The 115,343-nt window shown below is 54.0% G+C and carries 96 protein-coding genes and 2 pseudogenes (2 of these 98 cut by a window edge); 56 read left to right on the top strand and 42 right to left on the bottom strand.

Annotation, left to right across the window (positions count from 1 at the left end; genetic code table 11):
* Together C7M51_RS06430 and C7M51_RS06425 are read right to left on the bottom strand one after the other, a co-directional pair.
* Positions 1-666: the 5' portion of an NAD(P)/FAD-dependent oxidoreductase gene (locus C7M51_RS06430; RefSeq protein ID WP_160621027.1), read on the bottom strand. It extends 771 nt beyond the left edge of the window; only the first 666 of its 1,437 coding nucleotides appear in the window; it begins with the start codon at positions 664-666; its stop codon lies beyond the left edge, outside the window.
* A 61-nt stretch (positions 667-727) separates the two neighbouring features.
* Positions 728-2,053: an APC family permease gene (locus C7M51_RS06425; RefSeq protein ID WP_160621026.1), complete on the bottom strand. Its 1,326-nt coding sequence runs from the start codon at positions 2,051-2,053 to the stop codon at positions 728-730.
* 510 nt (positions 2,054-2,563) lie between these two features.
* Here C7M51_RS06425 and C7M51_RS06420 point away from each other — a divergent pair.
* A complete protein-coding gene (locus tag C7M51_RS06420; RefSeq protein WP_160621025.1) occupies positions 2,564-2,767 on the top strand; it encodes a hypothetical protein in 204 nt (67 codons plus the stop codon).
* Between the two features lie 64 nt (positions 2,768-2,831).
* Here the strand turns inward: C7M51_RS06420 and pdxR are convergent, their stop codons facing one another.
* On the bottom strand, positions 2,832-4,331 hold the full coding sequence (gene pdxR, locus C7M51_RS06415; protein ID WP_160621024.1) for a MocR-like pyridoxine biosynthesis transcription factor PdxR: 1,500 nt from the start codon (positions 4,329-4,331) through the stop codon (positions 2,832-2,834).
* A 103-nt stretch (positions 4,332-4,434) separates the two neighbouring features.
* On the opposite strand from pdxR, the gene puuE reads away from it, so the two are divergent.
* The 3 genes from puuE to C7M51_RS06400 all read left to right on the top strand — a co-directional run bounded on the left by puuE (position 4,435) and on the right by C7M51_RS06400 (position 8,887).
* On the top strand, positions 4,435-5,700 hold the full coding sequence (puuE, locus tag C7M51_RS06410; protein ID WP_160621023.1) for a 4-aminobutyrate transaminase: 1,266 nt from the start codon (positions 4,435-4,437) through the stop codon (positions 5,698-5,700).
* Between the two features lie 11 nt (positions 5,701-5,711).
* The gene (locus C7M51_RS06405; protein WP_160621022.1) at positions 5,712-7,160 is read left to right on the top strand and encodes an NAD-dependent succinate-semialdehyde dehydrogenase; all 1,449 of its coding nucleotides are present in this window, start codon (positions 5,712-5,714) and stop codon (positions 7,158-7,160) included.
* A gap of 245 nt (positions 7,161-7,405) precedes the next feature.
* Positions 7,406-8,887, top strand: a complete 1,482-nt coding sequence (locus C7M51_RS06400) for an APC family permease (RefSeq protein ID WP_160621021.1) — start codon at positions 7,406-7,408, stop codon at positions 8,885-8,887.
* Positions 8,888-8,951: 64 nt separating this feature from the next.
* Here the strand turns inward: C7M51_RS06400 and C7M51_RS06395 are convergent, their stop codons facing one another.
* Positions 8,952-9,644, bottom strand: coding sequence for a cache domain-containing protein (locus C7M51_RS06395; protein ID WP_160621020.1), 693 nt, complete (start codon positions 9,642-9,644; stop codon positions 8,952-8,954).
* Between the two features lie 24 nt (positions 9,645-9,668).
* The gene (locus C7M51_RS06390; RefSeq protein ID WP_160621019.1) at positions 9,669-10,394 is read right to left on the bottom strand and encodes a FadR/GntR family transcriptional regulator; all 726 of its coding nucleotides are present in this window, start codon (positions 10,392-10,394) and stop codon (positions 9,669-9,671) included.
* A 319-nt stretch (positions 10,395-10,713) separates the two neighbouring features.
* Between C7M51_RS06390 and C7M51_RS06385 the strand changes: the two genes are divergently transcribed.
* From C7M51_RS06385 to C7M51_RS06295, 19 genes and pseudogenes are all read left to right on the top strand, one after another.
* On the top strand, positions 10,714-12,141 hold the full coding sequence (locus C7M51_RS06385; RefSeq protein WP_160621018.1) for a gamma-aminobutyraldehyde dehydrogenase: 1,428 nt from the start codon (positions 10,714-10,716) through the stop codon (positions 12,139-12,141).
* A gap of 13 nt (positions 12,142-12,154) precedes the next feature.
* Positions 12,155-12,634, top strand: a complete 480-nt coding sequence (locus C7M51_RS06380; protein ID WP_160621017.1) for an ester cyclase — start codon at positions 12,155-12,157, stop codon at positions 12,632-12,634.
* 462 nt (positions 12,635-13,096) lie between these two features.
* Positions 13,097-15,445: a membrane-bound PQQ-dependent dehydrogenase, glucose/quinate/shikimate family gene (locus C7M51_RS06375; protein WP_160621016.1), complete on the top strand. Its 2,349-nt coding sequence runs from the start codon at positions 13,097-13,099 to the stop codon at positions 15,443-15,445.
* Positions 15,446-15,761: 316 nt separating this feature from the next.
* The gene (locus C7M51_RS06370) at positions 15,762-18,068 is read left to right on the top strand and encodes a type VI secretion system Vgr family protein (protein WP_160621015.1); all 2,307 of its coding nucleotides are present in this window, start codon (positions 15,762-15,764) and stop codon (positions 18,066-18,068) included.
* 12 nt (positions 18,069-18,080) lie between these two features.
* The gene (locus C7M51_RS06365; RefSeq protein ID WP_160621014.1) at positions 18,081-19,385 is read left to right on the top strand and encodes a tetratricopeptide repeat protein; all 1,305 of its coding nucleotides are present in this window, start codon (positions 18,081-18,083) and stop codon (positions 19,383-19,385) included.
* Between the two features lie 117 nt (positions 19,386-19,502).
* A complete protein-coding gene (locus C7M51_RS06360) occupies positions 19,503-23,849 on the top strand; it encodes an RHS repeat-associated core domain-containing protein (RefSeq protein WP_160621013.1) in 4,347 nt (1,448 codons plus the stop codon).
* Positions 23,850-23,861: 12 nt separating this feature from the next.
* Complete coding sequence (locus C7M51_RS06355) at positions 23,862-24,296, top strand: hypothetical protein (protein WP_160621012.1); 435 nt, start codon at positions 23,862-23,864, stop codon at positions 24,294-24,296.
* Positions 24,297-24,660: 364 nt separating this feature from the next.
* Positions 24,661-24,978 (top strand): hypothetical protein, encoded by a 318-nt coding sequence (locus tag C7M51_RS06350; protein ID WP_160621011.1) that lies wholly within the window; start codon positions 24,661-24,663, stop codon positions 24,976-24,978.
* Between the two features lie 844 nt (positions 24,979-25,822).
* Positions 25,823-29,122, top strand: coding sequence for an autotransporter outer membrane beta-barrel domain-containing protein (locus tag C7M51_RS06345; protein WP_160621010.1), 3,300 nt, complete (start codon positions 25,823-25,825; stop codon positions 29,120-29,122).
* A gap of 374 nt (positions 29,123-29,496) precedes the next feature.
* Positions 29,497-30,879: a nitrate/nitrite transporter NarU gene (gene narU, locus C7M51_RS06340; RefSeq protein ID WP_160621009.1), complete on the top strand. Its 1,383-nt coding sequence runs from the start codon at positions 29,497-29,499 to the stop codon at positions 30,877-30,879.
* A gap of 93 nt (positions 30,880-30,972) precedes the next feature.
* Positions 30,973-34,714 (top strand): annotated as a pseudogene (locus C7M51_RS06335) (nitrate reductase subunit alpha).
* On the top strand, positions 34,711-36,246 hold the full coding sequence (gene narH / locus C7M51_RS06330) for a nitrate reductase subunit beta (RefSeq protein WP_160621008.1): 1,536 nt from the start codon (positions 34,711-34,713) through the stop codon (positions 36,244-36,246). The pseudogene C7M51_RS06335 and the gene narH overlap by 4 nt, the downstream one beginning before the upstream one ends.
* The gene (gene narJ / locus C7M51_RS06325) at positions 36,246-36,944 is read left to right on the top strand and encodes a nitrate reductase molybdenum cofactor assembly chaperone (RefSeq protein WP_160621007.1); all 699 of its coding nucleotides are present in this window, start codon (positions 36,246-36,248) and stop codon (positions 36,942-36,944) included. The genes narH and narJ overlap by 1 nt, the downstream gene beginning before the upstream one ends.
* Positions 36,941-37,621, top strand: a complete 681-nt coding sequence (narI, locus tag C7M51_RS06320; protein WP_208852119.1) for a respiratory nitrate reductase subunit gamma — start codon at positions 36,941-36,943, stop codon at positions 37,619-37,621. Before narJ ends, narI begins: the two co-directional genes overlap by 4 nt.
* A 293-nt stretch (positions 37,622-37,914) precedes the next feature.
* On the top strand, positions 37,915-38,781 hold the full coding sequence (locus C7M51_RS06315; protein ID WP_160621006.1) for an MBL fold metallo-hydrolase: 867 nt from the start codon (positions 37,915-37,917) through the stop codon (positions 38,779-38,781).
* Between the two features lie 84 nt (positions 38,782-38,865).
* Entirely contained in the window at positions 38,866-39,606 is a 741-nt protein-coding gene (locus C7M51_RS06310) for a nitroreductase family protein (protein WP_160621005.1), read from the top strand.
* Positions 39,607-40,112: 506 nt separating this feature from the next.
* A complete protein-coding gene (locus C7M51_RS06305) occupies positions 40,113-41,138 on the top strand; it encodes a methionine ABC transporter ATP-binding protein (RefSeq protein WP_160621004.1) in 1,026 nt (341 codons plus the stop codon).
* Positions 41,131-41,799 (top strand): methionine ABC transporter permease, encoded by a 669-nt coding sequence (locus C7M51_RS06300; protein ID WP_160621003.1) that lies wholly within the window; start codon positions 41,131-41,133, stop codon positions 41,797-41,799. The genes C7M51_RS06305 and C7M51_RS06300 overlap by 8 nt, the downstream gene beginning before the upstream one ends.
* A gap of 20 nt (positions 41,800-41,819) precedes the next feature.
* Complete coding sequence (locus tag C7M51_RS06295) at positions 41,820-42,632, top strand: MetQ/NlpA family ABC transporter substrate-binding protein (protein ID WP_160621002.1); 813 nt, start codon at positions 41,820-41,822, stop codon at positions 42,630-42,632.
* Positions 42,633-42,718: 86 nt separating this feature from the next.
* On the opposite strand, the gene tyrP is transcribed toward C7M51_RS06295, so the two are convergent.
* The 8 genes from tyrP to C7M51_RS06255 form a co-directional block, all read right to left on the bottom strand.
* Positions 42,719-43,930, bottom strand: a complete 1,212-nt coding sequence (tyrP, locus tag C7M51_RS06290) for a tyrosine transporter TyrP (RefSeq protein ID WP_160621001.1) — start codon at positions 43,928-43,930, stop codon at positions 42,719-42,721.
* Positions 43,931-44,173: 243 nt separating this feature from the next.
* The gene (locus C7M51_RS06285; RefSeq protein ID WP_160621000.1) at positions 44,174-45,409 is read right to left on the bottom strand and encodes a Zn-dependent hydrolase; all 1,236 of its coding nucleotides are present in this window, start codon (positions 45,407-45,409) and stop codon (positions 44,174-44,176) included.
* Positions 45,406-45,888, bottom strand: a complete 483-nt coding sequence (locus C7M51_RS06280) for an L-2-amino-thiazoline-4-carboxylic acid hydrolase (protein ID WP_160620999.1) — start codon at positions 45,886-45,888, stop codon at positions 45,406-45,408. The genes C7M51_RS06285 and C7M51_RS06280 overlap by 4 nt, the downstream gene beginning before the upstream one ends.
* A gap of 18 nt (positions 45,889-45,906) precedes the next feature.
* The gene (locus C7M51_RS06275; protein ID WP_160620998.1) at positions 45,907-47,061 is read right to left on the bottom strand and encodes a branched-chain amino acid ABC transporter substrate-binding protein; all 1,155 of its coding nucleotides are present in this window, start codon (positions 47,059-47,061) and stop codon (positions 45,907-45,909) included.
* Between the two features lie 26 nt (positions 47,062-47,087).
* Positions 47,088-47,810: an ABC transporter ATP-binding protein gene (locus C7M51_RS06270; RefSeq protein ID WP_160620997.1), complete on the bottom strand. Its 723-nt coding sequence runs from the start codon at positions 47,808-47,810 to the stop codon at positions 47,088-47,090.
* Entirely contained in the window at positions 47,803-48,570 is a 768-nt protein-coding gene (locus tag C7M51_RS06265; protein WP_160620996.1) for an ABC transporter ATP-binding protein, read from the bottom strand. Before C7M51_RS06265 ends, C7M51_RS06270 begins: the two co-directional genes overlap by 8 nt.
* Positions 48,567-49,676: a branched-chain amino acid ABC transporter permease gene (locus tag C7M51_RS06260; protein ID WP_160620995.1), complete on the bottom strand. Its 1,110-nt coding sequence runs from the start codon at positions 49,674-49,676 to the stop codon at positions 48,567-48,569. The genes C7M51_RS06265 and C7M51_RS06260 overlap by 4 nt, the downstream gene beginning before the upstream one ends.
* 8 nt (positions 49,677-49,684) lie before the next feature.
* Positions 49,685-50,599 (bottom strand): branched-chain amino acid ABC transporter permease, encoded by a 915-nt coding sequence (locus C7M51_RS06255; RefSeq protein ID WP_208852118.1) that lies wholly within the window; start codon positions 50,597-50,599, stop codon positions 49,685-49,687.
* A 204-nt stretch (positions 50,600-50,803) separates the two neighbouring features.
* On the opposite strand from C7M51_RS06255, the gene C7M51_RS06250 reads away from it, so the two are divergent.
* Both C7M51_RS06250 and C7M51_RS06245 read left to right on the top strand, forming a co-directional pair.
* Positions 50,804-51,727 carry a LysR substrate-binding domain-containing protein gene (locus tag C7M51_RS06250; protein WP_160620993.1) on the top strand — a complete coding sequence of 308 codons (924 nt, stop codon included), beginning with the start codon at positions 50,804-50,806 and terminating at the stop codon, positions 51,725-51,727.
* 181 nt (positions 51,728-51,908) lie between these two features.
* A complete protein-coding gene (locus tag C7M51_RS06245; RefSeq protein ID WP_160620992.1) occupies positions 51,909-52,361 on the top strand; it encodes an Hcp family type VI secretion system effector in 453 nt (150 codons plus the stop codon).
* Between the two features lie 497 nt (positions 52,362-52,858).
* Here C7M51_RS06245 and C7M51_RS06240 read toward each other — a convergent pair whose 3' ends face one another.
* Complete coding sequence (locus tag C7M51_RS06240; protein WP_160620991.1) at positions 52,859-53,551, bottom strand: hypothetical protein; 693 nt, start codon at positions 53,549-53,551, stop codon at positions 52,859-52,861.
* Positions 53,552-54,686: 1,135 nt separating this feature from the next.
* On the opposite strand from C7M51_RS06240, the gene C7M51_RS06235 reads away from it, so the two are divergent.
* Positions 54,687-55,097, top strand: coding sequence for a hypothetical protein (locus tag C7M51_RS06235; protein WP_160620990.1), 411 nt, complete (start codon positions 54,687-54,689; stop codon positions 55,095-55,097).
* Positions 55,098-55,150: 53 nt separating this feature from the next.
* On the opposite strand, the gene C7M51_RS06230 is transcribed toward C7M51_RS06235, so the two are convergent.
* Positions 55,151-56,053: a LysR family transcriptional regulator gene (locus C7M51_RS06230; protein ID WP_160620989.1), complete on the bottom strand. Its 903-nt coding sequence runs from the start codon at positions 56,051-56,053 to the stop codon at positions 55,151-55,153.
* Between the two features lie 96 nt (positions 56,054-56,149).
* On the opposite strand from C7M51_RS06230, the gene C7M51_RS06225 reads away from it, so the two are divergent.
* Both C7M51_RS06225 and glsB read left to right on the top strand, forming a co-directional pair.
* Positions 56,150-57,217 (top strand): SDR family oxidoreductase, encoded by a 1,068-nt coding sequence (locus tag C7M51_RS06225; RefSeq protein ID WP_160620988.1) that lies wholly within the window; start codon positions 56,150-56,152, stop codon positions 57,215-57,217.
* 137 nt (positions 57,218-57,354) lie between these two features.
* On the top strand, positions 57,355-58,278 hold the full coding sequence (glsB, locus tag C7M51_RS06220) for a glutaminase B (RefSeq protein ID WP_160620987.1): 924 nt from the start codon (positions 57,355-57,357) through the stop codon (positions 58,276-58,278).
* Positions 58,279-58,304: 26 nt separating this feature from the next.
* Here glsB and bla read toward each other — a convergent pair whose 3' ends face one another.
* From bla to C7M51_RS06205, 3 genes are all read right to left on the bottom strand, one after another.
* A complete protein-coding gene (gene bla, locus C7M51_RS06215) occupies positions 58,305-59,174 on the bottom strand; it encodes a class A beta-lactamase (RefSeq protein ID WP_160620986.1) in 870 nt (289 codons plus the stop codon).
* A gap of 69 nt (positions 59,175-59,243) precedes the next feature.
* A complete protein-coding gene (dcp, locus tag C7M51_RS06210) occupies positions 59,244-61,301 on the bottom strand; it encodes a peptidyl-dipeptidase Dcp (protein WP_425281006.1) in 2,058 nt (685 codons plus the stop codon).
* A gap of 265 nt (positions 61,302-61,566) precedes the next feature.
* Entirely contained in the window at positions 61,567-61,707 is a 141-nt protein-coding gene (locus C7M51_RS06205; RefSeq protein WP_160620984.1) for a hypothetical protein, read from the bottom strand.
* Position 61,708: 1 nt separating this feature from the next.
* Here C7M51_RS06205 and C7M51_RS06200 point away from each other — a divergent pair, with 1 nt between their 5' ends.
* Both C7M51_RS06200 and ydfG read left to right on the top strand, forming a co-directional pair.
* Positions 61,709-61,903: a hypothetical protein gene (locus C7M51_RS06200; protein ID WP_160620983.1), complete on the top strand. Its 195-nt coding sequence runs from the start codon at positions 61,709-61,711 to the stop codon at positions 61,901-61,903.
* 423 nt (positions 61,904-62,326) lie between these two features.
* Complete coding sequence (gene ydfG / locus C7M51_RS06195; RefSeq protein WP_160620982.1) at positions 62,327-63,076, top strand: bifunctional NADP-dependent 3-hydroxy acid dehydrogenase/3-hydroxypropionate dehydrogenase YdfG; 750 nt, start codon at positions 62,327-62,329, stop codon at positions 63,074-63,076.
* A gap of 112 nt (positions 63,077-63,188) precedes the next feature.
* Here the strand turns inward: ydfG and C7M51_RS06190 are convergent, their stop codons facing one another.
* The gene (locus C7M51_RS06190) at positions 63,189-63,515 is read right to left on the bottom strand and encodes a YnfA family protein (RefSeq protein ID WP_160620981.1); all 327 of its coding nucleotides are present in this window, start codon (positions 63,513-63,515) and stop codon (positions 63,189-63,191) included.
* Between the two features lie 120 nt (positions 63,516-63,635).
* Here C7M51_RS06190 and C7M51_RS06185 point away from each other — a divergent pair, with 120 nt between their 5' ends.
* Both C7M51_RS06185 and C7M51_RS06180 read left to right on the top strand, forming a co-directional pair.
* The gene (locus C7M51_RS06185) at positions 63,636-63,983 is read left to right on the top strand and encodes a DUF1283 family protein (RefSeq protein WP_160620980.1); all 348 of its coding nucleotides are present in this window, start codon (positions 63,636-63,638) and stop codon (positions 63,981-63,983) included.
* A 47-nt stretch (positions 63,984-64,030) separates the two neighbouring features.
* On the top strand, positions 64,031-64,327 hold the full coding sequence (locus C7M51_RS06180) for a DUF1161 domain-containing protein (protein WP_160620979.1): 297 nt from the start codon (positions 64,031-64,033) through the stop codon (positions 64,325-64,327).
* A 48-nt stretch (positions 64,328-64,375) separates the two neighbouring features.
* On the opposite strand, the gene C7M51_RS06175 is transcribed toward C7M51_RS06180, so the two are convergent.
* Positions 64,376-65,830: an MDR family MFS transporter gene (locus tag C7M51_RS06175; protein ID WP_160620978.1), complete on the bottom strand. Its 1,455-nt coding sequence runs from the start codon at positions 65,828-65,830 to the stop codon at positions 64,376-64,378.
* A 610-nt stretch (positions 65,831-66,440) separates the two neighbouring features.
* On the opposite strand from C7M51_RS06175, the gene C7M51_RS06170 reads away from it, so the two are divergent.
* From C7M51_RS06170 to osmV, 5 genes are all read left to right on the top strand, one after another.
* The gene (locus tag C7M51_RS06170; protein WP_160620977.1) at positions 66,441-67,415 is read left to right on the top strand and encodes a lipase family protein; all 975 of its coding nucleotides are present in this window, start codon (positions 66,441-66,443) and stop codon (positions 67,413-67,415) included.
* Positions 67,416-67,872: 457 nt separating this feature from the next.
* Positions 67,873-68,586: an ABC transporter permease gene (locus C7M51_RS06165; protein WP_160620976.1), complete on the top strand. Its 714-nt coding sequence runs from the start codon at positions 67,873-67,875 to the stop codon at positions 68,584-68,586.
* A 39-nt stretch (positions 68,587-68,625) separates the two neighbouring features.
* Positions 68,626-69,507 (top strand): glycine betaine ABC transporter substrate-binding protein, encoded by an 882-nt coding sequence (locus C7M51_RS06160; RefSeq protein ID WP_208852144.1) that lies wholly within the window; start codon positions 68,626-68,628, stop codon positions 69,505-69,507.
* A 9-nt stretch (positions 69,508-69,516) separates the two neighbouring features.
* Positions 69,517-70,164 (top strand): osmoprotectant ABC transporter permease OsmW, encoded by a 648-nt coding sequence (osmW, locus tag C7M51_RS06155; protein WP_160620974.1) that lies wholly within the window; start codon positions 69,517-69,519, stop codon positions 70,162-70,164.
* Entirely contained in the window at positions 70,164-71,300 is a 1,137-nt protein-coding gene (osmV, locus tag C7M51_RS06150; RefSeq protein ID WP_160620973.1) for an osmoprotectant ABC transporter ATP-binding protein OsmV, read from the top strand. Before osmW ends, osmV begins: the two co-directional genes overlap by 1 nt.
* A 45-nt stretch (positions 71,301-71,345) precedes the next feature.
* Here the strand turns inward: osmV and bioD are convergent, their stop codons facing one another.
* The 3 genes from bioD to C7M51_RS06135 form a co-directional block, all read right to left on the bottom strand.
* The gene (bioD, locus tag C7M51_RS06145; RefSeq protein WP_160620972.1) at positions 71,346-72,029 is read right to left on the bottom strand and encodes a dethiobiotin synthase; all 684 of its coding nucleotides are present in this window, start codon (positions 72,027-72,029) and stop codon (positions 71,346-71,348) included.
* A gap of 130 nt (positions 72,030-72,159) precedes the next feature.
* The gene (gene mlc, locus C7M51_RS06140) at positions 72,160-73,377 is read right to left on the bottom strand and encodes a sugar metabolism global transcriptional regulator Mlc (RefSeq protein WP_160620971.1); all 1,218 of its coding nucleotides are present in this window, start codon (positions 73,375-73,377) and stop codon (positions 72,160-72,162) included.
* A gap of 138 nt (positions 73,378-73,515) precedes the next feature.
* Positions 73,516-74,406, bottom strand: a complete 891-nt coding sequence (locus C7M51_RS06135; RefSeq protein ID WP_160620970.1) for a LysR family transcriptional regulator — start codon at positions 74,404-74,406, stop codon at positions 73,516-73,518.
* A 94-nt stretch (positions 74,407-74,500) separates the two neighbouring features.
* Here C7M51_RS06135 and C7M51_RS06130 point away from each other — a divergent pair, with 94 nt between their 5' ends.
* Positions 74,501-75,763, top strand: a complete 1,263-nt coding sequence (locus C7M51_RS06130; RefSeq protein ID WP_160620969.1) for an MFS transporter — start codon at positions 74,501-74,503, stop codon at positions 75,761-75,763.
* Positions 75,764-75,886: 123 nt separating this feature from the next.
* Entirely contained in the window at positions 75,887-76,825 is a 939-nt protein-coding gene (tus, locus tag C7M51_RS06125) for a DNA replication terminus site-binding protein (protein ID WP_160620968.1), read from the top strand.
* Between the two features lie 71 nt (positions 76,826-76,896).
* Here the strand turns inward: tus and fumC are convergent, their stop codons facing one another.
* Entirely contained in the window at positions 76,897-78,294 is a 1,398-nt protein-coding gene (fumC, locus tag C7M51_RS06120; RefSeq protein WP_160620967.1) for a class II fumarate hydratase, read from the bottom strand.
* A gap of 229 nt (positions 78,295-78,523) precedes the next feature.
* On the opposite strand from fumC, the gene C7M51_RS06115 reads away from it, so the two are divergent.
* Together C7M51_RS06115 and C7M51_RS06110 are read left to right on the top strand one after the other, a co-directional pair.
* Positions 78,524-78,724, top strand: coding sequence for a hypothetical protein (locus tag C7M51_RS06115; RefSeq protein WP_160620966.1), 201 nt, complete (start codon positions 78,524-78,526; stop codon positions 78,722-78,724).
* Positions 78,725-78,894: 170 nt separating this feature from the next.
* Positions 78,895-80,391, top strand: coding sequence for a YdgA family protein (locus C7M51_RS06110; RefSeq protein ID WP_160620965.1), 1,497 nt, complete (start codon positions 78,895-78,897; stop codon positions 80,389-80,391).
* A gap of 66 nt (positions 80,392-80,457) precedes the next feature.
* On the opposite strand, the gene add is transcribed toward C7M51_RS06110, so the two are convergent.
* The 5 genes and pseudogenes from add to C7M51_RS06085 form a co-directional block, all read right to left on the bottom strand.
* Entirely contained in the window at positions 80,458-81,456 is a 999-nt protein-coding gene (gene add, locus C7M51_RS06105) for an adenosine deaminase (protein WP_160620964.1), read from the bottom strand.
* 145 nt (positions 81,457-81,601) lie between these two features.
* Positions 81,602-82,524: pseudogene (gene araC, locus C7M51_RS06100) on the bottom strand (arabinose operon transcriptional regulator AraC).
* A 53-nt stretch (positions 82,525-82,577) separates the two neighbouring features.
* A complete protein-coding gene (gene araH, locus C7M51_RS06095; RefSeq protein WP_160620963.1) occupies positions 82,578-83,564 on the bottom strand; it encodes an L-arabinose ABC transporter permease AraH in 987 nt (328 codons plus the stop codon).
* 15 nt (positions 83,565-83,579) lie between these two features.
* Positions 83,580-85,103 carry an L-arabinose ABC transporter ATP-binding protein AraG gene (araG, locus tag C7M51_RS06090; RefSeq protein WP_160620962.1) on the bottom strand — a complete coding sequence of 508 codons (1,524 nt, stop codon included), beginning with the start codon at positions 85,101-85,103 and terminating at the stop codon, positions 83,580-83,582.
* 76 nt (positions 85,104-85,179) lie between these two features.
* Complete coding sequence (locus tag C7M51_RS06085) at positions 85,180-86,163, bottom strand: arabinose ABC transporter substrate-binding protein (protein WP_160620961.1); 984 nt, start codon at positions 86,161-86,163, stop codon at positions 85,180-85,182.
* A 371-nt stretch (positions 86,164-86,534) separates the two neighbouring features.
* Here C7M51_RS06085 and C7M51_RS06080 point away from each other — a divergent pair, with 371 nt between their 5' ends.
* Both C7M51_RS06080 and araA read left to right on the top strand, forming a co-directional pair.
* A complete protein-coding gene (locus tag C7M51_RS06080; protein WP_160620960.1) occupies positions 86,535-88,220 on the top strand; it encodes a ribulokinase in 1,686 nt (561 codons plus the stop codon).
* A 9-nt stretch (positions 88,221-88,229) separates the two neighbouring features.
* Positions 88,230-89,732, top strand: coding sequence for an L-arabinose isomerase (gene araA / locus C7M51_RS06075; RefSeq protein ID WP_160620959.1), 1,503 nt, complete (start codon positions 88,230-88,232; stop codon positions 89,730-89,732).
* Between the two features lie 71 nt (positions 89,733-89,803).
* On the opposite strand, the gene C7M51_RS06070 is transcribed toward araA, so the two are convergent.
* From C7M51_RS06070 to ytfQ, 5 genes are all read right to left on the bottom strand, one after another.
* Positions 89,804-91,276: a beta-N-acetylhexosaminidase gene (locus C7M51_RS06070; protein ID WP_160620958.1), complete on the bottom strand. Its 1,473-nt coding sequence runs from the start codon at positions 91,274-91,276 to the stop codon at positions 89,804-89,806.
* A gap of 368 nt (positions 91,277-91,644) precedes the next feature.
* Positions 91,645-92,634, bottom strand: coding sequence for a galactofuranose ABC transporter, permease protein YjfF (gene yjfF / locus C7M51_RS06065; RefSeq protein WP_160620957.1), 990 nt, complete (start codon positions 92,632-92,634; stop codon positions 91,645-91,647).
* Positions 92,627-93,646 (bottom strand): galactofuranose ABC transporter, ATP-binding protein YtfT, encoded by a 1,020-nt coding sequence (ytfT, locus tag C7M51_RS06060; protein ID WP_160620956.1) that lies wholly within the window; start codon positions 93,644-93,646, stop codon positions 92,627-92,629. Before ytfT ends, yjfF begins: the two co-directional genes overlap by 8 nt.
* Entirely contained in the window at positions 93,639-95,156 is a 1,518-nt protein-coding gene (ytfR, locus tag C7M51_RS06055) for a galactofuranose ABC transporter, ATP-binding protein YtfR (protein WP_160620955.1), read from the bottom strand. Before ytfR ends, ytfT begins: the two co-directional genes overlap by 8 nt.
* Positions 95,157-95,239: 83 nt before the next feature.
* Complete coding sequence (gene ytfQ / locus C7M51_RS06050; protein WP_160620954.1) at positions 95,240-96,196, bottom strand: galactofuranose ABC transporter, galactofuranose-binding protein YtfQ; 957 nt, start codon at positions 96,194-96,196, stop codon at positions 95,240-95,242.
* 685 nt (positions 96,197-96,881) lie between these two features.
* Here ytfQ and ydgT point away from each other — a divergent pair.
* From ydgT to gstA, 11 genes are all read left to right on the top strand, one after another.
* The gene (ydgT, locus tag C7M51_RS06045; protein ID WP_160623584.1) at positions 96,882-97,097 is read left to right on the top strand and encodes a transcription modulator YdgT; all 216 of its coding nucleotides are present in this window, start codon (positions 96,882-96,884) and stop codon (positions 97,095-97,097) included.
* A gap of 117 nt (positions 97,098-97,214) precedes the next feature.
* A complete protein-coding gene (locus tag C7M51_RS06040) occupies positions 97,215-97,655 on the top strand; it encodes a DUF2569 domain-containing protein (RefSeq protein ID WP_160620953.1) in 441 nt (146 codons plus the stop codon).
* Between the two features lie 124 nt (positions 97,656-97,779).
* The gene (gene rsxA / locus C7M51_RS06035; RefSeq protein WP_160620952.1) at positions 97,780-98,361 is read left to right on the top strand and encodes an electron transport complex subunit RsxA; all 582 of its coding nucleotides are present in this window, start codon (positions 97,780-97,782) and stop codon (positions 98,359-98,361) included.
* Complete coding sequence (rsxB, locus tag C7M51_RS06030) at positions 98,361-98,939, top strand: electron transport complex subunit RsxB (protein WP_160620951.1); 579 nt, start codon at positions 98,361-98,363, stop codon at positions 98,937-98,939. The genes rsxA and rsxB overlap by 1 nt, the downstream gene beginning before the upstream one ends.
* The gene (gene rsxC, locus C7M51_RS06025; RefSeq protein WP_160620950.1) at positions 98,932-101,088 is read left to right on the top strand and encodes an electron transport complex subunit RsxC; all 2,157 of its coding nucleotides are present in this window, start codon (positions 98,932-98,934) and stop codon (positions 101,086-101,088) included. The genes rsxB and rsxC overlap by 8 nt, the downstream gene beginning before the upstream one ends.
* Positions 101,089-102,147 (top strand): electron transport complex subunit RsxD, encoded by a 1,059-nt coding sequence (gene rsxD, locus C7M51_RS06020; RefSeq protein ID WP_160620949.1) that lies wholly within the window; start codon positions 101,089-101,091, stop codon positions 102,145-102,147. It begins immediately after the preceding gene.
* A 3-nt stretch (positions 102,148-102,150) separates the two neighbouring features.
* A complete protein-coding gene (gene rsxG, locus C7M51_RS06015) occupies positions 102,151-102,783 on the top strand; it encodes an electron transport complex subunit RsxG (protein ID WP_160620948.1) in 633 nt (210 codons plus the stop codon).
* Positions 102,776-103,465, top strand: a complete 690-nt coding sequence (locus tag C7M51_RS06010; RefSeq protein ID WP_141174233.1) for an electron transport complex subunit E — start codon at positions 102,776-102,778, stop codon at positions 103,463-103,465. The genes rsxG and C7M51_RS06010 overlap by 8 nt, the downstream gene beginning before the upstream one ends.
* Positions 103,462-104,097, top strand: a complete 636-nt coding sequence (gene nth / locus C7M51_RS06005; protein WP_160620947.1) for an endonuclease III — start codon at positions 103,462-103,464, stop codon at positions 104,095-104,097. Before C7M51_RS06010 ends, nth begins: the two co-directional genes overlap by 4 nt.
* Positions 104,098-104,847: 750 nt before the next feature.
* Complete coding sequence (gene dtpA / locus C7M51_RS06000; RefSeq protein ID WP_160620946.1) at positions 104,848-106,353, top strand: dipeptide/tripeptide permease DtpA; 1,506 nt, start codon at positions 104,848-104,850, stop codon at positions 106,351-106,353.
* Positions 106,354-106,476: 123 nt separating this feature from the next.
* Positions 106,477-107,082, top strand: coding sequence for a glutathione transferase GstA (gene gstA, locus C7M51_RS05995; protein ID WP_160620945.1), 606 nt, complete (start codon positions 106,477-106,479; stop codon positions 107,080-107,082).
* Between the two features lie 61 nt (positions 107,083-107,143).
* Here gstA and pdxY read toward each other — a convergent pair whose 3' ends face one another.
* The 5 genes from pdxY to anmK all read right to left on the bottom strand — a co-directional run bounded on the left by pdxY (position 107,144) and on the right by anmK (position 111,645).
* Entirely contained in the window at positions 107,144-108,004 is an 861-nt protein-coding gene (gene pdxY, locus C7M51_RS05990; RefSeq protein ID WP_160620944.1) for a pyridoxal kinase PdxY, read from the bottom strand.
* Between the two features lie 63 nt (positions 108,005-108,067).
* The gene (tyrS, locus tag C7M51_RS05985; protein WP_160620943.1) at positions 108,068-109,342 is read right to left on the bottom strand and encodes a tyrosine--tRNA ligase; all 1,275 of its coding nucleotides are present in this window, start codon (positions 109,340-109,342) and stop codon (positions 108,068-108,070) included.
* A gap of 134 nt (positions 109,343-109,476) precedes the next feature.
* Positions 109,477-110,133: a pyridoxamine 5'-phosphate oxidase gene (pdxH, locus tag C7M51_RS05980; protein WP_160620942.1), complete on the bottom strand. Its 657-nt coding sequence runs from the start codon at positions 110,131-110,133 to the stop codon at positions 109,477-109,479.
* A gap of 65 nt (positions 110,134-110,198) precedes the next feature.
* Positions 110,199-110,507: an MliC family protein gene (locus tag C7M51_RS05975; RefSeq protein ID WP_160620941.1), complete on the bottom strand. Its 309-nt coding sequence runs from the start codon at positions 110,505-110,507 to the stop codon at positions 110,199-110,201.
* A 4-nt stretch (positions 110,508-110,511) separates the two neighbouring features.
* Entirely contained in the window at positions 110,512-111,645 is a 1,134-nt protein-coding gene (gene anmK / locus C7M51_RS05970) for an anhydro-N-acetylmuramic acid kinase (RefSeq protein WP_160623583.1), read from the bottom strand.
* 286 nt (positions 111,646-111,931) lie between these two features.
* Between anmK and C7M51_RS05965 the strand changes: the two genes are divergently transcribed.
* Positions 111,932-112,399: an outer membrane lipoprotein gene (locus C7M51_RS05965; RefSeq protein WP_160620940.1), complete on the top strand. Its 468-nt coding sequence runs from the start codon at positions 111,932-111,934 to the stop codon at positions 112,397-112,399.
* Positions 112,400-112,459: 60 nt separating this feature from the next.
* Here C7M51_RS05965 and slyA read toward each other — a convergent pair whose 3' ends face one another.
* The 3 genes from slyA to C7M51_RS05950 all read right to left on the bottom strand — a co-directional run bounded on the left by slyA (position 112,460) and on the right by C7M51_RS05950 (position 114,644).
* On the bottom strand, positions 112,460-112,903 hold the full coding sequence (slyA, locus tag C7M51_RS05960) for a transcriptional regulator SlyA (RefSeq protein ID WP_167522363.1): 444 nt from the start codon (positions 112,901-112,903) through the stop codon (positions 112,460-112,462).
* An 840-nt stretch (positions 112,904-113,743) separates the two neighbouring features.
* The gene (gene sodC, locus C7M51_RS05955) at positions 113,744-114,265 is read right to left on the bottom strand and encodes a superoxide dismutase family protein (RefSeq protein WP_160620938.1); all 522 of its coding nucleotides are present in this window, start codon (positions 114,263-114,265) and stop codon (positions 113,744-113,746) included.
* Between the two features lie 136 nt (positions 114,266-114,401).
* Positions 114,402-114,644: a DUF1289 domain-containing protein gene (locus tag C7M51_RS05950; RefSeq protein WP_160620937.1), complete on the bottom strand. Its 243-nt coding sequence runs from the start codon at positions 114,642-114,644 to the stop codon at positions 114,402-114,404.
* Positions 114,645-114,848: 204 nt separating this feature from the next.
* Here C7M51_RS05950 and eptA point away from each other — a divergent pair, with 204 nt between their 5' ends.
* Positions 114,849-115,343, top strand: partial view of a phosphoethanolamine transferase EptA gene (gene eptA, locus C7M51_RS05945; protein WP_160620936.1) — the 5' end (the start) only. Its footprint extends 1,140 nt past the window's final position; only the first 495 of its 1,635 coding nucleotides appear in the window; its start codon is at positions 114,849-114,851; its stop codon lies off the right edge, out of view.

The following is a 115,343-nucleotide window of genomic DNA, read 5'->3' as shown; positions in this document are numbered from 1 at the left end:
ACCCAGATCGTCCAGCACGCCGCCATAATAGGCTTCGGAATGAATATGATCCTGTAGCTGATAGGCTCCCAGTACCGTGACATGATCCTCACCGAGGAACCTGCGTGCATCGGCGGCCTGTACCAGCGCATTCATATGCCCCGGATGCACCGCCGCGGTAATATGTCCCGTCTGGCGATCGAAAGCGAGGCCGTAACGGCTGGCGATCTCATCAATCAAAGACATCGCTTCGGTTGAAGTGAAATGCCACAGCCGTCTGGCTTCTTCGAAGCTGAGATTTTCCAGCATTGATTCGGCTTCCCAGCGTGCCAGGCCAGGGGTGAGCTGCCCGCCGTTGCGCCCGGAGGCACCGGCACCGATGGTGTTCTTTTCCAGCAACACGGTATCGATGCCCGATTCAGAAAGATGCAGGGCAGTAGAAGCACCGAGCAGCCCACCACCAATCACTACGAGATCACACTCTTTCTCCTCCTGCAAGGAAGGGAAATTAATCCAGGGTGCGAGTGTAGACTCGTAGTAATTTGCTGGATTCCCCGGGTCAATATTGTCCGTGGCATCGCTATTTCTTACCCAGCTCCAGTCGCCGTCGCGTTGCGCCTGGCTTGAGACCGGAAAAGTCGCATCCGGCATTAATACGGGTTTTATTAAGTTTGTGCAGTTATTCATAGGTTAAGCTCGGTTGATTACTGTTTTCACAGGTAGACTCACTGTGATGCCTGTTTGCAAATTACTCAGAAATAACGATTTCCTTTTTGGTAAAACCGCAATAGATCACCCAGACGATGCCAAGCGTGGCCCACACCGAGCCCAGCATGAAAGCATCGTGATCCAGATTCAGCCACATGATTGCCACGCAGCCCAGCCCGGCCAGCGGTAACATAACGTTGATAAAAATTTCCCGCAGGCAGCCGATTTTTTTATGGTTGAAGGCAAAGTGAATAATGACGGAGAGGTTAACCGCACTGAAGGCGACCAGCGCGCCGAAGCTGATTAACGATACGGCGGTATTCAGACCGATAAAAATTGAGCTCAGAGAAATCAGACCGATCAGCAGTACGCAGTAAACCGGGTTATTGTTTTTGGGATGCAGATAACCAAAAAAGCGGTGAGTGAACGGGTTATCTTTACCCATAATGTGTAACAGCCGGGCCGCGCTGGCATGTGAAGCCAGCGCCGAAGCGAAGGTGTTAAACAGGATGGCGACCAAAAACAGCATCTGAAAGATTTTTCCACCGACGTAAAGCACGATCTCCGGCAGCGCTTCCATCGGATTTTTAAATTCAGAGTTATCGGGATAATAGAGCTGAATAAACCAGGCGGCGACAAAAAATATCGCTCCGCCACTCAGCGCGGTGAAGAAAATGGCTCTGGGGATAGTATATTCTGGCTGCCGGGTTTCATCTGACATCGTGGTGACGGCATCAAAACCAAGAAATGAAAAACAGAGCACTGCCGCTCCGCTAATTAATGGCGTAATACTGTCGTTGCCGTTAAACAACGGTTTCATTGTGAATACATGATCGGAGCCAAATTCTGCCAGCAGATTATGAATTACAAAATAGACAAATACCCCCATTAAAATAACGGGTATGCCGACAAAGATAAAATTCGCGTTAGCAAGCGTTTTTATATTGCAGCAGTTAACCCAGGTCACCAGCGTGGTAAAAAGTAAAATTGATATCCAGACCGGCACCTGCGGCAGCAGGGTTTGCAGATAAATTCCCGCCAGCAGCGAGTTAATCATCGGAAGGAAAATATAGTCCAGTAGCGAAGACCAGCCCACCATAAAACCGGTATTATTACCGCAGACGTTTCTGGCATAGGTATAGGCTGAGCCTGAGCTGGGATGCAGACGTACCATTCTGCCATAGCTGATAGCGGTTAACAGGACGGCGGCAATCGCCAGCAGATAGGCCAACGGCACCCGGCCTTCAGTAATTTGTGAAACAATACCGAACGTATCGAAGACGGTCATCGGTGTCATATAAGCGATACCGATGATGACCACCTGCCAGACTGAAAGATTGATTCTTTTTCCCGATTTTATACTCATGCAAATGTCTCATTAAAAAGTAACCGCGCGCCATTATTTTTTCAGCCCTGAGCGAGCTAAAAAGTGCTTATACAGCCATAATGGAATGGGGAAGGGCAGCGCTCTTAATTGTTACTTCCTTTTTAATTATGAGCGTATTGCCTTCGTCATTACCGGAATACACGCTAACGTTATCTGACCGCCTGAAAATAGAGGCGATAAGAATAATGTATTTAATAAGCCTTTACGTCTGCGTTCTGAAACAGCACATCCTGTTGCAGGTAGCTGCCGTACGGTAATGACTAAAAGAGGCGTTATCTATAAAATCCAGACCGGTGGTAATTTAACAGTGAAACACGAGCGGAGGTCTGTCTCATCATTTCATTACTGCGCCCTGTGTTGCTCCGGCGGGATGGGATCATCAGGCTATTCATCAAAAACACTCCGTCTTCGCTGAGGGATGATCAATTTATAAAACATATTATTTAATATGTATATTGCCGTAAGTCACAAATTTGTTAAGTATTTTGCATGATGATGTTAATTAAGGAAATTTTTTATCGTGGCTTACACGGCACTCTTTCATTTAATTCCTTGAATAATAACGTAAAAGAAAAAGCTATGACCGCAGCTTTAGATCAGAAGATAATATTATCGACTTATGGTGCATCAGCCGTTTTTATCATTTACTGGCCAGGAATATTCCTAATATCAGCGATAAACCCGCAGGATTAAGCTCATATAAAAATCCCCTGGCAGATAAGGGGATTTATTTTTACCGTCAGGCAAGCGCGTTTACTTACTGCTGCTCCGGCACTGTTTTATCAACGGTTACCGCTTTAACCAGGGCTGCCAGTCGGTTAAAGCACGGTTCCAGTTCACGCTCGTCAATATGGGCAAAGCCCAGCAGCAGGCCAGGTGTTTTATCTTCACCAATGTAATAACGAGACAGGGGACGAACCAGCAGTCCTTCGTTGTTGGCGTGCTGCGCCAGTGCAACATCATCAGTACCATCAGGTAATTGTAAAATCAGATGCAGTCCGGCATTACTGTTGTACTGACCGAGATAGTCGCTGCCCAGTCGGGTAAGGATCAGCGTAACCAGCGCCTGACGGCGGCGCGCATAAAGCTGGCGCATTTTACGAATGTGCGCGGCGTAATAGCCCTCACTGATAAAATCCGCCAGCGCTCCCTGCATCTGCAAATGCCCACCGCGATAAAGTTCGTTATGTATTTTCTTCAGCGAGGCCGCCAGCGGAGCGGGCAAAACTACGTAGCCCAGCCGCAGCGCGGGATAGAGCGTTTTACTGAAGGTGCCGATATAGATGACCGGGCCGTGCTCTTCCAGTCCCTGTAGTGAAGGAATCGGCTGACCGGCGAAGCGGAATTCACTGTCATAATCATCCTCAACGATCCAGCTACGGGTTTCTCTTGCCAGTGCCAGCAGCGTTTTACGGCGGCTCAGGCTCATTACCGATCCCAGCGGATACTGGTGTGATGGGGTAACGAAAATTAACCGTGGCGCAGGCCGATGCGGCTCTCCGGCAACCATGCCCTGTTCATCCACCGGCAGGGCTGAAAAGTTAACCGCGTTCATACGCAGAATATTTTTAATTCCCCAGTAGCCAGGCTCTTCAATCCAGGCGTTGTCGCCGGGGTTGCACAGCGAGCGCGTGACCAGATCCAGCGCCTGATGTATGCCTTCGGTAATCAGTATCTGATCGGGCGAGCAGCGTACGCCGCGTGCGCTGCGCAGATAATCAGCCAGCGCGCTTTTCAGCCTTGCCGCACCGCCGACCGTATCGTAAGTGAGGTGTTCCGGGCGCGCCTGCCGGGTCTGGCGATCGTAGAATTTTTTCAGGATGCGATGGGGGAAACTCACTACGTCAGGTACGCCAGGCAGAAAGGGGCCCCACTGTTTAGGGCTGGCGCTGGCATTGCCGAGTAGCTCAAGCCCACGCGCGGAAAGGCTGCCGTAATCCTCTTCATTTACCCGCGTCGCCTGTTTTTCCGGGCTGGCGTCAAGGTTATCCAGCACGCTGTCGGTAACGAAGGTGCCGCTGTTGGTGCGGGTGGAGATGTAGCCCTCCGCCTGTAACTGCTCATAGACCCGCAGCACCGTATTACGCGATAAGCCCAGCTCTTCCGCCAGATCGCGTGAAGGCGGCATACGCACCGCAGGCCGCAGGCTGCCGTCAAGAATAGAACGGCAGATGGCGCTATAGAGCCGCTTATGCAGCTTTCCCTCATCACGCTGTGAAAATGCGTGCTTGATCACATCTACGGCAAGTGAACGCATGTGGATCCTATAATTAAAACGATCTGGCTCTCGATTAAGGTACCAGACGCTGACAGATTGTGCCTCACAGACCCCAAATAATAATGAATGGACGAGGCACACGATGAACAATAACCAGTTACAGCAGCGTCGCCTGGACGCTACCCCACGCGGCGTTGGCGTAATGTGTAATTTTTATGCCAGCTCGGCTGAGAACAGTACGCTGACTGATGTAGAAGGCAATCGCTACATCGATTTTGCCGCCGGTATCGCCGTACTGAATACCGGACACCGCCACCCGCGTATCGTACAGGCGCTGGAAAACCAGCTGAAGGCCTTCACCCATACCGCTTATCAGATTGTCCCTTATGAAAGCTATGTCTCGCTGGCAGAAAAAATTAACGCCGCCGCACCGCTGAAAGGGCCACTGAAGACCGCCTTCTTTTCAACCGGCGCGGAAGCGGTAGAAAACGCGATTAAGATTGCCCGTGCGCATACCGGACGCCCCGGCGTTATCGCCTTCGGCGGCGGATTCCACGGACGTACCTATATGACGATGGCGCTGACCGGCAAAGTCGCGCCTTATAAAAAAGGGTTCGGCCCGTTCCCCGGATCGGTGTTCCATGTGCCGTACCCGTCAGAGCTGCATCATATTTCCACGGCGGATACCCTGACCGCTATCGAACGGCTGTTTAAGGCGGATATCGATCCGACGCAGGTAGCGGCGATTATTTTCGAACCGGTGCAGGGCGAAGGCGGATTCAACGTAGCGCCGCGTGAACTGGTGGCGGCGATCCGTCGTCTTTGCGACGAGCACGGCATCGTGATGATTGCTGATGAGGTACAGAGCGGTTTTGCCCGTACCGGCAAAATGTTTGCGATGGACCATTACGCCGACCAGCCCGATCTGATGACCATGGCGAAAAGCCTGGCGGGTGGGATGCCGCTTTCCGGCGTGGTAGGTAAAGCGGATATCATGGATGCGCCTGCGCCGGGCGGGCTGGGTGGAACCTATGCAGGCAACCCGATGGCGGTCGCTGCGGCTCATGCCGTGCTGGATATCATTAAGGATGAGAAACTGTGCCAGCGCGCTGATGCGCTCGGCGAGCGTCTGCGCCTGACCTTGACCGATTGCCGTGAGCACTGCCCGGAGCTGGCGGAAGTGCGTGGGCTCGGCTCAATGATCGCGGCGGAATTTTGCGATGCGCAGACCGGCGCGCCTTCTGCGGCTACCGCTCAGCGTATTCAGAAAGCCGCGCTGGAGCAGGGGCTGCTGCTGCTGACCTGCGGTCAGTATGGCAACGTAATCCGCTTCCTCTATCCGCTGACGATTCCTGATGAGCAGTTCGACGCGGCGCTGAAAATCATTGCTTCCGCCACCAGGCCGTAAGAGGCGTTACCATGAAACTGAATAACGCAGATCTTTTTATTGAAAAGAACCTGATCGACGGCGTATGGATCACTGCCGATAGCGGGCAGCGGCTGACGGTGAAAAATGCGGCGACCGGTGCCGCGATCGCTGAGGTGCCGCTGCTGGGCCAGGCGGAAACGCAGCGCGCTATCGATGCGGCGGAAGTGGCACAGCACGCATGGAAACGTCGCTCCGCCGCCGAGCGGGCAAAAGTGCTGCATCAGTGGGTGCGGCTAATCGAAGAAAACCGCGAAGATTTAGCCAGCCTGATGACCGCTGAAGGCGGTAAACCGCTGGCCGAAGCGCGCGGCGAGGTAGGCTACGCTGCCTCTTTCATTACCTGGTTTGCCGAGGAAGCAAAGCGTATTGATGGTGCGCTGCTGCAACCGGTCAATCCAACGCAGCGCTATATCGTCAGTAAGCAGCCGATCGGCGTCTGTGCCGCCATCACGCCGTGGAACTTTCCGGCAGCGATGATTACCCGCAAAGTGGCACCGGCGCTGGCGGCAGGCTGCGCGATTATCGTTAAACCGGCAGAGCAGACGCCGCTCACCGCTCTGGCGCTGGCCAGGCTGGGCGAAGAGGCGGGGCTACCGCCGGGCGTGCTACAGGTAGTGACCGGGGATGCGAAAGCGATCGGCGGTGAACTCTGCCGTAACCCAAAGGTGCGCAAACTGAGCTTTACCGGCTCGACGGAAACCGGACGCCTTTTGATGGCGCAGTGCGCGCCAACAATAAAGAAACTCTCGCTGGAGCTGGGCGGCAACGCGCCGGTGATCGTGTTTGACGATGCCGATCTGGAGCTGGCGGTCAGCGGCATTATGGCATCGAAATTCCGTAACAGCGGGCAAACCTGCGTTTGTGCCAACCGCATTTACGTGCAGCGCGGTATCTATCCGGCACTGGCGGATGCGCTGGTTAATGCGGTGCAGTCGCTGAAAGTGGGCAACGGTATGGAAGAGAAGGTGACGCAGGGGCCGCTTATCGATGCGCGTGCCGTCAGTAAAGTAGAGCAGCATATCAGCGATGCGCTGGAGCAGGGCGCATCACTGCTGACGGGCGGTCATCGTCATCCGCTGGGCGGGAATTTCTTTACCCCAACGGTTGTTGGCAACGTGACCCAGGCGATGCGCTTTGCCCGCGAAGAGACGTTTGGGCCGGTTGCACCGCTGATCCCTTTTGATACCGACGAAGAAGTTGTCGGCTATGCCAACGATACGGAGTTTGGCCTGGCGGCCTATCTGTTTACCCGTGACGCCCGTCGTCAGTGGTTAATTCCGGAAGCGCTGGAGTATGGCATGGTTGGCGTTAATACCGGCCTGATCTCTAACGAAGTCGCGCCCTTTGGCGGCATCAAGCAGTCCGGGCTGGGCCGGGAAGGATCGCGTTTTGGTATCGATGATTATCTTGAACTGAAATATATCTGTGTCGCGCTGTAATTAACACTGTATTCCCTGGTGTCTGGCTCGCTTGAGCACCGACGATAGCTGTTATCGTCGGTTTTTTTATGTCCGTAATCCGCTTGCCTTGCGCCACAGCCCGGTTAGAGCAACGACTGAAAATAGTTATGTTCTTTTTGTTAAGGCGTTAACAAAATTGTGACATTGGCAATATACATATAACTTATTATGTTTTATAAATTTCATCCTGTCGCCTGCGATTATGCCCTTAAAGAGAGTAAGATATGGAACAGACAACGGATAAGAAAAGCGATAAAAATCAACCTGCAAATAAAGAACAGTTCAACCGATCGATCGGCTTAATTTCAAATTTCGCCCTGGGTTTCACTTACCTTTCCCCGCTAACGGCGGTTTATTCGCTGTTTGCGCTGGCCGTCACTCTGGCAGGGCCGCCCGCTGTCTGGTGGATCCTGATTGTCGCCTGCGGGCAGCTGCTCGTGGCGCTGGTATTCGGCGAAGTGGCTTCGCAGTATCCTATCACCGGCGGGCTCTATCCCTGGGCAAGACGGCTGTGGGGCAAACGCTACGCCTGGATTGCGGCATGGATTTACCTGTGGGCGCTGGTGGTTACCATCACTTCGATTGCAGAGTACACCGCTACCTTTGTCGCCTCGCTGTTCCACTATGCACCGACACCGGGCAATATGCTGATGACCTCGGTGGTGCTGCTGCTCATCATGATGGGCGTCAATATGTCCGGTACTAAAAACCTCGCGCGCGTGGCTAAAATCGGCTTCTGGTGTGAAATTGTCAGCGTTATCGCGCTGGGTATCTACCTGCTGATTTTCCATCGCTCTCAGCCTTTCTCCGTACTGTTTGATTCAATGGGTGTCATTGCCAAAGATGGCAGCTACGGCACCGCGTTTATGTCTGCCGCGCTGATGGGCCTGTTTATGTTCTTCGGCTTCGAAGCCTGCGGCAACGTGGCGGAAGAGGTGAAAAACCCCGGTAAGAAAATCCCGGTTGCGATGATCCTGAGTATCGTCTTTGGCGCGATTTCAGCGGTGATTTCCGTGCTGGGCTATCTGCTCTCCTCGCCGGATCTGCTGAATATCGTCACCGGTAAAATCGCCGATCCGATCCCGGCAATTCTGAATGAGGCGTTGGGCAGCACCGGCGCAACCATCTTTATCGTGGTTGCTATCATCGCCATGCTCTCCTGTATCCTGTCGTTACAGGCGGCACTGAGCCGTCTTATCTTCTCCTTCTCTCGTGACAGAATGCTGCCAGGCAGCGAGTGGATGGCTAAGATTTCCAAAAACAGCGTGCCGGATAACGCCATGATCGTCAGCTGCCTGTTGCCGGTGGTGATCTGTGTTTGGGTCTACTTCCAGCCTGACAACCTGTCGCGCATTACCGCTTTTGCGGTGATCGGTATCTATATTTCCTTCCAGATGGTGGTGCTCGCGGCCCTGCGTCAGCGCCTGAAAGGGTGGAAACCTGCCGGAGAGTGGACGGTTGGCGGCTGGGGAATGCTGGTTAATTTCCTGGCGCTGGCCTATGGTATTGGCGGCATCTGGCTGCTGGCACAGCCGACCGACAGCGAGGCGTTTATTGACCGCTGGACCGTACTGGTTGGGCTGGCGATTGTCATCCTGTCAGGGCTGATCTATATGACGCTGGCGAAGCCGTTTGGTCGCTCCAGCGCGCCGGAAAATGACGCTATTGAGTATGCAACCCGGCTGAACACCGGACAGGATTACTAAGCAAAAGGGCCTGCGGGCCCTTTATTTTGCTGGTGATGTACGTTGAAAGGCCTGTGGGCCTTTTTTACTGTCGATACAGCATGAAGTAATCGGTCTGATAAACCGGCTCGTTTTCCGGCGCGTTAAGCAGTTCACCGATACGCAAAAGGGGATTGGTTGAGAAAACGATGCGCCGATCGCGGTTAGTGAGAATAATCCGCTGCTGCTGGCACAATGGCAGCAGTTCCTCTTCCACCCGGCTTACCAGAATATCCAGCGCCGCCACGCCCAGCGTTTTTCCCTGCACGCAGACCGGAAACGCGGCGGTCAGGGTAAGCGAAGTATTACAGATATAATCAACGTAGGGGCCGTGAATATAGGCGGAACCTTTCGTCGGTGAGGATTTGAACCATTCGAAGGTACGAAAATCGAGCCGCTGCTGCGTTGCCTGATCGAGATCGAGGCTGACCTGGGTCAGGCCATTATCTTTTTTATACCACCACTCCAGCAGCCAGTATTCGCGTACTGACCCGGCGCTCTCTATGTGGCTGGCGAAACCGGTGCCGGAACAGTAGGGATTATCGTTGAGCGTTGCTTTGATATGTGCCTGGATAGCGGTTTTGACGGCTGGCTCCAGCAAAACCTCCGGAGAACTGGCCTGCGAATAGCTGAGCGTTTCGCCAATCCTGGCGGCCAGTGAACCGGTGCTTTCCACCGCTGAATTGACGATATCGTCAATTTTGTCGGTAAGGGCGCGTAGGGTAACCGATAAATTCATGAGTAAAACTGCCTTTGCAGATAATTAGTCTGAATGATAATTCATTTTCTTTTCAATTAGATACGAAGTAAACGTTTCAATAATCCGGATAGCTGCCTTAACCGAGGCCGCCTCTGAATGAGCGGCGAGCGCGTCTGCCAGTTCGACGTAAAGTGCGATAATTTCACGATGGATCTCATCGGAACGATAAAGCGCCGCTACCAGCGATGCCCATTCAGCCTGGAGCTGTAACTCCTGGTTCGCCAGCCTGGCCGACTGCGAGCTGGCCGCAATCGCCAGCAGGCAACGCATATCCGCCTGGGTTCTCAGTTCCCGCGTATCTGCCGTTTTCAGTAACTCGATAAACTCCCTGAGCCTGTTCAGATCCGCTTCGGTCATTCGGCGCGAGGCCAGCCTGGCGCTGTGGCTGATTACTGCGCTGTGCATCTCGCCTAAATCGGCCAGATAGTCCGTACTGATGGACTTAAACGGATGAAGATTACTGCCGCTGTTGCTGACGTTTTCACACACGAAACTGCCACCGTTACGTCCCCGGACGGTATGGATCAGCGCATTTGCCCGTAAGGTATTCAGGGCTTCCCGAATCGTAATATGGGAGACGCCCATCATTCTGGCCAGATCCGTTTCATTCGGTAACTGTTCGTGCGGTTCTAGAAGGCCGGTGATAATGGCGTTAGAAAGCCGCTGAACGATCTGGTCCGAGCGGCTGGCCTGTCCGATAGGTGCAAAAATAACCGCGTGAGTAATCATAATCTTCTCTGAAAACATCCCTTATACAGGTTGCCATAATTAACATAATCATAGCTTTCACGAAAGTAGATAATCAGCGGGTTAAAGGCTGTATTTTTGCCATAAATCCGCCATTGACAGCCATTTTTATGATGATTTAAGCAATTGTCCTCGCGGTAACTCTCCTCCATGAAAGTGATAATGTAAAAAAAAATAGATTCATGTAACTTAATTGTGAGAATTTGCGAGGTGCATCATGTTGTCGCGGCTTCGTTGTTGAAACAACGCACCATAATATATTACATAATATTTTATATGTTTTATGTAAACGGAGAGCGCGATGAAAACCTTAGAGCACTTTATTGATGGGAAGTCGGTAGCACATCAGGGCAGTCATTTTTTCGATCTGGTCAGCCCGGTTGATGGTGAAACGTATGCGCTGTCACCTGACGGCAGCCAGGCTGATGTCGATCTGGCCTATGCCGCAGCCCAGCGCGCCTTCGCCGTATGGAAAAAATCCACGCCTGCTGAAAGGCAAAAGGCGCTGCTGGGACTGGCTGATGTGATTGAAAAAAATGCCGGTCGTCTGGCGGAAGCGCAGAGCAGGGAAACCGGTCAGCTGCGGCACTTTATCGAAAAAGAAGAGATTGCCGCCTCCTGTGATGCCATTCGCTTTTTTGCCGGTGCCGCGCGCTGTCTGGAAGGCAAAGCGGCAGGTGAATATGCCGCGGGTTTCACCTCGGTGATCCGCCGCGAGCCGCTTGGCATCGTCGGTCAGGTTACACCGTGGAATTATCCTTTTATGATGGCGGTCTGGAAAATCGCCCCGGCGCTGGCTGCCGGTAATACGGTCGTTCTGAAGCCAAGCGATACTACGCCGGTCAGTACCCTGATGCTGGCTGAACTGGCGGCACCGTTCTTCCCGGCGGGCGCGTTTAACGTGGTGCTGGGCAAGGCGGCAACCGGTTCGATGGTGGTTTCTAACCCCGTGGCTTCCCTGGTTTCCATTACCGGATCGGTACGTGCGGGGCTACAGGTGGCGGCTTCGGCAGCGGCTAACCTGACCAAAGCGCATCTGGAACTGGGGGGAAAAGCACCGGTAATCGTGTTTGCCGATGCGGATCTGGATCGGGCCGTTGAGATCATCACTACCGCCGGCTTTTTCAATGCCGGGCAGGACTGCACCGCCGCCACGCGTATCCTGGTAGAAGAGGCGGTTTATCCCGTTTTCCTTGAAAAACTGGTCGCTAAAACAAAATCCATCACGTTCGGTACGCCGGATGATACCGATGCCCTGTATGGCGCATTAAACAGCCGTAATCAGCTGGAGCAGGTGAAAGGGTTTATCGAACGCCTTCCGGCCCACGCCAATATCGAAACCGGCGGTCAGCCGGGCAATGGACCAGGGTTCTACTTCCAGCCAACGCTGATTACCGGTCTGAAACAGCATGATGAAGCTATTCAGCACGAAGTTTTTGGTCCGGTAATGACTATCCAGACCTTTGCCAGTGAAGAAGAGGCGCTGAATAAAGCTAACGATGTGGAATATGGTCTGGCCGCCAGCGTCTGGACGCGCAGCCACAGCCGGGCCCAGCGTTTCAGCATCACGCTGGATTTCGGTACGGTGTGGATTAACAACCACATACCGCTGTGTGCGGAAATGCCGCACGGCGGCTTTAAAAAATCTGGCTACGGCAAAGATCTCTCTTCTTACGCGCTGGATGAGTACACGCGTATCAAACACATCATGTGTGACATAACTGAATAAGGGACAGCTAAAAATGAAAGCAATTAAGGTTGTGGCGTTATCGGCACTGCTTTTTTCCGGCGCGGCTCTGGCGGCTGAAGAGACGCCGCAAACGGTAGTCAGCAACTATATGGCGGCCTGGAACGCCCACAGCGCTGAAAAGGCATCACGTTATCTGGCAGATGATGTGGAATATTATGACGCGGCGGCCGGTACGCCGGTGAAGGGGAAAGAGCGCGCAGAAAAAGAGGTGATTGGCGCTTTTATTCGTGCTATCCCCGATTTGAAATGGAAAATGACCAGCGAGCCGGTTTATAACAAAGACACTATCGCGTTTCAGTGGGAATTTTCCGGCAAAAATAGCGGCGAGTGGGCGGGTAATCCGGCAACCAATAACCCGATTCGTTTTGAAGGCGTCAGCTTTATTAAAGTAAATAACGGCAAGATTACCTGGCAGGGCGATTATTACGATTCAAAGAAACTGGATGCGGAATTACAGCAGAAAACCCAGTAAACGTTGATAAATTTTGTGCCCAACGGCAAACGGGCGTCTCAGGCTGTCGGTATCATACCGGCAGCCGCTATTCATTAAACGTTTGGCGTTAAACTACATCGATAACTTTTCTGCATCTGTTCATCACCGGGCGCTGATTCTTTAGCCATTTACAGCCTGAAGCTACCGCCAGGCCATACAAAAAACCGCTCGCTTTCTTACTTTCTTTAGCATTCTGTGGTAATTCCCCACTTCTGTATCAAGCAAAATTTATCGTTAATCCTGCTTTCCGTCAGGTATAGCTCAGGATCCGCCGATATAAGTCAATTCCTGTTACTCCCCCTGCATTAAATTCATTAGTTAATTTTAACTAATAAGCGGGTGTTTAATATTATTGTCTTGATGATGAAGTTAATATTGTGTTGGCTTTATGTAATGTTTTTTTGATTAATTTCCTGATTTGTAAATTATTACGAGGGATATATGGTTACCAAACTCACCGGGATAGTTATCGCCCTGATCGGCATAGCTATGCTTTATATGGGCGGCAAGCTGCTGTTGCTTGGGGGAAGCCCATTTTATGTGATTATGGCGCTCGGTCTGCTGTTTATCGCCGTCGCGCTGGTCATGAAAAAGCGGATTGCGTTAACTGCCTGCGCCGCGCTGCTGTGGATTACGCTGTTCTGGATGATTTATGAGGTGGGTTTTGATAAATGGCAGTGGATACCGCGTGGCGATATTCTCGGTCTGGTGGGTGTCTGGCTGGCGATGCCGTGGGTGGTGCGTCCGCTGACCGGACGTAAATATCATCCGCTGCTGGGCTCAACGTTGATCGTGATTGTGGCAGTGGTTATCGGCCTGATGTTTTACGATCCGCTGCCGCAGGAAGGAACTATCGGCAACGCGCGCCAGTCTGCCGACGACGTCGGCGCGCATAATGACTGGACCGCCTACGGAGGCACCAACAGCGGCCTGCGTTTCTCCGCGCTTAACCAGATTAACCGGGAGAATGTGAAAGATTTGCAGGTAGCCTGGACCTATCATACCGGCGATCTGCGTCAGGGCGACGATGCCAGCGAATATACCTTCGAAGCGACGCCGCTGAAGGTGAACAATACGCTCTATTTCTGTACGCCGCATAACGAGGTTCATGCGCTGGTGCCGGAAACCGGCGCGCTGAAGTGGAAATATGTGCCGGAGAAAGATCGCTCTTATCTGCAACAGCATCAGACCTGCCGTGGCGTCAGCTACTATGAAGCACCGACTGAGCAGGCTCCGGCGGCAACGGAGCCCGCTATCTGCCGCAAGCGCATCTTTAACGCCACCACCGACGCTAAGTTGATCGCGCTGGATGCCGATACCGGCAAACGCTGTGCCGATTTCGGTACGGATGGCATCGTCGATCTGCGTGCGAATATGGGCGAAATCCGTCCGCACGCGCTGATGCAGACCGCCGCGCCGCTGGTGGCAGGCAATCTGGTGATTGTCGGCGGCTCGGTGATGGATAACGGCTTCAACAGCGGTAACCCTTCCGGCGTTATCCGCGCCTATGATGTGCAGAGCGGGCGGCTGGTATGGAACTTCGATCCGGCTAATCCCGAACACACGCAGCCTGTCACCGCTGACCAGCGCTATCCTTACGATACGCCGGTTGCCTGGGGCACGCTCAGCGCCGATATGAAAAACGGCCTGGTTTACGTGCCGTTCGGCAATGCCTCGCCAGATGAGTTGGGTATTGAACGCGATGCCAGCAGCAACACGGAAAAATTCCGCGATGCGCTGGTGGCGTTGGATCTGAAAACTGGTGCCTTTAAGTGGCGTTTCCAGAGCGCTAACCACGATCTGTGGGACCGTGATAATCCGTCGCAACCTTCGCTGCTGGATATCGATTATCAGGGTGTACGCCAGCCGGTTGTGGTGCTGCCGACGAAAACCGGTAACCTGTTTGTTCTTAATCGGCTGACCGGTCAGCCGGTTTATCCGATTAAGCAGGTGCCGGTCTCTACCGACGGCGTGGCCGGTGAGAAGTTTGCCGCTACCCAGCCGGTCTCCAGCCTGAATTTCCTGCCGGAGCCGCTGAGTGAAAAATCGATGTGGGGTATTACGCCGTTCGATCAGATGGCGTGCCGTATCGATTTCAAATCCCTGCGCTACGACGGCAACCCGTGGACGCCGTCAACCGAGCAGGGATCGATCGTCTTCCCCGGCAATATCGGCGTGTTTAACTGGGGTTCGGTGGCTATCGATCCTGAGCGCCAGATTCTGGTCGCCTCGCCGGTGCGTCTGGCGTACAAATATACGCTGATTAAGCGCACGCCCGTCACCGCAACGAAACGTATGTTTACTCAGGATGGACAACCTTACTGGAATGAGAATTTCCACGGTGATTACGCTATTCATATCCAGCAGCTCGCTTCAAGCCTGGGAATTCCGTGCATTGCGCCGCCGTGGGGACGTATGGTGGGCGTGGATCTGAAAAGTGGTAAAACGGAGTGGCTGCGTCGGATAGGCACCACGAAAAATCTGAATACCAGCTTCCTGCCGGGCCGCTTCCCAATCGGCTTCCCGATGGGTATGGTGGCGCACGGTGGCCCGCTGATGACTGCGGGCGATCTGGTGTTCCACGGCGCTACGGCGGATAACTTCTTCCGTGCCTATGACGTCAACAGCGGCAAACTGCTGTGGCAAACCGAACTGGGCGCAGGCGCGCAGGCTACGCCTTCTACCTGGCTGGGCAACGATGGCAAGCAGTATGTGGTCATCGCCGCTGGTGGGCACGGTTCGCTCGGTACTAAGCTGGGCGACAGCGTAGTAGCGTTCCGTCTGAAATAACAGAGTAGCTAACTCATCAAGGCGCCTGCGGGCGCCTTTTTGCTAATCCTTTCTTTTACTGGTTCTAATTATTTTTCAGTCTGTTTTTTATTAAAAAACGCAGCTTTTACTTTGCCGGGAAATAAAATTCATTTTGCAGGAAAAATAATTATCCAAAAGAAATAAACAAATAATGAATAATTTCAGGGTGATTTATTGATTTAACGGAAATATATTTTTACATCTAAAAAAATAAAGTCAGTCAATTGACACATTAGTACTTTAGCAGTATTTGATTATCAAAAAGTTTACTGTCTTTAATTCATGGATGAATATTATGCCCAGCCGAATTACCGTCAGTTCTCCCGTTCAGGATCTCCTGTTCTGGAAATTATCCGGACACGAAGCGCTTTCTGAACCCTTCAGTTTTACCGTGACATTATTAAGTACCAGCGCGCTGGCTGACAGCGCCAGCCTGTTGGGAAAATCGCTGACGGTTTCCCTGCCGCTGCAAAACGCCGCCTCTGTACGCTATCTGAACGGCAAAATCACCCATGTTACCACCGGTGCGCAGGAGCTGGACGGCACGCGCTATGCCAGCTGCACCCTGACGCTGGAATCCGATCTGTGGCCGATGCAGCGCGACCGCAACCTGCGCATCTTTCAGGAGCAGACCGTACCGCAGATCGTTAAAACCCTGCTGAACGAATATCAGGTGCAGGTGGAGGACAAACTGTCCGGCAGCTACCGCAGCTGGGAATATTGCGTGCAGTATCAGGAGAGCAGCTTCGACTTTATCAGTCGCCTGATGGAGCTGGAGGGCATCAGCTACTTCTTTCGTCACGAAGAAGGCAGCCACACGCTGGTGCTGACCGACAGCCCGGAGCAGTTTAAGCCCTTCGACGGTTATGAAATCATTCCTTACCACCAGACGCCCGGCGGTGGCGTCACTGGCGAAGAAGGGATCGCTGCCTGGGAGAAGATGGCGCGAGTGACGCCGGGGCTCTACAGCGTTGATGACTATGATTTCCGCAAGCCGAACGCCTGGCTGCTACAGGCGCGGCAGAACCCAACTTCGCCGCAGCCGGGCGGCATTGACGTTTATGAATGGCCGGGGCGCTATGTAGAGCACGGCCACGGCGAGTTTTACGCGCGCATCCGCCAGCAGCGCTGGGCGGTCGAACATCACCAGCTGCGCGGTACGGCCACGGCCAGCGGCCTCTGTCCGGGCTGCACTTTCACACTGATCAAAGCGCCGACGCCTGGCGACAACGGTGAGTACCTGATTACCGGCGTTGACTATGAGTTTGAAGAGAACCGCTACGCCAGCGGAGGCGAATCAACCCGCCATCAGCTGAAATTCAGCGCGCTGCCCGCCGATATTCCGTTCCGCCCCGATCCACGTACCCGCTGGCCACGCACTTACGGCCCGCAGACGGCAAAAGTGGTGGGGCCTGCGGGAGAATCGATCTGGACCGATCGCTTTGGGCGGGTGAAGGTGAAATTCCACTGGGACCGGGAGGCGAAGGGCGACGATACCAGCTCCTGTTGGATCCGCGTCTCCAGCGCCTGGGCAGGACAGGGCTATGGCGGCGTGCAGATCCCGCGCGTGGGCGATGAGGTGATTGTTGATTTTATCAACGGCGACCCGGACCGGCCGATTATTACCGGTCGCGTCTATAACGAGGCGAGCATGCCGCCATGGGGACTGCCGGGAGCGGCGACGCAGATGGGCTTTATGAGCCGCACCAAAGACGGCACGCCAGCTAACGCCAATATGCTGCGCTTCGAAGACAAGGCGGGTGCCGAGCAGGTGTTTATCCAGGCCGAGCGCAATATGGACACCAGCGTTAAAAATGACGAATCGCACAGCGTAGGGGCCAACCGTACCAAAAACGTGGCGGGGAATGAAACCACTACCGTGGAGCAGGACCGCACCGAAACCGTTAACGGCAATGAAACGATTACCGTTGCCGGAAACCGCACCGAGACGGTATCGGGCGACGAAACGCTCTCCATCAGCGGCAACCGTAGCGCAACCGTTAGCCAGGATGAAACGCTACAGATCACCGGCAGCCGAACTACCACGGTAGACGTGGACGATACGGAGACCATTACGGGTAATCGTACTCTTAAAGTTGGCGGTAATGAAACTCATCAGGTAGCGGGTACGCAGGATGTTACGGTTGATGGCACAAGAACGGATACGGTCAATGGTGATGTCACCACCACCTTTACCGGCGCGCTGGAAGAGACAGTAGCGAAGTCGATGAGTTCGCATATCGTCGGCACGCAAAGCGAAACCGTTGATGGTGCAAAAAGCACCACGGTCGGAACCGGGCATCAGCTGATCATTAACGCCGGGGGGCAACTGATTGACGTCACCGGCGATCAGCAACTACTGGCGTCGGGCAATACCCTGATTGATTCCGGTGGCGCACTGGGTGTGAGCGCGGTCACCTCAATCAGCCTGACCTGCGGAAGTGCCAGTATCACGCTGGAAAGCAACGGCAACATTACCCTCAAAGGCGTGAATATTTCGTCTACAGCGTCAGGAAACCACAGCGTTTCGGGTAATGTCGTGACGTCATGTTCAGCAGGCGATCACACTGTGTTAGGGGCGATCCTGAAACTTAATCCATAAACGGATATGGCAATGCGAGAATGGAATCCCGTCGAGCAGCGTTTCGTGCTCGCACATGAAGACTGGTTGAATTTTGCCCGCAATCGATCGGCCCGGCTGCTCTACTGGCGGGCCGATGAAGACGATCGTCAGATGATCAAGCTTTATTTGCAGGTGCGCGGAGAGGGATCATGTACGCTGATACCGCTTACCCATCCCTTTCGCTCGGCAAACGAGTGGCTGACTGAAGCTACCCGTGAACTGATCGCCTTTTATCAGGCGCGTCAGGAAGGTGCCCGGCAGCAGGGCATCGTTGCCGACTGGCAGCCGCCGCATAACCAACATGACGGTGTCGTTGGCTTTTTTTCCGTCGCCCGCAGCCTGATGCAGCATCACCCGGATATTTTCCCCGGCCTGGTATTTGTCATTCAGCCCTCACATTTTTTCGCGCCGCAGCAGTTTGTGGATGCGCTGGCCCAGCTGCTGTCGCATCCCTTTCTGATGACGCCGGAGGGCGCACGCATTCGCTTTATCGTACCTGAAAGCGCTGTCACTCCGGCACTGGATAAATTACTTCACCGCTTTCCTGCGCTTACCCAGACGATTAACGGTCGCTACCAGATGCGCAGCGTGCCGGGCGAAGTGGTGGCTAATGCTGGCGATCGCGGGCCATCCGGTGAATTTCGACGCCTGTATGTGCAGCTCGGCGACACGCTACGCAATAACGATATGACGCGTATGGCGCAGATCCGCCAGCAAATGCTGGATATCACCACGGAACAGGGTTGGCCCGATCAGGCAGCGGTGGTTTGTCTGGCGGCTGGCGTGGCGCGGCTGAAGAGCGGGCAAATCCCGCAGGCGCAGGCTGAGTATCGCCAGGCGCTACAGTATGCCCGCCAGGCACGGGAAGCGAAAAATCCGGCCGGTGGCAAATTGATAGTCAATGCCCTGTTCGGTGAAGCCAGCGTGCTACTGAAAAATAATGAGCTGTTTAAGGCCGCCGCCTGTTATCAGGTAGCGGCAGAGCAGGCGCAGCAGGATCAAGACGGCATTCTGGCGGTAGAGGGCTGGCGCATGCGTGCCTGGTGTCTGGATAAGGTTGGTCAACGTGATACCGCGCTGGACAGCGCCATGTCGGGGCTGGATGCCGGTCTGCTGATCGAGCCGGAAATGCGGGCGCACAGCGGATTAACGCTACTGATGCAGTGGCTGCCGGAACGACTGGGCGTATTTAGTACGCGCCGCAAAAGCCTGCACCAGAAACTGGCGCAGCTGTTTGGTGATGACTGGCAGCAGCAGATTGAGCGCCGGATGGTGAGTACAGACAGGGAGGTCTGAAGGTGGCATTACTGGTAACGAAACATATCGATCCGGTGGTGGGGGGTTGATGTACACAGCGTCATTATCCCACCGGCTACCGCCCCCGTACCGGTTCCACATCCACATGCCGGGTTTGTGCTCGATCCACGTGAATATCTGAATGCCGTTAAGAACATGTTGGGCGATATGGCGCTCGATTTTATTGGCGATCGGGTAACGGAACTGGCGGAGGCAAACCCTGAACTGACGGCGCAGGTGATGAGTACGGCCTCAGGCGTGATGGAACAGGCCGCTGGTGTGATGGAAAACGTCACTTCAAATCCGCTGGTAGCCACCGCACTGGCGCTGAAAGAGAAAAAAGATGCGCTGATGAACGCGCTGGGCGCAAATATCGGCGCAGGCGGTGGTGGCGGAATCGTTGAAGTCAACGGCCTGATGCGTACCACGGTAGGCACGCATACCCAGCATTTTCCCGGCCTGCATTTCCCGCTTGGCGCGACCTTTGCGCCGAACGACATTAATCCTTCGCGTGATGCCGAATCTTATATGGGCAGCAAAACGGTGCTGGCCAACAACGATCCGCTCTCCTTCGCGGTGTTACCCGCGCTGAGCTGTTGGATGAAAGGGCTGTCACCGGGGGAACATAACAGTGCGCACACCCAGCGCCACTATCCTTCGCTGCCGACGGCAACGGTGCTGCCGATCCCGATGGGAAAGCCGGTTCTGGTGGGTGGCCCGCCGATACTTAATATGGTGGCGCTACTTAAGGCATTGTGGGGGGCGTTTCGCGGTTCGAAACTGGCGAAGGCGCTGGCGGATAAGCTGGACCTGCCGTCAGGTTTTTGGCGCTGTACCGTGCTGGATGGCGAGCCGGTCAATTCCATTACCGGCGAAGTGGTGGTGGAGCAGAACGATTTTACCTTGCCCGGACGTCTGCCTTTTATCTGGGATCGTTACTACAACGGACACCATACCTCTGCGGGTTCGCTGGGCGCGGCCTGGCAGACGCTGGCGGACTGTCGGCTGGAGGTACTGCGTCACGGTGAGTTGATTGGCGTGGTGGCATACTTCCCTGAACGCAAAACTGCTTTCGATCATTTCCCGGTACTGGAAGGCGATGAAGGGGAAGAGAGAGACTGGCAGTGTAGCGATCGCCTGCATCGCCGGGGAGATCTGCTGATACTCCAGACCCGCAGCGGCGTGAGCTGGCACTTTCCGTTACCAGCCGACTGGCGGCAACGCCTGAGTGCGCTGCCGGACAGCGATGAAGCAATCAGGAATGGAAACTGGCAACCGAATGAGAAAAATACGCTAACGCTGCTGCTGTCCTCGTTTCAGGATCGTAATGATAACGCATGGTGCGCCAGCCGCGATGCTCAGGGAAGAATCATCACCTTTACGGAACGGTGTGGTGATACGCCTGGTGGCAGAGCGCTGCACTTCACTTATCCTGAATCCTCCCCGCAGACAATTGCCGATATCAGCCTGTGGGTTGAGGGCAAAAAAGTACGCACCCTGGTGGGATATCGCTACGACGACCGTGGCGATATGGTCGCGGTAGAAGACGCGGCGGGCGTGCCCTATACCTTCGGCTACGAAGAGGGGCACCGGATGGTGCGCCATACCGATCGTAACGGCCTCTCTTTTTACTATAGCTGGCAAATGCACGACGACGGCGTGATGCGCGTTAACCATGCCTGGGGCGATGAAGGGCTGTTTGACTACCGTTTTGAATATCACCTTCAGGATCGCACCACGCTGATTACCGATTCGCTGGGTCATACCTCCCGCCTGGAGTGTAACGCCCGTGGTTTTCCCATTAGCCGCACCAACGGCGCGGGGGAGACCTTCAGCTACCGCTACAACGCGGGCGGCCACACCGTCAGGGAAACCGATCCGCTGGGCCACAGCACGGAGTGGCGTTACGACGCGCTGGGTAATGAGGTGGCCCATATTCGCGCCGACTATACCCGGATAACCCGAAGCTTTAATCCAGACGGGCTGCCGCTCACCGTTACCGATCCGCAGGGCGGCGTCTGGCAGCAGCAATTTGACGACAAAGGTAACCTGACGGCGCAGCAGACGCCGGAGGGGGTTATCACGCGCTATGACTATGACGCAGCCGGCCAGCTGAGCAAAGTCATACATCCTGACGGTGGCGTGACGCAGCTGGAGTACGATGATTATGGTTTCCTGTATCGTCTGACAGACCCGCTGCAGCGCACGCTGGTCTTCTCGCATGATACGGAAGGCAACCTGCTCAGCCGCCAGGAAGACGGCGATATCACCCGCTATCGCTACGATATCTGCGGGCGACTGGTTAACGTGCAGCAGCCGGACGGGCGCACCCTGGACTGTAGCTACGACGCAGAAGGCAACCTGGTACGCTACAGCGATAATAACCGGCTGGTGACACAGTTCAGCTACTGCGGTCAGGGGTTTCTGCAATCCCGCACCGCGCCGGACGGCAGCACGGTGCGCTACCATTACGACACCGAGCAGCAGCTGATCGGCGTGGAAAACCAGCGCGGCGAACGCTGGACGCTCAGGCGCGATGCCGCCGGGCGTCTGACGCAGGAGACCGACTATCAGGGCGGCGTGCGCCGCTATCATTATAATCCGGCGGGGCATCTGACGCAGGCGACCGATCCGCTGGGCAACCTGTTGCAGGTCACCTGCGACAGGATGGGACGCATCGTCAGCAGGAAGCCGCAGGAGGGCCGGGAGGGCGGCGAAGAACGCTTCAGCTATGACGCCTTCGGCAGGTTAACGGAGGCCGTTAATGACACGGCGACCGTCAGCCGGCGCTACAGCGCCGACGGCTGGTTAACGGAGGAGTGGCAGCGCCAGAAAGACATCCTGTCGCAGCATGAATATCAGTGGCGGGATGGCCGCCTGGTCAGGCAGCACCAGCGCGTTTACGGTGCCGGCGGTCATGAACTGCTGCTGAACCAGGAGCAGCAGCTGGAGTATGACGACGCGGGCAGGCTCAGCCGGCTGACGCCGGACGACTATACGCCGCTGGAATTCACCTGGGACGCAAAGCACCGGCTGAGCGGGCTGCGATGCAGCGAGGCGTTCAGCCAGCTGTTCAGCTATAACCGGCAGGGGTTGCTGAGCCGGCAGCGCGCGCGGGTCAGGGGACGCGAGGCGGCCATCACGGAATATGGCTATGACGAGCACAATCAGCTGGTCCGGCGCAGCGACAGCCTGAATGGGGTGGAGAGTTACCGCTACGATCCGCTGGGGCAGATAACGGAGCATACCGACCCGGCCGGGCAGATAAGGCGCTACAGCTATGATGCCACCGGCAACCGCTTCCGGATAACGGCGCAGCATGAAAAAGGTCGCGTGCTGGAGCACGCAGACGGCGCGCGCTGGCATATGGACAATGCGGGACAGCTGCGGCTGCGCAGCCGCGGCGGGCATGAACAGCGGCTGGGCTGGGACGCTTACGGCAGGCTGCTGGCGCTGGTCAGCGAAAAGGGGCGCTGGCGTTACGGCTATGATGCGCTGGGACGCCGCCTGTATAAACAGGAGTACGATCCCGGCGGCCAGCAGCGGCTGAAAACCACCTGGTTCAGCTGGGACGGCGACCGGCTGGCAGGCGAAGTGTGCCACGACAGGCGGCAGGGCCGGACGGAAGAGGCGAAGCAGAGCCATCTGACGGTGCCGGAAAATGAATGGACGGCGCAGGCTTACCTTTATCACCCCGGCACCTTTGAACCGCTGGTGATGCAGCTGTACCAGGCGGAGCCGGAGGCGGAACCCCTGCGTCGTCCCGGACGGCTGCTGCTCCGGAAAGAGGTGGAGAAGGCGCGGTTAAAGACGGACACGCTCTGTTTTTACCAGAACGATCCGAACGGCATGCCGCTGCGGCTGTGGAGCAGCGCGGGCGAAGTGGTGTGGTCGGCGCGTTACAGCGTAACGGGCAGGGCGCAGGTCAGCGAGTCGTCTGTGGTGAGCCAGCCGCTGCGGCTACAGGGACAGTATTTTGATGAAGAGAGTGGTTTACATTACAACCGCTTTCGCTACTATGATCCGTGCGCGGGGCTGTTTATCAGCCAGGACCCGATAGGGCTGGTTGGGGGATTAAATCCGTACAGGTATGCGCCTAATCCGTTAAGCTGGCTCGATCCGCTGGGACTGTTTTGCGGTGTAGCCAAAAATGCCAAATGGAATAAGTCTAAGCAGGGAGTTGAAGGACCTGGATTGAGAGATCATTATGCTAAGCATGGTGATCAAGTTGGAGCTGGTTCAGTTAGAGAATATGATTTCAGTGCCAGAACCACTATCCAAGATGGTAGGAAATTTACTTATAGAGATAGATATACTAATAAACCGAGAGTAGGTTATTACGACCCTAATACTGGTTTATTTACAGCAACAAGTCAAACAGGTAAAAGACCTACTATACTGACTCACTTTCCTGAAAGTTGGGATAATCTGAGAAAATTACCTGGTTTTTCAGTGCCAAATTAGCGAGGTTGATCCATGCCAGATAAAATGAGCTATATTGTTCAGTTAATAAACAAAGGGTATCGGCTACCCCATGATATTGAAGTCGTGGCTGGAGAGATATACTGCGCATTACAGCACAAAGAATTAGCAAGTGACGATGTGATTAATGAATTTATTAATAGCGTTGTTACGTCTAAATACAAAGATATTGTTGAAATTACATATAATTATATGAATAGGTTAATTTATTCTGGTGATAATTTACTGTATGAGGAGTTTTTGAAAGTATTACATTTGTTTGACTCAATAAATATATTGTCTTTTTTAGGTCTGGATGTATCTGCTGAAATTATAGAAAAATCTGATGCCGATATGATTTTCTTTCTAAAAAGATATGATAAATGGGCCAAGCAATTTATTTTAGAATATATTAAAGGTAAGCAATGGTGGCAAAGAATTCTTTATTAAAAATAATGGAAATAATGTTTCTGCGAGTGATATTATCAATCACGTACAAAACCAAAAGGGCGATAAATTAACTTCATTTACTCAAAATATGAGTAATACGTTAAACTCTATGGTGCAGAAAAATTTGGTAGCACTATATTAAGAGTATCCAGAGACGATCTTGCGACTTTAGAAGCCAGCGACGAGATTTCTATTATAACTCCTGACCAAGCAAGAGACATTATTAAAGCGGATGGCAAAAAGAAAAACAGACAAGAAGCAAATAATATAAAACAGCAAATGGAAGAAATTGGTGAAGTATTGGTTCATGGCCAAATACCACAAGAAAATATTATTTCATGTAAAATAGATAAGGATAAATAAGATGAAAGAGTTTGTTTTAAGAATAGCGGGAAATACAGAGGCTCCTTGTTACTTTACTATTAAATCAAAGGGTTATAGTGTTGGCATGTGGAGCAAGTTAACTAATGCTAACGGCGATGATTGCCGTTGGACTGTTGAAGCGAGAAAAGGGAATTATATTTTTAGTGCCTCAAATATGCAACAATTATTAGGTCTTATTTCTATGTGGGAAGTCAGAGGTGATAATTGGAGGTTGTCAGAAGATGAAAAAGATGCATATATTGCCATTAAAGAAAAGTCGCCTCTTTATGACATAGATGGCTATGAAGTTATAGAGTAACTTTATTTACGTTTAAAAGCAGGTGGTGAGTATTAATTTAATTGATAAATTGGCCTAAGTTATTATATTTTTTGTATTTAAACTTCAAATTCTCTCTGAATAAACAGTTTACCTTCTTCAACAGTAACGGTAATCGCCTGTCTGAAGAAGAAAGAGTTAAGTCATTGGGATACTCGTCAGGAGTTCTATTCTATGACATGAATGATGATTGGATGAAGCATATATAACGCACTTTACCTAAAGGTTAATGATATATTTTAATAGCTTGATTTTATTTTTGTTAATGGTATGGGAGGCATATATTTTTTAATATTAAATTATCTTCTAATAATTAAAATTCTCTTCAATAGCGCCAGGAATCGCTTGCTATGCGAAAGAGAAATAGTTTTCCATTCAACGTTTTTTAAATTTAATCTGTAGTGTTGGGTTAGCTTTGCCATTTTGTGTAACAATAGATAGTCCGCAGAATTTAACAATATACTGACCATAACCCACCAGATCAGCCCGCATACTACCTGAATACTATGCTGTAATAACGCGCCGTGGGCAGGCTAATTTTGTACAAAATCGCAAAATCATAGCTAATTAAACTGGATTTGCTCTATACAAAAAAGCCATTAAACTAATAATTCTATCCTGTGATTTATCTCAAATTCTCCAACGTTGTTCACAAGACATGATGACTTCTGTTATCTGATTGATGTTTTATTTAACTTCGATGTTATTTATTAGCCTGTGCGAGCGTATCAGCAGCTACCTGACGCATCGTTTTTTAACATTTGTTAGATTGCTATTTATATAACAGAGCGGGGAAACAACTCCGTTGCCCACAGGGATGTCATCTATGAAAAAAACAGCTATTGCCAGCATGCTGAGTGCTTTGTATCTCAGCCAGCCGCTTTATGCGATGGAAAACCATTTTGTCTATAGCCCGCAAAATAATCCGGTATTTCAGGTACGCTTCTTTGACAAAGGTGACGGGCCTTTTATGCCAGATGATCCACAGCCGCTGGTATCAACATGGAATCTGAACCACCAGCAAAAAGAAAAAGTGCTACAGGCGCTGAGCTACTGGGCGCAGGTTATTACGCCTGCGCCAGGGCAACCACCCGCAATCATAAACGTTGGGACGGTCGATGACGAGAATGCTTTTGGTTACAGCAGTGAGATCACCGACGGGGTCAGTACGCTCACTCAGCTACAGGCGGCGCTCCAGGGCATGGATACGGCAGGGCTTACTTTAGGCTCGCACGGGCAGTTTGCCCTTGGCAGACTGGATTTCGACAGCGCGGAGTACCTCCCGTCCCAGCTACCGCGTACAGGAGAGGCCGATCTGGTCAGCGTTGCGCTGCATGAGCTGGCGCACGGCCTGGGGATCGCCAATCAGGCTGAGGATCGCTACGGTGCAGGCTCTTATACTCCGATGTTTGCCCGTGAGCCGCTGGGAGAGTGGGCAGCACACCTGCGCGATGACAATGGCAATCCCGCCCGTCCAGGACAAACGATTCTTTGCACCGGCTGTAATAACCGCTGGGATCCGCAGGCCTTTGATGTGCGGCAGGATAAAGGCTACTTCACCGGCAAACATGTTGATGAAGTGCTGGCAGGCGCAATGCCGGGCGTTCCGGTGAAAATACTGAGTGAGGATGGCTGGCCTGATGATGATTATATGAGCCATATCGAGCTGAAAAACAGCCTGATGAGCCATCAGATTTATCGTAACTACACCAGTTTTATGGAAGCGGAGCTGGCGCTGTTACAGGATCTTGGTTATCACATCGATCGCCGTAACTTCTTCGGCTATTCCGTTTACGGTGACGGGCAGACGCTGGTTAATCGTCATGGTTACTTTCAGCGTAACGCGCAAGGGGATGGCTATCTTATTGGGCGTTACAATACAGCTTCGTTAGGGCTGGGTCTGCACGTTTATGGCAGCAACAACCGCCTCTTTCAGCAGGCGGATCTGTTAACCAGCGGAGAAGGTGGCGCAGGTATTCGGGTTGATGGACAAAATAATACCCTGACCATCGAGCCCGGCACGCGGGTATATGCCGATGGGCTGAACGGACGCGGCATTATGTTTAGCTACGGCAAAGATCATAGTCTGATCCAGCGTGGCGATGTACAGGCTACCGGCGATTATGGTATCGCCCTTAGCTTTGACTTTGGTAATAACCTGCTGGGTAACGCGGAGGACTTTCGCGGCTCCTGGATACATTACTATGATAGTGAAGAGGCTGAATTATTACCAGAGCTGACGGGTGCGCTGGTTAATAACGTTGATATTAGCGGACGCGTAGCGGGCAAAGCAGCGGCGATTTATATTTCCGGTAATGCGCTGGTGAGTCATATTAACTTGTTAAACGGTGCGGCGCTGGAGGGGAATATTATCTCAGACTACGACTGGCAGGATGTATACGGACGCCAGCGGCTGACGCAGTTGACTTTTGGACGACTTGCCGATGCGCAGGGGCGCGCGCGCGAACAGGTCGACCCGGCTTTCCGGCTACGTTATCAGGGCGATATTACCGGACTGAATAATCTGGATCTGCATCTCGATGGCGGCATTACCGCGCTGAACGGCAGCCATCATATTTACAGCCTGACGATTGCGCCTAACGCCACGCTGGCAGGCAGCAGCGATTACACCCTTAATCCACTGGGGCATTTTATTAATAACGGCGTACTGACGCCGGGTAATTCGCTGGGCGCGATAACCGTTAACGGCGATTATCAGCAGGGCGACAGCGGCCAGCTGCGGCTGGAGTTTGACGGGCAGGGCGGGCATGATCGCGTAACGGTTAACGGCACGGCCCGGCTGGCAGGCTCGCTGGTATTTGTTCCCCAGCGCGACTGGTATGCGTCAGGCTGGCAGCTTGATGCGCAGGACTGGTTCACCAGCAGCAGTCAGAACGGGGAGTTTGCCGGGGTTACCGGGCTGCTGAATTCGCCAACGCTGGCGCTGGCAATACAGTCAGGCGAGGACGGTGGCTGGCGGCTGTCGATGCAGCGCGCTGAAAAAGCCTATAGCCAGTACGCCACGGGATCCAACGCACAAAGCGTCGGGCGGGTGCTGGATCGCATTGCGGCAGCGGCGCGTCATGATATTCAGCCGCTTTACCGCGCGCTGGATTTCTCCTCTGCGGATGGCAGCCAGATCGGGAACGCGCTGCATCAGCTCTCACCGGCAGCCTACGGTTCACTGTTCGCCAGTTCGCTCTATCGTGAGCGGCAGCTTACGCAGCTGGTTAATACCCCTTATATCAGCAACTCACCGGAAGTCGAAGGCTGGCATGGCTTTGCCAAACCCTTTGGCGGCAGCTATCAGCAGCAGCGACAGGACGGACGGGCAGGCTATCAGCTCAGTAGCTACGGCATGGCGATTGGCGCGGAGAAGCGCAACGAAATCTATCGCGACTGGATTTGGGGCGTTCATGCCGCCGTCGGGCATCAGTCGACAACGATGAAAGCGCCGGAAAACGGGCGCGGTAAAACCAACGCGTTCGATCTGGGAATGCAGGCTCGCTATGCGGCTGATGAGCAGGCGGGGCTTTATCTGTTTGGCAACGGGCGGCTCGGCATTGAAAAAGGTGAAATGACGCGTCGTATCGGCGTTAATGACTATGGTGCCAGCCATCATGCCAGCTGGACTGGCTGGAGCGGCGCGCTCAGCGCTGGCGGCGGCTACCGTTTCGCACTCAACGATCGGTTTGATGTCGGTCCGGCAGCCGCGCTGAGTTACGCCCGAATTGCGCGCCCGTCATTAACCGAATCAGGCAACGATGCCACCCGGTTACGGCTGGACAGTAACCATCTCGATTCGCTGCGCAGCGATCTCGGCGTCGAAGGACGCTGGCAGTATCCTTTGTACCGTGGCGGCATGCTTAACACCAGGCTGCAACTCAGCTGGCAACATGAAATGCTGTCATCTACCGCTACCCAGAGCGCCCGCTTTGTCCGTTATCAGCAGGAGCGGTTCAGCAGTAAAGACCGGACGGCGGGGCGCGATGCACTTGCCATCCGGGCAGGCGTGGATTATCAGATAACCCCGACATTCACGCTGGGTGCGGGCGTGGACAGCGAACTGTCAGGAACGGATTACCATGCGGTCAGCGGGAATCTTTCCGTCGGCTGGCGTTTCTGATGCCCTGAGCTTACAGCGGCCTGGCTTTTATCTGTGGGCCGCTGATAATCAGAACCATGGCCCATGGTTAAAACCGCATGGTCACCTGCGGCTTGCAGCTCAATTATTAAGCGGTGGCGATCACAAAATTCTGCAAAGGCGAACGAACGTAACGCTTTTTTTACGTTAGCAGTAACATTAAGTGCTTTCTTTGACGACAAAGCCAAAAGCGATCCCGCTGTTTGGCAAGCAATTAATTTGTATCGCTACCTAATCGTAACATTTTTTACTATTTCTTTTCGTATGTTGATCACCTCAGATAACCCGACTACGCTTACGGGAATTTGTCGCTTTGCTTTATTCCGTTTTCATCGATTCTGACAAGGAATATTAACATGGCTTTAGGTGAGAAACAGACTCGCGCCTCACTGCGCGGCTGGGATGCAGAAAATCCAACGTTTTGGGCTCAGACCGGGAAAAGAATTGCACAACGAAATTTATGGATCTCCGTTTTTGCACTGCTGCTGGCGTTTTGCGTCTGGATGTTGTTCAGCGCCGTCGCGGTAAACCTCAATAAAGTCGGCTTCAATTTCACCACCGATCAGTTGTTTCTGTTAACGGCGCTGCCTTCGCTGTCCGGTGCCGTGCTGCGCGTGCCTTACTCCTTTGCCGTTCCGCTGGTTGGCGGACGGCAGTGGACGGTGATCAGTACCGCCATCCTGATTATTCCCTGTGCCTGGCTCGGTTTTGCGGTACAGAATACCGCCACTCCCTACAGCGTATTTATCATTATTTCCCTGCTGTGCGGCTTTGCGGGCGCGAACTTTGCTTCCAGTATGGGCAATATCAGCTTCTTCTTTCCCAAGGCGCGACAGGGCAGCGCGCTGGGGATCAACGGCGGTCTCGGCAACCTTGGTGTCAGCGTAATGCAGCTGGTTACCCCGACGGTTATTACGCTGCCACTGTTTATGTTTTTAGGCGTACAGGGCGTGGCGCAGCCGGAGGGCAGCACGCTGTGGCTGGCTAACGCCGCGTGGATCTGGGTTCCGCTGCTGGCGATTGCGGTAGCCGCCGCCTGGTTCGGGATGGATACGCTGGCGGGCGCACAGGCCTCACTGCGGGAACAGTTGGTGGTGCTGAAACGCGGACATATGTGGCTGCTGAGCCTGCTCTACCTGGCGACTTTCGGATCGTTTATCGGTTTTTCCGCGGGCTTCGCTATGCTGGCGAAAACGCAGTTTCCCGATGTGGATATTCTGCGGCTGGCTTTTTTCGGGCCGTTCCTGGGCGCGCTGGCGCGATCGCTGGGCGGCATTGTTTCCGACAAGCTGGGCGGTATTCGCGTCACGCTGATTAACTTTATTCTGATGGCGCTGTTTACGCTGCTGCTGTTCTCCACGCTGCCGGAGCACGGTGCCGGCAGCTTCACCGCCTTTTATATTGTCTTTATGGGGCTGTTTCTTACCGCCGGTCTTGGCAGCGGCTCCACCTTCCAGATGATCGCCGTGATTTTCCGTACCCTGACGCGCAAACGCGTGCTCGCCAGCGGCGGCAGCGAAGCCCAGGCGCAACATATCGCCGCGACGGAAACCGCAGCGGCGCTCGGTTTCATCTCCGCCATCGGTGCTATCGGTGGTTTCTTCATTCCAAAAGCCTTCGGCACATCGTTAGCCATGACCGGTTCACCGGTAGGCGCGATGAAAATTTTCCTGGTGTTTTACATCATTTGCATTCTGGTGACCTGGCTGGTTTACGGGCGCCGTGCTGCTAAAGGCTAATCACAGCATGTTCTTTGGCCTGTTTTTCAGGCCCTTCAATCCTTCAATTGAGCCATGTAATCGCAGGGGAAGCTCCTCTGCAAGGAGCGGGTAATGAGTAAACTGGTGGATAAGTTTCGCTATTTCAAACAGAAAAGCGATACGTTTTCCGATGGGCACGGGCAGCTGATGAACAGCAACCGCGACTGGGAAGACAGTTATCGGCAGCGCTGGCAGTTTGATAAAATTGTCCGCTCGACGCACGGCGTGAACTGTACCGGCTCCTGTAGCTGGAAGATATACGTCAAAAACGGGCTGGTGACCTGGGAAACGCAGCAGACCGACTACCCGCGCACGCGCCCCGATCTACCGAACCACGAGCCGCGTGGCTGTCCTCGCGGGGCCAGCTATTCCTGGTATATCTACAGCGCCAACCGTCTGAAATATCCGCTGGTGCGCCGTCGCCTGGTGGAGCTGTGGCGTGAAGCGCTGGCGCAGCACAGCGATCCGGTGCTGGCATGGGATTCTATCGTCTCTGACCCGGAGAAGAGCCGTAGCTATAAAGAAGTACGCGGTCACGGCGGTTTTATCCGCTCCAACTGGCAGGAGCTGAACACGCTGATTGCCGCCGCCAATATCTGGACGATCAAAAACTGCGGGCCGGACCGCGTGGCAGGCTTTTCGCCAATCCCGGCGATGTCAATGATCTCTTATGCGGCGGGCACCCGCTATCTGTCGCTGATTGGCGCGACCAGCCTCAGCTTCTACGACTGGTATTGCGATTTGCCGCCCGCCTCGCCGATGACCTGGGGCGAGCAGACCGACGTGCCAGAATCTGCCGACTGGTATAACTCCTCCTATATTATCGCCTGGGGATCCAACGTGCCGCAGACGCGTACCCCGGACGCCCATTTCTTTACCGAGGTGCGCTATAAGGGCACCAAAACTATCGCCATCAGCCCCGACTATTCAGAAGTGGCCAAGCTGTGCGACCAGTGGCTGTCGCCGAAACAGGGTACCGACAGCGCGCTGGCGATGGCGATGGGGCACGTGATCCTGAAAGAGTTCCATCTGAATAACCCCAGCGACTACTTCCTCAACTATGCGCGCCGCTACACCGATATGCCGATGCTGGTGCTTCTGGAGGAAGACGAGAACGGCTATTACACCTCTGGTCGCCTGCTGCGCGCCGCCGATCTGAGCGATGCGCTGGGCGAAACCAATAATCCTGACTGGAAAACCGTTGCCTTCAGCGAAACGGGCGATCTGGTGGTGCCGAACGGCTCTGCCGGTTTCCGCTGGGGCGAGAAGGGCAAATGGAACCTGGAGCCGATGGCGGCGGGTAATGAGGTAACGCTGCGTCTTAGCCTGATTGATGACCGCGATGCGGTGGTGCCGGTAGCCTTTCCTTACTACGGCGGTAATGAAAATCCCAACTTCCGCCATGTAAAACAGGACCCGATTCTGCTGCACCAGCTGCCGAGCAAGCAGATTACGCTGGCAGATGGCAGCGCGGGGGCGCGTGGTGACGGTTTACGATCTGCTGCTGGCTAACTACGGGCTGGATCGCGGGCTGGATGACGCCAACTGCGCACAGAGCTATGACGAGATTAAAGCCTACACGCCCGCCTGGGCAGAGCAGATCAGCGGCGTGCCGCGCAAAAATCTGGAGCAGATCGCGCGTGAGTTTGCCGACACCGCGCACAAGACGCACGGGCGTTCGATGATTATCGTTGGTGCCGGTCTGAACCACTGGTATCACATGGATATGAACTACCGTGGGCTGATCAATATGCTGGTGTTCTGCGGCTGCGTCGGGCAAACCGGCGGCGGCTGGGCGCACTACGTTGGTCAGGAAAAACTCAGGCCACAAACCGGCTGGATGCCGCTCGCCTTTGCGCTGGACTGGACGCGACCGCCGCGCCAGATGAACAGCACCTCTTACTTTTACGCGCACGCCAGCCAGTGGCGCTTTGAGAAGCTGAGCATCAGCGAGCTGCTGTCGCCGATTGCACAGAAGCAGCGCTTTACCGGTCAGCTGATCGATTTTAACGTGCGCGCCGAACGTATGGGGTGGCTGCCATCGGCACCGCAGCTCAATACCAACCCGCTGCGCATCGCTGAACAGGCAGCACAGGCGGGCCAGTCGCCGGTTGACTATACGGTTTCAGCGCTGAAAAGCGGCAAGCTGCGTTTCGCCTGCGAACAGCCGGATGAGGGCAATAACCATCCGCGCAACCTGTTTGTCTGGCGATCCAACCTGCTTGGCTCGTCCGGTAAGGGCCATGAGTACCTGCTGAAATATCTGCTCGGCACTGACAGCGGTATTCAGGGCGAAGAGTGTGTCGGCAAGGGCGATGCCATCCCGGAAGAGGTGGAATGGCAGACCAAAGCGCTGGAGGGCAAGCTGGATCTGCTGGTAACGCTCGATTTCCGCATGTCCACCACCTGCCTTTTCTCCGACGTGGTGCTGCCAACCGCCTCCTGGTATGAGAAGGATGATATGAACACCACGGATATGCATCCGTTTATTCATCCGCTCTCCGCCGCCGTCGATCCGGTGTGGGAATCGCGCACTGACTGGGAGATCTATAAGGATATCGCCAAAACCTTCTCTAAACTTTGCGTTGGTCACCTCGGCCAGGAAACGGATGTGGTGCTGCAACCGATCCAACACGACTCGCCCGCCGAACTGGCGCAGCCTTACGATATCAAAGAGTGGCACAAGGGCGAGTGCGATCTGATCCCCGGTCAAACCGCGCCTAATATCATCACTATTGAGCGCGACTATCCCGCCACCTGGGAACGCTTTACTTCAGTCGGCCCGCTGCTGGAGAAAATCGGCAACGGCGGTAAAGGAATCAACTGGCACACCGCCAGCGAAGTGGATCTGTTGCGCAAGCTGAACTACGTCAAGGCGGACGGCCCGGCTAAGGGGCAGCCGATGATTAACAGCGCCATCGATGCGGCAGAGATGATCCTGACGCTGGCGCCGGAAACCAACGGTCAGGTAGCGATGAAGGCCTGGGCCGCGCTGGAAGAAATTACCGGACGCGAGCACACCCATCTGGCGCAGCGTAAAGAAGAAGAGAAGATTCGCTTTCGCGATATCCAGGCCCAGCCGCGCAAAATCATCTCCAGCCCCACCTGGTCAGGTCTGGAAGATGAGCACGTCTCCTATAACGCCAGCTATACCAACGTGCACGAGCTGATTCCGTGGCGCACCATTTCCGGTCGTCAGCAGCTTTATCAGGATCATCCGTGGATGCGCGCCTTTGGCGAAAGCCTGGTTTCCTATCGTCCGCCAATCGATACGCGCAGCGTGACGCAGCTGGAGCATATTCCCTCTAACGGCTACCCGGAGAAGGCGCTTAATTTCCTGACGCCGCACCAGAAATGGGGCATTCACTCCACCTACAGTGAGAACCTGCTGATGCTGACCATGTCGCGCGGTGGGCCGATTATCTGGATGAGCGAGGATGACGCACGCGATCTCGATATCAAGGATAACGACTGGGTAGAGGTGTTTAACGCCAACGGCGCGCTGACCTGTCGTGCGGTGGTGAGCCAGCGCGTCAAACCCGGTTCCACCATGATGTATCATGCGCAGGAGCGTATCACCAATATCCCCGGCTCGGAAGTGACCGGCATTCGCGGTGGTTTCCATAACTCCGTGACCCGTATTTGCCCGAAACCGACCCATATGATCGGCGGCTACGCCCATCTGGCCTACAGCTTTAACTATTACGGCACCGTCGGCTCCAACCGCGACGAATTCATTATGATCCGCAAAATGAAAAACATTAACTGGCTGGATGGCGAAGGCCAGGACCAGGTGCAGGGGGAGGCGAAATGAAAATACGTTCACAGGTCGGGATGGTGATGAATCTCGACAAATGCATTGGCTGTCATACCTGCTCGATCACCTGTAAAAACGTCTGGACCGGGCGCGAAGGGATGGAATACGCCTGGTTTAATAACGTGGAAACCAAGCCCGGCATTGGCTATCCCAAGGCCTGGGAAGATCAGGAAAAATGGAAGGGCGGCTGGATCCGCAAAATCAACGGCAAGCTGGAGCCGCGGCTGGGCGGTAAGGTGGGCGTACTGGCGAAGATTTTCGCCAATCCGGAAGTACCGGGCATCGACGATTACTATGAACCATTCAGCTTCGACTATCAGCATCTGCACAACGCGGCTGAGGGGAAATATCAGCCCACCGCGCGCCCACGATCGCTGGTGAGCGGCAAGCGGATGAACAAGGTGGAATGGGGCCCCAACTGGGAGGAGATCCTCGGCGGCGAATTCAGCATGCGCTCGCAGGACAGCAACTTTGTGGCAATGCAGAAGGAGATGTACGGGCAGTTTGAAAACACCTTTATGATGTACCTGCCGCGCCTGTGCGAACACTGCCTGAACCCCAGCTGCGTGGCAACCTGTCCCAGCGGCGCGATCTACAAGCGCGAAGAGGATGGCATTGTGCTGATCGATCAGGACAAATGCCGCGGCTGGCGTCTCTGCATCAGCGGCTGCCCGTACAAGAAAATCTACTTCAACTGGAAAAGCGGTAAGTCTGAGAAATGTATCTTCTGCTATCCGCGTATTGAATCGGGTATGCCGACCGTCTGTTCCGAAACCTGCGTGGGCCGTATCCGCTATCTTGGCGTGGTGTTGTATGACGCTGACCGCATCGCCGAGGCGGCGAGCACTGAACATGAAACCGATCTCTATGAGCGCCAGCTTGAGGTCTTCCTCGATCCCAATGACCCGGAAGTGATTGCTGAAGCGCGGGCGCAGGGCATCCCGGAGAACGTGCTGGACGCGGCGCAGAAATCGCCGGTCTGGAAGCTGGCGATGGACTGGAAGCTGGCGCTGCCGCTGCATCCTGAATACCGCACGCTGCCGATGGTCTGGTATGTGCCGCCTTTATCACCGATTCAGTCGGTGGCGGATGCGGGTCAGCTGCCGAAAAGCAACGGCGTATTGCCGGCGGTGGAGTCGCTGCGTATTCCGGTACAGTACCTGGCAAACCTGCTGACTGCGGGCGATACCGCGCCGGTGCTGCGTGCGCTGAAGCGTATGATGGCGATGCGCCACTACAAACGTTCGCAGACGGTAGAGGGCGTGACCGATACGCGCGCCATTGAAGAAGTCGGGCTTAGCGTGGCGCAGGTTGAAGATATGTATCGTTACCTGGCGATCGCTAATTACGAAGATCGTTTTGTGATCCCCACCAGCCATCGCGAACTGGCGGCGGACGCCTTTCCGGAACGTAACGGCTGCGGCTTTACCTTCGGCGACGGCTGCCACGGCAGCGACAGCAAGTTTAACCTGTTTAACAGCCGCCGCATTGACGCCATCAACATCACCCATAAAGCGGAGGGCGAATAATGCAGATGCTGAAAGTCATTGCATTGCTGCTGGAATACCCGGAGGAAGAGCTGTGGGAGGATCGCGAGGCGCTGTGCGCGCTGGTGGCGGAGCAGGCACCGGCGCTACAGTCGTTCGCCGATCGCTGGCTTGGCGGCAATTTGCTCGATCGCCAGTCGGAGTGGTGCGAAACCTTCGATCGCGGCTGCGCGACTTCACTGTTGCTGTTTGAGCACGTACATGGTGAATCACGCGATCGTGGACAGGCGATGGTCGATCTGATGTCGCAGTATGAGCAGGCGGGCCTGCTGCTTAACTGTCGCGAGCTGCCAGACTATCTGCCGCTCTATCTGGAATATCTCAGCCTGCAACCGCAGGCGGCAGCACAGCAAGGGTTACAGGATGTTGCCCCTATTCTGGCATTGATCGGCGGGCGGCTACGACAGCGCGAAAGCGTTTTCAGCCAGCTCTTTGATGCTCTGCTGGCCTGGGCGGGCAGCCCGCTGCGCAGCAGCAGCGTTGCCGGGCAGGTCAGCAAGGAGCCGCGCGACGATACCCGTGAGGCGCTCGATGCCGTCTGGGAAGAGGCGCAAATCAAGTTTATCGATGACCGGGCGCAGGGGTGCGGTGATACCTCGCCGGAAAAAGCGCATCAGCAGCGTTTCCAGCAGCAGCCCATACCGCAATATCTGGACTTGTCGGCCGGAGGTCCCAAATGATGCACTATCTGAACATCTTCTTTTTTGAGATCTATCCCTATCTGTGCGGCACGGTATTTATCATCGGCAGCTGGCTGCGCTACGACTATGGGCAGTACACCTGGCGTGCCGGTTCCAGTCAGATGCTGGATAAAGGCAATTTCCGCCTTGCCTCGAACCTGTTCCATATCGGCATTATCGGTATTTTCTTCGGTCACCTGTTTGGCCTGCTGACGCCGCACTGGGTGTATGAGCCGTTTCTTGCCATCGCCACCAAGCAGAAGCTGGCGATGATCGCTGGCGGCGTGTTTGGCCTGATGGCGCTGGTTGGCGGGTTGATGCTGCTGAAGCGTCGCCTGTTTAACCCGCGCATTCGTGCCACTTCAACCCGTGCTGATATTGTGATTCTGGGTATTCTGATGGTGCAGCTGATTCTGGGGCTGACTTCTATTCTCTTCTCGCTGCGCCATATGGACGGCGTAGGGATGATGAAGCTGGTTGGCTGGGCGCAGTCGGTAGTGACGTTCCAGGGCAACGCCTCAACCTGGCTGGACGGCGTCGAATGGATCTACCGCATTCATCTGGTACTGGGGATGACAATTTTCCTGGTGTTTCCGTTTACACGTCTGGTACATGTCTGGAGCGCGCCTTTTGAGTATTTTACGCGCCGCTACCAGCTGGTACGCGCCCGACGCTAGGGGACAGACAGGCGAAAAAAAATCCGGCTCCGTGGCAATGGTACGGGGCCGGATGACGAAAAGGCGTCTACAGCAAAGGGTTACACAGGAACTCATTACTAAAACTAGTCCAGATCCCTGAAAACGCAATGTCCACAAGGTAACTAAGGGTAATAAATTTTTTTTCAATACAGCAGGCGTGGTTAAACGCCTGCATCTCCTCTTATTACGCAATAATCCATTAACCGTTGTTTACTGTACTCATCCGGGAGAAAAATTATGATGAAAAGGAATTCATCAGCTGGAGTAATGAAATGGAGACGGACCATCTAAAGACAAAAGTCTTTCTGAGCAGTGATAAGCACGACGGATTCGGCGTTACCTCAACGATTATTTATGGCGAGCAGGAGGCGATTCTGGTTGATGCACAGTTCACCCTTGCTAATGCACACCGGCTGGTAGCGGAGCTGCTGGAGCTACAGCGTAATCTGACTACCATCTTTATTACCCATCTGCATCCCGATCACTATCTGGGTATTGAAGTCATTAAGCAGGTCTGGCCTGAGGCGCGGATTATCGCTTACCGGGAGATCGCAGATGAGATTAACGACGCCTGGGATTTCAAAATCGCCTGGTGGGGCAGAACCATACTGAAGAAGAATGGTGCCACAACAAAATTTATCGCAGAACGTCAGGAGGAAGATGTGCTCTGGCTGGAAGGTCAGCCAATTGAAATCCCCGGTATGATGTGCGGCGACTGTATTGAGATCGCTCCCTTGTGGATTCCCGCCACACGAACGCTGATTGCTTCCGACCTGGTATTTTCCGATTGTCACGTCTGGCTGGCAGATATGCGCACGCCGGAACGGCTGCAAAAATGGCTGGATACGCTTGACCGGCTGGAAAAAATGAAACCTGAAATAGTGATACCCGGTCACTCTTCATCCTCGCTGCATTTGATGCCGTCTGCCATCAGCTTTACCCGCCGTTATATTCACGAATTCTTCAGACAGTTTGACAAATCGCAGGATGCTCACGCGCTCCAGGAAAATATGGATCGACTTTATCCGGGAATGCCGCTGCGCATCTGTCTGGAATACAGCTGCCGTATTCTGAAAGATCGCTATGTCTGGCCCGGCGACTGGCCGCTGTCGCTGCGGGAAATGCCTGCTGAATTTTAACCTTTTGTCGGGGCACAGAGTGGCAAGCCGCTAAAAAAGGGCTCATCTACAATGCGACAGGATTTAAACTTCACAGGAGGAAAAATGAATCCAGTTATTGATACATTGATTAATCATCGCAGCGATCGCAGTTACCTTGATAAAGCGATACCGGATGCGGTTCTGGATAACATTATTCTTTCTGCATATCGTGCGCCGACGTCTATCCATTCCCAACAGGTTTCGGTTATCGTCACGCGTGATAAAGCCACCAAAGCAAAAATCGCCGAGCTGGCGGGCGGCCAGCCGTGGATTGCGCAGGCACCGGTGTTTATCACCTTTGTGCTTGATATGCATAAATCGCGTGAGGCGATGAAGCTGATTGATGAGCAGCAGATCGCCCATGAAAGTATCGAAAGCATTGTTTCCGGCAGCACCGATGTCGGCATAGCGCTGGCTTCAGCAATGGCGGCGGCGCGGGCGCAGGGGCTGGGCGTGGTGCCGATTGGCGGAATGAGAATAAGTCCGGCTGAGTTTATCGAACTGTTTGAACTGCCGCCGCTGACTTTTCCGCTGGTGGGCCTGGCGCTGGGCTATGTCGATCGCCCGGCCGAGCTGAAACCGCGTCTGCCGCTCTCCACGTTCCGTCATGATGAAAAATATCAGACGGAGGGGATGGTGGAACAGATCGCACAGTTTAATCATGAACTGGAACAGCACTGGAAAAATATCGATCGTAACGGTGGCGAAGACTGGAGCCATACCGTTGCCAATTACTATAAGCACATCTATTTCCCGGATGTGCTGCCAGCGCTGTTAAAACAGGGTTTCGGCAAAGATAAGTAGTGCCCTGACAGGATGATGATAAAGCGGAGGCCATTGCCTCCGTTTTTTTACCCCTTTCACCGGCACAGCTTATTCATGAAAAGCAGGGTTTTCTGGCCTGGCTCGGCGGCATAGAGAATATCCAGTCGGGTTCGATCGCTGTCTTCGTGCGGTGCATAATCTATATTCCGCCGGTGCGCATATGTTGACCAGATTTCTCTGTACCGCATCTTTTAACCCCCCTGAAATTTCTTATTACGCCAGCGGCTCGCCTCAGCGATATCCACATTATTAGTGGTTAAATAATAGATCGGCCTTAAAACATAACTGAGGCATCAGATACCTTTCATTAGTTCTCAACCTTTGCGCAATCGTTAGCTCACAAATAGTTATAAGAAATAACCTTTTATTCATTTTATTAAAATATGGCTGACCCTATGATACCGAAGACCGTTCCGGCTGGCAGTGGCAGGGAAAGTTAGCACCTTGTTTCTGTAGTTATTTATCGCCTGCTATACAGAGAACCTATGATTGTTTTAAGGGATATCCGCAAAGTATTTAATCCGGGCGCTGCTGCAATTACCGCAGTGGATGACGTTAACCTTTCTATTGAAAAAGGGCAGATCTACGGCATTATCGGCTACAGCGGCGCCGGAAAAAGTACCCTGATCCGTATGTTTAACGGGCTGGAGAAGCCAACGTCCGGTAGCGTGACTATCGATGGTCATGATATTTCCGCCGCACGTGGCGAAGCGTTGCGTCGGGCGCGGCTTAAAATCAGCATGGTGTTTCAGCACTTTAATCTGCTTTGGTCACGTACGGTCAGCGAGAATATTGCCTTCTCAATGCAAATCGCGGGCGTACCCAAAGCGGAAATAAAAGCGCGCGTGGCGGAGCTGATTGAACTGGTCGGGCTGAAAGGGCGCGAGAACGCCTGGCCTTCACAGCTTTCAGGCGGGCAAAAGCAGCGTGTTGGTATCGCCCGCGCGCTGGCTAATCGCCCGGATGTGCTGTTATGTGATGAGGCGACCTCGGCGCTCGATCCGCAAACCACCGATGCCATTCTCGATCTGCTGCTGGATATTAACCGCCGCTTTAAGCTCACCATCGTATTAATTACCCATGAGATGCACGTCGTTCGCAAAATTTGCGATCGCGTGGCAGTGATGGAGAACGGGCGCGTGGTGGAAGAAGGCGAGGTGCTCTCCGTTTTTACCCATCCACAGCAGCCGATTACGCGCCAGTTTGTGCGCCAGGTAAGTCAGTTCAACAGCGAACAGGACGATTTCGATCCGCAGCTTGCCGCCGGTTTACCCGGCACCATTATCCGGCTGACCTTTTTACAAAACAGCACTCATCAGCCGATTGTGGGTGAGCTAACGCTGCGCTACGGCCTGCCGTTTAATATTCTGCACGGCAAAATTACCCAGACGATCCACGGGCGCTTTGGTCAGCTCTGGCTACAGGTAACGCCTTCGGCGGAGCAGCTGGAGAACATCCTGCGCGATTTACAGGAGCATCATATTGAGGCTGAGGTAGTAAAGCATGACTGAGACCCTTCTCCCACATCTGAAATGGGATCGGCTGTGGGATGCCACCGGTGAAACGCTCTATATGACCGCTATTTCCGGCGTGGCGACGTTGGTACTGGGCATTTTACTGGGACTGGCGCTGTTTTTAACCGCCCGCGATGGCCTGTTTCCTAACCGCAAGCTCTACAGCCTGATCTCCGTGATAGTGAACGTATTTCGTTCTATCCCGTTTATTATCCTGATCGTGTTGCTGATCCCTTTTACCAAAACGCTGGTCGGCACTATTCTCGGCGCTAACGCCGCGCTGCCCGCGTTGATTATCGGTGCCGCGCCGTTTTACGCCCGTCTGGTAGAAATCGCGCTGCGCGAAGTGGATAAAGGCGTCATAGAAGCAACCCGCTCGATGGGGGCACGGCTGAGCACGCTGATATTTCGAGTGCTGCTGCCGGAATCGTCTCCAGCGCTGGTTTCCGGCATTACCGTCACGCTGATCGCGCTGGTGAGCTACAGCGCAATGGCGGGCGTAATCGGCGCAGGCGGCCTGGGAAATCTCGCCTATCTGGAAGGATTCCAGCGCAACCATAATGACGTCACGCTGGTGGCTACCGTCACCATCCTGATTGTTGTGTTTATCATTCAATTTATTGGTGATCTGATCACCCGTTCCTTAGACAAACGTTAATTACACAGAGAACACACATCATGAAAAAAACCATTACGCTGCTGGTGGCGGCGGCGCTGGGCACTATGAGTCTGAGCGCCTGGGCGGATACGTTAAAAATCGGCGCGTCCAACGTTCCTCATGCGGAAATCCTGGAGCAGGCCAAACCGATCCTGGCAAAGCAGGGCATCGATCTGGAGATCGAACCTTTTCAGGATTACATCCTGCCTAACACTGCGCTGGCCAGCCATGATATTGATGCGAACTACTTCCAGCATATTCCCTATCTCAACAGCGTACTGAAGGATCACGCGGGCGATAAGGATTACGATTTTGTCAGCGCCGGAGCGATTCATATCGAACCGATCGGCATCTACTCAAAGAAATATAAATCGCTGAAGGACCTGCCGCAGAACGGTAAGGTTATTATGCGCGATGCGGTTTCCGAGGAAGGGCGCATCCTGACGATTTTTGAGCGGGAAGGGGTGATCAAGCTGAAGCCGGGCATAAATAAAGTGAATGCCCGTATCGACGATATCGTTGAGAACCCGAAAAAGCTGCAATTTATGCCGAACGTTGAAGCATCGCTGCTGCCGCAAATGTATGCCAATGATGAGGGCGATGCGGTAGTGATTAACGCTAATTACGCTATCGATGCCGGTCTCGATCCGGTGAAAGATCCGATTGCGGTAGAAAGCGCGGAAAACAATCCGTACGCCAATATTATTACCGTGCGTCGCGGCGATGAGAAGAAGAAAGATATCGTTGCGCTGGTGGACGTGCTGCACTCAAAAGCAATCCAGGAGTGGATCCGCACCAAATATAAAGGTGCGGTGATTCCGGTTAATAACTAAAACGATGTCCCGGCACCGCCTGCCGGGGCATATTTCGCCTCTGTGCGCGGGAAAGATGGCGTTGGCATCACGCGCTTTCCCGCGTTTTATCCCACTTCAGGCAGCCAGCCAATGGCGATCAGCATCTGAATCGCGATCACGCCGATACCGCAAAGAAAAACCAGTACCAACAGCGGCGATCCGCCAACAACCTGATAAGCGGTTGTGCCGTGCTGCCGACGACTGCGCCACACCAGCAGCACCGGAATAATCAGCGCCAGCATAGCCAGCGCAACGCCCGCGTAGCCCAGCGCCAGGACAAATCCCTGCGGGTAGAACAGCGCAAAAACCAGCGGCGGCAGGAAGGTCAGCAGCCCGCTTTGCAGACGTCCTGTAACGTTAGCTTTACGCTTACAGAGATCGGCGAGGTAATCAAACAGCCCCAGAGAGACACCAAGGAAAGAGGTCGCCAACGCCAGATCGGCAAACAGATGCACTGCCAGCTCAACATGTGGCGAGGCCACCACTTCGCGGATCGCCTGCAACAGCCCGTTCAGCCCGGCGTGGTTAGCCAGCAGGGCGTTGAAGGACGCCGAGTCAATCGCGCCCAGCGTAGCCAGCTGCCAGAAAATATAGGCCACCAGCGGGATGGCGCTGCCGATAATAAACACCCAGCGCAGCTTGCGCAGATCGCCATTAAGATAGCTGATAATGCTGGGTACGCTGCCATGAAAGCCGAAAGAGGTGAAAATAACCGGAATGGCGGACAGTACCAGCCCTTTCTCCAGCGGTAACGTCATCAGATTGGTCTGGTGAATATGCGGCATCATCAATGCCAGCATCACTACCAGCAGGATAATTTTAGCGCTGAACAACACGCGGTTGAACATATCCACCATATGGGTTCCGGTGCAAACAACGCCCCCGGCAAACAGCGTAAACAGCAGCACGCCGCTGCTGGCAGAGAGATTTATCGACAGCCACTGGCTCAGGCTTACCGCCAGCAGTTCACCTGCGCCGCTGATATAGGCCGCCGTCAGCGCATACATCAAAAACAGCATACTGAAGCCGGTCAGCCACTGGCCAGGCCTGCCCAGGTAGCGGCGGGTCAGGGTGCCCAGCCCGGTATCCGCAGAGGTATGCTGATAAACCTCAACCAGCAACAGCGCGGTATAGCACATCAGCGCCCACAATCCGATCAGTAATAACAGCGTGACGCCTGGTCCAACCCCGGCGGCGGCCAGCGGCATTGCCAACATCCCAGCGCCAATGGTGGTGCCAGCCACAATAAAAATACTGCCAAAAGTGCGATTCCCCACGCCTTCCCCTGAATAAACGCTTCGCTAAAGAGTAGAAGCTGCGCAGGGTAAGTTAAACTTTACACCCCGTCAATTCTTCATTACGCACATCCAGAGGCCGTGCATTAATATTTCTGGTTAACGGTGTAAAGGAGAACAGACAGCCTGAGCGCAACTGACGAAACGAATTGAAATGGGTAACGGCGTGATGGCTATGCAGCGGTTTTCAGCCCCGGCCAGCGCAGGGGCTAAATGGCGACAGGATTATTTTTCCTGTGCCGCCGTGAGTAAGGTATTGAGCAGGACGTTAGCGCCTTTTTCAGACCAGGCGGGCAGGATATTTTCCGCTTCGTTATGGCTAATGCCTTTCTCGCAGGGAATAAAAATCATGCTCGCCGGAGCGATCGCGTTGAGATAACAGGTGTCATGACCGGCACCTGAAACCATTGGACGCCATGGGTAGCCCAGGCGATCCGCCGCCTGTCTGACGCGGGCGATACAGCCCGAATCAAAGGCAATCGGCGCATAATCAAAAATCCGCTCGACCTGCGTCTCCAGCTGGCGTGCGCTCAGCGCGTCAATTGCCTCGTAGAGAGCCTGTTCCATGCTCGCCAGCGCTTCTTTTTCAGGATGACGGAACTCGACGCTACACACCACCTGGCCTGAAACCACGTTACGTGAATTGGGGATATTCTGCACCATACCGATGGTCGCTCTGCCATCCGGCACATGGCGCAGACCAATCTCTTCTACCGCCAGCGCTAACTGGGCGAAGCCGTTTATGGCATCGCGACGGCTGGACATCGGCGTGGTGCCCGCATGAGCGGCAAAGCCGTTCAGGGTAACGGTGTACCAGCGCTGTCCCATCGCCGCGTGAACCACGCCAATATCGATGCCTTCTTCTTCCAGGATGGGGCCTTGTTCAATATGCACTTCATAACAGGCGTGCAGCGGAAAGGCCAGCGTCGGGCGGCTGCCCTGATAGCCGATTTTTTGTAGCGCCTCACCGACGCTGATGCCCGCGCTATCGGTACGCGAGAGGGCGAACGTATCGGTAAAGTGCCCGGTCCAGACGCCGGAGGCGAGCATCGCCGGAGCAAAGCGTGCGCCTTCTTCGTTGGTCCAGTTCACCAGCAGAATATCGCGCTCGGTCTCTATCTGGCGATCGTTCAGCGTGCGCAGCGCTTCAAGGCCCGCCAGCACGCCGTAAATACCGTCATAACGCCCGCCCAGCGGCTGCGAATCCACATGCGATCCCGTCAGCACCGGCGACAGCTGCGGGTTTTTACCTGGACGCCGGATAAACATATTACCCAGCGTATCAACCTCACAGTGAAAACCATCCTGTAATGCCCAGTCGCGTAGCCGATCGCGCGCCATGCGATCTTCATCGCTCAGCGCCAGGCGCGTAACGCCGCCGGCGGGCGTCGCGCCAATTTTCGCCATCTCTTCCAGCGTTGACCAGAGTCGGGCAGCATTAACGGTTATGGCCCCGCTCATGGCTTGTCCTTTTTGACATGGTAACGGAAATCACAGCAGCGTGCGCCCTGCATAATGGTGGTGGTGCGTGTCAGTTCCACTTCCGGCGCATAGCCGACGATAAACTTATCGTCCCTGGCACAGGAGAGCAGATGACCAATCTCGCCGAGGCCCATTTCGTGATACATCTCGGCATAACGGCAGCGGGTGACGTCATAGTTATACTGCCGATCGTCGTTATCAATCACCCGCACGTCCAGCGCATTATCTTTTTCCCACAGATATTGCAGGGCAACGAAGCTACGCAGATTCGCGCCGTCAGGTTCCTGTTGCGCAAACTGCGCGCCAGCATCGATGGCCGCCTGCTCAATGGCTTCGCCGATAATCGCCTGCGCCTGGGCTTTGCCCAGCTCGCGTACCATGATGTCATAAATCGGTTTAATAATTTCAGCTTCAATTTTGCGGCGGGCGAGGATGCCCAGCTCGTTATTATCACTCATCACATTGCCTCACTACGGTTACTTCGCGGCACCGCCGAGCACGGTTTGCGGCTGCCATTTACCATCTACCACCTTATAAACGGTGAACGATGGCGATTTCAGATTGCCTTCTTTATCAAAGGCGATTTGTCCGGTTACGCCGGAATAGCTGATAGCGCGCAGCGCGGGCAGATACTCAGCCGGATCGACGGAATCCGCTTTTTGCATTGCCGCAACCAGCACGCGGGTAGCGTCATAGGCGAAGGGCGCATGCAGCTCAATATGGGTGTGATAGCGCGACTGATACGCCTGCTCGAAGCCTTTACCGCCCGGCATCTGATCCACCGGCAGGCCTGGCTCCAGCGCCACTACGCCTTCGCCCTCTTTTTGCGCCAGCTGCAGGAAGGTCTGGCTGACAAAGCCGCCCGCGCCCATCAGCGTGGCGTTGATGCCTAACTGTTTCATCCGACGCGCCAGCGGAGCCGCCTGGCTGTCAACGCCGCCGAAGAAAATCAGATCGGCGTTTTTGCTACGGATAGAGGTCAGCACGGCGCTGAAATCGACGGTTTTCTCATCCACATACTGGCGATCGATGATTTTTACACCCTGAGCTTCCAGCGATTTAATAAACTCATCGGCCAGCCCCTGACCGAAGGCGGTTCGATCGTCGATAACGGCGATGCGCTTCGCTTTCAGGGTCTGTAACGCATACTGGCCCGCCAGCTGACCGCCGTCATCATCATGGCCCATAACGCGGAAGCTGGTATCAAAGCCCTGACGCGTGTAGGCGTGACCGGTTGCTACCGGCGCAACCTGGGCGATGCCGGCATCATGATAAACACGCGCCGCCGGAATGCTGGTACCGGTGTTCCAGTGTCCAACCACGCCAGCGACTTCGCTGTCCACCAGACGCTGAGCAACGGCAACCGCCGTGCGCGGATCGGACTGATCGTCTTCCGACTGGAGCTTAAAGGTAACGGCTTTACCACCGATGACCGGATGCTGTTTATTAATATCGTCGATAGCCAGCTTCGCACCGTTTTCCAGATCCTTACCGATACGCGCCGATGGCCCGGTTAGCGGTCCGGCGAGACCAATCAGTACCGTTTCGCTCTCCTGCGCCCAGCCGGGCGCGCTGGCGAAACCGGCGGAAATAATGGCGGCGCTTAGCACGCTGAGGGTGATTTTTTTCATTATTTATTCCTGGTGTTGGTTTGCTGTCAGACGGGCATTTCGCCCAGGTAAATTTGCGCAATGCTGTCATCAGCAAGCAGGGCGCGTGAGTCGCCGTGGTGAACAATATTGCCGCTGTCCATCACCCAGGCGTTATCGGTGATTTCCAGTGCCAGACGGGCATTCTGCTCAATCAGCAACAGACTGACGCCACGCCCGCGCAAGGTGGCGATAACCTTAAAAATGTTTTCAACCATCAGCGGGGCCAGCCCCATTGACGGCTCATCCAGAATCAACAGTCGTGGTCGGCTGAGCAGCGCCCGGTTCAATGCCAGCAGCTGTTGCTCACCACCGGACAGCAGCCCGGCAAGCTGATGCTGACGTTCGCCGAGGCGCGGAAAGTGGCTAAAGATATCGTCGATTTCGCTTTTAACCGCTGCGCTATCGCGCCGTAGCCAGGCACCCATTTGCAGGTTTTCCATTACCGTCATACGGGCGAAGATGCCGCGACCTTCCGGCACCATCACCAGTCCGGCGCGCAGCAGATCTTCCGGTTTCTGTTTTGCTACCTGTAGCCCGGCGTAAATAATCTCGCCGCGGAAAGGCTGTAGCCCGGTAATAGCGCGTACCGTAGAGCTTTTTCCGGCTCCGTTAGCACCAATCAACGTGGCCTGTTCGCCATCTTGCAGCGCAAATGAAACATCGCGTACCGCCTGGATGCCGCCGTAATGGACGCCAAGCTGGTTAACGCGCAGTAATGGTTCAGTCATGCTTTTGTCCTCCAAGCCAGGCCGCCACAACGCGCGGATCGCGGCGTACGCGCTCCGGAGCGCCGCTGGCAAGCACCTTGCCGTAATCGAGCACCGTTAAGCGATCGCAGATGCCCATTACCAGCTTGACGTCGTGTTCGATCATCAGCAGCGTTTTGCCATCGTCACGAATGCGCTTCAGGAGTTCGCCAAGCGCAACTTTTTCGGCGGCGTTCATGCCCGCGGCAGGCTCATCCAGCGCCAGCAGCAGCGGCTCAGTCGCCAGCGCGCGGGCGATTTCCAGACGTCGCTGATGTCCATAGGCGAGGTCACAGGCGCGGTAGTGAGCAAACTGCGCGATGCCGGTATATTCCAGCCAGTGCCAGGCCTGCTCGCGGGTGTGCGCTTCCTCGTGACGGGCACGCTTATGCCGTGTCAGCGCGGCCCACAGGCCGTTGCGGGTGCGCACGTGACGACCAACCATTACGTTTTCCAGTACCGACATTTCGTTAAACAGCCGCACGTTCTGGAAAGTTCTGGCGATACCCGCTCGGGTTACTTTTTCCACATTGCGCGGCGAATAGGGCACGTCATTGAGCAGAAATGCCCCGCTGTCCGCCGCATAAAGCCCGGTAATCAGGTTAAAGCAGGTGGTTTTTCCGGCACCGTTTGGCCCGATCAGACCGTAAATCTCTCCCGGCTGAACGGTAAGAGAGACGTTATCAACCGCCTGCACACCGCCGAAGCGCTTGCTCATACCGGTAATAGTTAACAGATTCATGGCTTCGTCTCCGCATGACGTGCAGGCCAGATGCCCGTCGGACGCAGCAGCATGACCAGTACCAGAGCCAGCCCATAAAACAGCTGGCGCAGAATTTCCGGATCGATCAGTACGCTGCCGAACAACGCCTGCTGTAGCGGTGCCGCCTGGCTACGCAGCAGTTCCGGCAGGGCGGTTAAGAGCACCGCGCCGAGAATAACGCCGGGAATATGGCCCATGCCGCCCAGTACCACCATCGCCAGCACGGCGATCGATTCCTGGAGGGTAAAGGATTCAGGCGAGACGAAGCCCTGGAAAGCGGCGAACAATGCGCCCGCAACGCCGCCGAAAGAGGCACCCATGGCAAAAGCGAGCAGCTTATAGTTACGCACGTTGATGCCCATCGCACGGGCAACATCCTCATCTTCACGAATGGCGTGCCAGGCGCGCCCGATACGCGAGTGTTGCAGACGCAGGCAGACCACGATAATCAGCACAATCATCGCCATCAGCAGGTAATACCACAGCCACAGCGAGGGAATTTTCATACCAAACCAGTGCTGTACGCCGCTAAACTTCACGCCGAACAGCGAAAGGGTATCAACTCCGGAAATGCCTTTTGCGCCGTTGGTAATATTGAGTGGGCGATCGAGGTTACGCATCAGGATTCGGATAATTTCGCCAAAGCCGAGCGTCACGATCGCCAGGTAGTCGCCGCGCAATTTCAGGGTAGGCGCGCCAAGCAGGATGCCACAGATGGCGGCGAGCACGGCGGCAGCCGGGATAATCAGCCAGTAGGACGTGTGCAGCCCATCCGGGAACCAGGCCTGCATCAACGGAAAGGCATCCAGCAGATGCGGCGAGGCCAGCAGCGCCGCCAGGTAAGCGCCTACAGCGTAAAAAGCGATAAAGCCCATATCCAGCAGGCCGGTAAAGCCCACCACGATATTCAGCCCCAGCGCCAGCATGATATAGAGCAGGGCGAAATCGATCACTCGCACCCAATAATTACCGCCGAGCTGCCCGGCCACGATGGGAGCAATAGCGATAGCGACAATAAACAGCGCCAACCCTGACCAGAGACGGCGTGAACGCGGCGCTGCTATCGGTAATGTTGAAGTTGTCATCTTTTTTCCTATGCGCGGTGCGCCACGCGCTCGCCGAGAATGCCAGCCGGGCGAAAGACCAGTACGAGGATCAGCACGATAAAGGCGAAGACATCCTGGTAGTTACTGCCGAAGACACCGTTCGTCAGCTCGCCGAGGTAGCCCGCGCCCAGGGATTCAATCATGCCCAGCAGCACGCCGCCCAGCATGGCACCGCGTATGTTGCCGATACCGCCTAATACAGCAGCGGTAAAGGCTTTAATTCCCGGCAGGAAGCCCATAGAGAAGCTGGCGTTGCCGTAGTTGCTGGCCATCATGACGCCCGCCAGCGCGGCAAACATGCCGCCGATAGCAAAGGTGAGGGTGATAATACGGTTGGGGTTAACGCCCATCAGGCTGGCGACGCGCGGGTTTTCCGCCACCGCGCGCATACCGCGTCCGAGGCGGGTAAACTCCACCAACGCCCACAGGCCAATCATCACGATCAACGCCAGGCTGATGGTGACAATGCCGGTGACGGTAATAATTGCCGGAGGATGCGCCGCGCTGCCATGCGTTATGGCAATCGGCTCCATTGACAAAACTTGCGGAAACATCAGCGGATTACGCGTCCAGACGATCATCGCAACGGTTTGCAGCAGCACGGAAACGCCGATCCCGGAAATCAGCGGTGCAAGGCGCGGCGCATTGCGCAGGCGACGGTAGGCAAACCGTTCCACCGCCATTGCCAGCAGCGCACATACTGCCATCGCGATCGCCAGGGCAATCACCAGTCGTACCAGCGGCGGCAGAGCGGGCGCGCTTTGCTCAAGCCAGTTCATGCCCGATAACGTAGTCAGCGCACCCACCATCAAAATATCGCCGTGGGCAAAGTTAATGATGCGCAGAATGCCATACACCATCGTATAGCCGAGGGCTATCAGTGCATAGATACTGCCTAACATGACGCCATTAATTAGTTGTTGTATTAAGGTGTCCAAAATAAACCCGACAAATTGCTCAATTTGGGCTACCTTCCAACAACTGAATTTAATTGTGAAATACGAAAAAATTATTTCTTATTACGTTTGAGATTTTCTATAACTCACTGTTTTACCGTATTTTATATCAATCACTCTTTTTCTGGTTAGCCTGAAACAGATCATCATATGAGAAAAACAGAACAATCATTCCATCAGGAAACACGTGATACCAGTACGCTGGCTAACGATCCGCCACTGCGGGCAGTACGCGCTTTTGAAGCAGTAGCCCGGCTGGGCAGCGTCACGCAGGCCGCTCAGGAGCTGGCGATTTCTCCCTCGGCGGTGAGCCATCAGTTACGGGTGCTGGATGATTTTTTGCAGATGCCGTTAACCGAGCGGCACGGTCGCCGGTTGATATTGAGTCAGCAAGGCAGAGAATATTATCGTTCGATTCGTGCCGCCTTTAACGTATTGCGCCAGGCAACAGAGCATCTGGTTGAGCAGACGCAAAACCGTCAGGTGACCATCAGCCTGATTCCGCTGTTTGGCATGGGCTGGTTTATCCCGCGGCTGCCGGATTTTATGCGCGCTAATCCACGAACGGAAATTAACGTAGTTTATGCCAACCATCGTAATTACCTTAGCGATGCCTCTGATATGTCGATTCGCTTCGGGCGCGGTCAGTGGGCGGGCTATCTTAGCGAGCCGTTGATCTCCGGTAAGATGGTGCCGGTAGCCAGTCGGGAGTTTATTCGTTTGCATGGTCATGTGGATACCCCGGAACAGCTGTTGCAAATGCCGTTGCTGCATGATGAAGAGCGCATGACCTGGAACCAGTGGTTTGTTCAGCAAAACGTTCGACGCACACCTGGACGCAGTGGACCATTATTTGAGGATGGTTTGCTGACGCTGGCGGCGGTACAGGCTGGGTTAGGTTGCGCGCTGATGCGCGAGCCACTTATCAGGCCTTACCTGGAAAGCGGCGAACTGGTAAAGCTGTTTGATTTACCCATCGACGATGGGCGTGATTACTATCTTTGCGTGCGACAGGACAGCGAAATGACAGCGGAAGGGAAACTATTGCAAAGCTGGCTGCGGGCGCAGCGGTGAAAGTAGAAATGTGGGGGAGAATGGAGCAGAGTTGAGATCGAGGAATTGAGGAGCCGTATAATCTCTTAATTAACAGGAGCCGTAACGTCCGTAGGCTAAAAAATATTTATCTACACGTGCATTGATTGCCCACCCTTGCAGGAATATAAAACGTTATTTAAATACATGGAATAGAAAATAAATGGATGAATTATATTTACGTTTGCAGGGGATTACCGGGGAATCGAGAGATAACTTACATCAAGGCTGGATTGATTTAAAGGGATATAGCTGGGGTTTGGAAAGCCCTGGAACGGGTGCTAACGGCACTGTTAATTTTCAAAATGTCATAGTGTATGCTTCTCTTGATAAAGCGACTCCGGCAATGATTACTCACGCAACGAAAAAGACTCTGATAAGTAAAGCTGAGTTAGCAATATGTCGCGCCGGTAGTGAGCATAAAGAATTCTGTCGGATCACGTTAGAAAACGTGCGCATCGTATCTATTTCGATGGGGGATTCCGGCGTAGCCTCAGAGGTGTCTTATGGACTGGAAGCCGATAAAGTGCAGTTCCAATACTGGGAGCAAACCTCAAGAGGTGGGCGCGGCGCTGAAACGCGTACAACCTGGGATATAAAAGAGCACCATGCATAATAAGATAGCGGATGTGCGAAACATCCGCTATTTAAAATTTCCTTTCTATAATAACCGACGCGATAAATGTTACGAGTATAAATAGGCCGATCGCTTTCAGCCATATATCTTCAGGCAAATACGTTACCGCAAACACAGCAAAGCATATGACCAGAATAGTTGGCCTTATTGCAAAGGCGAAAATTCCTAACTCAAATTTAAGTAAGCTAATCAGATATTTTTTCACAATATTCATTATCAGATTATTCATCGGTTTTCATAAAATGTCTATTACATAGCTTCACCTATCCTGTCTGCTTTAAAATTTTTTCCTGGAAATAATGAACGTAACAACTGTTACAACCAATATAAACAAACCAATAGCTTTCATGCAAATATCATCAGGTAGATAGGTTACAGCGAAAATAGCGAAGCATATAATAAGTACGTTTGGGATTACCGCAAAGGCGAACATTGCCAATTGAAATTTAAGCAAATCACGAAGGTATTTTTTCATGTTAATTAATCATATGTTTGATTATTTTTACTATGTCGTCGTCGCTTAACCTATCCGCACGAAGCGCCCGCTCATCTATAAAGAACGGCTCTACTAAAAAAAACATCATTTCAAGATTATGTGCGTATAGCGTCCGATAATAAGCGGGATTTAACATATGTAAACGCTCCGCACTTTTTTTAGCAACAGGAATAAAACTATACATTTTAAGCAGTAATATTCCATATTTAGTAAAACCAAAGGTGTATCTCCTCACTATGTTATTCATTTTAAAACTATAAAAAGTCGCGGTAGCTACCGCCAAAGATAACGCGTGCCCGTTTATATTACCTGCTGATACGCGGATACCCGATTTTATTAAACTGTCTCTAATTTTTAATAGCTCATCTTGTTTCTTATTTTTGAAAACAATTTCATAATAAAGCTGGAGCATTTTATAAATAGTATTTCTGTCTTTAATTAATTGCACGATAGCAAGTATAAAACGCTTATCTTCTTGTTCTATATTTTTGCATACGTCTTGATAATCGTCAAAAAAGCAGGACGTATAAAAAGTTAGCCGCTGCGCGGCGTTTCGTAGGTCTTTCGCACTGGTGATAACTTCGTTTCTAACCGCTTCTACGGCTTTTTCCAGCCGTAACGCCAGCTGGCGGTCTGATTGATTCTTTAGCGCTGATAAATCCGTACGCCCCATAGGGGAAGTTTCCCTTGTTAATGGATAATACTTAATTATACATCGCCCCAGCGCGGATTGTTTAAATACGGGGAACGGTTTAATTAACGAAGCCCGCCAGGAGCCGCAAGAGCAGGGCGGGGCTTCAGGTGCGTACAGACTAAAGTGGTGCACCAGAGCAGTCAACGTTCCTTGATACTGACTTTATCTGTATAAGTAATTTGGTAACTAGTAACTATTAACAATAGATAACATTAGTTACTTTATAATTTCGCTGCGACTGTAACTGCTGCCTGGGGCGCAAGCTGCGGCAAGAGATGTTTTGCAATCTCAAGCTTCAAAATCCCAAAATTGTGCTAAATAGTTGCGCGGTATAGTAGCTCAATTTGAGGGAGTTCAGCCCGGGTTGTGCGATCTGATCAATTGCCAAAAATCACAAGTAACCAACCGGACTGAGTGATGCCGATCATAGCACCAATTCCCCATGACTCGCTAATCCTTCACACATAGGCAGCTCCTGATTTGAGAATAGCGAGAATAGGGGTGATATAGAGCGCTGAGTCCGATTCGTCCGTTATGACCAGAATAAATGGCCTGACTTTCTAAGCAAGTTTAAACTGAAAACTAAGGGGAACTCCGTTGGAGGTAGAAATGTGGGATGGTGGCTTACAAGAGCAGGAGGTGTTAGCTATCGAGAAAATAAAGGCTGCTTTGTTGAATTGAAAGAGTGGAACCTAACCACCATAGGCAATTTAACATAATATACATTATGCGCACCAATGATAAGGATGGCAGAATCTGGCGGGAATCATTGGTCAACCCTGGCTACTATTGGCAGTCATTCAAAACCATGCGCGTAAGAAAAAGACGGTGCTCTGGCTCAGTTTGACCGTGATACGCCATAAACCTGGATCTACTGTAACTAAACGCGTTGGCCTCCCGTCGCCTCATCTACATCAGGCATAACCGTAATTATCCCACCTCCCGCTGGCATAAAATAATTATATTTGATCCACTCGCAAGGCGGCGTTACCACTCCCGTTTATCATCCAGACCACAAAACGGATCGGCGATCATAAAGATTAATCTAAGACATGGTTTTGTTTAACAGAATCCGGTACTTTGAACGACTGAAAGAATTGATGGGACTCAAAGGATGAGTGACAACAATAAGTCAAATGGCAAGTCATTAATTTTTTTAGGGGCGATATTTTCCTTTTCGGTAGTTGTGTTCTGGCTGAAAAAAGCATTTGGTATTGAATGGCAAACCGCACTGGAAACGGGAGGCAATCTCTTTGCCTGGGGCTTTTTAGTCGGAACGGTAATATTTTTGGGAATGAAACTGGAAATCGGCCTTATTCTCTGGGCTAGCCCACTGGTAATTGCCCTGCTTATTCCTGTTTTTAAGCCTGCGCTTAAAGAGATCACCGTTTTTCGAAACGATAATGATGAAATAATTGATGAATTAACATTATGGTATGGTACTGACTGGGGGATGAGTTTGTTATTCTTTTCTGTTCTTGCCGTTGGTTATATCCTGATTTATCTGTGCCACAGAAATGATTGAATAAGCTGAGCCAGCATTTAATACATAGCTAATAATACGAATAAAGACATAAATTAAACAGAGAGCGCCTGAAAGGCTTTCAGCAACGCATCCACCTTTGGCAGCAGCTGTTTTTTACGTGGCCAGATCAGCCAGAGCGGCAGTCCGTCCAGCGCCAGCTGCGGCAAAATAATCTTCACCCTGCCCGCCTGCTGCGCCTCGTCAATCAGCCAGGTAGCCATCTGTGCGATCCCTAAACCCGCGCTGACCGCGCTTAACTGTGCCTCGCTGTCGCCAAAAGCCAGGCCCTGCGTCACCATACGGCTGGCAATGCTGCCGTCCGCGGCTAAAAAACGCCAGGGCGTGGTAGTCCCATCAACGCGTTCATAGGCGATGGCCCGATGCTGCTGTAGTTCATCCAGATTCTGCGGCGTACCGTGGCGCTGTAGATAATCGGGCGAGGCGCAAAAAACCAGTTGTTCTCTGCCCATGTAACGAACCCCCAGCGAGGCGGGATAATCCGCTGGTCCACCGATACGTACCGCAACGTCAATACCCTCATCAAACAGATCCACAAAGCGATCGGCAAAGGTCATATTGATTTGCAGATCGGGATAGCTGAGGCAAAACCTATTCACCAGCGGCATAACGTGCGTGCGTCCAAAGGTCATCGGCACCGCCACGCGCAGTCTTCCTACTGCCCGCGTGCGCTGCGCCGCCAGCACCATCTCCGCCTCGCTCAGTTCATTCACCACACGCTGACAGGTCTGGTAATAGGCTTCTCCGGCATCGGTCAGCTTCAGGCTACGCGTGGTGCGTTCAAACAGCTGCGAGCCCAGCCGCTCCTCCAGTCGAGCTATGCTTTTACTGATTGCCGAACTGGTCAGATTTAGCCGCTCAGCCGCAGCGCTAAAGTTACCCGCCTCCACCGTCGCAACAAACGGCATAATGCCTTTCAGCAGATCGTTTCCCGCCATATTGATGAATCCTGTTCCAGAATCTTGTGAATTTATACCAGAGCTGGGAAATAAATTCCGCACTATGCTTATCAGCACGAGCAAAAAGGAGGCGTAATGAGCAAAACAGCATTAATCGTAGGCGTTAGCGGCATCGTCGGCAGCGCGCTGGCGGAAAAACTTCAGGCGGATGGCTGGCAGGTATCCGGCTTATCACGTGGCCGTACGCCGGTACCGCAGGGATGTCATTCCCTGACCGCTGATTTAACGTCGGCGCAATCGGTAAAGGATGCGCTGGGTGATTTGCGGTTCGACAGCATTTTTTTCAGCGTCTGGGCGCGCCAGGCAAATGAAAAAGAAAACATTCGCGTTAACGGCGCAATGGTGCGCAACGTGCTGGAAGCGCTGGGCAATCGGCTGCAAGGCAGCCACGTGGCGTTGGTAACCGGCCTGAAACACTACCTCGGTCCGTTTGATGCCTATGGCAAAGGCAGCGTACCGATGACGCCGTTCCGTGAAGAACAGGGGCGCCAGCCGGTAGATAACTTTTATTATGCACAGGAAGATGAAGTGTTCGCCGCAGCGGAAAAATATGGCTGCACCTGGAGCGTGCATCGTCCGCATACCGTTATCGGCTACGCGCTGGGCAATGCGATGAATATGGGCCAGACGCTGGCGGTATACGCTACGCTATGTAAGGAAACGGGCAAGCCGTTTATTTTCCCCGGTTCGGAAGCGCAGTGGAACGGCGTTACCGATATGACGGATGCTGGCCTGCTGGCAGAGCAGCTGGAATGGGCCGCGACGTCACCCGCCGCAAAGAACGAAGATTTTAACGTGGTAAACGGCGATGTTTTTCGCTGGAAATGGATGTGGCAGCAGATCGCTGACTATTTTGGCATTGAAGCAGCGCCGTTCCCTGGCGAGATGCAGCCGCTGGAAGGCCGAATGCTCGATGCTGAAGATAACTGGCGGGAGATCGCTGAGAAATATCAGCTACGTGAAGCGGATGTTTCTCGTCTGGCTTCGTGGTGGCACACCGATGCCGATTTGGGGCGCCCGATGGAAGTGTTTACCGATATGAGTAAGAGCCGCAACGCTGGCTTTACCGGTTACCGCTCGACACGCGAAGCCTTCTTCGCGCTATTCGATAAGCTAAAAGCAAACCACATTATCCCTTCCTGATTGGTTACGCCGTCATGCCTGCCGCACTGACGGCGTGCTTTTTTCTCCCGAGCACGCTTTTTGCTTTCAGCCGTTGACGAGACGGCAACAACCCACGATGATGCTGCGCCATTAGCTAATATAACGGAGCGAAAGTTGTGGCCGAGCTCAGCAATGCTTTACTGGAAGAGATCCTGCATCAGGTTCGTCCCCTGACGCGTCAGGGAAAAGTCGCCGACTATATTCCGGCGCTGGCGCAGGTATCGCCCGATTATCTTGGTATCGCTATCTTTACTCATGACGGCAGCGTTTATCAGGCCGGTGATGCCGGTGTGCGCTTCTCGATCCAGTCGATCTCTAAAGTGCTGTCGCTAACCCTGGCGCAAACGCGCTATCAGGAACAGGAAATCTGGCAGCGCGTCGGCAAAGAGCCGTCAGGCCAGCCGTTTAATTCGCTGGTGCAGCTGGAGATCGAACGTGGCAAGCCGCGCAATCCCTTTATCAATGCGGGTGCGTTGGTGGTATGCGATATGCTGGAAACCCGGCTGACCGCGCCGCGCCAGCGCATGCTTGAGGTGGTGCGCCAGCTCTGCGGCGAGTCGGGCATCAATTACGATCGTCATGTGGCACGCTCGGAGTTTGAACACTCCGCCCGTAACGCCGCTATTGCCTGGCTGATGAAGTCCTTTGGCAATTTTGATAATGATGTACCTGGCGTGCTGCAAACCTACTTTCACTACTGCTCTTTATCGATGAGCTGCCTGGAGCTGGCGCGCTGTTTCTTTTATCTGGCTAACCAGGGCATACCGTTTGGCGATGCGCCGCCGGTGCTGACTCCGCGCCAGACGCGTCAAATCAATGCCCTGCTGATCACCAGCGGCATGTATGACGGCGCCGGCGAGTTTGCCTGGCGCGTCGGCATGCCAGGGAAATCGGGCGTTGGCGGCGGCATTATCGCCGCCATTCCCGGTGAGATGTCGATTGCGGTGTGGTCGCCTGGGCTTGATGCTTCTGGCAATTCGCTGGCGGGCACTGCCGCGCTGGAGCTGCTTTCCGAGCGGCTCGGCTGTTCGATATTTTAAGCCGGATATCCGTTCCGGCTTCCTTCTCAGTGATAAAGCGCTTTAATCGTCAGCCGCGTTGCAGCAGCCAGTACCGCTTTATTATTCGCTGCGTCCGGCTGCGGCTGGGTAAAATAGATCGCCAGAATTTTCGGCGCGCCCTTTTCCGGCCAGAGAATCGCGATGTCATTGGTCGAACCATAGGCACCAGCTCCGGTTTTATCGCCAACCCGCCAGCCTGCAGGAACGCCTGCGCGGATACTTTCAGCACCGGTGGTGCTCTGTTGTAGCCAGGAGATTAGCTGCTGGCGTTGGGCAGTCGGCAAGGCCGTTCCCAACGTCAGCTTATAGAGGTTTTCCGCCATCGCCGCAGGTGTGGTGGTATCACGCTTATCGCCCGGCACCGCGCTATTAAGTTCCGGCTCCAGGCGATTAAGCTGCGTGACGCTGTCACCTAAATAACGGGCGTAGCGGGTTATGCCCTGCGGTCCACCGGCCTCTTTTAACAGGTAATTCGCCGCCAGGTTATCGCTATATTCAATTGCTGCGGCGCAAAGGGCGGCTACGCTCATTTTTTTACCAAAATAATTGCCGGTCACCGGCGTCCATGGCACCCGGTCCGCCTCTTCTATCGCAATTTTTTTCTCCAGCAGATGCGGCTGGCTGACATTTTGATGCAGAATGGCCGCCACCGCCAGCGTCTTAAAGGTGCTGGTCATCGGGAAACGCTCATCAGCCCGATAACCATAATGTGAAGCGCCCTCATCAATCCAGGCTACGCCAAGCCTGCCGCCGACGCTTTTTTCCAGTGCGGCGAGCTGCTGCGTCAGCGCCGCTTCGTCAGCCTGTACGGCGGCAGAAAGCAGCGTAAGCGCGGCGGCAAACAGAGAACGGCGCCATAAAAACGTATTGCACATCTTTGAATCCTTCTGACAGACGCAAAAAAGGGCATCGCTGCCCTTTTTTACTACCTGAAGTTAATCTAATTACTGCTCTTCTTTCAGGCCACGGTTAATCAGCATCGGCTCAATCTGCGGCTCCTGACCACGCCAGTCATGGTAAAGCTGTTTCAGATCGCTGCTGTTGCCGCGAGACAGCACCATATCGCGGAAGCGCTGACCGTTTTCACGCGTCAGGCCCCCATGCTCTTTAAACCATTCGAAGCCGTCATCTGCCAGCATTTCGGTCCACAGGTAGGCATAATAGCCAGCTGCATAGCCGTTACCCCAGATATGCTGGAAATAGCTGGAACGATAGCGCGGCGGTACTTCAGGCAGGTTGATCTTATCCTGCACCAGTGACTGCTGTTCGAACTGGTCCACGTCCTGCTGCGGCGCATCGGCGCTCAGGCTGTGCCAGTGCATATCCAGCAGCGCCGCCGCCAGCAGTTCGGTCATGTCGTAGCCTTTATTAAACTTATCCGCCTTGAGGATTTTATCATGCAGCGCCTGCGGCATCGGCTCGCCGGTCTGGTAATGACGGGCAAAATGTTTAAACACCTTGTCATCGCTGGCCCAGTGCTCATTGAACTGTGACGGAAACTCGACAAAATCACGTGGCGTGGCGGTGCCGGAAAGGCTCGGATACTGTTGATCGGCAAACATGCCGTGCAGCGCATGACCAAACTCATGGAACATAGTGATGACATCGTCCCATGAAAGCAGCGCAGGCTGGCCCGCTGCCGGTTTGCTGAAGTTAGCCACGTTATAGATAACCGGTTTGGTACCCAATAGTCTGGATTGATCGACAAAATTACTCATCCAGGCACCGCCGCCTTTGTTATCGCGCTTAAAGAAATCGGTGTAGAACAGCGCCAGCGATGTGCCATCCTGATCAAAGACTTCATACACGCGCACGTCCGGCTGATAAACCGGCAGATCCTTACGCTGTTTAAAGGTCAAACCGTACAGCTGGTTGGCCGCATAAAATACCCCGTTTTCCAGCACGTTATTCAGCTCAAAGTAAGGCCGGATCTGTGACTCATCGAGATCGTATTTAGCGCGCCGCACCTGCTCGGCGTAGTGTGTCCAGTCCCAGGGGGCCAGTTTAAAGCCGCCCTGCTGCCGATCGATAGCCGCCTGAATATCTGCCGCCTCACGCGTGGCCCGCGCGGTAGCCGCCGGTACGATATTACGCATAAAGGTTAACGCTGCCTGTGGCGTTTTCGCCATTTGATCCTGAAGCTTCCACTCCGCATAGCTGCTAAAGCCCAGCAGTTTCGCCTGCTGCGCCCGCACTGCGGCAAGGCGCGCAATTAGCTGGCGTGTATCATTGTTGTCGCCCTTTTCCGCTCGATCCCATGAGGCGTTAAACAGCGCCTCGCGGGTAGCGCGGTTGGTCAACGTCTGCAACGCTGGCTGCTGCGTCGTGTTCTGTAGCGTCAGCAGCCACTGATTTTTCAGGCCACGCGCTTCGGCAGCCTCAGCCGCCGCCGCAATTTCACTGTCGCTGAGCCCGGCCAGCGCCGCTTTATCCGTAACTGCCAGTCCGCCTGCTTTAGTCGCCGCCAGCAAACGATTGGTAAACTGGGTGCTGAGCGTTGCCGCTTCCTGATTTAACGCCTTCAGCTCCGCTTTTTGCGTATCGCTCAGGCTGGCACCTGCCAGCTGGAAAGCCTGCCAGGTCACCTCAACCAGGCGACGTGATTCTGCATCCAGATTTAACTGTTCGCGCTGTTGATAAACGCGATCGAGGCGCGCAAACAGTTTGCTGTTGAGATAGATTTCATCATCGAGCGCCGCCAGTTTAGGCGCGGTTTCTTCATCAATTTTTTGCAGTTGATCGTTAGTATTGGCGGAGGTCATGGCGCTAAACACGTTCATCACGCGCCTCAACAGCTCCCCGCTTCTCTCCAGCGCTACGTAGGTATTCTCGAAGGTTGGCGGCTGTGTGTCGTCAGCAATACGCGCTACCTCCTGCTGTTTTTCGGCGATACCGGCCATAATGGCGGGCAGATAATCACTGTCTTTGATTCGGTCAAAAGGCGGTGCCTGGAACGGCAGCGTACTGGGCTGGCTGAAGGGGTTGTGTTGCTCGATGGACATCTTCTTCTCCCGATCGTGATTTGTCGTCGAATCCGCTGCCTGCACATTACCGCTCAGGGCCAGACCGACGGCGAAAAATAGCACCGATAACCGCATATCCTTACTCTCCTGTTCCTTATCTGTAAAGACAGAATCATAGGTGGAGTTAGCCGCTGATGCTACCGTTACGCACCGGTTGAAAATACGTTATCGGCTGCGCTAAAACCGTCTTAAGCCCCTTCTGGCACCGTGCCTTTCCCTTTAATATTGCTTTATTATCTTATTGTTAAAAATTCAATTCCTTGACCAGGAAAATAAGCATTGTCAGGATGGCGCGGCTTGCTGACAGCGCCGCCACACGGCGCAGCCCGTTAGTAGCAAATTTTCTACACATGGATTTTGGCGATAACGCCAGTAAAGGAGTCATTTTGAAATTACTTACTCATACTCAAATTAAATGCGTCAGCGGTGCCGGTATTTTTATGGATATGCTGCTGGAAGCCTATAGCCTGTTTGGTCAGCAACCGCCTCAGGATCTGAGCGAAAAATGCCAACAGCTGGATGCGCTGTATGAGAAAAACAATGCGGCAATCGCGGAGCTGATGAGCCGGCATGGCGGCTGAATAGCGGCATTTTATTATTGCGCTCGTTCATCATAATCTTTGGTGTTTTAGCCTGTTGTCATGTTCTGTGTTAACAGGCTATTTTTGCTATCAATCGTGACAACGTCACATCTTTTTGTTCTGATCTGCTTTTCAGATACACGTCAAAACCTGCGTGAGACGCATGAAACGCGTAGTTTTGGCTTTAGAGTATCGGCTAATAAAGTTGCTATATATCAATCTGTTAAACTCAGATGGCCAATAGAATAGTTTGCTGATCGTCTGCGTGGGACGTCTTTCGTCCCTGATAACAAAGGCGGTTAGCAGAAGATACCTGTCGGTACAGCAGCAAAGCATACAGGTTCTATTTAACCCTGGCGCTGGGCAGTGGTAAAACGAAGTGCTAAGGTGATTATTCTGGAAAATCCTTTGAGGAACAGTGAGATGATAATTTTTGTTACCGGCGCAACCGCTGGCTTTGGTCAAAGTATTGCCCGCCGTTTTATCGCAGCGGGCCACAAGGTTATCGCTACCGGGCGTCGTCAGGAACGCCTTGATGACCTGAAAGCGGAGCTGGGCGAAAATCTCTATACCCTTCAGTTTGATGTGCGCGATCGTGTCGCCATTGACGCTGCCGTGGCGACACTACCTGCCGAATGGCGACAGATTGATGTGCTGGTGAACAATGCCGGGCTGGCGCTGGGTATTGAGCCTGCGCATAAAGCCAGCATTGAAGACTGGGAAACCATGATCGATACCAATAACAAGGGGCTGGTTTATATGACCCGCGCCCTGCTGCCCGCAATGGTCGAACGCAATATCGGGCATGTCATCAATATCGGCTCTATTGCCGGTAGCTGGCCCTATGCGGGTGGCAACGTTTACGGCGCGACTAAAGCGTTTGTTCGTCAGTTCAGCCTCAACCTGCGTACTGACCTGCACGGCACCGCGCTGCGTGTTACCGACATTGAGCCGGGGCTGGTTGGCGGCACGGAATTTTCCAACGTGCGTTTTAAAGGCGACGATAACCGCGCCGGGAATGTCTATGCGGGCACGACCGCGCTTACGCCGGAAGATGTGACCGAAGCGGTATTTTGGGTGGCCACGCTGCCTGCGCATGTCAATATCAATACGCTGGAGATGATGCCGGTAAGCCAGACCGTTGCCGGGCTGAGCGTCGCGAAAAATTCCTGATAAAAAGTAAGATAACGGGGAGCACTGCTCCCCTGATTTATAGCGCGTCACGGCATCTGTCAGGCCGTGCGCTAATAAAAACTCAAAATGTAATAAACCGTGCTGACATCCATTACGCTTTTCCCCAGCCCGCCACGATAATCAGCATACCGCAAAAAGCTATCGCCGCACCCAGCCAGTCATAATGACTCAGGCGCACGCCATCCACCCAGCGCAGCCACAGCAGCGCCGTTACCACATATACGCCGCCGTAGGCAGCATAAACGCGCCCGCTGGCCGCAGGATGCAGCGTCAGCAGCCAGACAAACAGCATCAGGCTCACTGCGGCGGGCAGCAGCAATAACGGCGTGGCCCCCTTTTTCAACCATAGCCAGGGAAGAAAACAACCAACGATTTCCGCCAGCGCGGTAAGAAAAAAGAGCAAAGTAGTTTTTAACATAATATGTTCGCCAGAAACTAAACGAAGCACGTGTGCCGCTGGTGGGTAAATAAGCACCGATGATATACTAAAAACGATCCCGCCTCATGGCTGGCTGCGATGAAATATAAGGAAGAAAAAATGAGAACTTTACCTGAACGTCTTGCCATTGCACTGCTCCCGCTCTCCCTTTTAGGCGCACTGGCGTTAGCACCCCTTCAGGCGCAGGCGCGTACCGATCGCGTCATTATTGAAGACGGCAGTAACGCCCTCAGTAATGAAGAAGCGCGGCAAAATAAAGAGCAGTGGGATGATACGCGTATGCTGCGTAAGAAAGTGAACACGCGCGTTGAAAAAGAGTTCGATAAAACCGATCGGGCTTATGACGTCCGCGACGCCTGTGAAAAAAGTTACAATATTAATGCCTACTGGGAACCCAAAACGCTGCGGTGTCTCGATCGTCGTACCGGACGTCAGGTTGCCCCCTGATTTGACTGCTATAGTTACCGCTGGTTTTATTGCAAAAGGATGATGTGATGAGAGCGAAGATGTGGTTATTTAGCGCCCTGCTGGTTGCTGCTCCGCTGGCGGCTCAGGCGTCCTGTGAGTCGGTTAAAGCGGATATCAGCCAGAAAATTATCAATAACGGCGTTCCCGAAACGGGTTTTACGCTGGATATCGTGCCTAACGATCAGGCGAACGCTGCCGGAGGTCAGGTAGTCGGTCACTGTGAAAACGACAGTCAGAAAATCGTTTACAAACGTACCGGCGTTGACAGCGAGGCTAACGTCCCGGCGAATGCAGGTACCACCCAGGACGCGCCCAGCGAGTAAAATCCTTCCGGCACCGCGTTTGCGGTGCCAGCTTCCCCGTTCCGATCCCTATTCCGGCTGCTTGCGCGGCATAACCCAGGCGATAAACAGCGTACCGAACGCTACAATCAGCGACACGATAAACACCCAATGCAGCGACGCCGCAATCTGCTGGATCAGCTGCTGTAACGTCTGGCTGTCCAGCGCCTGGCGCTGTTCCGGTGACATAATTTGCTGAACCGGATCCTGGGCCGCAGGCAGCCGTAGCATCAGATTATAGTTTAACACCGCACCCATTATCGCCGTACCGATAGCCGATCCCAGTATGCGACTAAACATAATCGAGGCGGTGCAGATACCACGGATTTCAAACGCCGCGCTGTTTTGCACCGAAACCAGAAAGGTAGTGCTGCTCATTCCCATCCCGGTACCGATGACAAATGCCGCAAAACCCGCCTGTATCAGGCTGCTGTTGGCATGCAGCATGAGCAGCAACGCGCTGCCAACGATAAGCAATAGTGCGCCCAGCTGGGCGGTAAACCGATATGAAGTGATTAACATCAGTCTGCCGCTTAGCGTGCTGGCGAGCGGCCAGCCAATAGACATCATTGCCAGCACACTGCCCGCCTGTAGCGGCGTACCGCCGTTAATCCCCTGAATCCAGGTAGGCAGAAATGCGCTGATACCCATCATCGCCGCGCCGATAATTAAATTACCCACATTGCCTGCGACGATAACCCGGCTGCGCCAGATATCCAGCGGGAACAGAGGCGATTCCGATCTCTTTTCGTGGCGTAACAGAATAACGCCGGTAACCAGGGCGATCGCCAGAAACAGCAGCAGCCAGTAGCCCAGCGCCTGCGCCTGTAATAGCGCAACCAACAGCGCACTGACGCTCAGCATCAGCCAGGCACTGCCGGAGACGTTCAGCCGCTGCGAAGAATCCTGACGATGGGCAGGCAGCCAGCGTGCCAGCATTAACATCGAAATGATCCCCAACGGCACATTGACCCAAAAAACCAGCGCCCAGTTGAAATGCTGCACGATCCACGCGCCGCTCAGCGGCCCGATAATCGCCGATACGCCCCAGACGCTGGAAAGCCAGCCCTGGATGCCCGCACGCTCACGTGGCGAATAGACATCGGCAACGATCGTAGAGGTCAGCGGCATGATCGCTCCGGCCCCGATGCCCTGAAAAGCGCGAAACAGAATCAGCCAGCCCATGCTGTGGGCAAAACCACATAATACCGAACCCAGCAGAAACAGCGAGGTGCCGATAAAAAACATCCGCTTGCGTCCCCAGATATCGGCCAGGCGTCCATAAATCGGCACGCTTACCGCCTGAGTCAGTAAATAGATAGAAAAAACCCAGCCAAACTGAGAAAAGCCGCCCAGCTGGGCGATAATGGTAGGCATTGCGGTGGCGACGATAGTCACCTCGATCGCTGCCATAAACATCGCCAGCATACAGGCGATTAAAATCCAGTGACGGTGCGGCACCGGTTGCGGTTGATTTTCTGTCATTTTTCCCCTTCCTGTCGAACTGCTAAGCGTAGCTTACCGCATGGCTGCGCGCGATCGTTTCGTTTGTTATGTCTAAAGTGACAATGTCACTTAAAGCTTACGATTTTCTCTTTCGTCGGTGCCAATAGCAGGCGTCTGAAAACCAGGAGCACGGAAATGGACGTCTGATACAAAACGACGAACCCTACCGTGTCGTCCCAGCATTTTATAGTGAAAATGGGCTGACCATGGCATTTATACATGTGGTGATATCAGGATTTCCCCAACATGGATGGGAAAAATAGCCACTTTCTTTGCTTCAATTTCCCGCTTTTATTTTAAACGGAATAACTGAAGCGATTTAATTAACAGCACAAAGGATGATTAATAGAAAAATCGGGGCAATTTAATTGCACAAAAAAACATTTGTCAGCAAAGAAACATTATTTAACAGAGGTATCAAGCGTTTCAACTTATAAATATAATTAATTACACATCAAATATTAAAGCGCCCATTCCTGATTAAACGCTGGCAGCTATAATCGAGAAAGTTAAAATGTATTGAGAATAATGCAGTCGCGCTATTCCACTATAACCATCGATATTTTCCAGTAAATAAAAGGAATTCCATATGAAATCAATATACACATTTGATGCAGAGTGTTTCGCCTTAGCTTCAATTGCCTGGTCAGGCGCACACCAGGAAGAATATAATCCGGAACTTACGCAAAAAAAACTACAGGACGGGTTAACTCAATCCCCCATTACTGCCGGTAAACTGGATAATGTGGTCTGGGGACCAGCTGTTAAACGAATGCCAAAATCTCGCGCCGACTCGGATAACTGGGACGACTATATGTTTTTCGTTGTTCAGAACCGCAACGATCCATCGGACTATCGCGTTGCTGCCCGCTCTACCGTATCTACTCTTAACGGGCAAGAGGATATGGCCGTCTTCAAACTGATCGACTGGCGTCAGTTTGATGCTGGTGCACCGGGCGAGGCGAAAATCGCCTCCGGTATGGCTGAGGTACTCACGGATTTGCTGGAAATGACCGCAAGCGTTGAACCTGGTTGTGGGAGCACGCTCATGCAGTTCCTGAACTCCCGTTTGAATGATGGCGATACGTTAACGTTCTGCGGGCACAGTATGGGCGGTACATTTACCATTCCCTGGGGTGTCAGCGTTAAGCAGCAACTGAAAAAAAACGTGCGGGTCCAGGTACGCAGTTTCGCTGGTGCAACGGCAGGTAATTCTTATTTTGCCACATATGCGGAAAATATATTGGGCAGTGGGCTAAAACGAATTATTAATAATATGGATGTTGTTCCCAAAGCATGGAATACAGATTCACTAAAAGAGATTGCAACCCTGTATGAACCAGTGATTAAACTGCCTTTGATTATGAAAACAATAATTATTGGCTTTGCTGACCTTATGGCCAGTTATGACTATACCCATACAAGTCAGCCAGAATTGTTTGATTTCGGTATTAATCCTGAAATTACCGATTTCCAGCAACAGTATAGCTATCAGCACGATACGGCCTATCTGAATTATTATGGTCTTGAGATGGGTAAAGATATTATCTACGATCCCAGCTAACCGGGGATCTGCTGGAAATGACCGCAAGCGTTAAACCCGATTGTGGGAGCGCGCTTTTATTACACTAAGTGCTTTATCTGCCTGCCAACGCAGGCAGTTTATGATTTTTTAGCCCGCTTATTAGTATTCAATAGAGCTTATACGATCAGGGTGCCGATGCTCAAAATCGTCTCCCATTCAGGAAGCGGTGCCATAAGCACTCGTTCATCAATATCAGCCTTGCAGAAGATTATGCGCTTGATTTTATCGTCGAAACTGGCGTAGCTGCCCAGCCGCTGCTATAGCTTTAAGGCACTACGATTGGTTTTTGCTGACAAATCCGTATAAGTCAGCATTTTATTTTGAGTACAGGGTAAGCCGGTGAGGAGAATATTCAGCGCACCGTTGCCCGCTAATGACTATAACAGCTGAGCTGCCTTTAAAGCGGCACTACAGCTATCCCCGGAGAGTCCTGTCAATGCATTGTTCTACCACGATCAAGCGAACCTTGCTGGCGCTGCTGGCAATCGTGCCGATCGCTGCGATCCTGATTTACGGTATTGGTTTTGAGGTAATTAAGGCACACCGGGTTGACCTGATCTATCTTGGCCGACAGCACCTCTGGCTGGTGGGTTGGTCGATGTCCGGTGCGCTGCTGGTAGGTATTCCCAGCGGCATCCTCCTGAGTCGCCCCTTTGCCCGACGCTGGGCAGAATATATGATGCAGATCTTCAATGTCGGCAATACCCTGCCGCCGCTGGCGGTACTGGCGCTGGCGATGGTGGTTATCGGCATTGGCGATCGTCCCGCCATCATCGCCCTGTTTTTTGCCTCGCTATTGCCTGTCGTCCGTAACACCTATGCCGGTCTGATCGGCGTGCCACACTCGCTGCTGGAAGCTGCCAACGGCATTGGCATGACGCGCTTACAGCGCCTGCGCCAGGTTGAGCTCCCCAACGCCTGGCCAGTAATGCTTTCCGGTATTCGTATCGCCATGGCGATTAATGTTGGCACAGCCCCGCTGGCGTTTCTTATCGGTGCCAGCAGCTACGGCGAACTGATTTTTCCCGGCATCTACCTCAATGATTTCCCGATTCTGATTTTGGGTGCGGTGGCAACGGCGCTGGTGGCGCTGATTCTGGATATGTTGCTGGCGGCGCTTGGCCGCTGGCTTAGCCCACATGCGCTATAGGAGAGCGTTATGAACGGAGTTCGCACCTTAATACGCGCGATGGCGCTGCTGGTAACCCTGCTACTGACCCTGAATGTCGCCCACGCCGCACCAATCACCATGGCGACCAAAGGCTTCACCGAACAACATATTCTCTCGGCGATGACCGTACTCTGGCTGGAGAAAAAAGGGTTTGAGGTGATCCCTAAAACCAATATTGCCGTCTCCATCAGCCGCAGCGCGATGCTGAATAAACAGATCGATATGACCTGGGAATATACCGGCTCGTCGCTGATTATCTTCAATCATATTACTACCCCGATGTCCTCGAAGCAGGCTTACGAAACGGTACGACGGCTGGATGCCAAACTCGGCCTGGTCTGGCTGGATCCGGCACCAATGAATAACACCTACGCCTTTGCCATGCAGCGTAAACGCGCCGGGAAAGAGCATATCACCACGGTGTCGCAGCTGGTGGCGCGCATCGAGCAAATTCGCCAGCAGGATCCCAAACATAACTGGATGCTGGGACTGGATCTGGAATTCGCAGGCCGCTCTGATGGCTTACAGCCGCTGCAAAAACTCTACGGCCTGAAACTCGACCGTCCACAGATCCGCCAGATGGATCCGGGCCTGGTGTACAACGCAATTCGTGACGGTTTCGTTGAGGCGGGCCTGGTGTATACCACCGACGGACGCGTCAAAGGCTTCGATCTGCAAATTCTGGAAGATGATAAGCACTTTTTTCCCAGCTACAACGTCACGCCGGTAGTGCGTAAAGAGGTGCTGGCGGCTCATCCGGGGCTGGCAGCGGCGCTGAATCAGCTCTCCGCGCTTATTACCGATGACGCCATTACTGAAATGAATAAACGGGTGGATGTCGATCACCAGTCACCGCAGCAGGTGGCGCATGATTTTTTACAGGCGAAAGGCATGCTGTAAGGAGAAGCTATGGATACGCTGCATTATATGATCGACAACTGGCCCCACCTGGTAGCGCTGAGCTGGCAACATCTCTGGCTGGTGCTGGTGGCGGTGGGCTGCGCCATTCTGGCTGGTGTGCCGCTGGGCATTATTATTGTGCGGGTTAAATGGCTGGCGACGCCGGTGCTGGGTATCGCCACGCTGGTATTAACCATCCCTTCTATCGCCCTGTTTGGCCTGATGATTCCGTTATTTTCGCTGATCGGTCAGGGCATTGGCGTAGTGCCCGCCATCACGGCGGTATTTCTCTATTCGCTGCTGCCAATCGTGCGCAACACGCATACCGCGCTGGAGAGTATTCCGCCCGGCATGCGCGAGGCGGGGCGCGGCATCGGCATGACTTTCTGGCAGCGTCTGCGCTGGGTAGAAATCCCGCTGGCGCTGCCGGTTATTTTTGGCGGCATTCGCACCGCCGTTGTGATGAACGTCGGCGTGATGGCTATTGCTGCGGTGATTGGTGCCGGTGGTTTAGGCTTACTGCTGCTGGACGGTATCAGCGGCAGCGATATTCGCATGCTGATTGCCGGGGCGGTACTGATTTGTCTGCTGGCAATTATTCTTGACTGGCTGCTGCACCGCCTGCAGCAGGTTTTAACACCGAAGGGGATGCGCTAATGATTAAGCTGGAAAATCTCACCAAGACTTTTAAACAGAAAAACGGCGTGGCGCTTAACGCGGTGGATAACGTCAGCCTGCACGTTCCCGGCGGTGAGATGTGCGTACTGCTCGGCCCTTCCGGCTGTGGCAAAACCACCACGCTGAAAATGATTAACCGACTGATTCCGGCTACCAGCGGCAAAATCACCATTAACGGCGAGGATACCAGTACCCAGGATACTGTCACTCTGCGGCGCAATATTGGCTATGTTATCCAGCAAATCGGCCTGTTTCCCAATATGACCATTGAGGAAAATATTACCGTGGTACCGCGCATGCTGGGCTGGGATAAAAAGCGCTGCCGCGATCGCGCCAGTGAACTGATGAGCATGGTGGCGCTCGATCCGCATAAGTTTTTACATCGTTACCCGAAAGAGATGTCCGGCGGTCAGCAGCAGCGCATCGGCGTTATTCGCGCCCTCGCCGCCGATCCGCCGGTGCTGCTGATGGATGAGCCGTTCGGCGCGGTGGATCCCATTAACCGCGAAGCGATTCAGAACGAGTTCCTGGAAATGCAGCGCCAGCTAAAGAAAACCGTCATGCTGGTCAGTCATGATATTGATGAGGCGCTGAAGCTGGGCGATCGCATTGCAGTATTTGGTCAGGGCAAAATCGTCCAGTGCGCCACGCCTGATGAGCTGCTGGCGAAACCGGCAAACGAGTTTGTCGGCTCTTTTGTTGGTCAGGATCGCACGCTGAAGCGGCTACTGCTGGTGCAGGCGGGTGACGTGACCGATCAACAGCCAACGCTGACCGTGAAGCGATCAACGCCGCTGGCCGAAGCCTTTGCTCTTATGGACGATAATGATATGCGCTCGATAACCGTGGTGGATAATGATGGCAGACCGCTGGGTTTCGTTAAGCGACGTGAGGCACGCGGTGCCAGCGGAAACTGCGAGCAGATTCTGCATCAGTTTACCATTACTGGCAAAGCGGAAGAGAACCTGCGCGTGGTGCTGTCAAAGCTGTATGAACACAATATGGTATGGATGCCGATCGTTGATGAAGATGGACGCTACAGCGGGGAGATTTCGCAGGATTATATCGCGGGCTATCTCAGTTCCGGACGTACGCGCCGGGCGCTGAACCGCTAAAGGACAAGAACAAAGCGCGCCACCCAGGCGCGCCCTTTTTTACTTTCAGGCTACCGCCTGCGGTTTGGAAAGCGCCGACAGATCGATATAGCCTGCCAGATCGCGCTGTTCGGCGCGCGGCAGATAAGGCAACTCACCCAACAGCGGTGCCGGAATTTTCTCTTGCAGAACATCAATAATATCGGCGTAGTGCGCCAGCCCTGGATTGATGCGGTTAGCTACCCAGCCCAGCAGCGGTAAACCGTCGTTGATAACCGCCTGCGCCGTTAATAACGCATGGCTGATACAACCCAGCTTGATCCCGACGACCAGCACGACCGGCAGCTGCTCCTGAATAACCCAGTCGGAAAGCGGACGCAGATCGTTCATCAGGCTGCGCCAGCCTCCGGTGCCTTCAATGACCACTATGTCAGCCTGCGCCTGTAAGGTCATCAGGCTGCTGCTCAGGCGCGCATAGTTAATCGCTTCGCCACGGTGCATACTGACTTCATCTTCCAGCAGCGTAACCGGGTTTATGACTTCATAAGGCACATCAAGCGTGGATGCCTGCTGCAAAATCAGCGCATCTTTATTACGTGGACCTTCAGGGGTCATCTGACTACTTTTCGCTACCGGTTTATAGCCCACCACGACAGAGTGGCTCTCTGCCAGTTTTTGCATCAGGGCGCGGGTAATAACTGTTTTACCGACGGCGGTATCCGTACCGGTAATGAAAAGACGACTCAGCATAGCAACACTCCGGCAGGCTGACGGCCTGAAATAGTTAAACATTAATCATCGGTTTTGCCGGACAGTTTAGAAAATTGCGCTTGTTAACGGCTTGCGTTAGCGCAATTTTTTGGTGATAACTGGAATTGGTTTAGCCCTGCAACAGCTTGATTAGCAATTCTCCGTTGTACATGGCGTTTTTTACTAATGCCGCACCAGGCATGGTACCTACATTGGGGAATTCGGTAGGCTCAACATTTATATGTGCGCTGTAAGCGGGCAAAGCCTGCTGACGAATGGAAGAACCAATGGCGGGATAAAGAACGTCAGCCGCACGATTGAGCGGAGAACCGATAAGAATTTTTTCAGGATTAAACAGATTAACCATGATGGCAAGGATGCGTCCGACGCTGTTACCGATGCCGGTAATAATATCGCGTGCCAGCGGGTCGCCATTCAGGGCCGCATCACACAGCGAATTAACGCTCAGTGGCTGATAATGCAGGCTGGAGCTGAGCGCCGTCTGCATACGCTGCGCGGTCAGTTCGAGGATACTGCCAACGCTGGCGACGGTTTCCAGGCAGCCATGATTGCCGCAGTAGCACTGTTTCCCCCAGGCATCGACCTGAGTATGCCCTATTTCAACCAGCGAGCTACGGCTGTTATGCAGCAGCCGCCCACCGGTAATGACGCCAGCGCCAACGTTATCATCAATAACCACCTGAATCACATCACTGGCACCACGAGAAGCGCCAAACAGCGACTCAGCAATGGTCCAGGCACAAACATCATGCTGAATATAAACCGGCAGACCGGTATGCGCGGCCAGCTCAGGCCCCAGAGGCATATCCGCCACCTCATAAAAAGGCATGCGATGCACGATACCGCTACCGGTGTGAATAATGCCCGGCAGCGTAATGGCGATAGCGGTCAGGCGCTCAAGCTGGCGCTGGTGGCGAATAAAAAACTGATCGACTTCGACAATAACGCGTTGTAGCAGCGGCGTTTCGCTTTCGGTAGGCAGAGGACGGGTCTCTTCGGTAACCAGCTTGCTGCTGAGATCGCGCAGCGCAAGAGTGATTTCACCGCGCCCGATGCGAATCGCCAGATAGTGCCAGGCAACGGTATCCAGGATCAGCCCTACCGCCGGACGCCCACGACTTCCCGGCTCCTGGTATTCCGTTTCCTGTACCAGATGCGCTTCAAGCATCTCACGCACGATTTTGGTGATGCTGGCCGGGGCTAACTGCGCACGGCGGGAAAGTTCAATACGCGAAATCGGGCCAAACTGGTCGATCAGCCGATATACTGTCCCAGCGTTTGTCTGCTTGATCTGGTCAATATGACCAGGTTGACTCTCCGCTATCACTGCCCGGCTCCCACTTATTTTCGCGCTTCAAAATAAACCTGTCGGGCTAATGGTGATGCAGTTAAGCAAGGCCGTCAACTATTTGATTAGGACTGTGATTTACCGCACAAAAAAGCCTGTTATGATGCAAAATAACGTTCAATCTTCACCCAAAAGCAATTTTTTCATGTGGATCATTACGGCGCTGAATTCACGCTGTCGTGACCAGACCAGCCACATTTCTGACCAGGCATCCGGCTCTTGCAACGGTAACCACACGATATCCGCCAGCTTTGGCCGCTGAAAGGAAGCGGGCAGAATCGAAACGCCCAGCCCGGTAGCGACCAGCCCAAGAATAGTCATCGCTTCCCCAACTTCCTGCGTGACATAAGGCTGAATTTGATAGCGATGCAGCAGCGCCATAATTTCGCCATACAGCGCGGTACCGCTTTGCGCATCGAAAAGGACAAAGGGTTCATGAGCGAGATCGCGCACCGAGACCGCGTGGCGCTGCGCCAGCGGATGATCATGATGCACAACGCAGCAAAGCGGTTCGCGCAGCAACAGCTGCCACGCCAGCGTATCGGGAAGAGGCGTATTGCGCATCACCCCTAAATCCAGCCTGCCGTCGCTTAACGGCGTCAGCTGCTGACGCGTATTCATCTCCTGCATCTGAATATGTACCTGCGGGTAACGCTGGCGAAAGTTATACAGCGCGTCGGAAACGGCGGTGATAAAAGGCGCAGAGGAGGTAAAGCCAATGCGAATTTCCCCCTCTTCCCCCTGATGCAGGCGAGCGGCGCGGCTGGCGGCCTGCTCCACGTTAAGCAGAATAGCGCGCGCATCATTCAGAAACTGATGACCGGCGGCGGTTAGCTGTACGCTGCGATTGGTGCGTGCCAGCAGGCGGGCACCGATTTGCTGTTCCAGCAACTGAATCTGCTGGCTTAACGGCGGCTGCGAGATGTTCAGCCGCAGCGCAGCACGCCCAAAATGTAGCTCCTCCGCTACGGCAATAAAGTAGCGTAAATGGCGCAGCTCAATATTCATATTTCAAAGATATCATTCCAGATAATTAATATATTAGACAGTATATTGCCTCGCGCCCACAATAAAGCTATCGACGCCAATTAAAGGAAGTTTTGTGAACCGCTCAACCCAGACAGCGTCTCTGCCTGCTGATGCTGAGACTGTCAAATCCGCTTCTCCCGCTATCGCAGATAAAAATCTCTATATCAAGCGTGGCACCCCGCAGTTTATGAGGGTAACGCTGGCGCTGTTCTCCGCCGGGCTTGCCACTTTCGCCCTGCTCTATTGCGTGCAGCCTATTCTGCCGGTACTGTCGCAGGAGTTTGGCGTCTCGCCGGCGACCAGCAGTATTTCTCTGTCGATCGCTACTGCATTAATGGCGCTGGGGCTGTTGATCACCGGCCCGCTGTCCGATGCCGTAGGGCGAAAGCCTGTGATGGTGGTCGCCTTGTTGCTGGCTGCGGTATGTACGCTGCTTTCCGCAACCATGACCAGCTGGCACGGAATTTTGCTGATGCGCGCCTTGATCGGGCTATCCCTGAGCGGCGTGGCGGCGGTAGGCATGACCTACCTGAGCGAAGAGATCCATCCCAGCTTTATTGCTTTCTCTATGGGGCTTTATATCAGCGGTAACTCCATCGGCGGTATGAGCGGCCGTTTAATTAGCGGCGTGATTACTGATTTCAGTTCATGGCGTATGGCGGTTGCCTTTATTGGCTGTTTCTCGCTGGCTTCAGCGCTGATGTTCTGGAAAATTTTGCCAGCGTCACGTCACTTCCGCCCCATTTCACTACGTCCGCGCAGCCTGATGATTAACTTTCGCCTGCACTGGCGCGATCGCGGCCTGCCGCTGCTGTTTGCCGAAGGTTTTTTGTTGATGGGCGCGTTTGTCACTCTGTTTAACTATATCGGCTATCGGCTGCTGAATGCGCCCTGGTCGCTGAGTCAGGCGGTGGTCGGTCTGCTGTCGGTAGTTTATCTTACCGGCTCCTGGAGTTCACCGAAGGCAGGTGCAATGACGGCGCGCTACGGACGCGGCCCGGTATTGCTGGGCGCAACCGCTATTATGCTGTCCGGGTTGCTGATTACGTTGTTCCAGTCGCTGTGGCTGATTTTCCCCGGTATGATGCTGTTTACCGCCGGATTCTTTGCTGCCCATTCGGTAGCCAGCAGTTGGATTGGCCCACGCGCACGTCGCGCCAAAGGTCAGGCATCTTCTTTATATCTGTTTAGTTATTATGTCGGCTCCAGCATCGCCGGTACGCTGGGCGGTGTCTTCTGGCATGCCTGGGGCTGGCCGGGCATTACCGCTTTTATCGCGACGCTGTTATTGCTGGCGCTGATTGTTGCCGCCCGCCTCCATATCCGCAAACTGTAATTCTGACAGGCCGCTTTACGCGGCCTTTTCTCTGCCTGACTGTTAATTTCTTCGATGTTGAGGTATCTTTGTAGAATGCTTTATATGTATGTTGTAACTAATTAAACACCTGAAGGAGCCGATATGCCTCGCTATGATTTGGTTGAAGATTTGCGCCAGTGCGCCAGCCAGCTTGAACAGGCTCTCGCCACGCTCCAGCAACAGCTTACCGCCCTGCCGCTGCTGGTTGGCCGCGTATTTTCGCTGCCGCCGGTGGCAAAAGGCACGGAACACGATCCGGTAACGCAGATTAGCGTCACCCAGCACCTCGGCAATGAAGCGCGCGAACTAGCATTGCAGCACTACTGTCGGCTGTTTATCCAGCATCAGTCGGAAAATATCAGTACCAAGGCGGCGGTTCGCTTACCGGGTGCGCTCTGTTTTGAGGCAAATGAACAGCAGCATACCCTGCTCCACCAGCAGGTAGAGCATATTAATCAGCTGAAGGCCGGGCTGGAACGCATTATCACTGTCGATTCAGGGCTGCCCAGCGAAGCACGTTTTGATTTTGTACATACCCACCTGCGCGGCCTGCTGACGCTAAACGCCTACCGCGCCATTACCCTGCTGGATGCGCCCGACAGCGTGCGCTTCGGCTGGGCGAATAAACACATTATAAAAAACGTAACGCCGCAGGAGATCGTCGCAAAGCTGGAGAAAAGCCTGAAGGCGGGACGCGCACAGGCCCCCTGGACACGCGAGCAATGGGCAGAGAAAGTGCAGCTGGAACTGGAGGCGGTACGCGCATTGCCACGGGGCGCCAGGCTAAAAATTAAACGCCCGGTTAAAGTGCAGCCTATTGCCCGTATCTGGAATAAAGAACAGCAAAAACAGACACAGCTGGCCTGCCCTTCGCCTTTACTGGTGCTTTGTCCTGACCGTCAGCGGGTACCAGAGTTTGGAGAGCTGCTGAATTATGATGCGGAGAACATTACCTGGCGCTATAAGCCGGAAGCCGAATCACTCTGGCTGCTGATCCCACGGCTGCATCTCTATTGCAACAGGCCGGTAGAAGCTGTCTAAGTACGTATAACGCTGCGGAAAAGCGCGTTGAGCTGAATCAAAACGGGGCCTTTACGGCCCCATCGCTTCTCTTACTGCTTCATACTGCCGACCATCTCTTCCGGGCGCACCCAGGCATCAAACTCTTCTTCAGTCAGATAGCCCAGCTTCAGCGCCGAGCCTTTCAGCGTCAGCCCCTCTTTATGTGCTTTCTTGGCAATTTCCGCCGCTTTATCGTAGCCGATATGCGTATTCAGCGCGGTAACCAGCATCAGTGATTCGTTCAGTAGCTGGCTGATACGATCGCGATTCGGTTCAATACCTACGGCGCAGTGGTGATTAAAGCTGTCCATGCCGTCCGCCAGCAGACGGATCGATTGCAGGAAGTTATGGATAATCATCGGACGATAAACGTTCAGCTCGAAGTTACCGGAAGCGCCGCCCATATTGATCGCCACATCATTCCCCATCACCTGACAGCAAAGCATCGTCATGGCTTCACACTGGGTCGGGTTTACTTTACCTGGCATGATGGAACTGCCTGGTTCATTTTCAGGGATAGAAATTTCGCCAATACCACAGCGCGGGCCGGAGGAGAGCCAGCGCACATCGTTAGCGATTTTCATTAACGAGGCCGCCAGGCCTTTCAGCGCGCCGTGAGCATGAACCAGCGCATCGCAGGTTGCCAGCGCTTCGAACTTATTCGGCGCGGTAACAAAAGGTTGATGGGTCAGTTCCGCCAGTTCTTTAGCCACGCGCACCGCATATTCCGGGTGCGTATTCAGGCCGGTCCCTACGGCGGTACCGCCCAGCGCCAGTTCTGCCACGTGCGGTACGCTCTGCTCGATATGCTTTAGATTATGCGTCAGCATCGCCACCCAACCGGAAATTTCCTGGCCAAGCGTCAGCGGCGTGGCATCCTGCAAATGGGTACGTCCGATTTTGACGATATCCTGGAAAGCTTCCGCTTTTTCATTCAGCGTCTGCTTCAGGGTGTTCAGCTGCGGGATCAGCTGCTCACGCAGAGCGATTACCGCGGCCACATGCATCGCCGTCGGGAAAACATCGTTGGAGCTTTGGCTCTTATTCACGTCGTCATTAGGATGCACCAGACGTGACATACCGCGTTCGCCGCCGAGGATCTCACTGGCACGATTAGCCAGCACCTCGTTCATATTCATATTGGTTTGTGTGCCGGAGCCGGTCTGCCAGATGGCCAGCGGGAATTCATCGGCATGTTTCTCTGCCAGCACTTCATCAGCGGCCTGGATAATCGCCTGCGCCCTCTCCTGCGGCAGCAGCCCCAGATCGCTGTTCACTTTAGCGGCAGCGCGTTTGGTTAATGCCAGCGCATGAACCAGCGCGGTCGGCATTTTTTCTGTAGAGATGCGAAAGTGTTCCAGCGAGCGCTGCGTCTGCGCGCCCCACAGTTTCTCAGCCGGTACATCAATGGGTCCCATTGAATCTTTTTCAATGCGGTTGGCTGCCATTACTACTCTCCTTTAACACAAACGTATGATTTAAAAAGCTCCGACCGGTACGAATCCGCTACCGCGAGCGCAGGCTACAGTATGACATACAATAATTTAACATTATGCGAGCCAGTCGTCCTTATTGGCGTTGTATTACGGTTTAGCAAGATGTTTCTGACTTAATAAAACTATGCAATCACCCGCCATGCAGGAGAGACTATGTTTACATCTCGCTGTGGCAGAACTTATGGCAAATAAAAAATTTACTTCTCGTTCTGTCGGCAGACCGCTGACCACGACGCAACCGCAGGATGATACGCTTGATTTTCCGGTGTCGGTCAGCGATGTTACCTTCCCGATTCACCCGCTGAGCCAGCGTAGCGCCGCTATTCTGTTCGGTATGACGGGTCAGGTCTTATTGCTCCACGGCCTGTGGCATCTGGCATAAAAAGCAGGCGAATCCTGTTTCGTGGCCACCAGCGAATCGCCGATAACGGTACAGAGACAAGGTCGTATTGCCTGCATCTGTAATCAGCCGGGCTGACGGCTTAAGCAGTGAATGCTATGATTATTCAAGAAATTAATATCAGGCATTGATGCCGATAAAAGGACGAGTCGATGAAAAAGACAAAAATCGCAGTTGGCGTAGTAGTGGCTTTGGGCGTGATCTGGACAGGCGCCGCATGGCTGACCGGCAAGCAGTTCGAAAGCCATATGGATGAACTGGTACAAAAAGCCAACGTGCATCTGGCACAGGAAATGCCTGAAAGCCGTCTGAAGGTGAGTTATCAAAATTACCAGCGTGGATGGTTTACCAGCCATACCCAGCTGGTCGTTCAGGCCAATTCACAGACGGAAGATAACGCGCTGCTGAAACCCGGCCAGAGCGTGATTATTAACGAAACCATCGATCATGGCCCCTTCCCGCTTGGCCAGCTGAAGAAATTTAATCTCATTCCCAGCATGGCGTCAGTACACAGCGAGCTGGAAAATACGCCGGTGCTGAAAAAACTGTTTGAACTGAGTAAAGGTAAATCATTCATCGAAGCCGATACGCGTATTGGTTACAGCGGCGCGACGGCCTCCGCGATTCGCCTGTTGCCGCTCGATTATCAAAATGCCGAAAGCGGCGAGCGCTATGCCTGGAACGGCGGCACCCTGAATATTGATGTTGACAGCAAAGGCGACCGTATCGATGTCGACAGCGATATTGATAGCGTGGCGCTAACGGTCATCGACCAGGGGCAATTACCGGTGCTGTTTACCTTTAACGGCATTAACCTCAAAGGCAATTCACATCTCAGCCCGCAGGGCGTGCGTCTTGGCGATCAGCTGATGACGGTGAAAAAACTCTCCACCAGCATCAACGGCCAGGAAGCTGTCGTGATGGAAGGATCTGAGATTAAAACCGTGTTTGATGCCAACGGCGATAATATCGCAGGCCAGGTGGATTACCGTATCGCCAGCCTGAAGCTGCAAAATCGTGATTTCGGCTCTGGTCATATGACGATGAAGCTGTCGCAGCTGAATGATAAGGCGCTGAAAAAATTCTCGGAAAACTACAGTAACCAGGTACAGGCATTACTTAACCAGCCCGGCATCAGTGAAGATCCGGAACGTTATCAGGAAGGGCTCAACAAAATCCTGACCGATAACCTGCCGCTGCTGCTGAAAGGCGATCCGGTGGTTACCATAGCGCCGCTGAGCTGGAAAAACGAGAAAGGCGAAAGCACCTTTAACCTGGCGATCCACTTTAAAGATCCGGCGGTAGCGGACGCGGCAACGCAGACAGCCGCCGACGAGCTGAGCAGTATGCTGAAGACCCTCGACGGCAAGCTGGTTATCAATATGCCGATGGCGACAGAAATGATGAAGCAGGTTGCCATCGCAGAAGGCTATAGCGAAGCGGATGCTGAAAAACTGGCCGATCAGCAGGTCAAAGGGCTGGCGGCGATGGGTCAGATGTTCCGCCTGACGCAGCAGCAGGACAATAATATCGTTACCAGCCTGCAATATAACGGCGCTCAGGTGACGATGAACGGCGAGAAGATGCCGCTGGATGGTTTCCTCTCACGCTTTATGCTGGGTACACCGGCTGGCGATCTTCCGGAATAAAGGTTTGTCAATAAGGCGGCAATCTGCTGCTGAAATCAAGGGCGACGCAGGTCGCCCTTTTTTACTTTAACCTGCTACACGCTGACGAATACGCTGTTTCTCCTCTTCGCTCAGGAAAGCGATCGTCAGGCCATTCTCCTGTGCCTGACGCATATGCGCCGCCGTCAACCCCGCCTGCGGTGCCGCTACCTGATACTCATGGGCAAGCTCAATTCCCTGTACCGCCGGATCGTCAGTATTCAGCGTAGCCAGAATACCGTGATCGAGGAATTTTACCAGCGGATGGTGGGAAAGCTGCGCCACGGTGCTGGTCTGGATATTAGACGTCAGACAGGATTCGATGCCGATACCCTGTTCAGCAAGGAAATCCATCAGTGCCGGATCTTCAACCGCTTTGACGCCGTGCCCGATACGTTCCGCACCCAGTTCACGAATCGCCTGCCAGATGCTTTCCGGGCCTGCCGCCTCGCCCGCATGTACCGTTACGCGAAAACCGGCATCGCGCGCGCGGTTAAAGTGGCTGAGGAACTCACTGCCGGGAAAGCCCAGCTCATCGCCAGCCAGATCGACTGCGGTAATACCGTCGCGGTGTGCCAGCAAACCGTCCAGTTCATTCAGGCAGGCTTCTTCGCCAAAGGTGCGGCTCATAATGCCGATCAGGCGCACATCGATATGATGTTGCTGACAGCCTGCGCGCACGCCATCAATCACCGCCTCCACCACACCTGCGATTGGCAGCTTATGATTCATTGCCATGTAGCCCGGAGAGAAACGCAGCTCGGCGTAATGAATACCGGCACGCGCCGCATCCTCCACATTTTCCAGCGCCACGCGACGACAGGCTTCCAGCGATCCAAGCACCTTTACGCCCCAGTCGAGCTTCTGCAAAAAGCTCACCAGATCCGGTTGATTTTCTACCACCTGCACATGCGGGCGTAGTGCTTCCAGATCGCTGGCGGGCAGCGCGATATTAAATTCACGGCCCAGGTCAAGAATGGTGGAGGCGCGGATATTGCCGTCAAGGTGGCGATGAATGTCGGTAAGCGGAAGGCGGGAGTCAATCATGAAGCACTCTCTTGCGATGTTAAGTAAAGTGCAGAGTAGTATAAAAATAAGTTGCGCAACTATGCCAGACAATTGCGCAAGATGTTAAACCGAACGCTGGTTAATTGTTCGCTCTACGGCGGATATGGTTAAAAAGAGTATAAATCTACGCTTCACCGGCGCGGCGCGGCAGCTGCCAGGTCTCCTGCGCTACCAGCGCGTCGTGCGCATCCTGACTGCGGCGACGAAAATCACTGGGGCTGACGCCGACACGCTTGCGAAACACACGGGAAAAATAGAGCTGATCGTCATAGCCCACCTCTCGCCCGATAGAGGCAATCGGTTCCTGGGTAGTTTGCAGCAGCAGCCTGGCGCGAATAACGCGCTGATCCTCACGCCAGCGCAGCAGATTCACCCCCATCTGCTCACGAAACAGATGCGCCAGACGCGACGGTGACAGGCAAACGTGCTTCGCCACCGCATCAATCTTCAGCTCACCGGCCAGGTTGTTGGTCACATACTGGCAGGCTTCAATAATACGCGGATCGCGGATCTGCTGGTGCGAGCGCGGATCTTCTTCCACCGCCCGCAGCAGCAGCCGCTCCAGCAGGTTCATCGCCAGTTCTTCAGCAAAGCGTCGCCCGGAGTTGTGCGTCTGCTCAATATTGGCAAACAGGCGATCAAACTCGCCGCGCAGCGATTCCGGCAGGCGTAAACGCCCGACGCCCTGGGTTTCATCCTGCCAGCGCAGCCAGTCATGCCAGTAGGCGCGTGGACGAAAGTAGATCCAGCGGTGATACCAGTTGTCGCTGTCCGGCGCACGTCCATAAAAATGGGGCGTTTTCGGCTGAAACAACAGCATATCCCCCGGCTCGCAGTCAAACGCCGCATCGCCGTCAAATACCCTTCCCCGCCCTTTAATCGTCAGGTTAATAATGTAACCTTTCATGCCGTGTGGACGATCGATTGAAAAATCGAGCGCGCGCCGCCTGCACTGATTGGCGTCAGCCCGGCCACCAGCCAGGCGTTAAAGGGATAACCCGGCAGCAGAGGGTTAGGCTGTGACTCTATCGGTTGACGATGATACATAATAAACCTCCGAAGCATCAGGCAACGCGGGCAGCCTCTGCCGCCCGCAACCATCAGGCAGCTTTATGACTCTGTTTATAGCGGTCAAAAATCACCGCCGCCAGCAGAATCAGACCGCGCACCACATATTGAGAAAAAGGTGAGATGTTAAGCAGGTTCATCGCGTTCTCAACGGTGCCCAGGATTAGCACGCCGGCAACCACATACGAAATTTTGCCGATGCCGCCCTTCAGCGAAACGCCGCCCAGCACGCACGCCGAGATGACGATCAGCTCATAGCCCAGCGAGGTCATCGGCTGACCGCTGGTCATACGCGAGGCAAGAATAATGCCTGCCGCAGCGGATACCAGGCCGGAAAGGATAAAGATAATAATTCGGGTACGTACCACCGGCACGCCCGCCAGCCGCGCCGCTTCCTCATTACCGCCGATAGCCAGCGTATTACGTCCGAAGGTGGTTTTATTCAGCAGGAAGCCAAAAATAATCATGGTGCCGATAGTCAGCCAGATCGGTGCCGGCAGACCAAACCAGGTTGCATAACCCAGTTCAAAGAAGCGCTCATCTTCAATGCCTACTGCTTTCCCATCCGAGAAAATATAGGCGAGGCCGCGCACGATCTGCATCGTCGCCAGGGTGGTAATCAGCGCGTTGATCTTCAGTTTGGCGATCACGAAGCCGTTAACAAAGCCGCAGAGCACGCCCAACAGCAGCCCGGCACCGATGCCAAGCCACAGGCTTTCGCTCATATTGATCACCACCGCAGTGGTCACGCCCGCACAGGCGATAACTGAGGCGACGGAGAGATCGAAATCCCCGGAGGCGAGGCAGAACAGCATGCCGCACGCCACCATGCCGGACATCGACATCGCCAGCCCCAGCCCTTTCATATTGATAAAGCTGCCAAAATTAGGAATAAACAGCACGCAGGCGAGAAACAGCACCGCGAAAACCACCAGCATGCCGAAGTTATCCCAGATACGCCCGAAACGGAAACCAGAGCGCGTTACCGGCGGCGTGTTTGAAGTCGTGGATGAAGACATAGCGTTACTCCTGCATCAGGCCACGGCGGCCGTCTGTTGCGTGTTTTTCGGCATGGCAAGGCTCAGCGTCAGCTGCTCCGTCGCCTCGTCATGTAACAGTTCTCCGGCAATCTCACCTTCGCGCATGACCAGAATCCGATCGGCCAGCCCCATCACCTCCGGCAGATCGCTGGAAGCGAACAGCACGGCGATTCCCTGACGTGCCAGCGCGTAGATCAGGCTGTAGATTTCATGCTTAGCGCCGACATCAATACCGCGTGTCGGCTCATCAAGCAGAATGACTTTCATCTCTTCCGACAGCCAGCGCCCCAGAATCGCCTTCTGCTGGTTGCCGCCGGAGAGGTTCATAATCAGCTGATCGGCGCTGGGCGTTTTGATATTCAGCGAACGGATATGCTTATCGGCGTTGCTCGCCTCCCAGCGATGATCGATCAGACAGCCCGCCGAGAGGTTATTACGACGGGCAGAGATATTGATATTATCGCGTACCGAGTGCACCGGAATAATGCCGTCCGCCTTGCGATCCTCCGGACAGAGTAAGATCCCGGCGCGGATCGCGTGCGCAGGCTCGTTAATGGTCAGCGCCTGGCCATCCAGCAGCACCCGGCCCGCCTTCAGGCGCGTGGCACCAAACAGCCCTTTCATCAGCTCGCTGCGTCCGGCACCCACCAGCCCAAACAGACCGACGATTTCTCCGGCGCGCACGCTGAGCGAAACCGGCATTCTTACGCCCTGCGCATGGACACCTTCCAGCTGCAAACGCACCGGGCCATGTTCGCGCGGCGCATAGCCATAGACATCACCGAGGTCACGTCCCACCATCGCCTGCACCAGCATGTCATGGCTGGTATTCGGCACATCATCGAAGGTGCGCACATAGCGGCCATCTTTAAAGACGGTAATCGCATCGCTCAGCGCAAAGATTTCCTCCATGCGGTGCGAGACATACAGCACCACACGCCCTTCCGCCCGTAGCTGGCGGATCACACGAAACAGCTGTTCGATTTCACGCGCCGACAGCGAACTGGTTGGCTCGTCAAAGGCAATAATTTTGGCGTTGCGCGCCAGCGCCTTGGCAATTTCCACCATCTGCCACTGGCCCAGCGAGAGATATTTCAGCGGCGTATCGGGATCGATATCCATCCCCAGGTTTTTAAGCTGTAGCCCCGCCTCGTAGCGCAGCAGCTTACGGTTGACCAGGCCGCCGCGCTGCGGCAGCTGCCCCAGATAGATGTTCTCCGCCACGCTCATTTCCGGCACCAGATGTAACTCCTGGTAAATAATCGCCACGCCCGCATTCAGCGCATCGGTGGTATGGCTGAAGCTGACCGTACGCCCCTGAATCTGAATAGCGCCGCCGCTCGGCTGATAGCTGCCGCTGAGAATTTTCAGCAGCGTCGATTTACCCGCACCGTTCTCACCCATCAGCGCATGCACTTCGCCTGCACGACAGTGAAAGCTGATATCCTGTAGTGCCTTCACGCCGGGAAAGGATTTACTGATGCCATGAAACGACAGAAAAGCTGAATCAGTGTTCATGGTGTCTCCGTTGTGTTGAATAAACGCCGACCGTCCGGCGCGTAGAGAAACGGACGGCCCTTACCGCCCGCACCGGTTACATCAATCCTTTCTTCGCCAGCTCCGCTTTAAAGTTGTCGCGCGTAATCAGCACCACATCGGTCACTTCGGTAAATTTTGCCGGTTCTTCGCCTTTGGTTGTCCAGTTGTAAAGCATCTGAATACTTTTGTAGCCGTGTACGTCCGGACTGGGCAACAGCGAGCCATAGAAGCCGGTCGGCTGCCCTTTGGAAAGTTCGCTGATGGCATCCACGCCGTTAATACCGATACCGATCACATCCGGCGCTTTAAATCCCTGCCCTTCGGTGGCGCGTACGCCGCCCAGCACGGTGTTATCGTTCATGCCGACAATCAGCCAGTGTTTCACTTCAGGATGCTGCACCAGCAGCGAGTTGGCGGCATCAAAGGCGCCGGGAATATCATTGGATTTGGTGGGCACCTGATAGATCTGTTTTTCCGGGAAACCGGCGGCCTTCAGCGCCGCCATAGAACCACCGGTGCGGCGGCGGGCGGTATCCAGTTCGTTGGCGGTGATCGCCATCACCGCTGAGGTTTTCACATCCCAGCCGCGTTTCTGCATCTCTTTATACAGTTCCTGCCCCTGACGCTCACCGATCTTGGTCGCAGCCATCATCACCAGCGGCACACTCTCCATCGGCTTACCTTTGGCAGTAACAAACTGATCGTCTACCGCAATCACCTTCAGATCGTAGCTACGCGCCTTCGCCATAATGGCCGAACCGAGCTTGGGATCGGGCGTACAGATCACAAAGCCTTTTGCACCGCTGGCCGCCAGGCTGTCGATGGCGTTTAGCGTTTTTTCGCCGTCCGGCACCGCGATCTTGATCACCTCGAAGCCCAAATCTTTCCCCGCTTTATCGGCAAACTTCCATTCGGTCTGGAACCAGGGTTCTTCCGGCTGCTTAACCAGAAAACCCAGTTTCATGGTATCGGCGATAGCGGAATGTGACATAGCGGCAGCAAGACCTATGGCGGCTAACGCTTTAGTGAATTTGTGCATGATCCTCTCCGGTGCAGTAGTTTTTTTCGTCTCGTGTAACAAAACGGTGTAAGCGATACCAATCGGTTAAAAAACGCGTCAAAAACGAAAAATCAGTGAATTAGCGCGCGGATTGTTCGATAGCTGAACAAACGCTGGGCTAGTTTTAGCGGGAAACGCAGCAGGAAATGTAGAGCGGTATCACAACACAAAACTACAGCAATAAAATCCATACATTTAGCAACTTTAACCGTCTATTAACTTTTGATCCCCCTCACAGTTCCTCCGACCACGGCAGAAAAGTACATATTTGCAGCCAGCCAGGGCTAACTAAAAAACGGCGCGCTTTTTAGTCTCAGAAGCTGCAATTGTTCATTAACAGGAGAGCCCGAATGCGTGCTGGTGCCATAACGATTGGTCTGGACTTTGGCAGCGATTCGGTTCGCGCCCTGGCGGTAGACTGCCAAAGCGGTGAGGAACTACAAAAAGAGGTGGCACCCTATACGCGCTGGCTGGCGGGCCGCTATTCGGTGCCGCAGGCAAGCCAGTTTCGACATCATCCACAGGATTATATTGACGCGCTGGAAAACGCCATTCGCGGCGTGGTTTCACGCCTGAGCGCAGCAGAGCGTGCAGCGGTGGTCGGTATCGGCGTTGATTCTACCGGCTCCACGCCGGCCCCCATCGACCGTGACGGCCAGGTGCTGGCGCTGCGCCCGGAGTTTGCCGATAACCCGAATGCGATGTTTGTATTATGGAAAGACCACACCGCCATTGAAGAGGCGGAAGAGATTAACCGGCTCTGCCACAGCGGGCGTTTTACCGACTATTCGCGCTTTATCGGCGGCGTTTACTCCTCCGAATGGTTCTGGGCGAAAATTCTGCATATCTCTCGTAGCGATGCGTCGGTACGCGCCGCCGCAGTTTCCTGGATCGAACTGTGCGACTGGGTGCCCGCTCTGCTGAGTGGTACTACCGCGCCCGCCGCCATTCGTCGTGGGCGCTGCGCCGCCGGGCATAAATCACTGTGGCATCCACAGTGGGGCGGCCTGCCGCAGGCGGATTTTCTTAATGCGCTCGATCCGCTGTTAACCGAACAGCTTGATGTGCCGTTGTTTACCGATACCTTCACCGCCGATCGCCCGGTTGGCACCCTGACAGCGGAATGGGCGCAACGCCTGGGACTCTCTACGGCAGTAACGCTTTCCGGCGGCGCCTTTGACTGCCATATGGGAGCCGTGGGTGCCGGCGCACAGCCCTGGACGCTGGTTAAAGTGATTGGTACTTCCACCTGCGACATCCTGATCGCCGATGCGGAACGCGTTGGTGACCGGGCGATTGAAGGTATTTGCGGCCAGGTAGACGGCAGCGTGACGCCGGGCGTTATCGGGCTTGAGGCGGGCCAGTCTGCCTTTGGCGATATGTACGCCTGGTTCAGTCGCCTGCTGAGCTGGCCGCTGCAACAGCTGGCGCAACAGCAGCCTGCGCTGAAACCTCAGCTTGATATTTTTACCCAGGATCTGCTGCGTCAGCTTACTGACGCCTGGGTGGCTAATCCGCAGCTCGATCATCTGCCGGTCGTGCTCGACTGGTTTAACGGACGCCGTACGCCCTTCGCCAACCAGCGGCTGAAAGGCGTGATTACCGATCTCAACCTCGGTACCGATGCGCCCGCACTGTTCGGCGGCTTTATTGCCGCCACCGCCTTCGGCGCGCGCGCCATTATGGAATGTTTTGAACAACAGCAGATCCCGGTAGAGAGCATTCTGACGCTCGGCGGCATTGCCCGTAAATCGCCGGCAATTATGCAGGTCTGCTGCGATGTTATGAATCGCCCGCTGGATATTGTCGCCTCTGACGAGTGCTGTGCGCTGGGCGCAGCGATTTTTGCCGCCGTTGCCGCGGGCGTTTATCCCGATGTTCCCGCCGCGCAGCACAAAATGGCCAGCCCGATTGAACGCACGCTCCAGCCCGATGCTGCGCGCGTGGCGCGCTATCAGCAGCTTTACCAACGTTATCAACAGTGGTGTGCGACCGCCGAACCTCATTACGCCGCACGTCCTTCTTCCGCCAGTTAAGGAGTTTTTATGCAACAGTTTGATTCGCTGAACGTGTGGTTTGTGATCGGCACCCAGCATCTGTACGGCCCGGAAACGCTGCGTCAGGTGGCAGACCATGCGCAGCAGGTCGTGGATGGCCTGAATCACGACGCCAGACTGCCGGTGAAATTGCAGCTTAAGCCACTGGTAAAAAGCCCGGACGAGGCGCTGGCGCTCTGCCGTGACGCCAACCATGACGCCAGCTGCATCGGTATCATCACCTGGCTGCACACCTTCTCCCCGGCAAAGATGTGGATCGGCGGCCTCTCGGTACTGAATAAGCCGCTGCTACAGTTCCATACCCAGTTCAACGCGGAAATTCCGTGGGACAGCATGGATATGGATTTTATGAACCTGAACCAGACGGCGCACGGCGGGCGCGAGTTCGGCTTTATCGGCGCGCGTATGGGGCTGGCGCACAGCGTCATTACCGGACACTGGCAGGACAGGCAAAGCCACCAGCGCCTCGGTAAATGGATGCGCGCCGCTGCCGCCCGCCACGCCAGCCAGCAGCTAAAGGTGGCGCGTTTCGGTGACAATATGCGCGAAGTGGCAGTGACCGAAGGCGACAAGGTTGCGGCACAGATTCAGTTTGGCTATGCGGTGAACGGCTGGGGCGTCGGCGATCTGGTTGAGGTGATTAATCAGGTCAGCGATGGTGACGTTAGCGCGCTGGTCGATGAGTACGAAAGCCAGTACCGCTTCAGCGCGGTCGCTGCGGTTAACGGCGAGAAACGCCAGAACGTGCTGGATGCCGCCCGTATCGAGCTGGGCATGAAACGTTTCCTTGATGATGAAGGCTGTCAGGCCTTTACCACCAACTTCCAGACGCTGCATGGTATGAAACAGCTACCGGGACTGGCGGTGCAGCGCCTGATGGCGCAGGGCTACGGCTTTGCCGGTGAGGGTGACTGGAAAACCGCCGCGCTGCTGCATATTTTTAAAATTATGGCGGGCGATCGCCCCGGCGGTACTTCATTTATGGAGGATTACACCTATCACTTCTCGCCAGGTAACGAGCTGGTGCTGGGCTCACATATGCTGGAAGTCTGTCCTTCTATTGCTAAAGAAGAAAAGCCGCTGCTGGATGTGCAGTTCCTCGGTATCGGCGGCAAAGCCGATCCGGCGCGCCTGATTTTCTCCACGCCGGCAGGCCCGGCGGTGAACGCCAGCGTGATCGATATGGGCGACCGCTTCCGCCTGCTGGTAAACGTGGTAGATGCCATCGAGCAGCCGCAGCCGTTGCCAAAGCTGCCGGTGGCGCGCGCCCTGTGGAAAGCACAGCCGACGCTGGCAACCGCATCCGAAGCCTGGATCCTCGGCGGCGGCGCGCACCATACCGTTTTCAGTCAGGCGCTGGACGTGGATGATATGCGCCTGTATGGCGAGATGCACGGCATTGAAGTAATGGTAATCGATAACGATACTACGCTGCCCGCCTTTAAGGATGCGCTGCGCTGGAACGAGGTTTATTACCGCATTAATCGTTAACTGAAATGGTTACGCTCAGGTAAAAATAAGGGCGCATCGCAGCGCCCTTTTTCATTTTATTTTTTCAGGGATTAATACACCGGTTCCCAGGCATCGGATAAACGAACAAAAGTTTCATAGTCAAAGTCTTCCGAACCCTTACCCCAGCTTTTTTCAGCCATAGTCCGCAGCGCTAATTTTGCATTATTATAAATATCATTTTCATTGATGTTTTCAGCCTGATCGCACCAAATGCAGTACATCGCACCTTTTATCTGTTGCAGGCTGTCAACCTTCTGCTGGGCCTCGTAATCAGCGCTGTCACCGGCAAACACCATCGGCGTCCATTGGTTATATATCGCTTCCGGTTCAGGCTCTTTTACCTGTGGCGTATAATAAAGATAATTCTGGTTAGCGTTAATCAGATTATAGCCCGCAGAAATTAACTGCGTCACCGGGGCATAAAGACCATCAAAGGCTGGAATAATAGAAGAAGACCAGTAACAAATTACCGTGCTGGTATCCGGCTGGATAGTTCCGCCTTCCCTGAACACTTCATCATTCCATATTCTTGCTTCCATACCGCTGGCAACCACCTGCGCGGCACGATCATTAAGATAAGTTACGACTTCATCATGAGTGGCCTGGTGCAACAGGGGTAAGGAGGAAAAATATTCATCTCCACCAACGTGAAAAGCCGGGCAGCCGTCAAAACTGCTGATCCATTCATCAATAATATCGCTGATAACCTGAACACCAACCGGATTGGTGACTTTTAAATTAACGTCATAACTTGCAAATTTATAAGAAATATCCTGGTATTTTACCGGATCGGCTTTTTTTAACGTATTGATAATATTACCCATATGTCCAGGGCTGTCAAAATCGGGGATAATGGCAATACATCGGTCGCTGGCATACCGGATCAGCTCCGCGACATCATCTTTGGATAATACCTTTTGGGTTTCGAAATTAACGCCATATTTTTCCTCATCAACCGAGGTTTCCATTCTGAAGCCCTGATTATCTGACAGGTGTAACTGCAGGGCATTCATTTTTATCGCAGCAAGCTGGTCTACCATTTTTTTTATCCACGGCAGCGTAAAATATTTCCTTGCGACATCCAGCATCAACCCTCGCTCTTTGATCTGCGAATAATCGTGAATTTCACCATAGTTCACCGCATCACCACGCTGAGCAAACTGTAATAATGTTCTGGTGGCATAGAACACACCCTGAACCGTGGGCGCCTCAACAGAAATACCCTGCTCGTTGACGACAATAGTATACTCATCATAAAGCGCCTCGCTGACTTCTCCTGCTACCGTAAACTGAATATATCGCTCCGTTTCTGCGGGCAGCGTCTCAACCAGGGTTAACTGCACGCCGGTAGCAACAAAAAACTCATCAATGAACAGGTTTAATTTATTCACAAGCTCAGGGAACTCTTGCACAGAGGCAGAATAAATACCCAGCAGCTGCTTAAATTCAAAGTTACTGCTTTCATCTTGCGCATAAGATTTCAATGACGGGATAATCACGTTTCTCATATCTTCGTTTTTCATTTCTGACTCCTTAATTTTATTTTCAATAATCCTGTACAGATTACAGAAATCAGCATACCGCGCTGCCTTTAATTTTCCAGAATAATTCCTGGTCAGAAGGGATTAAAGATTATTATTAACTTATCCAGCCATAAAAATATGACAGCAATAATAGGATGATAAGATAGAAATCCGTATCGGGTAATATTAAAAATGAAACCGAAGCCGCCCTTTATTTTCTGCCGGGCCTTGCGAGCAGAAGAGTTAATGTTGACGGTGTTGATACAACCTATAGTATGTTGTAACTAAAAATAATAAAAAAACGCTCCGCGCGGTTTTCCCTGCTAAACGTTCGTCGTCCAGCAGCGGTTTCCGGCGGAGCGTCGGCGCTACTGCGGCGTTATCCGCTTTACCGGCGCATTCTGCTGGCGATCCCACATCACCGTTAGCAGCCGTTGCAGCGAGATAAAAGCGAACAGCAGGATGCCGATAGCGATCTTTGTCCACCAGGAGCTAAGCGTGCCGTCAAAGTTAATCCAGGTCTGGATCAGCCCCTGAATCAGCACGCCGAACAGCGTACCGAGCACCGTTCCCACGCCGCCGGAAAGCAGCGTGCCGCCAATCACCACCGAGGCAATAGCATCCAGCTCCACGCCCAGCCCTGCCAGCGCGTAACCCGCCGAGGTATATAAAGAGAAAACAATGCCCGCCAGCGTTGCCAGAAAGGTAGAGAGCATATAAATCTTCACCGTGGTGGCACGCGTTGAGACGCCCATCAGCTGCGCCGAATGGCTGTTGCCGCCAATGGCATACACCTGGTTACCAAAGCGGGTGCGATGCGCCAGCAGGATACCCAGCCCTACCACCACCAGCATAATCAACGCCATCAGGCTGAGCCGCCCACCACCCGGCATCTTCCACGCCATTCCGGAAAGTGTACCGTAAAGGGGATGATCAACAGGTATCGAGCTTTCCGCAATCAGATAGCTACAGCCGCGCAGGAAGAACATACCCGCCAGAGTAATAATAAAGGCCGGGATTTTCAGCGCATCGATCAGCCAACCCATCAGCGCGCCGAAGATAGCGCCCGCCAGCAGGATAATGGCAAACGCCAGCCAGGGAGAAAGATGAAGATCGCCAATCGCTCTGGCCAGAAAGACGCCGGTAAAGGCGATTACCGCGCCGACGGAAAGATCGATACCGCCGGAGAGAATGACAAAGGTCATACCGACAGCGATAATACCGAGAAAGGCGTTATCGGTGAGGATATTGCCGATCACGCGTGTCGAAGCAAAGCCGGGAAACTGCGACAGACAGAAAAGATAGCCCGCCACGAACACCAGCAGCGTAATAGCCAAAGGCAAATGACGTTTAAGCATGGCGGCCTCCCCGCTTCAGCAACTGCAAAAAACGCGGCGACTGCAACAGCAGCACCACCATAACCACCACCGCTTTTACCACCTGGTTCAGCTCCGGCGGGAAGCCCGACAGCAGAATACCGGTATTCATCGCCTGAATAATCAGCGCGCCAAGCAGCGACAGCCAGAGGTTAAAGCGCCCGCCCATCAGCGATGCGCCACCGATCACCACCGCCAGAATGGCGTCCAGCTCCAGCCACAGCCCGGCGTTATTGGCATCGGCACCACGGATATCCGCCGCGACGATCAAGCCAGCTACCGCCGCGCAGAGCCCGCTAATCAGATAGCTTGACATCACCACCAGCCAGCCGTTAACACCGGCGTTGCGGGCAGCACGCAGGTTAATTCCCACCGCCTCGATAAACAGACCCAGCGCGGTTTTACGCGTCAGCAGCCAGACCAGCAGCGCCATCGCTGCGGCAATCCATACCGGCACCGGCAACAACGCCAGGGATCCGCTGCCTGTCCAGCCCAGCGCATCACTGTTAAAAGTGACAATCTGCCCCTGGGTAATCAACTGGGCGATACCGCGCCCCGCCACCATCAGGATCAGCGTGGCGACAAAAGGCTGGATCTTCAGCAGCGCAACCAGAATTCCGTTCCACAATCCGCACAGCAGGCCGCTCGCCAGCGTAATCAGGATAACCATCGGCAGGCTGTGACCAGCCACCGTTAAGGTTGCTGCCGTCGCGCCTGCAATCGCCATGATTGCCCCGACGGAGAGATCGATACCGCCGGTAGCGATAACCAGCGTCATACCGATCGCCAGCAGCGCCACCGGTACGGCGCGGTTAAGAATATCGATCGGGCTGCCAAACAGCCGTCCATCCTGCAAATGCAGCGCAAAAAAGTTATGCGCCACCAGGCTGTCGATTAGCAGCACCAGAATCAGCGCCGCCAGCTGAGGCATTCCAGGCGGCAGTTTACGTCTCTGCATGGGCGGCTTCTCCGGTAAGACCTGACTTTCAGGCATGTTGCGCACTCCCCTGAGCAATGGCGCTAACAATGGCGGCCACCGACAATTCTTCCAGCGGGATCTCCGCTACCTGCTCCCTGTCACGCAGGATTATGACCCGATCGGCATAGCCCACCAGCTCTTCCAGCTCTGAAGAAATCACCAGCAGTGCCAGGCCATCGGCGCAGAGCGACTCAATCAGACGAATGATTTCCGCATGGGCACCAACGTCGATACCGCGCGTTGGCTCATCAAGGATGAGAAACTGTGGGCGAGTAACCAGCCAGCGCGACAGCAATACTTTTTGCTGGTTGCCACCGGAAAGCAGCTCTATCGGCTGCTCGGCATGGGGCGTGCGGATACCGAGCTGGCGAATAAAGCGTTGGGCAATCTCCGTCTGCTCGCGGCGGCTAACAGGACGCAGCCAGCCACGCTGCGCCTGTAGCGCGAGAATAATATTTTCCCGCACCGAAGCGGCACCAATGATACCGTCCGTTTTACGATCTTCCGGACAAAAGCCCATGCCGAGACGGGAAGCCTGCGCCGGTGTGCGGATTGTGTATTTTCTACCGCGCACTTTCGCCGTACCGCTGTCGGCGCGCCGGACACCAAACAGTACCTCCGCCGTTTCGGTGCGCCCGGATCCTAACAGTCCCGCCAGACCCACCGCTTCACCGGGACGTACATGCAGGCTGAATGGCGCAATGGTGCCCTTTTTGCTGTAGTCATTAAATTCCACCACCGGTCGGTCGCTTTTCAGCGTTCTGCCCGCGCGCTGGAGAGCGGTCGCCATCAGTTCGCGCCCCAGCATCAGCTTAATCAGCTCCAGCTGCGGCAGCGTATGCGCCTCGTGGGTGGCGATATATTGCCCGTTGCGCAGGATGGTAATGCGATCGCAAACGCGGTAGACCTGATCGAGAAAGTGGGTAACGAAAATCAGGCTCATGCCTTTAGCGCGCAGCTGTTTCATCAGCGTAAACAGCATCTCAACTTCACTGGCGTCGAGGCTGGCGGTCGGTTCATCCAGAATCAATACCTGCGCGGAGAGATCCACCGCGCGACAGATGGCGATAATCTGCTGCATCGCTACCGAATAGTGACCGAGCGGACGCGTGACATCCAGGACAAAACCGTAGCGATGAAGCAACGCACGCGCCTGCCGCGCCATCGCTTTGCGATCCACCATACCGAAGCGGCGCGGCTCGCGACCGATAAACAGATTATCCGCCACCGACATATTAGGCAGCAGGTTGACTTCCTGATAAACGGTGCCGATACCGGCCTGCTGCGCCTGCGCGGTGTTGCGCGGGTTAATCATCTGACCGTTTAGCCAGATTTCCCCGGCATCACGCGTATAGACGCCGGTTAAAACCTTAATCAGCGTCGATTTGCCCGCACCGTTTTCTCCCAGCAGCGCCATAATTTCACCGCGCTGCAGGCTGAAAGAGACATTATCCAGCGCCTTAACGCCGGGAAAGAATTTACTGACGCCGCGTATATCCAGCAGCCGATCGCTATGCAGGGACATATTATGCCTCGGTGATTAACGGCCATGTCGGAACAGAGAACGTGAAGTCGTCTCTGCCCGACAGGAATCAGACGTTAGCTGGCTCAGTAGCCCATGTTTTTCTTCTTATCAAGCTCGCTTTGCGCATCAGCCGGTAACCAGAGTGTGGTTTTGGTTTTAATCACTTTTGGCGGCACAGTACCGTTTTGCTTAAATTTCTCCAGCGCATCAAATGCCGGGCCAGCCATATTTGGCGTCAGCTCAACGTTAGCATTCGCCTCACCCGCCAGCATCGCTTTATAGATATCGGGCACACCATCAATAGAGCCAGTCAAAATATCTTTGCCTGGTTTTAATCCTGCTTCTTTAATCGCCTGAATAGCACCGATAGCCATATCATCATTGTGGGCATAAACCATGCAGATATTTTTTCCGTTATTCTCCGCTTTAATAAAGCTCTCCATGACCTCTTTCCCTTTACTACGAGTAAAGTCGCCCGACTGCGAGCGGATCACTTTGATATTGGGAGCATGCGCAATCGCCTCGGCAAATCCTTTTTTACGGTCGATAGCCACGCTGGCTCCCACCGTCCCCTGTAGTTCCACCACATTACAGGGCTTGCCATTCATCTGTTTTACCAGCCAGTCACCGATTAAACGCCCTTCCAGCACGTTATCTGCGGTAATGACCGACATATAAAGCGAGTTATCTTTGACCACAATAGCGCGATCGAGCAGGAATACCGGAATGCCTGCGTCTTTCGCTTCTTCCAGCACTGGCTCCCAGCCGGTCTGTACCACCGGTGCGATAAAAATGGCGTCAACGCCCTGAGCGATAAATGAGCGTACCGCTTTTATCTGGTTTTCCTGTTTCTGCTGACCATCGGCAATTTTCAGTGTAATACCGCGTTTTGCCGCTTCACTTTTCGCTACGCTGGTTTCCGCCGCACGCCAGCCCGATTCTGAGCCAACCTGCGAAAAGCCAACGGTCATGTCGGCCGCCAGCGCAGGAACGGCGAGCACGGCGCTGACCACCGTGGACAGAAGTAAACGCTTCCACATAATCTTTTTCCTCTGGTGAGAATTTATTATTCAGGTAACAACGCGTTTACAGCCTGGCGGATTCAGCTACGACAGTTTTCGACTTACTTCACAAAATTCAATTAATTAAATGAGTTACCTCTTTTCGGTGGCGCTGCCAGCCGAGGCGGATATGGAAAAAACGCCTGTATCCTTTCTTCATAACTGTTAAATAAGTGTAATAAAGAGAAATGGTTAGCGCCGCGACACATTGGTAGCGATTACAGAGCCGTGTAAACTTTGGTCATGCTGTGCGGTAAAAGGAGGCGACGAACAAATTGCTATTTTGTGATGGCTCGCACACGCCTGTCGTACCGGCATTTTTTACCGATCGTTAAGGAAAGCTTGATCCGCAACAGATAAAAAAACATTCTGTTTACCCGCGTGTGACGGTGATGCTGTCACTTTTGCGTCCACGCTGCTGCGACAGCTATAAAATTCTGACCAGAAAAATCCTGAAAAAAACCTGTTTCTTTTCGGGAAATTTTGCGCGGACGAATAGTGATAACCGGAAGAAAAGTTACAAAATAGAATAACGCTCTATTTTATTAACCGCAGGCGGCGCTATTTTCTGAATTTTATTATTTTTTATCTGACGGGATCTGGACAGATGGCGCGGCCTATCTATACTGGGGCGCTAAATCTTCTTCCTATTACTATGGTTATTATGACAGCGCAAGATTATCTGTTGAAATTTCGTAAAGTAAATACCTCAGAAAGTCTGGAGAAATTATTTGATCATCTCAATTATTCTCTGACTGATGACCAGGAATTAATGAATATGTATCGCGCCGCCGATCATCGCCGCGCCGAGCTGGTTTCCGGCGGCAGGCTGTTTAATTTAGGCGAAGTGCCAAAATCAGTGTGGCGTTACGTGGTCTAATCCTGTCTGTTTCCTTTCCCCGCTTTTTCGTATAATGCAGGATCATCCCTGTCGGTGTGGCTTGCCGGACGGTTTCCCTGCTGCACGCCGCCGTTTTTTGTCGTACAAGGAATCGCTATGCCTTCACCATCTTCCGCGCCACGCCTCGGCGGCTGGCTGCTGTTGCCGCTTGCCTGGCTGATTTTAACCCTGCTGACCAGCGTGCTGGCGGTAACGATGTATATTGGCGCGCTGCTTAATCCTACGTGGCGGGATCTGCTCAGTCAGAGCCAGCCGCTGTTGATGCAGTGGGGATTATCGCTGGCTACCTCGCTGCTGGTAACACTCTACAGCGCCTGGATAGCCTGGATATTCTGCCAGCGCTCACGCCGTCTGCCGCGCCACTATATTATCTGGCTGCTGCTGACGCTGGCGCTGGCGTTGAAAACCTTTGCCTTTTCGCCGGTCGCCGACGGCGCAGCGGTGCGCTCTCTGCTGATATCGCTGCTGGCTGCCGCCGCACTCGCCCCCTATTTCCGCCGTTCGCAGCGGGTTAAGGCCACCTTTATCGCGCCCTGAACGGCGCGAAATTCAACATCAATTTAATCATGAGTGCTTTTGGCGTTTTCCGGCGCTCACGTAACGTTGTGATAGCACGGGGAATGGCTGATAATAAGCACCTTTTGTAATCCCGGACGAGACCATGACCGATTACCTGCTTCTCTTTATTGGCACCGTGCTGGTGAATAACTTCGTTCTGGTGAAGTTTCTGGGCCTTTGCCCCTTTATGGGCGTTTCCAAAAAGCTGGAAACCGCTATCGGCATGGGTCTGGCGACAACCTTCGTTATTACGCTGGCCTCAATCTGCGCCTGGCTGGTGAATCACCTGATTCTGGTGCCGCTGGATCTGGTTTATCTGCGTACGCTCGCCTATATCCTGGTAATTGCCGTAACCGTGCAGTTCACCGAAATGGTGGTGCGTAAAACCAGCCCGGCGCTCTATCGCCTGCTGGGTATCTTTCTGCCGCTGATCACCACCAACTGTGCGGTGCTGGCGGTGCCGCTGCTGAGCGTTAACCTCAACCATACGTTTTTGCAGGCGGCGCTGTACGGCTTCAGCGCTTCGCTGGGCTTCTCGCTGGTGATGGTGCTGTTTGCCGGTATGCGTGAACGTCTGGTGCTGGCAAACGTTCCGGCTCCGTTTAAAGGTTCTTCTATCGCCCTAATCACCGCTGGCCTGATGGCGCTGGCGTTTATGGGCTTTACCGGTCTGGTGAAATTCTGATGTCCGCTATCTGGATAGCTATTATTGCTATTAGTGCCCTCAGCCTGGTTTTCGGTGGGCTGCTGGGCTATGCCTCACGCCGTTTCAAAGTGGAAGCGGATCCTATCGTTGAACAGATCGACGCAATCCTGCCACAGAGCCAGTGCGGACAGTGCGGTTACGCCGGTTGCCGCCCTTACGCCGAAGCGGTAGGCAACAATGGTGAAGCGATCAATAAATGCGCGCCCGGCGGCGAGCAGACCATGCTGAAGCTGGCGGGATTGCTTAATATCGAACCGCAGCCGCTGGACGGCGACGAAAACGCCAAAGAGCCGGTACGCACCGTTGCCTGGATCGATGAGGCCAACTGCATCGGCTGCACCAAGTGTATTCAGGCCTGTCCGGTAGATGCCATTGTTGGTGCCACGCGCGCCATGCACACCGTACTGAGCGATGTCTGTACCGGCTGCGATCTGTGTGTTGCGCCCTGCCCAACCGACTGTATTGAAATGCGCCCGGTTGCCACCACCACGGCCAACTGGAAATGGGATCTGCATACGATCCCGGTTCGGGTCATTCCTGTGGAAAGCCATGCTTAACCTTCTGAAATTTTTTCATAAAGATAAGATTTGGGATTTTGACGGCGGTATTCATCCGCCGGAGATGAAGACCCAGTCAAGCGGTACGCCGCTGCGTCAGCTGCCGTTAGCGGATCGTTTTATCATTCCGCTGAAACAGCATATTGGTAACGAAGGCGAACTCTGTGTCCAGCCCGGCGATAAGGTGCTGCGCGGCCAACCGCTCACCTTCGGTAGCGGCCGGATGCTGCCGGTACATGCGCCCACGTCCGGTACGGTAGAAGCTATTACACCGCACATTACCGCACACCCGTCCGGTCTGCCGGAAATGTCGGTCATTATCCGTCCCGATGGCGAAGATCGCTGGATTGAACGCCAGGGCGTAAGCGATTATCGCCAGCTGTCGCGTGAAGAGGTCATTAACCGGATTCACCAGGCGGGCGTGGCAGGTCTGGGCGGCGCGGGCTTTCCCACCGCAAGCAAGCTAAAAGGCGGACTGAACGTTACGCGCACGCTGATCATTAACGCCGCCGAATGCGAGCCTTATATTACCGCTGACGATCGGCTGATGCAGGATTGCGCCGATGAAGTGATCGCGGGCAGCCGGATCCTTGCCTGGGTATTACAGGCGGAGCGCGTGCTGATCGGCATCGAAGATAATAAACCGGAAGCGATTGCCGCTCTGAAACAGGCGCTGGCTGGTACGAATGATCTGCAGCTGCGGGTTATCCCAACGAAATATCCCTCCGGCGGCGCAAAGCAGCTGACCAAAATTCTTACCGGCAAAGAGGTGCCGCACGGCGGACGTTCGTCTGATATTGGCGTGCTGATGCAGAACGTCGGCACCGCCCGGGCGGTGAAGCGGGCGATTATCGACGGCGAGCCGCTGACCGAACGCGTGGTAACGCTGACCGGCGAAGCCATCGCCACGCCGGGCAACGTCTGGGGACGCCTCGGTACGCCAGTCAGCCATCTGCTTCAGCATGCCGGTTTCCAGCCGCAGCCAGAGCCGATGGTGATTATGGGCGGCCCGCTGATGGGCTTTACCCTGCCCGCGCTGGATGTGCCGGTGGTGAAAATCACCAACTGTTTGCTGGCACCGTCGCCAGGCGAAATGGGCGAGCCACAGCCTGAGCTCTCCTGCATACGCTGTAGCGCCTGTGCCGATGCCTGCCCGGCAAACTTGCTGCCTCAGCAGCTTTACTGGTACAGCCAGGGTGCCGATCACGACAAAGCGCGCGCCTACCATATTGATGACTGCATTGAGTGCGGTGCCTGTGCCTGGGTCTGCCCCAGCAATATTCCGCTGGTGCAATATTATCGCCAGGAGAAAGCCGAGCTGCGTGCTATCGATCTGGAAGCAAAACGCACCGCCGAAGCAAAGGCGCGCTTTGAAGCGCGTCAGGCACGCCTGGAGCGCGAGAAGCTGGCACGTGAAGCGCGTCATGCTCAGGCAAAACGCAAAGTCAGCACCAGCGAGCAGAATGAAATCGCCGCCGCGCTGGAGCGGGTAAAAGCGAAAAAAGCTGCCGAAGCCCCGATTGATGTTCAGGCAGGCGCTACACCAGATAACGCCGCCATTATTGCCCAGCGGGAAGCGCGTAAAGCGATGGCGCGCGCCCGTCAGGCAGAAAAACAGGCGGAGCGCGCCAGCCCGCTGTCGCCTGCTGCTGAAGCCGCAACCGATCCGCGCAAAGCGGCGGTAGAAGCGGCTATCGCCCGTGCCAAAGCGAAAAAAGCACAGCAGGCGACGGCTGAGCCGGTTGAAGCGGCTGGCGGCGAGCCATTAACGGCTGATGTGCCGGTCGATCCGCGCAAAGCCGCAGTGCAGGCGGCGATCGCCCGCGCCAAAGCGAAGAAGGCGCAGCAGGCGACGGCGGAAAAACAGCAGGCAGAGGCAGGCGATGCAGCGGAAAGCCACAGCGTCCCGGCCACGGCGGCAACCGCCCCGCAAACGCCTGCGGTAACCGAAGCTGAGCCGGTCGATCCCCGCAAGGCCGCGATTGCAGCGGCAATTGCGCGCGCCAAAGCGAAAAAAGCAGAACAACAACCCCAGGCGGAAGAACTGGCGCAGGCAGATACGGAAGATCGCCGTAAAGCTGCGGTAGCCGCCGCCGTTGCGCGCGCTAAGGCGCGTAAAGCACAGCAGCAGACAAGCTTCGAGGAATAAATGGCTTTTCGTATTGCAAGTTCCCCTTATACCCATAACCATCGGGCCACCAGCCGCATCATGATGCTGGTGCTGCTGGCGGCGATTCCCGGCATGGCGGCGCAGTGGTATTTCTTCGGCTACGGCAACCTGATTCAGGTAGTACTGGCAGCGCTGACCGCATGGGGCACCGAGGCGGCTATTCTGCATCTGCGCAAGCAGCCGATTCTGGCTAACCTTGGCGATCATTCAGCGTTGCTTACTGCCCTGCTGCTCGGCGTCAGCCTGCCGCCGCTCGCGCCCTGGTGGCTGATTGTCATTGGCACCGCCTTCGCCATTATCATTGCCAAACAGCTGTATGGCGGCCTGGGGCAAAACCCGTTTAATCCGGCGATGATCGGTTATGTGGTGTTGCTGATATCTTTCCCGGTGCAGATGACCAGCTGGCTACCGCCGCAGGCGTTGCAGGCGGTGACGCCTGGCCTGCTGGATTCGTTGAGCATGATCTTTACCCATCACACGCTGGCGGGTGAAACCATGCAGCAGCTACAGCTGGGCGTTGATGGCGTCAGCCAGGCAACACCGCTCGATACCTTTAAAACCGGACTGCGCGCCGGTCACAGCGCGGAACAGCTGCTGGCGCAGCCGATTTTCGGCGGCGCTATCGCCGGTATCGGCTGGCAGTGGGTGAATATCGGCTTCCTGCTGGGCGGGCTGTTTCTGCTGCTGAAGAAAGCGATTCGCTGGCATATCCCGGTCAGTTTCCTGCTTTCGCTGACGTTCTGCGCCACGCTGGGCTGGATTTTCTCGCCGGACACGCTCGCCTCACCGCTGATTCATCTTTTCTCCGGCGCAACCATGCTCGGCGCATTCTTTATTGCGACCGACCCGATTACCGCCTCCACCACCAATAAAGGGCGGCTGATTTTCGGCGTGCTGATTGGCCTGCTGGTATGGCTGATTCGCAGCTTCGGCGGCTACCCGGACGGCGTTGCTTTTGCAGTATTGCTGGCAAACATCTGCGTGCCGCTGATCGATTATTACACGCAGCCGCGCGTTTACGGCCATCGCAAGGAGTAAACCATGCTGGATACCATTCGTAAAAATGGCGTGACTCTGGCACTGTTTGCCGCCGTAACAACCGGCCTGACGGCAGTGATCAACGCGGTCACCAAACCGACAATTGCACACCAGACGTCGGTGCAGCAGAAGCTGCTGCTGGATCAGGTCGTCCCGCCAGCGCTGTATGACAATGTTATGCAGAAAGAATGTTACGTTGTCACGGATAGCCTGTTGGGGAACGATAAACCGCATCGGCTTTATATCGCACGTAAAGCGAATCAGCCGGTAGCGGCAGCGCTTGAGACCACCGCGCCCGACGGTTATTCTGGCGCGATTCAGATGCTGGTGGGTGCCGATTTTCAGGGTAAGGTGCTGGGCGTGCGCGTAGTGGAACATCACGAAACGCCAGGGCTGGGTGATAAGATTGAACTGCGTATCTCCGACTGGATCACCTATTTCAGCGGCGTGCAGCTACACGGCGCGAATGACGCCCGTTTTGCGGTGAAAAAAGATGGCGGTGACTTCGATCAGTTTACCGGTGCTACTATTACGCCACGCGCGGTGGTTAACGCGGCCAAACGCACCACCTTACTGATTGAAACGCTGCCGAAGAAACTCTCTTCGCTACCCGACTGTGGAGATGCTAATGAGTGAAGCTAAGAATTTATTGATCGGCGGGCTGTGGAAAAACAACTCCGCGCTGGTACAGCTGCTGGGCCTGTGCCCGCTGCTGGCCGTGACCTCTACCGCTACCAACGCGCTCGGTCTCGGCCTGGCGACCACGCTGGTGCTGACCATCACTAACAGCGCTATCTCCGCCTCGCGTCGCTGGGTGCCGTCAGAAATCCGTATTCCCATCTACGTAATGATTATCGCGTCGGTGGTCAGCTGCGTACAGATGTTGATTAACGCCTACGCTTACGGACTTTATCAGTCGCTGGGAATTTTTATCCCGCTGATCGTGACAAACTGTATCGTGGTGGGACGCGCCGAAGCGGTCGCTTCCAAAAGCAGCATTCCCCTTTCCGCGCTCGACGGTTTTGCTATCGGTATGGGAGCCACCAGCGCCATGTTCGTGCTGGGCTCAATGCGTGAAATTATCGGCAACGGCACCATTTTTAACGGTGCCGATCAGCTGCTGGGCCCCTGGGCCAAAGTGCTGCGGGTGGAAGTGGTACATTTTGATGCACCGATGCTGCTGGCCATGCTGCCACCGGGCGCATTTATCGGCCTCGGCATGATGCTGGCGGCGAAATATATTCTCGATCAGAGGCTGAAGGCACGCGCTGCGGCCCGACGCGATCTGCCACAGGGACAAACCGGGAAAGCGGTGTGAATAAAGAGAAGCGTTACGAAATCCTGTCACGTTTGCGGGCTAATAACCCGCATCCCACTACCGAGCTTAATTTCAATTCGCCGTTTGAGCTGCTGATTGCCGTTCTGCTCTCGGCGCAGGCGACTGACGTCAGCGTCAATAAGGCGACCGCCAGGCTTTATCCGGTTGCGAATACGCCTGCGGCCCTGCTGGCGCTCGGCGTGGAAGGCGTGAAGGAATACATTAAAACCATTGGCCTGTATAACAGCAAAGCGGAGAATGTGATTAAAACCTGCCGCATCCTGCTGGAAAAGCACCAGGGTGAAGTACCGGAAGATCGTGCGGCGCTTGAGGCGCTGCCTGGCGTCGGACGTAAAACCGCTAACGTGGTGCTGAATACGGCTTTCGGCTGGCCAACCATTGCCGTTGATACCCATATTTTCCGCGTCTGCAACCGCACCAACTTTGCTCCGGGCAAAAACGTTGAACAGGTAGAAGAGAAGCTGCTGAAAGTGGTGCCAACAGAGTTTAAAGTTGACTGCCATCACTGGCTGATACTGCACGGACGCTATACCTGCGTTGCGCGCAAGCCACGCTGCGGCTCCTGCCTGATTGAAGATCTCTGTGAATATAAAGAGAAAGTCGGAAATTAACTTTGCTGAATCGCGGCGGCGGATCCAGTCAGGGGAAGTCGTTGCGTTCCGGGTCTTTTTTCCTGCGCTCTTGTTACTGACATCTGCTTTACTGTCAGGCTGACGATCGCCTTTTTATAGCATCCAGGATGATTCTATAAAAAATTATTTTCAACGCAATAATTAACACTATTCTCCTGTTTGCCTGCGGCTCGTCGCCCTTTAATTCGTGACGGTTTAACAAATCGTTCACCAGAGTGAACTTTGTCCGGCGCGATTTTCCTGCTCGCTTACCCGGATGGGTTATTTTTCCGCTTAAATTATTGTTTTAAAACGTGATCTCGCTCACGCCATGCATAACAGCTGGAAAATTTTCGCTGCAAGCCGTTATAAATCCTGAACAAAGCGCGGTTATCGTGCATTATTCAGTCATTTATTCTGCATTATCAGTCAAATGATATGAGAGATATCGCTGGATGAGTAATCAGCAGATAATTGCACTTTTAAGGCCTTTAAAGAATTTAAACTGGCATATTATTCTGCTAAAGATTTAGGCCACAACACTTAACACTGTTTAACAGACGCGACTCTTATTTTTAACCCTATATCTTTTACGATCTTCAGGAAATAAAAAAACGCTTGCCACTCGTGGCGGGATAAGCGAAATTAACCGCCGTTTTTTCCGATTTTATTACAGAACCGTGCGCGGGTTTCGCCTGTGACGTGGTCTTATTTCCTGGTGAAAATCAGGTTGAAACAACAGAGGTAACAGTGTCTACAGCAAACAAACACACTGATGAGGCAGTAAGCCTCAATGCGTTCAAACAGCCTAAAGCGTTCTATTTGATTTTTTCGATCGAACTTTGGGAGCGTTTCGGCTATTACGGCCTACAGGCCATTATGGCGGTCTACCTGGTTAAACAACTGGGGATGTCCGAAGCTGACTCCATTACGCTTTTCTCATCCTTCAGCGCGCTGGTCTATGGTCTGACGGCCATCGGCGGCTGGCTGGGCGATAAAGTGCTGGGCACCAAACGCGTGATTATTCTCGGCGCGCTGGTACTCTGCGTCGGCTACGGCCTGATCGCCTGGTCCGGGCATAATGTCTCTATCGTCTATATCGGCATGGCGACCATCGCGATGGGTAGCGGACTGTTTAAAGCCAACCCTGGCTCCCTGCTCTCCACCTGCTACGACAAAGACGATCCGCGTATCGACGGCGCATTCACCATGTTCTACATGTCGATCAACGTCGGCTCGCTGATCTCGATGATGCTGACCCCATGGCTGGCGGCTAAATATGGCTGGAGCGTCGCGTTTTCGCTGTCGGTTGTCGGCATGGCGATTACCGTGATTAACTTCCTGCTCTGTCAGAAAATGGTGAAAGATTACGGCTCCAAACCCGATTTCGCTCCGTTGCAGGCGGGTAAACTGCTGGCGACCATCGTCGGTGTCGTGGTGCTGATCGCCATTGCCACCTGGCTGCTGCATCATCAGGATATTGCTCGTATCGTGCTGGGCGTCATCGCTCTGGGCATCGTTGTGGTGTTTGCTAAAGAGACCTTCACCCTGAAAGGCGCGGCGCGTCGTAAAATGATCGTGGCCTTCCTGCTGATGGTAGAAGCTATCGTCTTCTTCGTTCTCTATATGCAAATGCCGACCTCGCTGAACTTCTTTGCGATTCGCAATGTTGAGCACACCATCTTCGGTATCGCCTTCGAACCTGAGCAGTATCAGGCACTGAATCCGTTCTGGATCATGGTTGCCAGCCCGATTCTGGCTGCGGTGTATAACAAGATGGGCGATCGTCTGCCGATGCCGCACAAATTTGCCATCGGTATGGTGCTCTGCTCCGTTGCCTTCCTGGTGCTGCCGCTGGGCGCAAAATTCGCCAACGAACTCGGCATTGTACCGGTAAGCTGGCTGATCCTGAGCTATGCGCTGCAAAGTATCGGTGAGCTGATGATCTCCGGCCTGGGCCTGGCTATGGTGGCCCAACTGGTGCCACAGCGTCTGATGGGCTTTATTATGGGCTCCTGGTTCCTGACTACCGCCGGCGCGGCGATGATTGCCGGTAAAGTGGCTAACCTGATGGCCGTACCGGAAAACGTTACTGACCCGCTGGAATCACTGCATACTTACAGCGAAGTATTCCAGCAGATTGGTATCGTTACTGCGGTAATTGCGGTGCTGATGCTGCTGACCGCCCCGCTGCTTAACCGTATGACGGTTGACCATGAAGCGGTGGCGAAACAGGCCGCTGAAAACCACAGCTAAACAAGCTTGTACTGCCTGTGAAAGCCGTCCTCGTGACGGCTTTTTTTATACTTTTCTTACGCTGACATTTGCCGCCGTCCGCAGTAGGATGGCTCTAATCCCCATGCAAACAAGGAGCATTGTATGAAACTGTTTAGCAAGCCAGGAGCCTGTTCCCTCTCTCCCCATATTATTCTGCGCGAGTGCGGCTTCGATTTCACCCAGGTCAATGTCGATCTGGCGACCAAAAAAACGGAACGCGGTGAAGACTATTTGCAGATCAACCCCAAGGGCCAGGTTCCGGCGCTGCTGCTGGATGATGGCACGCTGTTAACCGAAGGGGTGGCGATTATTCAATATCTCGCCGATCAGAAACCCGATCGTCAGCTGCTGGCACCCACCGGCAGCCTGACGCGCTACCATACGCTGGAGTGGCTGAGCTACATCTCTACCGAGCTGCATAAGGCCTTCATTCCGCTGTTCCGTCCCGATACGCCGGAAGCTTATAAAACGCAACAGCGTGAGCAGCTGATGGCGAAATTTCGCTATGTGGATGAGGCGCTGCGCGATAAGCAGTGGCTGACCGGTACACGTTTTAGCGTGGCGGATGCCTATCTGTTTGTCGTGGCACGCTGGGCGAAGGTGACAGGGCTGGATCTCAGCGCTTTTCAGGCGCTGGCGGCATGGCAGGCGCGTGTAGCAGAACGTCCGGCGGTTGTCGCCGCCCTGAAGGCGGAAGGTCTCGCCTGATACGCAACGGGGCGCTTCCGCGTCCCGCTTCTTTCCTTTTCCGGCGACGGTCCGGAAGTGATTAAAGTCTTTCCGCTGCGAAATGATGCTGTGGCTGAACGAGCAGATCCTGCGCCGCCACCAGCTGTAACTCATACTCGCCCATTTCATGGGTTTTCAGCATCACTTCATAGACTGCGGCGGTAATGTGCTCCAGCGCTGGTTTTAATGCTTCGCCCTTCAGCAGGTTCACCAATAACAGCCCACTGGTTAAATCGCCTACGCCAACCGGCTGGCGCACGCCGAAATCCACCAGGGGACGGCTGATATGCCAGGCTTCCTGCGCGGTAACCAGCAGCATTTCAAAGCGATCGCTGCGGCGCCCGGCGCGCGCCAGATGTTTCACCAGCACAATCTTCGGCCCTTGTGCGATCAGCTTACGTGACGCTGTCACGGCTTCCTCAACGTTTGCCACGCTGCCGCCGCTGAGCATTTCCAGCTCCAGCAGATTCGGCGCGATAATATCGCTAGCCGGTAATGAGGCTTTGCAATGAAACTCCGCCACACCCGGTGCCACAATACAACCCTTTTCCGGATGTCCCATGACCGGATCGCAGAAGTACCAGGCATCAGGATTTGCAGCTTTTACCTGACGAACGATCTCCAGAATCTGTTCGCCCTGTTCGGCGGAACCGAGATAGCCGCTCAGGACCGCGTCACAGGTTTTTAGCCGGTCGATATTCGCAATACCTTTCACAATATCGGTCAGATGCTCCGCCGGCATTACCGTCCCTGTCCATTGTCCATATTGCGTATGGTTGGAGAACTGCACGGTGTTGAGCGGCCAGACGTTGGCCCCCATGCGACGCATGGGAAATTCCGCCGCGCTATTACCGGCGTGACCAAATACGACATGAGATTGAATAGCGAGAATGTTTTTCATAGTTGAGCCTGTCAAACCTTACCAAAAAATAAGGCCGGTAGAACCGGCCTTTAGAACACTTTTTTATTTCCAGCACACCAGGCAGTAGTGCTTTTTACCGCGACGCAACAGCGTAAAACGATCGAACAATTTATCACTGTCGCTGAAACGATATTCCGCATCAGACTGTTTTTCGCCGTTAACCGTTACCGCATTTGAATTAATCATCGTGCGCGCCTGACCGCGTGACGGCACCAGCTCCGCCGTCACCAGCGCCTGTTGCAGATCGGCGTCGGCGTCCAGCGTAATCGTTGGCATACCATCCTGCGCCAGCTGTTCGAAATCCGCTTCGGTCATATCGCTCAGGCTACCGGAAAAGAGGCTCTGGGTGATACGCTGCGCGGCCATCAGCCCGGCTTCGCCATGCACCAGACGGGTGACCTGCTCCGCCAGAACATACTGGGCGCGCGGCGCTTTACCGCTGTTTTTATCTTCTTCTTCCAGCGCGTTGATCTCGTCAATGCTCATAAAAGTGAAGAACTTCAGGAAGCGGTAAACGTCTGCATCGGCGGTATTGATCCAGAACTGATAGAATTTATAAGGGCTGGTTTTTTTCGCATCCAGCCAGACCGCGCCGCCTTCGGTTTTACCGAATTTCGTGCCGTCAGATTTGGTGATCAATGGAACGGTCAGGCCAAAGACCTGGTTCTGATGCAGACGGCGCGTCAGATCGATACCGGAGGTAATATTGCCCCACTGATCGGAGCCGCCAATCTGCAGCGCCACGCCGTAGCGCTCATTCAGACAGGCGAAATCGTAACCCTGTAGCAGATTGTAAGAGAACTCGGTAAAAGAGATCCCCTGATCTTCACGGTTCAGGCGCTGCTTCACCGCCTCTTTGTTAATCATTTGGTTAACAGAGAAGTGCTTACCGATATCGCGCAGGAAAGTCAGCACGTTCATGCTGCCGAACCAGTCATAGTTGTTTGCTGCAATCGCGCTGTTGTCGCCACAGTCGAAATCGAGGAACGGCGCTACCTGCTGGCGGATTTTTTCCACCCATTCGTTTACCGTTTCGGTGGTGTTCAGCTTGCGCTCAGCCGCTTTAAAGCTTGGATCGCCAATTAACCCCGTGGCGCCACCTACCAGCGCAACCGGTTTATGCCCCGCATCCTGGAAACGTTTCAGACAAAGCAAGGGTACCAGATGGCCCAAATGCAAGCTGTCTGCGGTGGGATCGAAGCCGCAATAGAGAGAGATTGGCCCCTGCGCCAGCCTCTCTGCTAACGCATCCTCGTCCGTTACCTGGGCGATCAGGCCCCGCTCTTGCAATTGTTTAATCAGGTTACTGCTGGTCATTAAAGACTCCATGTTGTAACGACTGCACCTATGCTGGTACACAGCTTTCCGCTGAGGTGCGGAGAAAAATGAAGGCGTATAGAATAAAGCGCTGTTGCCATCAGCGCCAGCACCACAGCGGATATTTAATTGATTCAGGGTGCCAGACGATCGATTTTCCAGCTTTCTCCGTCACGCTGGTAGAAGAAGCGATCGTGCAGACGGTGCGCGCCGCCCTGCCAGAACTCCATCGCATCGATACGCACGCGGAAGCCGCCCCAGAAGCTCGGCAACGGCACCTCGCCCTGGCTGAACTTCTGCTTCAGCTCTAAAAACTTGCCTTCCAGCACGCCACGCGCCGAAATACGGCTCGACTGCTGCGATACCCAGGCACCAATCTGGCTGTCACGCGGGCGGCTGTGGAAATATTTCATCACTTCCAGCATGGAAAGTTTTTCCGCCTGCCCCAGCACCATCACCTGACGTTCAAGGAAGTGCCAGGGGAAATGCAGGCTGACGCGCGGGTTTTCAGCCAGCTGTTGCGCCTTGCGGCTGCCGAGATTGGTATAAAACACCAGGCCGCGCTCGTCGTAGTGCTTCAGCAGCACGATGCGCTGATAAGGCTGCCCCTGTTGATCGACCGTCGCCACACACATCGCGGTAGGATCGGGAAGCTGGGCGTCACAGGCCTGACGCAGCCACTGCTCAAACAGTTCCAGCGGCTGCTCAGGCAGATCTTTGCGGCGCAGGCCGCCACGGGTATATTCACGTCGCAGATGGGCGATTTGTTGCAAACTCTCTTCTTCACTCATAACCGGGTTTACCCCTAAAAAAAGGTAAGATTATTGTGCGCCTCACCTTTCTCAAATTCAACGCGTTAACCCTGCGTTTGTTGCTGACAGTCAGCAACAATAATCCGCCGGTTGCGTTCAATCGAGGCGCTGGTGCCTTCCATGCGCAGACGCCAGCTATCATTGGCGTAGAGCGTGTCGGAAGAAGAAGGCTGGCGTTGCAGCGTCAGCGGCTGACCATCCATAATAAACTGCGCCTGCTGCTCGCTCAGGGCGATCGTTAGCGGCAACGTTCCGCAAAGATAGTGCTGTACCTTAACCGTATTGCGCTGACCGCTATTCAACCCACAGCCAGAAAGCAGAACCATAGCCAGTAAGACCGATGTTTTACGCATATTTTCACCCGGCATACGTTGAAGATTGTGGTCGGTTAGCGGGATAGATAGCGCCCAGTACGCTTGCTTCACGTGCGCCGGTGACCGACGGCAGATTGCCCGGCAGGCCGTTCAGGGTACGCCAGGCGAGCCAGGCAAAGGCCAGGCCCTCCATATCATCACCGCTGATGCCCGCCGCATCGGTGGTTAATACTTCCGTACCGGCTAACAGCGCTGCCAGCCGCGCCATCAACAGCGGATTCCGTGCGCCGCCGCCGCACACCAGCAGCCGCTCGCAACCACCGCTCAGCAGCACCTGTTCACTGACGGTAACCGCCGTCAGTTCCAGCAGCGTTGCCTGCACATCCTGCGGTGCCAGGCCGGGAAAATATCCCAACTGCCGCTCGATCCAGCCTGCATTAAAATATTCTCTGCCGGTGCTTTTAGGCGCAGGCAGAGAAAACCAGGCATCGCTCAGCATCTGCTTCAGCAGCGGCACAATCACCGTTCCGCTGCTGGCCCAGGCACCCTCTTTATCATACGGCAGCCCGCAATGACGCCAGACCCAGGCATCCATCAGCATGTTGCCCGGTCCGGTATCATAGCCGCCAACCGGCCTGCCGGGGATCAACAGCGAAAGATTAGCGATGCCGCCGATATTCAGCACCATACGTCGCTCCTGCGGATGCATCAGCAACGCCTGATGGAAAGCGGGCACCAGCGGCGCGCCCTGCCCGCCCAGTGCCATATCCCGCCGACGAAAATCGCCGACTACCGTGATGCCCGTAGCGGCAGCGATTTGATTATTATCACCAATCTGTAGCGTACAGGGGGCATCGCCCAGCGGTTCATGCCAGACGGTTTGCCCATGGCAGCCAATAGCAACAATATCTTCCGCCTTCAGATTCTGCTGTTGCATCAGGGTCAACACCGCTTCGGCAAACAGACGCCCCAGTCGCGTATCCAGCCGTCCAAGCTGTGAAAGCGTCAGGTTTTGCCCCTGATTAATCGCCAGCAGTTCCTGTCGCAACGCCTGTGGCACAGGGTGACAGTAACTTGCCTGCTGCGCCACTACCTGCTCGTCAATGGCCGCCAGCACCACATCTACGCCATCAAGACTAGTGCCGGACATTACGCCTATATAGCGTCCCGATTTCATCACGTTACCTTACTTCCTCGCGGAAAAAGCCGTCAGAGTGGTTACAGCCTGGCAAAAACCAGCGGGTAATTCTATGATTAATTATTGTTTTTTATAGACAACACGGCGTTTTCAGATTCGGGTATAATATTTTCCCGGTACTATTGAAATTTTGTTTACCCATCGCGGTCTATGCTCTGCCATCGTCTGATTTACAGCGGGCTGAAACAGACGGAGGTTATGCCATATAATGAACTATCTATGGCTGCCTTTTCGATGCAGTCAACAATCATGAAAGGAGCTTTATATGATTAAGCGTTTATTTGTCGTGGCGCTGGCTGGCATGACGCTGGCAGGCTGTACTAATACGGATACGCTTTCTGGCGACGTATACAGCGCCAGTGAAGCCAAACAGGTACAGAATGTCAGCTACGGTACGCTTGTCTCCGTACGTCCGGTTAAAATTCAGGGTGGCGATGAGAATAACGTTATCGGTGCAATTGGCGGCGCGGTGCTTGGCGGCTTTTTAGGCAATACCGTTGGCGGCGGTGCGGGACGCAGCCTGGCAACGGCTGGTGGCGCAATTCTGGGCGGCATGGCGGGTCAGGGAGTTCAGGGAGCCATTAACAAAGCGGATGGTGTGGAACTGGGCATTCGTAAAGATGACGGCAACACCATTTTGGTGGTACAGAAACAGACAGCCAGCCGTTATTCCGTTGGGCAGCGCGTGATGCTGGCGTCAAACGGCAGCCAGATTACCGTCTCCCCACAATAATCGCGCTGTACGACACAACAAAAACCGACGCGCGTTGCGTCGGTTTTTTCATCGTTGTTGCTATTCACTTTTTTTCTGCAACTCGACAATATTCTTTTCCAACCGGGCAACCAACGTAATCATCTGATCGACTTCGCGCTTCGAAATACCTGACAGTATATCGTCACGGGTGGCATCAATAACGTGTTCTACCTGTTGGATAACCGGTTCTGCGGCTTTGGTCAGCTTAATGCGTTTTGCTCGCCGATCGTTAGCACAGGTACAGCGCACAATCAGCCCTTTATCTTCCAGCTGATCAAGGGTACGCACCAGCGAAGGCTGCTCGATGCCGATCGCTTTAGCCAATTGAATCTGAGACTGATGAGGAGGCAGCTGATGAATATTATGCAGAGTAACCCAATGTGTCTGAGTAAGTTCCAGCGGTTTAAGACGTTGATCGATAAGTGCACGCCAGATGCGCACTAAGCGTGCCAAATCCGTTCCTAATGGCGTATCCAAGTTCATCTCCTTATAATTAGCTTGCTAGCAATCAAGCATGATTTTAGTCTATTCTGCGAGTTTCCAGGGTAAAACTCAATTGCAGCCTCCCCTGATGAAAAGCCCTACGCCAGTTCCAGGGCGCTTCGCAAGGCGCAGCCAGGGCAAAACCCGTCAAAATCCTCTGCCTGCTTTTTGTTTATTCATTCCGAATGTTTACCAGTTGTGATAAGAGCCTGCTAATAATCTACGTCGCTAAATAAAAATCGCGCTTTCTATGCATAGCAGACGGACATCGTGCTGTCCGCGTCGATAAAAGAATGCATCGCATCCGAACGCCATTTTGGATAATAGTAATAACGCTATTCCGTTCCCCGCTCTCAGCGTCAACGCTTCCCTGAAAACATAGCGACAGGTCAGCCGAAGATCGCTGGTACAAGGCCAGGAACAGCGTTGTCAGCGGCATCGATTCTCTTAGTTAACGAACCCGATACCCATTGTTATCGCGGCGGCTTATTTTCTCCATTCCAAAAAACCTTTCCGCGTGGGTAATCATGCCGAGATCGTTCATTACAACAATGAGCTTCGCCTCAAAACTTCCGTTAAAAATCCTGAATGGATAAGCGCCAGCAAACAGAACTTTACTGATAGAAGATTACCTGTGACAAAGCGGCAAATTGCTGATGATGAACAAAGAATTGTTCTGAAGCGTGCAAAAAATGCGATTTTTTTCCCTTTGTCGTACAGCAGCGTTTATACAACTGACGCCGCGTACAACGAAATCGCTAATAGACGACGCCGATCTTCAGGTAATAGAGACCGACGCGTCAGCGTGGATAATAAGGCGAAAAGCAGGCCGTCAGGAAATTATTTAATGACGCCGCAGGCATAGCGTGCGCCACCGCCACCGAGCGGTTGTGGCGTGTCACTGTGGTTATCACCCCCCATATGTAACATCAATGCCCTGCCGGAAATGTCGCTGATTTTTTTCAGCCTCGGTGCAAGTACCGGATAGCTGGCAGATCCCTCCTGCGTCACGTACAGCGCGGGCAGATCGCCGAGATGACCTTCTCCCCACGGGCCAAGATGCTTGCCGCTGTTCTGCGGATCGAAATGTCCACCAGCCGCACCGGCAGGCACGCTTTTACCTTCGCTGACCGCTGGCGCGCAGCTGCCATTAGCATGCACATGGAAACCATGCACGCCCGGCGGCAGCTGAGAAAGGCTGGGCGTAAACGTCAGGCCCAACGGGGTTTCATCAATCCTGACGGTGCCAACCGACTCACCGATACCATCACTGGTCACATTATGCAGCGTCACCTGCTGGCTGGCTGCCTGCGCGAAGCCTGTTATCAGCAGCGCCAGCGCTGCTAAACCGTAACGTTTCATTTAACCTCCTGAGAATTAATTCCGTTTATCCTCTTACAGCATGGACAGAAACGGCCTTTTCAGCCGCTGTATGCCAGCGTTTTTGCGTTTCTTTACGACACGATAGACGCTCATCCACGCTAACGACCGTCCGGCGTTAAAAAAGTGAAGGCTGCTGCGGCGCTTCCGCCGATTCAGATGCTTTATCCGCACGGTGCAAACGCAAATAACGCTGACGACAAAGCCGCAATACTTCACGCTTACGCGCATCGCTATATTTCATCCAGTTAAAGCGCTCGTCGCGGCTACGCATACAGCCACGGCAATAGCCGCGCTCGTCTGACTGACAGATGCCACGGCACGGGCTTGGCACCGGGAAAAATTCAAGCTGCTCCGCCACATTGCCTCCTGTTTAACCGCATCTTTCATTGAAGCCAGCTTCAGCCTGAAGTGCAAGCTAACCGTAGCAAAAGTGTCTGCCAGCGCGGCTAATTCACCGTTTTAGGTAGCGCCAGATGTCTGAAGATCGCATGTCTGCATCCGTTAAGGTTTTATTAATTTTTATCCGCTAAGCTGAAGACAAATTCTTTAGTTAAATTTAATTATGCTGCAACTAAAAACGTTTCGCTGTAGTGAATCCCTGTTTCTGGCTATCTGCGCCCTGTTTTTCACTTTCATCCTTAACGGTATGTTTATTATCCGCGCGGCTGAAAGGACACCGCTGGATCAGCTACAGGATTACCTGTTTATCGCTTCTGTTCCGCTGGTACTATTTTGCGCCTTTATGCTGATTTTTAATTTGCTGATTTTGCCGTGGATAGGTAAGCCGCTGTTAATTATTTTGCTGCTGTGCGGTGCAGCGGCTAACTATTTTATGTACAGCTTCGGTACGGTTATCGATACCAATATGGTGCAGAACGTTTTCGAGACGGATTTGCAGGAAGCCACTGCTCTGCTGAGCCCCAGATATATTATCTGGATGCTGCTGATGGGCGTGCTGCCCTCAGTTGTTATCGTGCTGATTCGTATACGTCAGCCGCATCCCTGGTGGTTTGCGCTGGCGATGCGCGCGCTTTGGTGCATCGGCTCGGCATTGCTG

This window comes from Mixta intestinalis, assembly GCF_009914055.1.
Lineage (GTDB): Bacteria > Pseudomonadota > Gammaproteobacteria > Enterobacterales > Enterobacteriaceae > Mixta > Mixta intestinalis.
This window is presented reverse-complemented; position numbering and strand designations above follow the sequence as displayed.

What these genes read in the sequence shown, in the direction of transcription:
- C7M51_RS06425 (WP_160621026.1), bottom strand. Translation starts at nt 2,053, where the DNA reads ATGAGTATAAAATCGGGAAAAAGAATCAATCTTTCAGTCTGGCAGGTG.
- C7M51_RS06420 (WP_160621025.1), top strand. Translation starts at nt 2,564, where the DNA reads ATGATGATGTTAATTAAGGAAATTTTTTATCGTGGCTTACACGGCACT.
- pdxR (WP_160621024.1), bottom strand. Translation starts at nt 4,331, where the DNA reads ATGCGTTCACTTGCCGTAGATGTGATCAAGCACGCATTTTCACAGCGT.
- puuE (WP_160621023.1), top strand. Translation starts at nt 4,435, where the DNA reads ATGAACAATAACCAGTTACAGCAGCGTCGCCTGGACGCTACCCCACGC.
- C7M51_RS06405 (WP_160621022.1), top strand. Translation starts at nt 5,712, where the DNA reads ATGAAACTGAATAACGCAGATCTTTTTATTGAAAAGAACCTGATCGAC.
- C7M51_RS06400 (WP_160621021.1), top strand. Translation starts at nt 7,406, where the DNA reads ATGGAACAGACAACGGATAAGAAAAGCGATAAAAATCAACCTGCAAAT.
- C7M51_RS06395 (WP_160621020.1), bottom strand. Translation starts at nt 9,644, where the DNA reads ATGAATTTATCGGTTACCCTACGCGCCCTTACCGACAAAATTGACGAT.
- C7M51_RS06390 (WP_160621019.1), bottom strand. Translation starts at nt 10,394, where the DNA reads ATGATTACTCACGCGGTTATTTTTGCACCTATCGGACAGGCCAGCCGC.
- C7M51_RS06385 (WP_160621018.1), top strand. Translation starts at nt 10,714, where the DNA reads ATGAAAACCTTAGAGCACTTTATTGATGGGAAGTCGGTAGCACATCAG.
- C7M51_RS06380 (WP_160621017.1), top strand. Translation starts at nt 12,155, where the DNA reads ATGAAAGCAATTAAGGTTGTGGCGTTATCGGCACTGCTTTTTTCCGGC.
- C7M51_RS06375 (WP_160621016.1), top strand. Translation starts at nt 13,097, where the DNA reads ATGGTTACCAAACTCACCGGGATAGTTATCGCCCTGATCGGCATAGCT.
- C7M51_RS06370 (WP_160621015.1), top strand. Translation starts at nt 15,762, where the DNA reads ATGCCCAGCCGAATTACCGTCAGTTCTCCCGTTCAGGATCTCCTGTTC.
- C7M51_RS06365 (WP_160621014.1), top strand. Translation starts at nt 18,081, where the DNA reads ATGCGAGAATGGAATCCCGTCGAGCAGCGTTTCGTGCTCGCACATGAA.
- C7M51_RS06355 (WP_160621012.1), top strand. Translation starts at nt 23,862, where the DNA reads ATGCCAGATAAAATGAGCTATATTGTTCAGTTAATAAACAAAGGGTAT.
- C7M51_RS06350 (WP_160621011.1), top strand. Translation starts at nt 24,661, where the DNA reads ATGAAAGAGTTTGTTTTAAGAATAGCGGGAAATACAGAGGCTCCTTGT.
- C7M51_RS06345 (WP_160621010.1), top strand. Translation starts at nt 25,823, where the DNA reads ATGAAAAAAACAGCTATTGCCAGCATGCTGAGTGCTTTGTATCTCAGC.
- narU (WP_160621009.1), top strand. Translation starts at nt 29,497, where the DNA reads ATGGCTTTAGGTGAGAAACAGACTCGCGCCTCACTGCGCGGCTGGGAT.
- narH (WP_160621008.1), top strand. Translation starts at nt 34,711, where the DNA reads ATGAAAATACGTTCACAGGTCGGGATGGTGATGAATCTCGACAAATGC.
- narJ (WP_160621007.1), top strand. Translation starts at nt 36,246, where the DNA reads ATGCAGATGCTGAAAGTCATTGCATTGCTGCTGGAATACCCGGAGGAA.
- narI (WP_208852119.1), top strand. Translation starts at nt 36,941, where the DNA reads ATGATGCACTATCTGAACATCTTCTTTTTTGAGATCTATCCCTATCTG.
- C7M51_RS06315 (WP_160621006.1), top strand. Translation starts at nt 37,915, where the DNA reads ATGGAGACGGACCATCTAAAGACAAAAGTCTTTCTGAGCAGTGATAAG.
- C7M51_RS06310 (WP_160621005.1), top strand. Translation starts at nt 38,866, where the DNA reads ATGAATCCAGTTATTGATACATTGATTAATCATCGCAGCGATCGCAGT.
- C7M51_RS06305 (WP_160621004.1), top strand. Translation starts at nt 40,113, where the DNA reads ATGATTGTTTTAAGGGATATCCGCAAAGTATTTAATCCGGGCGCTGCT.
- C7M51_RS06300 (WP_160621003.1), top strand. Translation starts at nt 41,131, where the DNA reads ATGACTGAGACCCTTCTCCCACATCTGAAATGGGATCGGCTGTGGGAT.
- C7M51_RS06295 (WP_160621002.1), top strand. Translation starts at nt 41,820, where the DNA reads ATGAAAAAAACCATTACGCTGCTGGTGGCGGCGGCGCTGGGCACTATG.
- C7M51_RS06285 (WP_160621000.1), bottom strand. Translation starts at nt 45,409, where the DNA reads ATGAGCGGGGCCATAACCGTTAATGCTGCCCGACTCTGGTCAACGCTG.
- C7M51_RS06280 (WP_160620999.1), bottom strand. Translation starts at nt 45,888, where the DNA reads ATGAGTGATAATAACGAGCTGGGCATCCTCGCCCGCCGCAAAATTGAA.
- C7M51_RS06275 (WP_160620998.1), bottom strand. Translation starts at nt 47,061, where the DNA reads ATGAAAAAAATCACCCTCAGCGTGCTAAGCGCCGCCATTATTTCCGCC.
- C7M51_RS06270 (WP_160620997.1), bottom strand. Translation starts at nt 47,810, where the DNA reads ATGACTGAACCATTACTGCGCGTTAACCAGCTTGGCGTCCATTACGGC.
- C7M51_RS06265 (WP_160620996.1), bottom strand. Translation starts at nt 48,570, where the DNA reads ATGAATCTGTTAACTATTACCGGTATGAGCAAGCGCTTCGGCGGTGTG.
- C7M51_RS06260 (WP_160620995.1), bottom strand. Translation starts at nt 49,676, where the DNA reads ATGACAACTTCAACATTACCGATAGCAGCGCCGCGTTCACGCCGTCTC.
- C7M51_RS06255 (WP_208852118.1), bottom strand. Translation starts at nt 50,599, where the DNA reads ATGTTAGGCAGTATCTATGCACTGATAGCCCTCGGCTATACGATGGTG.
- C7M51_RS06250 (WP_160620993.1), top strand. Translation starts at nt 50,804, where the DNA reads ATGAGAAAAACAGAACAATCATTCCATCAGGAAACACGTGATACCAGT.
- C7M51_RS06245 (WP_160620992.1), top strand. Translation starts at nt 51,909, where the DNA reads ATGGATGAATTATATTTACGTTTGCAGGGGATTACCGGGGAATCGAGA.
- C7M51_RS06240 (WP_160620991.1), bottom strand. Translation starts at nt 53,551, where the DNA reads ATGGGGCGTACGGATTTATCAGCGCTAAAGAATCAATCAGACCGCCAG.
- C7M51_RS06235 (WP_160620990.1), top strand. Translation starts at nt 54,687, where the DNA reads ATGAGTGACAACAATAAGTCAAATGGCAAGTCATTAATTTTTTTAGGG.
- C7M51_RS06230 (WP_160620989.1), bottom strand. Translation starts at nt 56,053, where the DNA reads ATGGCGGGAAACGATCTGCTGAAAGGCATTATGCCGTTTGTTGCGACG.
- C7M51_RS06225 (WP_160620988.1), top strand. Translation starts at nt 56,150, where the DNA reads ATGAGCAAAACAGCATTAATCGTAGGCGTTAGCGGCATCGTCGGCAGC.
- bla (WP_160620986.1), bottom strand. Translation starts at nt 59,174, where the DNA reads ATGTGCAATACGTTTTTATGGCGCCGTTCTCTGTTTGCCGCCGCGCTT.
- dcp (WP_425281006.1), bottom strand. Translation starts at nt 61,301, where the DNA reads ATGTCCATCGAGCAACACAACCCCTTCAGCCAGCCCAGTACGCTGCCG.
- C7M51_RS06205 (WP_160620984.1), bottom strand. Translation starts at nt 61,707, where the DNA reads ATGACTCCTTTACTGGCGTTATCGCCAAAATCCATGTGTAGAAAATTT.
- ydfG (WP_160620982.1), top strand. Translation starts at nt 62,327, where the DNA reads ATGATAATTTTTGTTACCGGCGCAACCGCTGGCTTTGGTCAAAGTATT.
- C7M51_RS06190 (WP_160620981.1), bottom strand. Translation starts at nt 63,515, where the DNA reads ATGTTAAAAACTACTTTGCTCTTTTTTCTTACCGCGCTGGCGGAAATC.
- C7M51_RS06185 (WP_160620980.1), top strand. Translation starts at nt 63,636, where the DNA reads ATGAGAACTTTACCTGAACGTCTTGCCATTGCACTGCTCCCGCTCTCC.
- C7M51_RS06180 (WP_160620979.1), top strand. Translation starts at nt 64,031, where the DNA reads ATGAGAGCGAAGATGTGGTTATTTAGCGCCCTGCTGGTTGCTGCTCCG.
- C7M51_RS06175 (WP_160620978.1), bottom strand. Translation starts at nt 65,830, where the DNA reads ATGACAGAAAATCAACCGCAACCGGTGCCGCACCGTCACTGGATTTTA.
- C7M51_RS06170 (WP_160620977.1), top strand. Translation starts at nt 66,441, where the DNA reads ATGAAATCAATATACACATTTGATGCAGAGTGTTTCGCCTTAGCTTCA.
- C7M51_RS06165 (WP_160620976.1), top strand. Translation starts at nt 67,873, where the DNA reads ATGCATTGTTCTACCACGATCAAGCGAACCTTGCTGGCGCTGCTGGCA.
- C7M51_RS06160 (WP_208852144.1), top strand. Translation starts at nt 68,626, where the DNA reads ATGGCGCTGCTGGTAACCCTGCTACTGACCCTGAATGTCGCCCACGCC.
- osmW (WP_160620974.1), top strand. Translation starts at nt 69,517, where the DNA reads ATGGATACGCTGCATTATATGATCGACAACTGGCCCCACCTGGTAGCG.
- osmV (WP_160620973.1), top strand. Translation starts at nt 70,164, where the DNA reads ATGATTAAGCTGGAAAATCTCACCAAGACTTTTAAACAGAAAAACGGC.
- bioD (WP_160620972.1), bottom strand. Translation starts at nt 72,029, where the DNA reads ATGCTGAGTCGTCTTTTCATTACCGGTACGGATACCGCCGTCGGTAAA.
- C7M51_RS06135 (WP_160620970.1), bottom strand. Translation starts at nt 74,406, where the DNA reads ATGAATATTGAGCTGCGCCATTTACGCTACTTTATTGCCGTAGCGGAG.
- tus (WP_160620968.1), top strand. Translation starts at nt 75,887, where the DNA reads ATGCCTCGCTATGATTTGGTTGAAGATTTGCGCCAGTGCGCCAGCCAG.
- fumC (WP_160620967.1), bottom strand. Translation starts at nt 78,294, where the DNA reads ATGGCAGCCAACCGCATTGAAAAAGATTCAATGGGACCCATTGATGTA.
- C7M51_RS06115 (WP_160620966.1), top strand. Translation starts at nt 78,524, where the DNA reads ATGGCAAATAAAAAATTTACTTCTCGTTCTGTCGGCAGACCGCTGACC.
- C7M51_RS06110 (WP_160620965.1), top strand. Translation starts at nt 78,895, where the DNA reads ATGAAAAAGACAAAAATCGCAGTTGGCGTAGTAGTGGCTTTGGGCGTG.
- add (WP_160620964.1), bottom strand. Translation starts at nt 81,456, where the DNA reads ATGATTGACTCCCGCCTTCCGCTTACCGACATTCATCGCCACCTTGAC.
- araH (WP_160620963.1), bottom strand. Translation starts at nt 83,564, where the DNA reads ATGTCTTCATCCACGACTTCAAACACGCCGCCGGTAACGCGCTCTGGT.
- araG (WP_160620962.1), bottom strand. Translation starts at nt 85,103, where the DNA reads ATGAACACTGATTCAGCTTTTCTGTCGTTTCATGGCATCAGTAAATCC.
- C7M51_RS06085 (WP_160620961.1), bottom strand. Translation starts at nt 86,163, where the DNA reads ATGCACAAATTCACTAAAGCGTTAGCCGCCATAGGTCTTGCTGCCGCT.
- C7M51_RS06080 (WP_160620960.1), top strand. Translation starts at nt 86,535, where the DNA reads ATGCGTGCTGGTGCCATAACGATTGGTCTGGACTTTGGCAGCGATTCG.
- araA (WP_160620959.1), top strand. Translation starts at nt 88,230, where the DNA reads ATGCAACAGTTTGATTCGCTGAACGTGTGGTTTGTGATCGGCACCCAG.
- C7M51_RS06070 (WP_160620958.1), bottom strand. Translation starts at nt 91,276, where the DNA reads ATGAAAAACGAAGATATGAGAAACGTGATTATCCCGTCATTGAAATCT.
- yjfF (WP_160620957.1), bottom strand. Translation starts at nt 92,634, where the DNA reads ATGCTTAAACGTCATTTGCCTTTGGCTATTACGCTGCTGGTGTTCGTG.
- ytfT (WP_160620956.1), bottom strand. Translation starts at nt 93,646, where the DNA reads ATGCCTGAAAGTCAGGTCTTACCGGAGAAGCCGCCCATGCAGAGACGT.
- ytfR (WP_160620955.1), bottom strand. Translation starts at nt 95,156, where the DNA reads ATGTCCCTGCATAGCGATCGGCTGCTGGATATACGCGGCGTCAGTAAA.
- ytfQ (WP_160620954.1), bottom strand. Translation starts at nt 96,196, where the DNA reads ATGTGGAAGCGTTTACTTCTGTCCACGGTGGTCAGCGCCGTGCTCGCC.
- ydgT (WP_160623584.1), top strand. Translation starts at nt 96,882, where the DNA reads ATGACAGCGCAAGATTATCTGTTGAAATTTCGTAAAGTAAATACCTCA.
- C7M51_RS06040 (WP_160620953.1), top strand. Translation starts at nt 97,215, where the DNA reads ATGCCTTCACCATCTTCCGCGCCACGCCTCGGCGGCTGGCTGCTGTTG.
- rsxA (WP_160620952.1), top strand. Translation starts at nt 97,780, where the DNA reads ATGACCGATTACCTGCTTCTCTTTATTGGCACCGTGCTGGTGAATAAC.
- rsxB (WP_160620951.1), top strand. Translation starts at nt 98,361, where the DNA reads ATGTCCGCTATCTGGATAGCTATTATTGCTATTAGTGCCCTCAGCCTG.
- rsxC (WP_160620950.1), top strand. Translation starts at nt 98,932, where the DNA reads ATGCTTAACCTTCTGAAATTTTTTCATAAAGATAAGATTTGGGATTTT.
- rsxD (WP_160620949.1), top strand. Translation starts at nt 101,089, where the DNA reads ATGGCTTTTCGTATTGCAAGTTCCCCTTATACCCATAACCATCGGGCC.
- rsxG (WP_160620948.1), top strand. Translation starts at nt 102,151, where the DNA reads ATGCTGGATACCATTCGTAAAAATGGCGTGACTCTGGCACTGTTTGCC.
- C7M51_RS06010 (WP_141174233.1), top strand. Translation starts at nt 102,776, where the DNA reads ATGAGTGAAGCTAAGAATTTATTGATCGGCGGGCTGTGGAAAAACAAC.
- gstA (WP_160620945.1), top strand. Translation starts at nt 106,477, where the DNA reads ATGAAACTGTTTAGCAAGCCAGGAGCCTGTTCCCTCTCTCCCCATATT.
- pdxY (WP_160620944.1), bottom strand. Translation starts at nt 108,004, where the DNA reads ATGAAAAACATTCTCGCTATTCAATCTCATGTCGTATTTGGTCACGCC.
- tyrS (WP_160620943.1), bottom strand. Translation starts at nt 109,342, where the DNA reads ATGACCAGCAGTAACCTGATTAAACAATTGCAAGAGCGGGGCCTGATC.
- pdxH (WP_160620942.1), bottom strand. Translation starts at nt 110,133, where the DNA reads ATGAGTGAAGAAGAGAGTTTGCAACAAATCGCCCATCTGCGACGTGAA.
- C7M51_RS05975 (WP_160620941.1), bottom strand. Translation starts at nt 110,507, where the DNA reads ATGCGTAAAACATCGGTCTTACTGGCTATGGTTCTGCTTTCTGGCTGT.
- anmK (WP_160623583.1), bottom strand. Translation starts at nt 111,645, where the DNA reads ATGAAATCGGGACGCTATATAGGCGTAATGTCCGGCACTAGTCTTGAT.
- C7M51_RS05965 (WP_160620940.1), top strand. Translation starts at nt 111,932, where the DNA reads ATGATTAAGCGTTTATTTGTCGTGGCGCTGGCTGGCATGACGCTGGCA.
- slyA (WP_167522363.1), bottom strand. Translation starts at nt 112,903, where the DNA reads ATGAACTTGGATACGCCATTAGGAACGGATTTGGCACGCTTAGTGCGC.
- sodC (WP_160620938.1), bottom strand. Translation starts at nt 114,265, where the DNA reads ATGAAACGTTACGGTTTAGCAGCGCTGGCGCTGCTGATAACAGGCTTC.